Source organism: Flavobacterium araucananum (assembly GCF_002222055.1).
In the GTDB taxonomy this organism is placed as follows: domain Bacteria; phylum Bacteroidota; class Bacteroidia; order Flavobacteriales; family Flavobacteriaceae; genus Flavobacterium; species Flavobacterium araucananum.
On sequence record NZ_MUGS01000028.1, the window covers coordinates 1 to 94,788 of the forward strand.

Below are 94,788 nucleotides of genomic sequence, written 5' to 3' on the forward strand. Positions count from 1 at the left end.
TAATCGGGTTTTTGTATATTATCAAATTATCAAATTGACTCATTCTCTAATTTACAATTGAATTTGTCTGTCGATTTGCTGATCTAGCGAAATAAAGGTTTCGGTTCTGGAAACGCCTTCTATCGCTTGAATTTTAGTGTTTAAAAGTTGCATTAAGTGTTCGTTGTCACGACAGATTATTTTGATCAAAACCGACCAGTTTCCGGTAGTGTAATGACATTCAAGAACTTCAGGGATCTTTTTTAAGTCTTTTACGGCTTCAGAGTTCCTGGAGGCTTTGTCAAGGTAAACACCAACGAAGGCCATTGTGTTGTAGCCTAAAACTTTTGGGTTTACAGTAAATTTAGAGCCTGAAATTACGCCGGATTGTTCGAGTTTCTTTAAACGCTGATGAATTGCTGCTCCGGAGATTCCTATTTTGTTGGCAATTTGCAAAATAGGTTTTCGGGCATCATCCATTAAATAGCGAAGGATTTCTTTGTCGATACCGTCAATTTCAATTATAAGGGAGTTGATTTTCATGCGGGTTGTAATTTGAAACTAATTTTTAGTGATTTGGTTGTAGTTAGAAATCAAATGTACTCAAAATGATTTAAAAAGAAAAATTCCAAATCTCAACGGTAAAGTTGAAATTTGGAATTTCTAATCCCGATCTTTCGGGAGTATTTTCTAAAAGGATTATTTTCCTTTGTTTGCTTCTGCGATATATTTTTCTAAAGCCATTGTCATAGAAGGCGTTTCTGGAGTTGGTGCAAGAATATCGATTCTTAGACCGTGATCAAGAGCTTCTTTTTGAGTTGTGCTTCCAAAAACAGCGATTCTGGTATCGTTTTGTTTAAAGTCCGGGAAGTTTTTAAACAATGATTTAATTCCGGTTGGACTAAAGAATGCTAAAACGTCATAATAAACATCTGCAAGGTCAGATAAGTCGCTCATTACTGTTTTGTAAAAAACAGCTTGTGCCCAGTCTACTTTTAGATTGTTTAATGTAATAGGCGCATCAGCATTTAATTGATCAGATGCCGGAAGCAAAAACTTTTCGTCTTTGTACTTTTTGATAAGAGGAGATAAATCTGCAAAATCTTTTGCCCCAACGTAAATTTTACGTTTTCTATACACAACATACTTTTGCAGGTAAAATGCAACAGCTTCAGATTGGCAGAAATATTTCAATCCTTCAGGAACTTTATAACGCATTTCATCCGCTACCCTAAAAAAATGATCTACCGCATTACGGCTTGTCAAAATTATAGCAGTATAATGATTAAGGTCGATTTTTTGTAATCGAATCTCTTTTGCATTAACCCCTTCCACATGAATAAATGGTCTGAAATCAATTTTTATTTTGTGTTTTTGTTGGAGCTCAAAGTAAGGAGAATTTTCCACTTTAGGTTCAGGCTGTGACACCAAAATTGTTTTCACTTTCATATAATAAACATTTTCTAAGCACTCCCTTTTGTAATCCAATAATAAAGAAAATAATAAGGTGCTATTTCAAGAGCGCAAAGATATAAAATAAAATAAAATAACTTGCTGATTATTACGTTTTGATACGTTTTTATTGAAATAAAATATGAATACAGGCTGATACACAGTGAAATGGCTATGATTGCAAGCGGTATAATTTTAGGAATATTGTCATAATAAAACAAAATTGCATTAATAGGAAGCACTAAAACGCCAATATAAGTTCTGTAGGTAACTTTTTGTAAGTTAAAAAGGTCGGCAAACTCATCGATGTTGAAAGAAGTTGCGACAATTTTTTCGATTAAAAACTTAGCTAAAATAAAGTAAAGCAAGAATGTGGCAATCTGAATAAATAAAATCCAATCGGTTTTTAGTATACTGTAAGCTCCGGTTTTAGGGTCCTGCGAAAAGATATGCATGGTCAATTGAATGAAAAAAGCATACGATATAACCTGAACAAAGAATAAGCCAACTGTAAAACTACTTTTCAGGTGGTTGTTATCACGATAGATTTTTGCGTATTTGTCTGAAAAAATAAGCTTGCTAAATTCGCTAAATCGAGTTTCATAAGCTGATTTGGTCATAGCAACAACAGCAAAGGTTAACACAAATAAAAGTGTTGCCCAGTCTTTGTTTTCGATAATTCGAGGGTGAAGTTGTTCAATCATAACGCTGCAAAATTAGTAATTTTTTGTATCAATACTTTTATTATCTATTTATTATGAATCAAATGCTATAAAAAGTTTACTTTTGCGGTGAAATTTACGCAGAAAAATGAATGATTGTATTGTCATAATTCCCACTTATAACGAAATCGAAAATATTGAAAGTATAGTTAGAGCTGTGCTTTCGCAACATAAACCTTTTCATCTTTTAATAATAGATGATAACTCGCCGGATTTTACGGCCAATAAGGTGATTGCGTTGCAGGAAGAATTTCCTGACAGGTTGTTTCTGGAAAAAAGAGCTAAAAAATCAGGTTTAGGTACCGCTTATGTTCATGGTTTTAAATGGGCTTTGGAACGCCAATACGATTATATTTTTGAGATGGATGCTGATTTTTCGCACAACCCCAATGATCTTGAAAAATTGTTTGATGCCTGCCATTTTGGTGGAGCAGATTTAGCTATTGGATCTCGTTATGTAACAGGTGTAAACGTTGTAAACTGGCCTTTAAGTCGTGTTTTAATGTCTTATTTTGCCTCCGTTTATGTTAAGTTTATTACCGGAATGAAAATTCATGACGCAACAGCAGGTTTTGTTTGTTATAAAAGAGAAGTGCTGGAAAAGATAAACCTTAACAAAATTAAATTTGTGGGTTATGCTTTTCAGATCGAGATGAAATACAGAACGTATTGTGCTAAATTTGAAATTACAGAGGTTCCAATTATCTTTACAGACAGAACCAGGGGAGTTTCGAAAATGAGCAATGCGATTATCAAAGAAGCAATTCTGGGTGTAATTTCATTACGATTAAAAAAATTAGTCAATACATTATAAACACAAGACGATGAATAGGATTTTAATAAAAAATGCTAAAATTGTAAACGAGGGATCTATTTTTGAAGGAGATGTTTTAATTGAAAATGACTTAATAGTTGAGGTTTCAGATAGCATAAGCTTAAAAACATCCGATTGTAAAGTAATTGATGCCGAAGGGAGTTACTTAATTCCGGGTGCAATCGATGATCAGGTACATTTTAGAGAACCGGGATTGACGCATAAAGGCGATATCGAATCAGAATCCAGAGCGGCGGTTGCAGGAGGAATTACTTCTTTTATCGAACAGCCTAATACGGTTCCTAATGCCGTTACTCAGGAAATTTTAGAAGATAAATATCAAATTGCAGCGGTAAAGTCATACGCAAATTATTCGTTTATGATGGGTGCTACCAATGATAATCTGGAAGAGGTTTTAAAAACCAACCCAAAGAATGTTGCCGGAATCAAAATCTTTCTGGGATCTTCGACCGGAAATATGTTAGTGGATAACGAAGCAACTTTAGAAAAAATATTCTCAAGTACGCCCCTGTTAATTGCTGTTCATTGCGAAGATGAAACGACGATTCAAAATAATCTTGCTATTTTTAAAGAGCAATATGGAGATGAGGTTCCCGTAACAGCGCACCATTTAATTCGTAGTGCCGAGGCTTGTTATATATCGTCTTCAAAAGCAGTGGCACTGGCAAAGAAAACTGGAGCTCGTTTGCACATCTTTCACCTTTCTACTGCAAAAGAAATGGAATTGTTTACGAACAAAATTCCATTAGAAGATAAAAAAATTACGGCCGAGGTTTGTGTGCACCATCTTTGGTTTACAGATGAGGATTATAAAACAAAAGGGAATTTTATAAAATGGAACCCTGCTGTTAAAACTGAAAAAGACAGAAAAGCACTTTGGGATGCTTTAAATGACGGTCGTATTGATGTAATTGCTACAGATCACGCCCCTCATACAAAAGAAGAAAAAATGCAATCGTATCTAAATGCACCTTCTGGCGGGCCACTTGTACAACATGCTGTTGTGGCAATGTTTGAAGCACACCATCAGGGAAAAATTAGTGTAGAGAAAATTGTGGAGAAGATGTGTCACAATCCGGCTAAGATTTTCAAGATCGAAAAAAGAGGTTTTATAAAAGAAGGTTATTTTGCTGATTTGGTACTTGTAAATCCAAGTTTGCCATGGAGTGTAAAACCAGAAAATATTTTGGCGAAATGCGGATGGTCGCCTTTTGAGAATTATACTTTTAAATCAAGAATAACCCATACTTTTGTAAATGGCGAATTGGTTTATAATAATTTTAAAGTAAAAGACCTGCGCAACGGAAAAAGATTATTGTTTGACAGATAAAAAACTGAAATGAAGAATTGTATAGTAATAGTATTGGTTTTGTTTCTTGCTGTAAGTTGTAAAAAAGAGTTGATTAAAGAACCTGCAAAACTTATAGAAAAAGGGAAGATGATTGATATTATGTATGATTTGTCTCTATTGGATGCGATGAAATATCAAAATCCGTTATCATTAGATTCCGTTCAAACAGATCCTACCCGATTTATTCTTAAAAAATATAAAGTAGATAGTTTGCAATTTGCACAAAGCAATAAGTATTATGCTACTGATTATGAAACATACAAAGATATGTTTGATGAAATTGGCAAGCGATTGGCAGTTAACCAAAGAGCTACAGATTCAATCCTGAAAATTGAAGATAAAAAAGCTGCAAAAGAAAAGAAAAATAAGCCTAAAGATTCTATTAAAGACGTTGTTAAAAAACCTTTGAAACAACAAGTAAACATTGATTCGATAAAGCAATTAATACAATCCAGAAAAAAAAGATAGTTTTATAATTTCGAAGCCTCCTTTATATAGTGATGGACATCTAAGAAAACCGCTCCCAGAGCGGTTTTTATTTTTTCATTTGAGTACAGGTTTTTAGAATAAGAAGCTTTTGCAGTTGCTTTTGTAAAACGCCTCTTCTGGAAAAATAAAGTCGAAAAAACAGCATCTGCCATCCAAAGAAAATTCATCAACAAAGGTTTAGCATGAATACCTGGCTTTTTTACTTTTAAAACCTCTGCAATCGTATTTAATATGTCCTGAAATACAATGTTGTCTGCAATTAGCGTAAAACGTTCGTTCTTGATCTCGCTTTTCATTAATTCATGTGCAATTCGTATCACATCGGTAATGGTGATAAAACCAGTACTGCCAAGAGTGTAAAATGAAAGCCCGTTGGCTACTTTTTGATACAATTCACTACTTCCCTGATCAAAGATTTTTGTTTTTGAAACGGGGCCTAAAATTACACCCGGATTTATAATAATAACATCCAATCCTTCCTGCAGCGCGCGCCAAACTTCCATTTCGGCACCATATTTAGAAATGGCATAATCGCTGTGTGGTTTTTCCGGATTCCAGTCCGTTTCTTCAGTGATGTAAGTTTCGTGTGGTGCCAGATCGCCTAAAGCCGCAATAGAGCTTACAAAACAAAATTTCTTTACGTCTTTGGCAATAGAAAAATTAACCATATTGGCAGTTCCTTCGATATTCGTTTTTCGAAGAGCATCTTCGTCTTTAGGATCAAAAGAGATTAAAGCTGCACAATGGTAAACATAATCGATATCTGTAAAGGCAATTTCTAACGAAGGGACGTCCAGAATATCAGCTTCCAGCCAATTGATTTTTTCGAATAATTCCCCCTTTTTATAGAGTTCGAAAACTAGTTTTGTTTTTTCAATGGTATTCCGGTTTCGGTAAATTGCCCGAACTGTTTCTCCATTTTCAATTAAATGAAGTAATAAATGTGCGCCAACTAAACCTGTTCCTCCAGTTACTAATACCATTTTGTAAATATACCGATTTTGGTTTAAAGGTGCAAAGGGAGAGAGGTTCAAAGTAGCGAAGGTTTTTTTATAAAGGATCAAAGGTTCAAAGATGCAGAGGCTCAAAGACCTGGTTTTGATTAGTATTGTAATTTGCTTTTGTTATTGATATTGCTTTTTGACCTTGATATTGGCATTGCTTTTTGATTTTGATATTGACATTGATTACATTTGCACAAATTATTTTAAAAAATGAAGAATCTAGTTGAAGAATTAAAGTGGCGAGGGTTATATCATGATAGCATGCCCGGAACGGAAGAACAATTGCTTAAAGAGGTAACAACGGCATATATAGGTTTTGATCCAACGGCAGATTCACTACATATTGGTAGTATGGTTCAGATTATTTTATTGGTTCACCTAAACAGAACCGGTCATAAAGCGATCTCTTTGGTTGGTGGTGCAACCGGAATGATTGGTGATCCATCTGGTAAATCTGACGAGAGAAATTTGCTGAACGAAGAAACTTTGGCTAAAAATGTTGCAGGAATAAAAAGTGTTTTGTCTCGTTTCTTAGACTTTAATTCAAAAGATGCAAATGCTCCGGTTATGGTAAATAACTATGATTGGATGAAAGAATTCTCGTTTATTGATTTTGCCCGTGAAGTAGGAAAACGTATCACGGTAAATTATATGATGGCGAAGGATTCTGTAAAAAAACGATTAGCCGGAGAAGGCGAAGGAATGTCTTTTACAGAGTTTACCTATCAATTGATTCAGGGATACGATTTTTATCATTTATATAAAAACAACAATTGTGTTTTGCAAATGGGAGGTTCTGATCAATGGGGTAATATTACCACCGGAACAGAATTAGTGCGCAGAATGGGAGGAGAGAACGCAAAAGCTTTTGCCTTAACAACGCCATTAATTACAAAAGCAGATGGTTCTAAATTCGGGAAATCTGAAGGTGGAAATGTTTGGCTGGATGCAGATAAAACTTCAGTATATAAATTTTACCAATTTTGGGTAAATGCTACAGATGTTGATGCTGAAAAATATATTAAAATCTTTACTTTTTTAGACAAAGAAACGATTGATGCATTGATCGAAGAGCACAAAACGGCTCCGCATTTAAGAGTTTTACAAAAGAAACTGGCTGAAGAAATCACGATTTTTGTTCACTCTGAAGAAGAATTAGAAAAAGCAATTCAGGCTTCGAATATTTTGTTTGGAAATTCTACTGCAGACGATTTGAAGAAACTGGATGAAACTACTTTTTTAGAAGTTTTTGACGGTGTTCCGCAAGCTGAAATTGCAAAAGCTGATTTAGCAAACGGATTGGATATTATTACGGTTTTAAACGAAAAATCGGGGTTTTTTAAATCAAACGGAGAAGCAAGACGTGCCTTAACCGCCAACTCAATTTCGGTAAACAGAGAAAAAATCAAAGAAGATTTTGTTCTGACAGCAAATGATTTAATCAATAATCAGTTTGTGTTATTGCAAAGTGGGAAGAAGAATTATTTTGTAGTAAGAGTGGTTTAACTTTAGAGTTAAACGCATATAAATAAAAAAGCATCAGCCATGGCTGATGCTTTTTCGTATTAATGAATGTTTTATTTAATGACTTTTCGGGTTTCATCTTTAGATTTAATAATGTAAATGCCGCTTTTTAATGAATCTAGTGATTTGTTTTCTTCTTCTTTAGTTTTAACTTCTTTGGTTAGGACTTTTTGCCCATCAAAATTATAAATATTTATCGAATAAGATTCCTGGGATTCTAATTTGTCTTGTGCAGTTTTTGCAAAAGGATTATAGAATGTTACAGGTATAGCTGTTATATTGTTATTTTCGTTTAATTCTGTATTTGTTTTAGCATCGTCAACAACCATAAGGATGTTCCAATTTCCATTTAATGTAGAGCCAATATTACCAAAATTTGTAGAAAAGATAGTAACCCCTTGTAGTACAAATAATTCTTCAGGCTTAATGGCATTTATGGATACTGGATTTCCGTTATATTTTATATCTGAAGTATCCAACGTAGCATCAGATGATACATAAAATCTAAGATTTGTTGTAGATGACATAGCAGTTCCTATGTTTTTAATAGATACTATAGGAAATCTTAACGAACCAGACTGATTGTTTATTCTGTGTCTTTTTTTGTTTTCGCTTAATGTGGGATTACAATCAAAACAGTCATCGCTATATGCAAGTGTATTATTTGGGTCGATAATTAAATCTGGCTTTCCTATTGGGGCAGGAGTAGGTGTTGGAGTTGGTATTGGTGTAGTTGGAGGTGTTCCGTCTTTAATAGTTATTCTGGATACTGATGAGACTATGTTATTATATGTATTAATATCTTCCCTGTTTGTTATCTTTAAAGTTAAATAATATTTACCAATACTTGCATTATAAGGAATACTGAAACTTAAGGCACTGATAACACCGCTGTTTACGTATTCTCGTTCTAATCCACTACTAGCAAGCTTAATATCGTTAGCAGTTATAAAGTTTCTTGATGTGGTTAAATATAATGTAAGTAAGGTATTGGTGTTTTCAATATTGGTACCTATATTTCTTATATAATAATAAGCACGTTTTCCTATGCCAGATCCTCGATAATAATTGTCATTGATAGTTTCAGGATCAACTGACACAGCTTGCAAGTCTGGTTTTTGGCAGTTGAATGCAACAAGAGAAAAAAGAGAATTATTATCAGTAGAGTCTACTTCATAATCAGCATCTCCACTTTCTACATCTGCTCCGTCAATTAAATAATAATTAGCACCTTTTCCAAAATCCATATAACAAACATCACCTGAAGATAATGATTTTGCTATTTTAATGTTTACTGTTTCTCTGGTACTATTGACGGTTAAGCTTGAACAAAAGTTATTTTGAGCTTCTTGTAATGTTGATCCTAATAAAATGGGTCTTATAAACTTTCTAGATAATGAATTACATAAGTCTGTAATTGGAGCACCAAAATTTGGAGGAGTATCAACTACATCTCCCATGTCAACTCCTGAGTCGTGAGCGTATGTTACCTTGTAATATCTTGTGCCAAAGTTTCCATAAGTTAAACCTAAATCTGCTTTGTAAATTTTGCCAACTTCTAATTTGAAATTTTGTTTTAAGTTTACTTCCCTTACTCCTACAGGAGAATAGTGCTGAATACATTCAATTGCAATAGCCGATTCTATTGTGGAACCTAAATCTTGTAATTCGTGATACCTGTAATTTGAACTTTGCGACCAGCCAATAATGGTCAAAAAACTAAATACTAGTAAAGTAATTTTTTTCATAATTTTATATTTAAAATTTTACTTTAAAAGTAAATATTAAATATAAATGTAGTATTTTCCGCATATTAACGATGGGTTATTAAATTGCGTGTACTCTTGCGAATTGGAATTATAAAAATGTATCAATACCTCGAAAGCGTTTTTTATATATAAATCCTGGATAAGAATATTATAATTTGGTTAATAACTTCTTAGAGCTAAGAAGGGAAGAGAGTTATTAACTAAAGACGGATTAGATACTATACATAAATTGGAGAGAAATTAATGATCTTAATTATTGTTTGATTATTTCTTCGATTAACTGATTAAATAAATTAACGATTAAACTTTTTTAAAGCACCATTAAATTACAACCACGAATATCAGAATTATCAAAACGTCCCAATACCTCGAAAGAGTTGTTGGGATTTTTTTTGCCTAAATCCTGCGTAGCGATAAAAGAGCAGGAATTGATGTTGGCTAAATCGACCACATTGATTCCGCCTGTTTTTCCATCTTTTACATACGTCAGTGCATCTTCGGGATCACGAACTAAAATGTGCATCCAGGACGGACATTCAAAAACACCCTCGCCTAAAGAATAGGCTTGTCCTAAAAGTTCGGTCATGCCATATTCTGAGTGAATTGCCGTAACTCCAAAACCGTTGCAAAGTTGCTCGTGTAATTCTTCGCGAATCATTTCTTTGCGTCTGCCTTTCATTCCGCCAGTTTCCATAATAATGGTGTTTTGCAGTTTAAACTGATGTTTTTCGATCAAATCTAATAAGGCATAAGTAACACCAATTAATATAACATTTTGCCCGGATTCGTCCAGAGCGGTTAACTTTTTGATTAAGTCGTCATAATTGTGTAAATAAAACCCGCTTTCAGGCTGATTGGATAGTTTTATGAGATCTTCGACCATATAAATTAACGAAGAGCCATCGCGTTCCAGATAGGACGGTAAAAGGGCTAAAACAACATAATCTTCGATGTTACCATAAAATTGCGAAAACCCATTGCGGTAACTTTCCTCATATAGGGAAACATTGGTCACTAAATGTCGGCTGGTAATCATTCCTGTGGTTCCGCTACTGGTAAAAGTTACCTGAGCAGGATCATTATTGGAAACAACAGCATGACTTTTGAAAAATTGGATGGGTAAAAACGGAATTTGTTCCAGTGATTTTACCTGTTGTGGATTGACTTTCAAAAAATCGCAGAAATCACGGTATACGATATTATTCTCGTGCTGATAGCGAAAAACTTTTAAAGCTATTTTTTCAAATTGTTTGTGACTCGAAATCGTAAATATATCGTTGGCTGTGATCAAAACTTTTTTTGTGCAAAGATATTCTTTTTAGTTTTTAGTCGCAGTGTTCAGTCGTAGTTTTTGACACACGGTGAAACTGAAAACTGTGACTGAGACTAAAAACTAAAAAAGCTCCCGAAAAGGAGCTTTTTATAATTTATCGAATAATGAGCTTTCTGGTTGCAGAAGCATTTTCTTCGCTTATTTTTATGATATAAACGCCGGGAACTAAATCTGAAACGTTTAATTCTCTTGAGCTTAAATGTGTTTGAAGTACTTTTTTACCCAAAACATCAAAAATTATAATTTCTTTTTCTAAGTCGTTTTTGGAAGAGATGTTTACTTTTCCGCTTGTGACAGGATTAGGGTACAAGCTTAGTCCCTCAATGCTGGTTGCATCTTGAGGTTTTGGTAATTGCTTGCTCTCTTGTGCCGAAACACTTAGAGTAAAGAAAAAAGCCAATAAGAATGTAATATAAAAGTAGTTTTTTGCCATCGCATTGTTTTGATTACTGTAAATATACAAAAAAAATTACAAAAACTACGCCAAAAAAAAACATCCTAATAATTTAGGATGTTTTTAACATTTTAGGGTTGAAGTGATTAGAATCCAACTGACCAAGTAGCAGCCCATGTTGGAGCAGCGACACCATTTCCTGCTCCTGTAGCAGTAGCAGATTCAGTTAATATAGCAGATACATCAGCACTTACTCCACTTGTAGCCGGAGCAACAGCAGTTTTCTTTCCTTTAGTTTTTGCAGGTACATCAGTAACAAATAATACATTTGAAACTTTTAAAGCAGTTCCAACGAAAGCAATAGTTTCGTCGTTTTCAACATCGATACCAGTTGCCCAAGAGCTTAAAACTACGTTTGTAATAATTCCTTTAGTTCCTCTTCTTAATTTGATAGCTTGGTTTTCTGCGAAGTTAGCAACAGCTGCAGTACTTCCAGGTCCAACAAGGCTTAAATTTGTAATAGTAGGGTTAGCTATTGGAGTAAAAGCATATCCAAATTCAAAGTTATCAGCTTCGATTCCTCTGTTTCCTTTTCCAAAATCTAATTTTCCATACCAGTTAGTATTTGTACCGTTCCATCCTTCTGTCCAATCAAATTGATCGTCTTCGTTACCGATAGAGATTAAGTTTGAAGTGTTTACAGAGCCTCCAAAAAATTCAAATCCGTCATCAGCACCGTGGTAAGCTTCTACATACTCAACAGTTGTTCCTGAACCAACTCCAAAGAATGAAAGTCCGTTAAATTCTTTTTCAGAGTTGAAAGCAGCTCCAGCATATTCAATTCTTAAATATCTAATAGAACCTGAGTTATCAGCAGAGTTAGTTCCTCCATAAGTTAATTCAGCAACTTCAGATGTCGCAGTACTAGCACCACCGCTTACACGGTTGATTGGAGCTTTACCACAAATTACTAAACCACCCCATTTACCAGCTTCTTTAACTGTAGCGGTCATGATAACTGGTTTTGCAGCAGTACCGTTTACGTTGATTTTTCCTCCTTGTGCAATTGCGATATAAGATGCAGTTCCGCCTGTACCTTCAATAGTAGTTCCAGCAGGAATTGTTAAAGTTGCTCCGCTTTCTACTTTTATTGCACCAGTCAATTTATACGTTTTAGATGCATCAAGTACTACTTCACCATCCGTGATTGTTCCTTTAAAATTAGCAGCATCAACTACAAAACTTGAAGTTGGAGCTTTGTTTTCATCATCGCTAGAACAGCTTGTAAACAAACTTCCTGATAAAGCAATAACTGTAACGAAGTTTAAAATTGATTTTTTCATAATCGTTTTAATAATTTTTTGTGTGTTTAATTTCTTGTTGCAAAGATGGATTAGAAATCTTTTTTTGATGTTAAGTAACCGTGATTGTTACTTTAACAAATAGCAGCACTTGTGTTAATTCAATGTTAATTCCTTAACATGTGATTTAAAATCTATAGAATAAAAAAAGACAGCTTTAAAAGCTGTCTTTTTAATTAATCTAAAATATTTTTATTTAGAACTCATAGCTAAATTGTAAGCTTAAGTTTAAACCTTTTTTGTAACTCAAAACATTTACATCTCCAGATTGATTTTCCTGTACTCTGTTTACGGTTGGATTTAGAATATTTTTAACAACTAAACCAAGTCCGTAATTCTTGCTTAGTTTAGATTTTGCAATAAAATCTAACGAACCAACAGCTTTATCAACTAAATCACCCTTTTCAAGAGTTCCAATTGCATTTACACGATCAGAGAAATAATTGTAAGCTAAAGTTGTAGTCAGGTTACTATTTTTGTCGTTCCATTCGTTGTAAAAAGAGATGTCAGCATTTAGTAATAAAGGAGAAGCTCCTGTAAATTTACCAGTTTTATTAGTAAAAGTAGTTGGGCGTGTTCCGTTAGTTTCTTCAAGAACTTTTTCGTCGTTTAATTCTTGTTTACTGTATAGGTAAGATGCATTAAGTCCTCCTGTTAATTTTTTTGTGTTTTCACTGTCAAAATTAAAAAGTACTTTTTTGTACTCTAATTCAGCTCCTGCTACATAGCCGTAATCTCCTGAGTTTACATAAGAGATGTCATTTGTAGAAGAGTTAATGATAACCTCATTAATTGGATTCAAAATATATTTTCCAAATGCTGTTACAGAAAGAACTTCATCACTTTGTGGAAACATTTCCCATTTTATATCCAAGTTGTAATCATCTGAAGCATATAAAAATGGGTTACCAACTTTAGCTTGCAAAAATTCCTCATAGATAAAAGGAGATCTTTCCTTGAACTGAGGTAACGTGTAAGTTTTACTGAATCCTAAACGTAAATTTTGTTTGTCATTAAGTTCGTATTTTAAAACTAAACTAGGTAAAAAAGCTGTTTTCTCCAGTTTATCATTTCCTCCATCAGGATCTAATTGTGTGCTCCATTCAACATTTTGTGTAATAACTTCCGCTCTTAATCCTAAAACGGCTGTAAGTTTAGTGTTAAATTTGTATTCTGTATTTAAGAATCCGGCATTGATAGTAAGATCTCCACCATAAGTTTGTGGATCAAGTGCGTTAGATACTTCTGGACCTCCACGGAAAGTTGAAATTGTGAAGAAGTTGTTCGCAAAGTTTTGTTGATTATAAAACAAATCCAGATTATTTGGATCAACAATATCGCCAGTATGAGAAACAGGAGATGTTACAGTTTTAAGATTGAATTGAGTTGCCTCAAAGTCTCTGTTTTTAAATCTTCCGTTATAACCTACAGTAAATTTTCCTTTGTAATCTCCTTCTTCGCTTTTGTTAAACTTATAATTTACAGATAAGTTTGCAGCTAATTCATTTTCTTTTAGATCTTGAAAATAACGATTGTTATTTGGTGCAGATTGAGAGTTAATAACATAATTACCATCAATTTTATTTAAGGTATTGTATGTTCTGTCTGGAATACTTTGGTTTACAATGTTGTAAGACCCACCCCAATTTAAAGTACTTCTTTCGCTTAATTTATGTTCCCCTAATAATTGATTTACCCATAAATCAGTTTTTTCATATTCATTTCTACGAATATAACCATTTCCGTCATTTGCTAAATCAACTATATATCCAGAAGATTCTTCTTTCTTTTGTGAAGATGTATTGATGTACAAAGAGTTAAAATTGATTTTGTTGTTGGTATCAATTTTGTATCCTGCGTTGAACATAGCGGTTGTATTAGTGTTATAAGCAAGGTATTTATAATCTAAATCCTTACCAGCAACACCTGCAGCATTAACGCTTCCTTTTGCAGTTCCGTTAGTTCTTGAAGCATAGTCATTAGTAAAAGAAGCAGTCCCAAAGATGTTAATTTTTCCTTCACTTCCAACATTATATGAATCACCACCGGAAATTCCGAATGAGCCTGCAATAGGTGTTTTTTTCTCAAATTGTAATGTATTAAAACTATATGATGTTAAGGGATTGTTTGGAATTTCTGCTTTGCTAAATCCAAAAGCGTTAGGTCCTTTTTGCAATGTAAAATTATTTTCTCCTACAGCGTTTGTATTAATTTTTGATTCTACATCAATTTTAAAAAATCCATTTCCTTTATAATCTTTAGAGACAATATCTACATTTCCTCCAGCAAAATCTCCAAAAAATTTACCATTATAAACTTTGTCGATAGAAACGTACTCAATAATATCCGTTGAAAAAATATCCAGATTGATATTTTTCTTTTCAGGATCATTAGATGGTATTGGTAAACCATTCATTGTAGTAGAATTGTAACGGTCTCCTAAGCCTCTTACGAAAATATTACCAGTTCCTTCTTGTTTAGTAATACCTGTAGTTTTTATAACAGCATTGGCAACATCACTAACTCCTTTTTTAGAAAGCTCTTGTGCTCCTATAGATTGTTTTATATCTACAGCATTTTTTTGATCTAATAATAATGCCGATTCCTTTTGCTTGTTTCCTGCAGATGATTTTACAACCACATCTTTAAGAGTGTAGCTACCAGATGAAAGTACTTGATTAACAGTAATAGTTTCATTTGCCTTAACGGTTACAGGTCTTTCTACAGACTCATATCCAACGAAACTAAAAATAATGATGTAATCTCCCGGATTTACGTTCAACGAATATTTTCCGTCAATGTCAGTGTTCGCGCTAGTATTAGTTCCTTTTACTAATACATTCGCGAAAGGTAAAACTTCATTGTTGGTTTCTTTGTCGGTTAATACACCAGAAATCGTACCTTTGTTTTGCGCGACCGAAATCGTACAAATAAATAATGTAATAAATAGAAATTTTAAATTGAATTTCATTTCAGTGTTGTGTTTAATTTATTTTTGTGCAAAGAAAGAAACGCCGTGTAAAGTTCATGTTAGGCACTTGTTATGTTTTTGTGTCTTGTAGATTATCAAATTGTTACCAGATTAAATTACCGTTAACCACAATTTTTAACGGTTATTTTGTTAGTATATTTACGCTGTGAAATAAAAAACATCGAATGTATTATAAAGAAAATTTGATGTAAAAATCTCAATTTTTGCTATTTATGAAAAAAACACAAACCAAGATTTTATTAGTTGACGATGAACCAGATATCTTAGAAATCGTTGGCTATAACCTTGCTCAGGAAGGCTATCAGATTGTTACTGCTTCGAATGGAAAAGAAGCTATAGCAAAGGCTCAGAAAGAATTGCCGGACCTAATTATTATGGATGTAATGATGGCCGAAATGGATGGAATGGAAGCTTGTGAACACATTAGAAAAATTCCTGAATTAAATAATGTTATCATAACATTCCTAACGGCAAGAAGTGAGGATTATTCGCAAGTTGCTGGTTTTGATGCAGGTGCAGATGATTACATCACCAAACCAATAAAACCAAAATTATTGGTTAGCAAAGTAAAGGCTTTGTTAAGAAGGTTAAAAGAACAAGAAGTGGTTAGCGACACCCTAAATGTTGGCGGAATCGAGATTAACCGTGAAGAGTACAAGATCATAAAAGGCAATGTCGAAATTGCTTTACCAAGAAAAGAATTCGAATTATTTTATTTATTGGCTTCAAAACCAGGCAAAGTTTTTAAAAGAGACGAAATCCTGGATAAAGTTTGGGGTAATGAAGTTGTAGTAGGAGGTAGAACAATAGATGTGCATATCAGAAAACTACGTGAAAAAATAGGAGAAGACCTTTTTAAAACCATCAAAGGAGTTGGTTATAAATTTGAAGTCTAATCTTTTTAAGATGCTGAGGTTCTGAGGTACTAAGCTGCTAAGGTTGAGTAACTGCAGAATTTTAGTTAAGATTTCAATAGTTTAAAAACATTAATAAATTTAAACCATATAAGAAATGGAAGTTCATTATATTTATTTGAGCTTTAATTTCTTATATGGTTTTTGAGTTAAGTTTAATTTTTCTTAATCTCTTAATGGGGCAATAATTTCAATGAAAATTAATTTTAAAAAAACATACAAATTTGCTGTAAAGTCAGCATTATATATTAGTCTTTTTGCAACAGGATTTGTACTGATATTGCTGAATCTCTTTTATAAAAACGAATTAAACCATCAGGTTGCATTCGGGATAATTTTTATAATATCAATTTATATTTTCTCCTTTTTAGTCTTGCAATATCGTGTAGAACGCTTTATCTATAGACGAGTTAAAAAAATCTATGATGAGGTTTCGTTGTTAGAATCGACAACACTTATCAATCAGCCCATAACTACAGATATGGAAACGCTTTCGCGGGAAGTAAAAAAGTTTGCTACTGATAAAAAGTTAGAAATCGAAATGCTTGAAATTCGCGAGCAATACAGAAGAGAGTTTTTAGGAAACGTTTCGCACGAACTTAAAACACCTTTGTTTACCGTTCAGGGTTATGTCTCGACTTTGCTTGATGGTGCAATGGATGATAAAAATATTAGAAAAAAATATTTAAAACGAGCCGAAAAAGGAGTAGAACGATTGATCTACATCGTCGAGGATCTGGATATGATTACCAAACTAGAATCCGGTGATCTGGATTTAATGATTACCGATTTTAATATTGTCGACCTGATCCAGAATGTTTTTGAATTGCTGGAAATGAAAGCAGACAAAAAGAAAATTAAATTGGCTTTTGAAAGCAAAAATGTACAATCGGTTATCGTGCGCGGAGATCAGGACAGAATTCAGCAAGTTCTTGAAAACCTAATTGTCAACTCTATCAAATATGGTAAAGATGGCGGTTTAACAGAGGTTGGCGTGGTCAATCTAACCAAGAAAAAAGTCTTAATTCGCATTAGCGATAACGGAGAAGGAGTTGAAAAGCAAAATATTCCAAGACTTTTTGAACGTTTTTACAGAGTCGATAAAAGCGGAACCCGATCTGAAGGTGGTTCCGGTTTAGGACTGGCAATTGTAAAACATATCATAGAAGCACATAAAGAGAAGGTTTATGTCGAAAGTGAATTCGGAATTGGTTCTGAATTCTCTTTTACACTTGAAAAAGCTTTAAAAGCTCAAAAAATCGAAGTTAAAAAATTGTAAGCTAAATTGTGTGAAACACCTTAAAACAGGGTGTTTTAACAATTAATCAACTTACGCCGGAGCTTCGTAACAATAAATTTTTATTATGGTAACATCTTGTTAATGATTTCTTAACATTGGTGACACATCTTTGTACCTTGAAATTAAGGGAATTAGAGAAAGGATGATAAAAAGAAAATTAGTTGCTGCTTTACTGCTTATAAATTTTGCTGTAAGTGCTCAGGATCTGAATAAACAGGATGTAAAAAATGAAGTAATTCGCATTTTAGATTCTATCAATAAAGCAAAACTTCCGGATACCAAGTCAGGAGTTAGTGGCGAAGAACATTGGTACGACAGAATCTCGCTAAGAGGTTATGCACAAATACGATACAATGGTTTGTTCTCTACCAATGATAAGGTTTCCTGCGAGCAATGCGATAAATCATGGGGAACTACGTCTACAGATCCCGATGCAAAATCAAACAACGGACTTTTTATCAGACGGGCGCGTTTAGTATTTTCAGGACAAGTTCACCCCAATGTGTTTTTCTATTTTCAACCCGATTTTGCCAGTTCACCAAGTACCGGAATTCAAAATTTTGTTCAAATTCGTGACCTGTATTTTGACCTTTCGTTTGATAAGAAAAAGGAATATCGCGTGAGAGTTGGGCAAAGTAAGATTCCGTATGGTTTCGAAAACATGCAATCAAGTTCGCAGCGATTGGCTTTAGATCGTAACGATGCGATGAATAGTGCAATATTAAACGAACGTGATTTAGGATTGTTCTTTTATTGGGCTCCGGCTCAAATTAGAGAGCGTTTTGCAATGTTGGTAAAAGATGGTTACAAAGGTTCTGGAGATTTTGGTGTTTTTGCTTTTGGAGTTTATAATGGGCAAATAGCCAATAAGCTTGATGGCAACAGAGACCTGAATGTTGTTGCCAGACTGACTTATCCTTTTGTTATCGGAAGCCAGATTATCGAGCCCGGAATTCAGGCATATACCGGTAAATGGGCTTTTACAGGCGAAATTTCACCCGGAGTAAAAGTCGATGATCCTCAATATGTAAAAGATCAGAGAGTAGGAGCAACTTTTGTTTTGTATCCAAGACCGTTCGGGATTCAAACAGAATATAATGTGGGTAGAGGACCTCGTTACAATACCGTAACCAATACCGTCGACGAAACAGATTTAAACGGAGGTTATGTTTTGCTTAATTATAAGTTAGATGTAAAAAAACAGCATATCTATCCTTTTGCAAAATTTCAATATTATGACGGAGGTAAAAAATATGAAAAAGATGCCAGAAGTTATGTCGTTAGAGATTATGAAATAGGTATAGAATGGCAGCCTATTAAGGCATTCGAACTTACGGCTGAATACGTTATTGCCGACAGAACTTTTGAAGACAGTGCATTGCCAATAAACCGCCAACAAGGAAACTTGTTGCGTTTACAAGCCCAGTTTAATTTCTAAACCAAATGATTTTAAAATAGGTATAAGTTCGCCACAAATTTCACGAATTCGCCCGAATTAATTAGTGTAAATTCGTGAAATTCGTGGCAGAATAAATTATTCTGTGGCAAAAAATGCGCATCACTATACACCTTTAGTCTTCAAAAACGGTAAACAGCGAATCCCAATCTATAGCATCGTTAAACTGTGTCAAACCTTTAAACGACTTTACTTTTGAAAGATCATCAATGGTAAAGTCGTCTTGCATTGCATACGGTACCAGATTCTCGTTCTGTAGTTTTATCGCTAAATATTCTTGCTCATATTGCCCGGGAGTTGGAATAAAAAATGCTTTTTTGCCCAGTTTTGCCAAATCCATTACAGTGGTATATCCCGAACGGCATAAAACAAAATCACTTTCGTTAAAAGTTTGTTCCAGTTGTTTTGAGTTCATGAAATTATAATACGTCACATTTCCGGCCTGCCATTTGGTTTGTGTTTTTTCTACAATCCCTTGTACAAAAACAACTTTGCCTTTGTAATTAACAATTTCTCTTTGCAATTTCTCGTCCAGATAAGTACGCTGAGGTTCAGGTCCGGATAAAATAATCATTAAATCATATAACTTTTCGGTTTCCTTTTTGCGCATTCGGCTCAAAGGACCAATGTATTTTAAGTTTAGGTGATCTGTTTTTAGATGTCCCAATTCACCCGTTAGATTTGTAGCATCGTTTGTATCTGGAACCCAGCATTGTGTATATTTTTTTATAATATGCTGATGACATTTGCTTGTAAACCAGGTCGTATTTCCGGTCATTACATTCAATTGATGCGTCATAAAAACAGAGGGTACTTTTTTACTATAAACGCCCAATCGGTTATCAGATATAATACCATCAATACCGTGTTTTTTGATCCAGCCATTTACCATTTTTTTCTCGTCTAAAATAGCGACAATCATTTTAGGTAAGTTTTTGATCAGTTTCCACTTAAAGTTTTTACCATTCTTTGCATATTCTATATGATAAGAAGGTAATTCAAGGGTTTGAATGTACGGAAACTCTTTTCGTAATAACGCCAATGCAACACCATCAGAAGCTATTATAGGGATAAAATTGTTTTCCTGAAGCGCTTTTATAATAGGGATACATCTTGTAGCATGTCCTAATCCCCAATTTAATGGAGCAACTAAAATTGTTTTGTTTGCAGAATAGTCAATGCTCATAGTTTAACGCTTTTTAAAAACGAAGATAAAGAAATATGTTTTTTATGTTATTTCGCACATATTACTAAATTATTAACTCTATCTTCTTGCTCAGGCTATATAATACGTTAAAAGACTTAAATAAAATTACTAATTACGGCTTAAGGTTACTTATATGTTAACTGGTTTCAGGCTTCTTTAAGTATTTTGCAAAAAAAAAGGAACTAATTAAATAGTTCCTTTTCTGTAACAGCAAGATTGTTATTAATCCTGAATATATGTTTTGTTACCGTTTTTATTAATGTAGTATTTACCCCCTTTTGGTCCTGTATATACTTTTTTACCATTATACTCTCCAGTAACTTTATCTGCTACTTTTGGCGCTTTTTCGGTTGTTTCTTTTAATGTTTTAGTACTGGTTTTTGTAGCTGCTGTAGCATCTTTTTTTGCAGCATCAGCTTTAGTTCCAGCTTTTTTTGCATCAGCTTTTGCACCATCAGCTGCTGTAGTTGCTTTTTTGGATGCTTTTGTGGCATCACTTTTAGCTTTGGCTGCCTCTTTGTCTGCTGCTTTTTTAGTTGCTGTTGCACTTTCTTTTTTTGCTGCAGTCGAAGCATCGGTAGCGTCTTTGGCGGCTTTTTTAGATTTGGTAGCCTCTTTTTTCGCATCTGTTGCTGCTTTATCAGCAGTTGCTTTTTTCTTCTTAGCCGCAGTTTCAGTTTTGCTTTTTGCATCTTTCGCAGTTGTTTCCTGAGCGTAGAAATTCGAGGATAAAACAACCATAAAACAAAGTAATAGTAATTTTTTCATAAGGTTACGGTTTTAAATTTCAATTAAAATTAATCAATTTATTAATACGTTTCTCATAAAGCTTTAAAAATAAGCACGAAGTTGTACGTTGCCCGTATGAACGACTGATCCGGTTTCACTTTTTCGACCCTGGTAGTTAAGATTTACATCCAGAAACTGCGTTATGTTTTTTTGCAAAAGTAATTTCCAGACTAAATTTTGCCCTTGCTGAAGACCTTCAAGCATCTGAAAACCTACAGAAGAGAACTCGTTTCCGGTAAACTTATTTTGGTAAAAAGAAAACTCACCATTCAGGGTTATCTTTTTCTCACCCGCAAATGAAAAAGAAGTTCCAATCCTGTTTTGAACTAAAGTTTCAAAATTTCCAATCTGATTTTCTTTATTTTGAAATTCATAAAAGAAATCTAAACTGGTATTTTTCGAAAACAAATAACTGATTTTTGGGGCAACCTGATAACCTTGCAAATCATAGTTTTTTTCGACAAAATCCTCTGAAACCAAATTTGTACTAATGGTTTTGGTAAAGAAGTTGAATAACCAGCTTTTGTCATACAAATGAGTATATTGTAATTGATGCGAACTATTTTTGACATTTTGCGACCCGATCGAAAGTAGATTTTTACCTTTATTAATAAGGTATGTATAGGTTACAGAATGCTTTTGTTTGCCTCGATTATAATAAAAACTATTTCTAAAACTTGAATTTAATCCCAAGATATTTTCTTCAGACGAATCAAATGGATTCAGTTCCAGACGTTCGCCTTTGCTTTTTACTTTTCGATCCATAATAAAAGAAGTCTGGTTATAAAAGTAAGAAGCAAGTTTTTTGAAACCTGTTTCATTTTGCCATTGCACAGGATTTAAAGCAACAGATTGCGAGAATTTATTCTGATTGGTTTTAATATAAATCTGGTTCGGTAAAAAGATCCGGATATATCTTGCCTGATCCGGAAAAGCAGCAATTTCAAACTCTTCCAGTTCCTTGATTCCATTACCATTATAATCGTTCCAGGTATAAACGCCCTGACCGGTTGGAACCTCGATATAAGTAAATTCTTGTTGCGCAATTGTGCCGGAACTGGTTTCGTAAGCCGTTCCCGTTTGCATGAACTGATTAAAAAAGCGGTCGTTATACAGTACTCTTGAATTTAAGGAAGGCTCGTTTTTTCGGGATGAATCCGTAAAATCCAGGTTGCGATAACTCGCATAAACGGCTAAATCGGTTGTTTTGTTTTGAATCAATTTTGATTTTAAAAAATAAGTCTGCGAGTTGTTTACGTGCTGTAATAACCCGTTTTGCAAACTATCATTCCGGCGTTGTAAATAGCCAATTTCTAGAAAAACTTTAGTACTGTCGCCACGCCCAACAAAAGCACCATATTCTAAGAATCTTTGACTTAATGCCGAAAACTGATTCGTTACTTTATCTTTTTGCTGATTGTCTTCGATTTGCAAACTGCCGCCAATCCAGTTTTTACCAAAATGATATTTAGTTCTCGTCTGGTTTCTAATAAATTTTGAAGTTGAGTTTGTAGCAGTTGTATTCAAAAAACTACCTTGATTTTCGATTGTCCATTGCTTTAATTTAAAAAAAGCAGTTGTCGTATGTCTCGTTCCCGAATAACTTTCTGTATATTCTAGTTTCTCGAACTGATAGGTAAACAAACCAATATTTGCGGTTTCTTTTTTAGGATATAAATCAAAATTTAAACCCGTAACCAATAAACTTTGATTGCCCAAAAGAGTCCCGTTTAGATTCCAATCCCTGTTAAATTCGATATTATATAAACGTTCTACAGACCTGAAATCTTCCTGAACAAACTGATAATTTGCAAAACCATCTAAAGTCCAGTTTCGGGTAAAAAGGCGTTTTTTAATATTGGTTTTCAGCGCAATTCCGTCATTGTCAGAATCATCAATTTTCGAAAATAAATTTTTGTCATTATTACTTATTGCAAGTTCAAAATCAACCAATGTTTTTTCGTCCGGATTGTATTTTCCTAAAAACGTAGCAACCTGCAATTTTATGGGGGCAACCAGATTAACGATGGGTTCGTAGTTTCCTTGCAAAATCCCGTTTACCGGTGCAACATATTGGTAAATTCGTTCGACAGAGTTGTTGTTCTGAATTGTATAATTTCCGGAATTATTGCCCACGAGACTAAATTTTACATTGTATAAAACATTGCTGGCATCGTTTGAATATTCATAAGCTTCAACGGCATTGACCATTATTTTTTTATACAAAATTTTATTGTCAGCATAAGTATCTACATAAGCAGATGGGGCTTTCATTAAATTGGGATCATCTCCCGCCTGACTTAAAATCTGAACCTGCTCCGTAGAGAGATTTTGTTGCAAAGGCTGATTTTTCATGTCGTTTTCAGAATAGACATAACCGCCAAAACTCCAGCTTTTGTTTTCATGAGTGGCACCTGCGTAAGTAACCAGTCTGTTGTAATTTCTTTCGGAATATTGGTATTCGACATTAATTCGCATTTCAGAAGTAATGGTAAAAAGCGAGGTAAAAATGATTTCTCCGGCATTATAATCGATCACATAATCATTGTTTTCGCCACGTTTTAGTAAAATACCATTTACATATACCCGTTCAGATCCTGAAATTACCAGAACATACAATTCGCCGTTTTGACCTTTTAATTTATACGGTCCCTGATTACCCTCCTGTCCTGTAAAAGTACTTTTGGCATATTGCCCTTTTACAAAAGCAACCGAAGCAAAAATATTAGTTTTACTTTCCTCAGTCCCAAAATCAAAACTTGTCGAAAGTCCCTGTACTTTTTTATTGAAATTTAAAAATTGAGTTTTCTTGTTTTCCAGAAAAACATCTCCGGCGCGAATGTTCCAGTCGTTACTAAAAAGTTCCATGAAAATATTATCGAACTGATCCAGCTTTTGAGAATAACCACCATCTTGCAACGGAATATTATTATCCTGCAAGGAAGCTCGTAAACTAATTTTATCGGATATTTTTCCGGTAATCTGAAGATCCAGATTAGAATTTAAAACCGTGTTTTGATTGTTGCCCACAGTAACACCACGAGTAATACTACCAGAAGTGGTTAAACCATCAAAAGGAGTAACTTTTTTAGTAGTAGTATTGTCTATCTTGTATAATTTTTCTGAACCAACATCATTTGTAACAACCTGATCTGATTTGTAAAGACTGTATTCTTTAGTCAAAAAATCAGGATATTTTAAATAATTTACGATTAAAGTATCTGGAGTAACGCCTAATTTTTCATTAAAAATTAAAGTTCCTTTTTGAAAATCAATTTTATAAAAAGTAGCATCTAAAGGTTCTTTTTTGGTATTTAGAATCTCAAAAAAACTCGAATTTATACTGAACTCTTCCAGATGAATGGTATCCCTGCTTACAATTACTTTTTTGGTTTTATACGGTGATTCCGTTTCCTGTGCCTGAAGCCCGGAATACCAAATCATAACCGTTAAAAACAGTAATTTTTTCAACATAAATACTTTAACTCTAAAAAACCAAAAGTAGTATTTATAATCGGGAAATTTCGAGTCATTGCCTTAGGTACTTTTTAACTGTTTTTGATCTCCTGATTTTGATTGAGGCGCGATTAAAAACAAGAAAAGTCCAATTTTAAACTTAAGACAGATATTATCGGCCATTTTTTATTTGATAAAACATTGAGACAGAAATAGCAATTGCTAAAACAATTGAAGTCCCCATTTTTATCATATTACCAATACGATCCGGGTTGTAAAAAAAATAAGCTAAATAGAAACAGCTTATAATGGCTATGCTGTATTTTACGATAAAAAATTTCATGTTATTATAGAATAAAGAGATCTGGACCAATCATTTGTTTCAGGCTTAAGCAGGCTTGATGTTCTCTATTATAATGAGAACAAATGCGATTGCAATTAAAGCAAGAAATACAGAATTAGGGTTGGCAAAATTAATCGTCCAGCCCAGTTGCTTTATTCTTTTTGCAGGAAATAATCTATTGTCTTTTGGATTGTGATAGAAGATGCCCCAAATCCAATTATCAGGATCATTGTTCCATTGGCTTTTGGTATCTTCAGTAGGTTCGTTATTATTCATTAGGTATAGTTTTGGGGCGGGCTTTAAGAGATGTTGTTAGGGGTATTTTTTACTAAATCGGTATCCTAGTGCGATTATAATCACTAAAAGAGATAAAAGTAATGCTGAGTTAATCATGGGGTTTGGTAGTTTTTTGGTTTGCACTTTGCTAAACTTTAGGTTTAATAAAGTACAGAATTATTTATTTGTTTTTTGGCATGCCTAAATTACAGTTTTGTTAGTGTTTGTATTATGTGATTATCGGGTATTTTTTCAGGAAGTAAGTTAGATCTGTTTTTTATTTAAAAATAATTCATTTTTTGTGAGTATATTTCTATAAAATTGTCCTCTATAGTTTTACTAGGTAAAAACTCTGTCAATTATGAATGTAGTAGTCGGTAATAAACTTAAAATTCTTCGAAAGGATAAAAAGATGTCGCAAGAAGAAGTGGCAGATTATCTGCGTATATCACAATCTGCTTATGCAAGAATGGAAAGCGGAGAAAGTCATTCGTGGGCAAATCATATTTTAAAAATCAGTAAAATTTTTGGGATACTTCCTGAAGAATTACTTCGGTTAGATAATAATAAAAAAGGAATTGCCCCTGAAGATAAGGTTGCTCAAGTACCAGATAAAATAATCGAGCAATATGAAGAACGTATAAAAGAATTGAAAAAAGTAATTAAGGATTTGAAAGAGAATAAAAAAGTTTGAAAACCGTAATTTTTTTTAGCTTTGTTACGATATAACAAACTTGAATTATGGATACCAGCAAGGAACTTTTATTCTTTTTTAGCGCTTTGGGAGCTTTCAATGGAATCATTCTGGGAGTATATTTCTTTTTTTTTACCAGAAAAAAATACCTTACTAATTATTTCTTAGGCGCGCTTTTATTTGCATTAAGTATAAGAATTGGGAAATCAGTATTTGTTTATTTTGATCCAACCTTGCCAAAAATGTATTTGCAGTTTGGGCTTACAGCCTGCTTTTTTATTGGCCCATGCTTATATTATTTTCTAAAATCAGCAGTTGAAGAAGTAAGTATTATGCCAAAGTCCTGGAAACTTACATTCTTGTTTTTGACACTACTTATTGTTTCTGTCGGAATTGCATTTCCGTACCAGCACTATCCAAAACTTTGGGGATTTTATCTTATCAGAATAATTTATTTGCAATGGTTTGTTTATATAATTTTTTCAGGATTTGTAATCAAAGGAATTCTACAAAAAATTATAAGTAAAAAGCATAAAACAACTCCATCTGAATTCTGGTTTGGAATGCTTTTTCTGGGCAATCTTCTGTTGTTTGTTTTTTATTTTCTTGCTATAATGAGGGCTCCCGCAGCTACTTATATTAGTGGAGCGATGGTTTTTTCGTTTATTCTTTATTTAATTATTTCAATTCTTTTATATCGAAAGAGAACCGATGACTTGTTTTTACTAAATGTACCAAAGAATGCAGGAAAAAAAATAGACGCCGCCGAAGCCGAAATTTTTACGCAAAAGCTGGAAAAGGTAATGAATGAAAAAACATTGTATAAAAATCCTAATCTTACATTGCAGGATTTGTCTAAAGAAATCAATATATCAAGCCATCAATTATCACAACTTTTAAATAATAATCTAAACAAGAATTTTACCAGTTTTGTTAATGAATTCAGAATAAAAGAAGCTTGCGAGATTATGGCTCAAAACGATAAGCTTACTTTAGAATCGATAGGTTATGATGTGGGTTTTAATTCTAAATCGACTTTTTTTTCTGCCTTTAAAAAACAAACAGGTACAACTCCTTTAAATTATCAAAATCAAGCTTTAAGAGCTTAGAGCCAAGTGTAGATTTATAAATCCGTACTCCTGATTTATGTTTTGATTACCTGATATTACTATTAAGAGCTGACTTTTGTCTTAACAATAAGTCAAATTTTAATCGTAAAAAAATCATGAGATTACTCGTTGCAGTTTTCATTTATGTCTACTTTATTCTTTTTCATTCGGTAGCATCAAAAGCCCAGTCGACAAAAACAATTCAAGAAAAAGAGGCAAGCAGGAACAATGAGTTAAGCGAAGTCGTCATTAAAAGACAAGCAGGATTAGTAAAGTATTCTGCAAACGGTACGATCGACGTGAATGTTGCCCATACAATACTTTCTACAAGTAGTTCAGTCAATGAATTATTAGGCAGAGTACCAAACGTTATTGTTGCCGAAGGCCAAATTAGTGTACTCGGAAAAGGCGAAGCGATCATTTACCTAAACGGAATTTTGATTAATTACGAACGTTTTGCCGCAATTCCGGTTTCGCAAATCCTGAAGATTGAAGTAATCTCTAATCCATCGTCGAAATATGATGCCGAAGGAAAAGCGGTTATCAATATTATTACCAAAAAAAATATAGAAAACGGAATGTTAGGAAGCGCGAGTCAACAAGTTACCGTTTCAGAATTTGCCGGAACGAGCACTAATACACTTTTAGATTTTAATTATACAAAAGGAAAGTTTTCGTTTATAACAAATTACGGCTTGCAATTGGGCAAAGGCCGCGAATTATTGTATACGACCAGAACAAGACCCAATCCTGAGGATTATATGCGATCTGAATTAACCACAGATTGGAAACGTCAGTTTAATAATTATTCGAATTTTGGGTTTGGATTGCAATATGCTTTTTCAGAAAAGAATTATATCTCTTTGGCATATAGCGGCAATATTGAAGATTTAGGAGGAGTTGTAGAAAGCCGAAATTCAATTGCAAACAACACAGGAAATAGTTTTTATGCAACAGATATTGCTAAAAATGATGTACTGTTGAATCAGTTCATTAACCTGAATTATAATGCCATAACAGATCGTAAAGGTTCATCTTTATTTATAGGAACGCAATACTCTAATTATAACGGAACTATAAAAGATTTTATTGATGAAAATAGTTGGATTGACGAACACAATGCTGAAAAGTATTTGAAGAATAATGTCGACAATACAATTGATATTATAAGCATTCAGGCCGATTATTCTAAAAGGATAAATGAAAGTACAAAGCTCGAAACTGGAGCAAAGTACAGCAATGCGACAATAGAATCAGGAACAGATTTCCTAATTTCTGATTTTGAAAATGGCGCATTTGAACCTGATGATCAACTTTCGAGTGATTTTAAATACATTGAAAAAATCAGTGCCGCTTATTTTAATTACGGAAGCTCAATAGGAGAAAAGTTCAATTTTTCGGTTGGCGCCCGAGGCGAATGGACGAATTATGATTTGTATACCACTGCAAACGGAGTTCAGGAATTCAAAAAAAGTTATGGCAATTTTTTTCCAAATGTGCTGCTAAATATGGATGTTTCGAATGATTGGAAAGTGCATGCATCGTATGTTTCCAGAATAACAAGGCCACGATATCAGGGGTTAAATCCGTATGTTATTTATCAGGACCCGTTTACGACTATAGAAGGTAACCCGAACTTGTTGCCCGAGAAAGTTCATGCTTTTGAAATGGGTGCGATGTACAAAAAGTTTGATTTTAAAATAGGCTATACCTATAAAACAGATCCAATTTCTGGAGCTGCTTTGCGTGGCGACACACCAAATAGTTATATTTTACGATCATTAAATATAGAAAAAGAGCATACCTTTTTTACTTCGCTTTCAAGATCATTTACTAATAAATGGTGGAATTCAACGAATACCATTAGTATGAATTTAAGTAAATCGATCGATAATTTTTACCAATATACTTTGGGTCCGGTCAAACCTCAAATCTATTTATATTCTAATAATACATTTACGATTCCTAATCTTTTTAAAGTTCAATTGCTTGCCTGGTATCTTGGTGATAAGAGTTACGGATTACGAAGTGAAAATAGCAGATCGACAGTTACTTTAGGGATCGAAAGAAACTTTTTCAGAGAGGCGCTAAAACTCAATTTTACCGCAAATGATATTTTTCATGACTTTATGGTTTCCGGTAATTATGATGTAGGGCAAACCGAAATCTATTATCACAGAACCTATACGACGAACTATTTTAAACTAATTGCAACGTATAGTTTTGGAAATTCAAAGAAACAGGTTTTTAAGAAATCAGAGATTGAACAGACCGAAAATAATAGAGCGAGGTAAAAATAAAAAAGGCGTCACCATTAAGGGAAGCCTTTTCTGAATATAGTTGAATAGTATAATTAACGCTAATAAAAAAGATTTAATCGATCTCTTTAGTTACGATTTGCATCGTTTCGCGGCTTACTTGTTTTAGTAAAACAGCTTTGTTTTCTTCAACAGTTTGTGCAGCTTGTTCCGTAAAGTGGCGAATAGTATATAAAGTTACATTTTCGTTGTAATCTACTTTGAATTTTTTCGAAAGTATCGCATTCAATTCACTAAAGTTTTCAAATTTGTCTTCTACACAAACAGAGAAACTAATAGCCGAATTCTGGATTAAGTTTACTTTTATTTTAAATTGGTGAAACAAAGCAAAAATCTCACTGATGTTTTCTTCCATAATAAAAGAGAAATCAATTGACGAAAGCGAAATCAAAAGTTGGTTTCTTTTTACGATGAAACAAGGATATTGTGGTTCCAGATCTACACCTTTAGAAACACAAGTTCCTTTTAGTAACGGGTTAATAAAAGATTTTACGTACAACGGGATTTCTTTTTTCTGTAATGGTTGCAGCGTTTTTGGGTGAATAACTGTTGCACCGTAAAATGCCAATTCGATCGCCTCACGATAAGAGATCTGGTTTAGTAAACTTGCATTTTCAAAATAACGGGGATCCGCATTCATAACACCCGGAACATCTTTCCAGATTGTAACACTTTCGGCATTTAAGCAATAAGCAAAAATTCCGGCAGTATAATCAGAACCTTCACGACCCAAAGTAGTCGTAAAATTGTTTTCGTCAGCACCTAAAAAACCCTGCGTGATGTTTAATATTTTGCGCTTTACATTTTTGCTGATCAATTGTTGCGTCGTTTCCCAATCAACCTCCGCATCTCTGTAATTTGCATTAGTTTTAATAAAATTACGAACATCAAGCCATTGCGTCTGAATCCCTCTAAAATTCATATAATGACTTAAGATCGTAGTCGAAATTAACTCTCCAAAGCTTACAATCTGATCGTAAACAAAATTATAATTAGGAGATTTATTATGTGCCAGAAAATATTCTAATTCAGAAAACTGAGCTTTTACAGCAGTAAAAACCTCGTGTTTTTCGTCTTCAAATAAATCTAATAAAATCTGATTGTGATATTTTTTGATTTCCTGAACAGAGGAGTTCAACTCTGCCGATTTATCAAAATAATTCTTGATAACAACCTCAAGAGCATTTGTAGTTTTTCCCATCGCCGAAACGACCAAAATTACATCTTCGTAACCTACTTTTTCTAAAACGTCGTATACGTTTTTAATTCCATCAGCATCTTTAACTGATGCTCCACCAAATTTAAATACTCTCATTTTTAATTTTAGATTTTTAATTTTAGATTTCAGATTACATGAAATCTAGTGTTTCTTTATATTTTTTTTGCCACAGATTTAAATGATTAAAAAGATTTTAAATCTGTGTCAGCTTGCCACGACCCAAGCGATAGCGAACTGGCGAAGCAATTTTACTAATTAGCACGAATTAATTAGTGAAAATTCGAGGCGAAAAATCTGTGGCAAATATATTTTTACAGTTTGTCCAGAAACGAATTAATTCCTGCTTCATCCATTTGAACTACTCGCCATTCTTCAAGAATTTTTGCTCCGGAGTTTTCGTAGAATTTTACGGCAGGAGTATTCCAGTCCAACACATTCCATTCTACTCTTCTTACATTATCTTTTTTGCCTTGCTGCATGATTTCGGCATAAAGTGCAGATCCCAAACCAGTACCACGCATCTTTTCCTTTACAATCAAATCTTCAAGATGTATTGTTTTTCCTTTCCAGGTAGAATATCGGTAATAGTATAATGCGATACCAACTATTTCTTTGTTCTTTAATTCGTCTTCAATTTCTGCAACAAAAACATGAAACAATGGTTTTTCGCCAAAGCCATCACGCACTAAATCAGCAACAGTTATAACAACAGCTTCCGGTTCTTTTTCGAATATTGCCAACTCCTGTATTAATCCTAAAACCGATTTCATGTCTTCAGGATTTCCTTTTCTGATATTCATATTATATGGTCGTTATTTTTTAATTATATGTTACCCTTTTTATTCGTAATGCATCAGAAAAATGCAGAAGATTTTAAAAAAGGCAATTTCCTATATTCTTATTATTAATCAGTTATTAGCTAAATATGTATTTTTTTACGTGGTATTTCCAGCTTTAATTAGCAAATATACAATAGTGGCAAACTAACGAAATAATTTTTAAACCATTCTCACAAAAAAAACGATATTTGTGACTTAAAAATAAAACTACAACGATATAGTAATGGAAGAACGCAATAAAACACTAGGAGAGTTTATTATTGAGAATCAAAAAGCATTTCAGTATTCGTCGGGAGAGCTTTCCCGAATTATCAACTCTATACGTTTGGCGGCAAAAGTCGTGAACTATAAAGTCAACAAAGCCGGATTGGTGGATATTATTGGCGCAGCAGGCGAACAAAATATTCAGGGAGAAGATCAGCAAAAATTAGATGTCTATGCAAACGAAGTATTTATCCAGACGTTAATAAACCGTGAGATTGTCTGTGGTATTGCTTCTGAAGAAAACGACGATTTTATAACTGTTCAGGGGAGCGACAACAGTCATAATAACAAGTACGTGATCTTAATGGATCCTTTGGACGGGTCTTCAAACATTGATGTAAATGTTTCTGTAGGAACCATTTTCTCAGTTTTTAGACGCATTACACCAATAGGAACCCCGGTAACAAGCGAAGATTTTTTACAACCGGGAATCAATCAGGTGGCAGCAGGTTATGTAATTTATGGAACTTCTACCATGCTTGTGTATACTACAGGTCATGGAGTAAATGGTTTTACACTTAATCCGGCGATTGGTACTTTTTATCTTTCGCATCCCAATATGAAATTTCCGCGAGACGGACACATCTATTCTGTAAACGAAGGAAATTATGTTCATTTTCCGCAAGGCGTAAAAAATTATATTAAATATTGTCAGAGAGAAGAAGAAGACAGACCTTATACCTCAAGATATATAGGAAGTTTAGTTTCTGATTTTCATCGAAATATGATCAAAGGCGGAATTTATTTATACCCAACAAGTTCAAAAGCACCAAAAGGAAAGTTGCGTTTATTATACGAATGTAACCCAATGGCGTTTATTGCAGAGCAGGCAGGAGGAAAAGCAACAGACGGTTTTGGAAGAATTATGGAAATTCAGCCAACAGAATTGCATCAGCGAGTTCCGTTTTTCTGCGGAAGTTATAATATGGTCGAAAAAGCCGAAGAGTTTATGGCGGAAGCTCTTTAGTTTTCAGTCGCAGTCACCGTGTTCAGTCACAGTCACAGTGTTCAGTCGCAGTTTTCAGTCACAGTTTTCAGTCACAGTTTGCGGTAACAAGTGTTAATAAAAATAGGAAACCCGACAGATTTTTAAAATCTGTCGGGTTTGTTTTTATATAACATTTAGCCTGAAAACTGAGACTGAATACTGTTTTCAAGTCTGAAAACTGAAAACTGTGACTGAAAACTTTTTTCAAGTCTGCGACTGTATACTATTTATGCATGTGTTGCATTTCGTAAACAAAAGTATCACCATCTACTTTTTTATCTACAAGGGACAAAGCTTTTGCAATGATATAGTTTACGTTGCTTGGCGTAAATCCTAAAGCAATACCTAATTTTCTTAACATTACTTCTTGCTGGTCTTCAAGATGATGATCAACATGCACCATTCTTGTCAAATCATACAAACGCTCTAAACGTTGAACATGTAAATAAGGTGGGTTGATAGGATATTTTAATGGATCGTTAAGAATTTCTTCGTATTCAGTTTCTGAAATTTCTAAACGTGAAGCTAATTTGTCTAAGAAATTTTTTTCTTCCGGAAGAACAATTCCATCTGCTAATGCTACACGAACAATAGCTGAAAAGTGGCCTTTATTTCTTTGTTTGAATTCGCTATCAAATAAATCTGAAAATGACATAATTATAATTTTTTTATGCCACAAAGATAAATTTTATTTTAAATTAATAATTTTAATTTTCTCATAAAATTTAACGTATCAATATTCATTCATTTAATAGTAGAGGTCATTACTTTTTCAAAATAAATCGTAAGTTTACAACCCCTAATCATTTAATAGTATTACCCGTATGTCAGAATTTTGGATTTATTTTCAAATAGGATTGAAGCACGTTTTGGATATTCACGCTTACGATCACGTTCTTTTTTTAATTGCATTAACAACACCTTATTTGTTTAAAGACTGGAAACGCATTTTGTTGCTTGTTTCTGTTTTTACAATTGGTCATACAGTAGCCTTATTGCTTTCGGTTTACGGAATCATTGCAATAAAAGTGAATACTGTCGAATTTTTAATTCCGATAACAATTTTAATAACGGCAATTTTTAATCTTTTTACCGCTGGAAAAGCATCCAAAAGCGATGGTTTGAATCTGGTGTTTTTTGTAACCTTGTTTTTTGGAATTATACACGGACTTGGATTTTCTAATTATTTCAAGACTATTTTAGGAGGTTCACCTAGTTCAAAATTACTACCTTTAGGCGAGTTTGCCCTCGGGATCGAAGCCGCTCAGTTGGTGGTGGTTTTTGTAGTATTGTTTATATCCTATATTGTACAAACCGTATTTCGTTTTTCAAAACGCGATTGGGCACTTGTAATGTCGGCTTTTATTATAGGAGTAGTAGTTCCGATGATTATTGAAAGCCCAATTTGGAACAGATAAAATAAATGGAAGAAATAAAATTGAATAAATACGACAAAGCTTATTTGAGAATTGCCAGAGAATGGGGTTCCCTTTCGTATTGTAAAAGAAAGCAGGTAGGCGCTATTATCGTAAAAGACCGAATGATTATTTCTGATGGGTATAATGGCACACCATCCGGTTTTGAAAATTGCTGTGAAGACGAAGACGGATTAACCCGTTGGGATGTCTTGCATGCAGAGGCAAATGCAATTCTGAAAGTAGCGAGATCAACACAATCCTGTGAAGGAGCTACCTTATATATAACACTTTCGCCTTGCAAAGAATGCAGTAAATTAATCCATCAATCCGGAATAAAAAGAGTAGTGTATCATAACGGATATCGTGATGATTCCGGAATTCAGTTTTTAATAAAAGCAGGTATCGAAGTCGAACATATCCCGGTTTTAGAAGAGTAATGAAATTAAACTCAAAATATTTGCCAATCATTATCGGAGCGACTTTTGCGCTTGGTATTGTCATCGGAAGCCTTATGAATGCTCCCGTTGACGAACAGCTTTTGGCTAAAAATTATTCGAAAACAAAGCTGAATAAACTCATTGATTTTATCAACAACGAATATGTTGACAGCATCAATACAGATTCTATTGTAAACCTTACCGTAGATAATATCTTATCAAAATTAGATCCGCATTCCGTTTACATTCCCCCAACAGAACAAGCTGAGGTGGCCGAGAGTATGAAAGGTGATTTCGTAGGAATCGGAATTAATTTTTATATGTATAAAGATTCTGTTGCAATCATAAAACCAGTAGAAAATGGCCCTTCGGCGAAAGCCGGATTAAAATCAGGCGACCGAATTTTATTTGCCGGAAAAACTAAATTGTTTGGCAGAAGATTGCCCTCAGACAGTTTGTTTTCTAAATTAAAAGGGGTAAAAGGTTCTGAAATTGAATTGACAGTTTTTAGAAAATCAGAACAAAAGAAACTAAAGTTTAAAGTAAAAAGAGATATTATACCGATTAAAAGTGTAGATGCTTCTTTATTATTGGATAGCAAAACAGGTTATATAAAAATCAACCGTTTTGCCGAAACTACTTTTAACGAATTCAAAACCGGTTTAACAAGATTGAAACAAAACGGAATCGAGTCGTTAATTATTGATCTCCGTGATAATGGTGGCGGTTATATGGAAGAAGCCATTGCAGTTGCCGATGAGTTTTTGAAAGACAAACAACTCATTGTTTTTACTAAAAATAAAAACGGAACGACTGAAAAAACATTTGCAACAAAAGCAGGAAGTTTTGAAACAGGAAAAGTCTATGTTTTAATTAATGAAAACAGCGCTTCGGCAAGCGAAATCCTGGCTGGTGCACTTCAGGATAGCGATCGCGGGACTATTGTGGGACGTCGTTCTTTTGGTAAAGGATTGGTGCAACGCGAAATGGATTTCAATGACGGATCTGCTGTCAGGTTAACCGTAGCGAGATATTATACACCAACCGGAAGATCGATTCAGAAGCCCTATAAAAAAGGAAACGAAGAATATTATAAAGAATCAGAATCACGCCTGAAATCTGGCGAGCTTTATGCAAAAGACAGTATAAAGGTGGCAGATTCTTTGAAGTTTAAAACTCCAAAAGGTAAAATCGTTTACGGTGGTGGCGGAATTGTTCCGGATGTTTTTGTGCCAATGGAGGCTGAACACGGAAACGAAAATGTTGCTTATTTACTTCAAACCGGTATTGTTGGTCATTTTGTTTTTGAAGAACTCGATAAAAACAGAAATGCTTTTGCAGGTGTCCATTTTAATGAGTTTCTGACTAAGATGAAAAATTCAGATCTGTATTTTAAAAAGTTTAGAACCTATGTTTTAGCAACTGGACTGGATTTAAAATTAGATAAAACCAAAGCGTTGGTAAATCGTTACATTACCGCAGAATTTGCCAGACAACTGTATGGTGAATTGTATTATTATGACGTCATTTTGAAAGAGGATGCCATGATTAAAGCCGTTTTAGAACCAAAAAAGTAATCCTTAATTTTTGATCAGATGAAAATAGAAACTATTGTAAATGCTGAAATCGAACTTTTAACAGCAATTAAAAATGCTGATGTTGCAATGTTGGATAAAATGCTGCACGATGATTTGCTTTTTAATTTACCAGACGGACAAGTTATCACAAAAGAATTCGATTTAGAATCATATCGTTCGGGCAAAATGAAAATCGAAACATTAGAAGCTGCAGACCAAATTATTAAAATAATTGAGGATACAGCAGTTGTTAGCGTTATAGTGGTCCTGAAAGGAACTTATGACAACAATGTCCTTGCTGGTGCGTTTCGTTATATCAGAGTCTGGAAACAATTCGACGAAAGCCTGAAAGTAATTGCCGGAAGTTGTGCACAAATGGCATAAATTTTGAAAATAAAAATTAAATATAAACTTAAAAATAATTTAGCTCCTGATTGCAATCCGGACCGCAGTTAAACCATAAATATGAAAAATCTAAAAAGAGTAAGTTTCCTCGTAGTTTTAATGACTTTTGTAATTTCTTGTGCCTGTATGAAGGATAAAAACGCAATTTCAGGAAAAGTAGTATCTATTGAGAATGGAAAAGACGGATACACAGCCAAAATCAATACAGATAAAAATGAAGTTTATTTTGCTACAATCAGCATTGTAAATGTTGGTGGGCCTCAAAATTTCAAAAGATTTAAAGAAGGTGATGAGGTATCCTTAAAAGGAGAAATCTGGAAAACAGATACCGAGAAACACATCAAAGTAAAAGAAATTGTTTCTGTGAAGTAAAAAGTTAAACCATAAAAAAAATGAACCATTAAGATATTAAGTTTATTAAGCTTTGGGCTAAATTTTCTTAATATCTTAATGGTTTTGTCTTTTGTAGAAGTTTATGTTTTTTGATTTTCAGCATTAAGCTATTCAAGCGTCAAATCTTAATAAGCTTAATTAATAAAAAACTTATGTTTTAATTTTATCGGATACTATCGTGAGCGTGAGTTTGTACACCGTTATTCCATAAAGTTAGAATGTCTGTTGCAACAGCAGCACCACTTCCGGCAGCAATTGCCAATTGACTTCTCCAGCCTGCCAAAGTTCCAATTACATAAATGCCATCAGCAACTTTATGATCGTCGTTTTTAAGCTGAATACGTTGTTTTTCAGGAAGTGCTTTTTTATGAGGTTCGATGTAGTGCATCAATCCTTCGATGTCAAAAGTATTGGCAGAACCAATCCCGACAACAATATTTTTGGTTTTATAAGAATCTTTGTTTGTAATAATCGTAAACTCCGGGTAAGAACCTTCGATTTTAATGACTTTTTCGTTTGCAATCTGAGAGATGTGCGGGTAAGTTGTGGCTAAATCCTGCGTACTTTCTATTAGAAGATCAGATCCTAATTTTCCTGGCGTTATGCCATAAGCATTGTAGAAAATTGCCTCTTGTAAGGAAGAATTCTTTTGGTGGGTAAAAATTCCGATTTTTTTGTCGGTAACAAAAGCTTTGTTTTTTGCTGATCCTAAAACCAAGGCACAAGACATGCCTGAAACGCCTCCGCCAATAATTAAAACGTCGAACATATTATCGACCGTTTGTTTTTTCTTCAATTCTTTTAGAAATTCTAAAAATCAAAAGAATCAAAACGGCACAAAATGAAGCTGCGATTCCAATAAAAGCAACTACACTGTCTCCCTGGAAAGGATTTTTGAAGTCTAGCAACGTAATATTAAAAACAATTAAAGCTAATGCTAAAAGCACTAAGATTGAAGTAAAAATTTTCATAATGGTTGTTTGTTTGCCTAAAATAATAAAGTAAAACCTTTAGACGTAAAAAATGTCCTTAAGTTGTATTTTAGAAATTTTATGGGGTAAATTTATAAAAATAATTGTTAGACAAACAAACCTTTAACATTAGCAGCAAATAATTTAACAGCAATCGCTAAAAGTATCACTCCAAATGTCTTACGAACCACGCCAAGTCCGTTTTCTCCTAATAAATTCTCGATTTTCTTTGATGATTTTAAAACAACATACACCAATATAATATTCAATAAAATGGCGATTATAATATTAATGGTATGAAATTGTGATCGCAGCGAAAGTAAAGTAGTCATAGTTCCTGCTCCGGCAATTAAAGGAAACGCTAAAGGGACTATAGAAGCAGATCCCGGTTCTTCGTCACGATAAATCCGGATTCCTAAAATCATCTCTAAAGCAAGAAAGAATAATACAAACGATCCTGCAACGGCAAACGAATGCACATCGATCCCAATAAGGCTTAAAAATCCTTCTCCAACAAATAGAAAAACAATCATAATAGCTCCGGCAACAATCGAAGCTTTCTCAGATTCGATATGTCCAACTTTTGCTCTCAGATTCACAATGATAGGAATTGATCCTACGATATCAATTACAGCAAAAAGCACCATTCCGACAGTGATAATTTCTTTAAAATCAATCTCTAACATATTTTTTGAATTTATGGATTTAAAATTTTTTGCAAAGGTAGATAATAAAGGTAAGTGTTTTTTTGATACCATGTATTTTTGTTACAAAAACACGTTTTAAGTATCGAAATAGTGATATATGTAACAATTGATAGTTATTACACAGAGTTTCGCAAAGTATTCCCGCAAAGCTTAAATTGTAAAAAGATTAAAACAGCGCTATTCTTTGTGAATCTTTCTGAAAAACTCTGTGAATCTTTGTGGTAAATTTTTTATCCATTTTCTTTGCCTATCTTTGCACTTTATAAATTTCAGTACTTTATTATCATGTTTCAATTAGGTAAAACCATTATTTCAGAAGATATTCTTGAAAAAGAATTTGTGTGCAATTTGTCCGCTTGCAAAGGAGCTTGCTGTGTAGACGGAGATGCCGGTGCGCCTTTGAACGAAGCAGAAACTAAAATCCTGGAAGAAATTTATCCTAAGGTAAAACCTTTTTTACGTAAAGAAGGAATTGCAGCAATCGAAGCGCAAGGGACCTGGGTAAAAGGTACAGATGGCGATCTTGAAACACCATTAATAGATGAAAAAGATTGTGCTTATGTTATTTTTGACGGTAAAACGGCGCTTTGTGGAATTGAGCAAGCTTATAATCAGGGAATCGTAGACTGGAAAAAACCTGTTTCCTGTCATTTATATCCAATCAGGGTAAAAGACTTTACAGAGTTCGCTGCAGTAAATTATGATAAATGGGATATTTGCGATGATGCCTGTTCTTTAGGGAAAGAATTGGAAGTTCCGGTTTATAAATTCGTCAAAGAAGCCTTGATTCGTCGTTTTGGTCAGGACTGGTATTTAGAGCTCGAAAAAGTGGCTGAAGAACTCAAAAAATCTTAAAAAACAACACGCCTTAATTATTGCTTTTTGAGGACTTTTTTTAACTCAAAAAATAAAGTTTTAACTCAAAAAAAAACTTTTAAAAACAATTAAAAATTTCTTGCTTTTTATTCCAGAAAGTCTATATTTTACAGGGCTTCTAGGTTTAAGTATGGCTTTTAAGTAGTTCATTTACAATAAATTAATTATTTGTCTGAAAAATATCTCAAATTTATAGCGTTGTTAAAAACTACGCCGAATTGTGAATAAGTTTGGCTTTCATTTTTAGCGATAATTGACAATCTTTGTAGTCTATTGAATTAGTAAAAATTCGATACAAAAATTAAACAAAATTACCATGTCACAAGTCGAACCAATATTACAAGAAAATAAAAATCGTTTCGTTATTTTTCCTATCAAACATCATGACATTTGGGAATGGTACAAGAAAATGGAGGCTAGTTTCTGGACTGCCGAAGAAATCGATTTACATCAGGACTTGACAGATTGGAATAATAAACTTAGTGACGACGAAAGATATTTTATTAAACATATTTTGGCATTCTTTGCTGCTTCTGACGGAATCGTAAATGAGAACCTGGCAGAGAACTTTGTAAACGAAGTTCAATATGCCGAAGCAAAGTTTTTCTATGGTTTTCAGATCATGATGGAAAACATTCATAGCGAAACGTATTCTCTTCTAATTGATACCTATGTAAAAGATGAAGCAGAGAAAGCAGAATTATTTAATGCCTTAGAAGTTTTTCCTGCAATTAAGAAAAAAGCAGACTGGGCATTAAAATGGATTGAATCTGATTCGTTTGCCGAAAGACTAATTGCTTTTGCAGCAGTTGAAGGGATTTTCTTTTCAGGAGCTTTCTGTTCTATTTATTGGTTAAAGAAACGTGGTTTAATGCCAGGTTTGACTTTTTCTAACGAATTGATTTCTCGTGACGAAGGTGTACACTGTGACTTTGCAGTACACTTGCACAATCATCATTTGATTAATAAAGTGCCAAAAGAAAGAATTAAAGAAATTATTACTGATGCTTTAGATATCGAAAGAGAATTTGTTACAGAATCTCTTCCGGTAAGTTTAATAGGTATGAATGCTACTTTAATGACGCAATATCTGGAATTCGTTGCAGATCGATTATTAGTAGAATTAGGTTGCGAGCGTGTGTATGGATCAGCAAATCCGTTTGACTTCATGGATATGATCTCTCTTCAGGGAAAAACTAATTTCTTTGAAAAACGTGTTGCAGAGTATCAAAAATCAGGTGTAATGAACACAGATAGTGATGCTCAGAAAATTTCATTCGATGCAGACTTTTAGACAACCAGAATAATTTTAGTGTTAACTGGAAACACTAAAAAGAATAAAATTTTTTTACAAACATTTTTTGATTGAATCTCTTTCCCAAATCGCAGGTTCAATGACAATTTTTAATGCCTTTTCGGTTTATTTTATAGACTGGAACAGATAACTATTGAGAATCCTGCAATTCTCAAAAAATAATTTAAAAACACGCAATGTTTAAGCCATGGAATTCGTTATTCCAATGTCTTTCATTTTTTCAATAACTAAAATAGTAAGCTTATGTATGTAGTAAAAAGAGATGGCCATAAAGAGCCAGTAATGTTTGATAAGATTACAGAAAGAATCAAAAAATTGTGTTACGGCTTAAACGAGCTTGTAGATCCTGTTAAGGTAGCCATGCGTGTTATCGAAGGATTGTATGATGGAGTTTCAACTTCTGAACTAGATAACCTTGCAGCTGAAACGGCAGCTTCAATGACGATTGCACATCCGGATTATGCTCAGTTAGCAGCTCGTGTGGCAATTTCAAACCTACATTCGAATACTAAAAAGTCGTTTTCAGAAACGATGAAAGATATGTACAATTACGTAAATCCAAGAAATGGTCAGGAAGCACCATTACTTTCGGATGAAGTATTCAACGTAATTCAGGAAAACTCTGCTTTCCTTGATTCTCATATTATTTATACAAGAGATTTCAATTACGATTACTTTGGTTTCAAAACCTTAGAGCGTTCGTATTTGCTAAAGATAAACGGTAAAATCGTCGAAAGACCACAACACATGTTGATGCGTGTTTCAGTTGGTATTCACCTTGACGATTTAAAATCAGTAATCGAAACTTACGACTTAATGTCTAAAAAGTTCTTCACGCATGCAACACCAACGTTGTTTAATGCAGGAACTCCAAAACCACAAATGTCTTCTTGTTTCCTTTTGGCAATGCAGGACGATAGTATTGATGGTATTTATGACACCTTAAAACAAACGGCAAAAATCTCGCAATCAGCAGGAGGAATTGGTCTTTCTATTCATAACGTTCGTGCAACAGGATCTTATATTCGTGGTACAAACGGAACGTCAAACGGGATCGTACCTATGTTGAGAGTTTTCAACGATACGGCGCGTTACGTAGATCAGGGTGGTGGAAAACGTAAAGGAAGTTTTGCGATTTACATCGAAACATGGCATGCAGATATCTTCGACTTTTTAGATTTAAAGAAAAATACAGGAAAAGAAGAAATGCGTGCGCGTGATTTATTCTTCGCCATGTGGACCTCTGATTTATTCATGAAACGCGTTCAGGAAGATGCATCATGGACTTTAATGTGTCCTAACGAATGCCCTGGATTATACGATGTTTACGGAGAAGAATTCGAAACTATGTATCTTGATTATGAATTTAGAGGAAAAGGTAGAAAAACCATTCGTGCACGGGAATTATGGGAGAAAATCCTGGAATCACAAATCGAAACAGGAACTCCGTATATGTTGTACAAAGATGCAGCAAACCGTAAATCGAACCACAAGAATTTAGGAACAATTCGTTCATCGAACTTGTGTACAGAGATTATGGAGTATACATCAAAAGATGAAATCGCGGTTTGTAATCTGGCATCTATTTCGTTGCCAATGTTTATTGAAAACGGAAAATTTGATCACGAAGCACTTTACAACGTAACAAAACGTGTAACCCGTAACCTGAACAAAGTAATCGACAGAAACTACTATCCGGTAAAAGAAGCTGAAAATTCTAACTTACGCCACCGTCCGGTTGGTTTAGGAGTTCAGGGATTAGCAGATGCTTTTATCATGTTGCGTATGCCGTTTACAAGTGACGAAGCAAAAGTATTAAATCAGGAAATTTTCGAAACCTTATACTTCGCAGCCGTAACCGCTTCTATGGAAATGGCAAAAGAAGAAGGACCATATTCTACATTTGCAGGTTCTCCAATGTCACAAGGAGAATTTCAATACAACATGTGGGGAATGAAAGATGAAGAATTGTCTGGTCGTTGGGACTGGGCATCCTTAAGAAAAGAAGTAATGGAACATGGAGTTCGTAACTCCTTATTAGTTGCGCCAATGCCAACAGCTTCGACTTCTCAAATCCTTGGAAACAATGAAGCTTTTGAACCCTATACATCAAACATTTACACACGTCGTGTATTGTCTGGAGAATTTATCGTAGTAAACAAGCACTTACTTCACGATTTAGTAGACAGAGGTTTGTGGAACGAAACACTGAAACAAGAAATAATGCGTCATAACGGATCAGTTCAAAATATTGATGTGATTCCGCAAGACCTTAAAGAACTATACAAAACAGTTTGGGAAATGTCTATGAAAGACATTATCGATATGTCACGTCAAAGAGGTTATTTTATTGACCAATCGCAATCATTGAACTTGTTCATGCAAGATGCAAACTATTCTAAATTGACGTCAATGCACTTTTACGCTTGGCAATCAGGTTTAAAAACAGGAATGTATTACCTAAGAACAAAATCTGCGGTTGATGCAATTAAATTTACCCTAAACAACGATAAAAAAGAAGAAGATGCACCGGCAACTTTAGTTCCGGAAACAGAAGCAATCAGCGTTGAGGATTATAAAGCAATGCTTTTAAAAGCACAAGCAGCAGAACCTGATGATTGTGAAATGTGTGGGTCTTAATTCTTTTTATTTAGAGGAAAGAAAATAGAGTAAAGAAGAAAGATTTATATCTTTAAATTTATAGAAAGCAGTTATTGTAATGATAGCTGCTTTTGTTTTTTTAGGAGCTATTTACTTCAATTGGAGTTAGTCATTATTCAATAGAAATTTATGAAAAAAATGATGTTGTTTGTGTTTTGTCAATTGCCAGAAACAAACAATCTTCAATCTTTCGCCAGAGCCCAAGGTTTCAACCTTGGGAATACAATGTTATCAGATCCAATTCTGATCCAATACGTGTCCCAAGGTTTCAACCTTGGGCTATGTTGTTAATATTGTTTTAATAGAATTGAGGTATTACAAATAGGAGTCCAATAAGGTTTCTTTTTTAATTAATTTGTCTATTTCCACGTCAATTAGAATTGGACAATATTCCCAAAAATTCCCCGTTCTAATTATTACCAAAGATTTTTAAAACTTAGTCCCTTAGTAACTAAGAAACTCAGAACCTTCTCTTTAAACCTTTAAGAGAAAGTCAAGTCTTATTGTAATAATTTCTGAATTATGAAAAAAAGCAATCTTTGGTCCTTACGATTGGGTTTTTCCGGAAAAGAATCCGATGTAATAGAAAAATTAGGATTAGAAAAATTTCTAAAACATTCCTATGACTCAAAATTCGATAATCAACTCCCCGCTTTTTTAAATGACGATCCCAAAACATTAATCGAGCTCAAAGAGCTTAAGGAATCGATAAAAACTGCAGATACAGAAGCTAAAAAGAAAATCCTCAAGCAGGAAATTTATTCATCGGTTGAATTAAAAAAATGGTGGATTAGCAAAATGCGAAACGACGAATTTCCGCTACGGGAAAACATGGTTTGTTTCTGGCACAATCATTTTGTTTCTACAACCCAAAAAGTAAAAGTCAATTACTGGATTTACCAGCACAATATGATTTTACGAGAACACGCCTTTGGCAATTTCAAAAAACTGACCAAGGAAATTGTAAAATCAAATGCAATGGTCAAATACCTGGACAATGTCGATAATAAAAAAAGGAAGTACAATGAGAATTTAAGTCGGGAATTACTGGAATTATTTACAATTGGGATTGGAAATTATTCTGAAAGTGACATCAAAGAAGGCGCAAGAGCCTTGGCCGGATTAAATTACGGAGATGACGGAGCAATATATAGAAGCCTGGCGCAGGACAATACCAATAAAACGTATTTCGGGAAAACCGGAAACTGGAATTCAGATGATCTGGTTGATATTATTTTTGAACAAAAAAACATTCCGTATCTCATTACCCGAAAAATTCTCAAATGGTTTATTTATGATAATCCGTCAGAAGAATTAGTGATCTATTATGGCGATTGTTTCAGAAAAGTAAAGTTCGAAATACAGCCTTTATTAACCAAAATTTTTACCGAAGAATATAAAAAAGAAACCTCAGGAACGAAGATCAAAGATCCGCTGGTTTATATTTTACAGCTTTTGGATGAATTACATATCGACGATCTTGATGATGGTATGATTCTCTATTTTCTAAAGCAACAAGGAATGGATTTGTACAATCAGGTCAATGTAAAAGGTTGGGACGGCGGAAATTCCTGGTTAACTTCACAAATTTATTTACAACGCAACAATACCTCAGATTTGCTTTGCAGCGGTAGAAGTATTACCAGAAAAGTATTGAATACAATGACTTCCGATACTGAAAAGCCAAAAGCAGAATTGGAGAAAATTGATGTAAAAATCGACTTTGATGCTAACGGAAATAATAAAACCATAATCACCGAATTGTCAGACAGATTATTATTTAAAGTAAATGATTCGATGCAAAAGGATATGGAGAATTTGCTGAAATACGATTTCGACCCAAAAGAAGCCCACGCCAATTTTGCCGTTATACGACTTTTTGATTATATCACGAAACTACCCGAATATCAATTAATTTAGAAAGCTACAGCTATGAACAGAAGGAATTTTCTAACGCTTACAGGAACTTTTACTGGCGGAATGCTGGTGCTTCCTGATTTTTTGCACGCTTTTGGTTCGCAAAATAATTTAGTAACAGGCGATCAATGTATTGTATTTGTACAATTGAATGGCGGAAACGATGGTTTAAACACTTTTATTCCGTACGATAATCCGTTGTATTATGATTTAAGGACCAAAATAGCTTTGAATAAAGATTTGGTTATTAGTAAGAATAACGGAATGGCTTTTCATCCTTCGTTAAAAGATTTTGCTCAAATGCAGCAAAACGGAGATTTAACCGTAATCCAGAATGTGGGATATCCGGAACCAATTCGATCGCATTTTCGCAGTCAGGAAATTTGGCAAACCGCAACAGATTCTAATAAATACATCAACGAAGGCTGGTTAGGACGTTATCTCGATTTGCAATGCAACGGACATCAGGCGACGGCTGGAATCAATCTGGATTCGATCGATAATCTGGCATTAAAAGGATTAGAGCCTAATTCGATTACGGTAAAAGATCCAAACCGATTTAAAGTAAAATCAGATAAAGAAGAAAATGTAACCTTGTCCGATAATCCGCAATTAGATTTTGTTCGAAAAATTGCCAATTCCGTTACCGAAGGTTCAGATGAAATTCAGAAAGCCCTGGCCAAATCAAAATCAGAAATCACTTATCCTAAAACCGACTTATCAAAAAACCTGGAATGGATTGGCCGCTTGATAAAAGGAAATCTAAATTCGAAAGTATATTATACTTCGCTTGGCGGATTTGATACACATGATAATCAACTTGTCATTCAAGAAAAACAATTAACCACTTTAAATGATGCTTTGTACAGTTTTTATCAGGATTTAAAACAAGCACAATTACTTCAAAATGTTACTATCGTAGTGTTTTCAGAATTTGGGCGACGCGTAAAAGATAACGGAAACGGAACAGATCACGGTACTGCCGCGCCAATGTTTATAATAGGAGGAAGTAACAAGGGAACTATTTTAGGACATAATCCGGATTTAGCGAACCTGGATAATGGCGATTTAAAATACGAAACTGATTTTAGAAGTGTCTATGCTTCATTACTACAGCAAAAAATGAATTTCGATTATTCGAAAATTGGGATTAAGAACCAGCCGGTCTCGGGGTTGTTTTGAGAATTGCTTGCCACGAATTACACGAATTTTCATTTTATTAATTGTTGAATTTTAATTAAAAATTAGAGAAATTGAATATCATGATTGTAATAATTTGTGTCAATTTGTGAAATTCGTGGCGAAAAAAACTTAGAACCTTAGCATCTCAGAACCTTAGGGCCTTAGAAAAACCAATTGTAAATATCTCATTTTAAACCTGTTTTTTTATATTATCATACAAAACATCATAAATTTGTTAAGAAATCCTTTTTTGTTTCATAAAATGCAATATTTTTTTTGGTGCACTGAAATTAATTTATACATTCGCAGAGAATTTATTGAAAAACACAAACAAAATGTCTAATAACCGTTTTTATTTTAGCAACTCTTTTTATTTCTTCTTTAGTAGAAGTGAGGATTGTGCTATGGTTATTTGAGAAAATTAAAAAAGACAAATAAAACTAATATACAATCCTGATGAAAATCAGGATTTTTTTTTGAATATATGACAACTAAAATTGCAATACAAGGTATAAAAGGTTCTTTTCATCATCAGGTTGTGAAAGAGTATTTCTCTGAAAATGTGGAAATTGATGAATGTTTGTCGTTTGAAGAATTGATTGACAGCCTGCTTTCAGGAAAAACAGACCAGGCAGTTATGGCAATTGAAAATTCGATTGCAGGGCCAATAATTCCGAATTATGCTTTGATTGACAAGAATAATTTACACATAATTGGAGAGCATTATTTGAATATTAGTCAAAATTTAATGACGCTGAAAGGTCAGAAAATCGAAGATATAAAAGAAGTTCATTCGCACCCAATGGCAATATTGCAATGTATGGATTTCTTAAAACAATATCCGAACATTAAGTTAGTTGAAGACAAAGATACAGCCGAAACAGCCAGAAGAATTCAGGAAAAACAACTAACCGGAATCGCTGCTATAGCAAGTAAAACGGCATCTGAAATGTATGATCTGGATATTATAGCTCCGGAAATTCAAACGATCAAAAACAATATGACTCGTTTTGTGATTATCAAAAAGCAAAATTCATTTGTTCCCGAAAACGAAATCAACAGAGCATCGATCAAATTTGAATTGGATCACAAAAGAGGAAGTTTGGCAGCCGTTTTGAATGTAATGAGCGATTGCAAACTGAATTTAACGAAAATCCAGTCGCTACCAAAAATTGAAACACCTTGGAAATATTCGTTTTTCGTAGATGTAACATTCGAGAAATACGAAGATTTTGCAAAAGCCAAATCCTTATTAAGCATAATGGCAGAGTATTTTAAAATATTAGGAGAATATAAAAATACAAAACCATAAGGTTGATATTTTAAATACAATTGTCAGGCTGAGCGAAGTCGAAGCCCATGTTCCAATTGGAAAGCTCTTCGACTTCGCTAAGGGTGACAGGTCAAAAAGAGAAAAGCATAAAGCTTACGGCCTAAAGCCTAAAGCAAAATATAAATAAAAAAAATGATTACAACAGCAAAAAGATTAGATACAGTTGAAGAATATTACTTCTCCTCAAAATTGAGAGAAGTACGTCAGCTACAATCTGAGGGAAAACCTATTATCAATATGGGAATTGGAAGCCCTGATTTGAGTCCGTCCAAAGCAGTAATTGAAGCAGTCGCTGCAGCAATTCAAGACGAAAACGGGCATGGTTATCAGAGCTATCAGGGATTACCGGAATTGAGAAAAGGAATGGCAGATTTTTATCAGAATCAGTTTGGTGTTGAATTAAATCCGAATAATGAGATTTTGCCTCTGATGGGTTCGAAAGAAGGAATTATGCACATTTCGTTAGCATTTTTAAATGAAGGCGATCACGTTTTAATTCCGAATCCAGGTTATCCAACCTATATGTCGGTAACGAATTTGGTAGGTGCAGTTCCGGTTTATTATGATCTAAAAGAAGCAAATGCCTGGGAACCGGATTTTGAAGCTCTTGAAAAATTAGACCTTTCGAAAGTAAAAATTATGTGGCTGGGATATCCGCACATGCCAACTGGAGCAAGAGGAAGTTTAGCGTTATTTGAAAAATTGGTTGCATTTGTTAGAAAACACAACATATTATTGATCAACGACAATCCGTATAGTTTTGTTTTGAATGATAACCCAATGAGTCTATTACAGGTTGAAGGTGCAAAAGAAGTGGCTTTAGAATTGAATTCGCTTAGTAAAACATTCAATATGGCAGGCTGGAGAGTGGGGATGGTTTTAGGAAATCCTGAAATTATCGATGCAGTTCTAAAAGTAAAAAGCAACATGGATAGCGGAATGTTCTACGGAATCCAGAAAGGAGCAGTTGCAGCGTTGAATTGTGATAAATCATGGTTCGAAGATCAAAACAAAATTTACAGACGCCGTCGTGAATTGACAGAAAAACTAGCAGAGAAATTAGGCTGCAAAGTTTATACAGCAGGTGTTGGGCTTTTTGTCTGGGCAAAACTTCCGGAAGGAATCGAATCATCAGAAAAGTTCATTGACGAAATATTATACGAGAAACACATTTTTATCACACCGGGAACAATCTTTGGGAGTAATGGAGAAGGATATATCAGATTCTCGTTGTGTGTGAAAGAAGAAAAAGTACAAGAAGCGATAGATCGATTTTAGAAGCAAGAAGCAAGAGGCAAGAGTAAAGAGTAAAGAGTAAAGAATCAAGATTTTTATTCAGATTGTCAGGCTGAGCGAAGTCGAAGCCCACGTTCTAGTTGGAGCGCCCTTCGACTTCGCTCAGGGTGACAGAAAAGATTAAAGGTTTTGAAAAAACGAGAAGCCCTAGCCTTGATAGAAGTGGAAATCCTTTTGTGTCCGCTGCGGCGGATAGAAAAGATTGAAACGGATAGCAGGAAATAGCTTCTAATAAAAAGAAATATGAAAGTATACGTAATAGGAATAGGGTTAATAGGCGGTTCGATGGTACTGGACATCAAAGGCCAACATCCTGATGCAACTATTTTTGGAATAGATAGTAACGAAAAACACTTGCAGGAAGCAATTGATTTAGGTGTTATTGATCAGGCAGGAAGCTTTGAAGAATTGGTTGATGCTGATTTTGTAATTGTTTCGGTTCCGGTAGATGTGGCGCTGACGGTTTTGCCTAAAGTACTGGATTTGGTTGGAGATAAAACAATTGTTTTTGAAGTAGGTTCGACTAAAAAACCAATTTGTGATGCTGTTGCCAGTCACCCAAAAAGAAGAAATTTTATCGCAACACATCCTATAGCAGGAACGGAGTTTTCAGGACCTTCGGCAGCGATAAGAGGTTTGTTTCAAGGGAAGACAAACATTATTTGCGAGGTGGAAAAAACTACTTTTAAATTGCAGGAAAAGGCGTTAAAGCTTTTTAGCGAAATAGGAATGAGAATTCGATATATGGATCCAACTTCGCACGACAAACACATTGCTTACGTTTCGCATTTGTCGCACATTAGTTCGTTTATGCTTGGGAAAACGGTAATGAACAAGGAAAAAGACGAACAGGATATTTTTGACATGGCAGGAAGTGGATTTGAAAGTACGGTTCGTTTAGCTAAAAGTTCTCCCGCGATGTGGACACCGATTTTTAAGCAAAACAAAGAACATGTTATCGAAACATTAGAAGAATATATTTCAAACCTGAGTCGGTTTAGAGACTTGCTGAAAGACGAAAATTACAACGCCATTTTTGAAGAAATGGAAAGCACAAATAAAATTAAAGAGATATTAAACGGATTAACAACAACTAAGAAATAAATTAAAATTAAGATGGAAAATAAAAAAGAAATGAGAAAGTGGTTAGAAGATTTCAATTTAAATCACCCACTTGTGATAGCTGGACCTTGTAGTGCAGAAACGGAAGATCAGGTTTTGAAAATTGCTCACGAATTGAAAGATTCAAAAGTTAGTGTATTCAGAGCTGGAATCTGGAAACCAAGAACACGTCCGGGAGGATTTGAAGGTGTTGGAGAAATTGGTTTAAAATGGTTACAAAAAGCTAAAAAAGAAACTGGTTTATTAATGGGAACTGAGGTTGCGACTGCGGCTCACTGTAAACTGGCTTTAGAACATGATATCGACGTTTTATGGGTTGGTGCCCGTACAACTGCAAACCCATTCGCAGTTCAGGAAATTGCTGATACACTTAAAGGAACTGATAAAATCGTTTTGGTTAAAAACCCGGTAAACCCGGATTTGGCTTTATGGTTAGGTGGTGTTGAGCGTTTACACATGGCTGGAATCGAGAAGTTAGGAGTTATTCACAGAGGTTTCTCTACTTACGAAAAAACTAAATACAGAAACATTCCAGAATGGCAAATTGCTATCGAATTGCAAAATAAATTTCCTGATTTACCATTAATCATCGACCCGTCTCACATTACCGGAGATCGTAAAATGATTTTTGAAGTAACACAAGAGGCTTTAGATTTGAATTATGATGGTATGATTATCGAAACGCACTACGATCCGGACAACGCCTGGTCTGATGCTGCTCAACAAGTTACTCCAGACGTTTTGAAACAAATCATTAAAGATTTGACGATTAGAAAAACGGATGATACTACAGATCAGTACACTCAAAAAATGACTAAACTAAGAGCTAACATCGATGTACTTGATGCTAACTTATTAGAGTTATTAGGAAAACGTATGAAAGTAGCGGACGAAATTGGTCAGGTAAAAAAAGATGCAAACGTAGCGATTCTTCAAAACAACCGTTGGAACGAAATCTTAGGAAAAATGATCCTTGAAGGAGAGAAAAAAGGTCTTACGGAAGAGTTTGTTTTAAGAATGTTCAAAGCAATTCACCAGGAAAGTATTGGTCACCAAGAGAAAATTTTCAACGCATAATTTTCTAAACCATATAAATGATATAAGTTAATTTAAGTTTTATTAAAACTATTTTAAAATTTTCTTATAGCATTGATTGAAAATAGATTGTTTTTTTTAAGAATCTCCGGCACTTTGTAAAAAAAAGTGTTGGAGATTTTTTTTTGGTTATAAATCATAATACGGTTAAATAGAATTTTCTATAAAAACATAGCCCACGGTTTCAACTGTGGGGACAAAGATTTGCGATTCCAAAAGATTGCAACATTGATTGAGCTCGCACGGTTGAAACCGTGCGCTATAGTTTACAAGGTTTTTAATCTCAATCTTAGGCTTATATTTTCTTATATAACTGATATGGTTTGATTTTTTTATAACCCATTCCAACCTTTTTAGATTTTATATGCTCTATAGTTATATACAAACTTAACTCTCGTGTTATGAAATCAAAAAGACGTTTATCTAAGCCAGAATTTTTTCAAGTAAATTGGAAAGTATTGCTTTATTTCTTGTTGTTTTTAACAACAAAATCTTTTGCACAAAGCCCTGAATTAACGGTTAAAGGCGATGATGCCCAAAAAGTGCGAATGAATAAACTAATTGTAAATGTAAAAGTGGTGGGAAACATTGCTTACACTACTGCCGAAATGCATTTTTTTAATTCAGGAACCCGTCAGATGGAAGCAGAACTTATTTTTCCGTTACCGGAAAATGTTTCGGTTTCAAGATATGCCATCGACATAAATGGGAAAATACGAGAAGCGGTTCCGGTAAATAAAAATAAGGGAAAACAGGTTTTTGAAGCAATCGAACATCGTCGCGTTGATCCGGGATTATTGGAGAAAGTAGATGGAAATAATTTTAAAACCAGAATTTATCCTATAATGCCAAACGGAGAACGAACCGTAATTATTGGTTACGAAGAAGAACTTAGAGCATTTGATAAAGATAATTTGGCGTATCAGTTAGTAAGTCGTTATCCTGAAAAACTAGATCAGTTTGAGATGAATGTTTCGGTTTTGGGAACCGAGGTGTCGCCAACTGTTGCAGAAAATTCCGGGGATGCAATTACTTTTTCAAAATGGAATCAATCTTTTCAGACTTCCATTAAAAAAGAAAACTATCAGCCTTCTGAAAAATTAGTTTTTAAAATTCCAATTCAGCAAAATATTCCAAGTGTATTGATGCAGGATGTTGGCGGTCAGCATTATTTTTATGGTAATACTTTTATTGAGGGCAATAAAATAGCCAAGAAAAATCCAACTTCGATTGGTTTAATTTGGGATAACTCGTTGAGCTGTAAAACGAGAGATTTAAAAAAGGAACTGGTTTTGCTTGAGGGTTATTTTAAGAAAATAAAAAACACAAAGGTTACGTTGTACTTTTTGAATTATAGTTTCGAAAAACAAAAGGATTATGTTATTGTTAATGGAAATTGGGCAGAATTAAAAGCGGCTTTAGAGAATGCAAAATATGACGGAGGAACCCGTTTTTCGCAAATAAATTTTTTAAACAATGACGAATATTTATTTTTCTCCGACGGACTTTCGTCTCTGAGTGATGCTGTTTTGCCTAAAACTAAAAAGCCAATTTACACGATCACATCATCTGTATCTGCTGATTTTGCTTTTTTAAATTATTCGGCAATGCAAACAGGCGGAAATTTTATCAATTTAAACCAGATAAATCAGGAAGTTGCTTTGGATAAATTGGCGAATACTAATTTGAAATTTTTAGGTATAAAAGAGAATTATACAGTAACTGATTTGTTTCCAATGGCAGGAACTTCGGCTTCCGGTAGTTTTAGTTTCTCGGGAATTTCCCTGAATCCAAAAAATGAAATTACATTGTTGTTTGGATATAATAGCGAAGCTGTTTTAGAAAGAAAAATTACTCTGGATGCAGCAACTCAAAATACCAAAGATGTAAATATAGAAAAACTTTGGGCTCAGAAAAAAATAGCTAATCTTGATTTTCAATATGCAAAAAATGGGGATGAAATAGAGCTTCTGGGAAAAAAATACGGAATTATAACCAAGAATACTTCGTTGATTGTTTTAGAAGATATTAGAGATTATATTGCTTATGACATTATTCCGCCAGCAGAATTGCGTGCTGAGTTTGATCGAATTAAAAAACAAGAACAGGATAATAATCTGGCACAGCAAAAAAACAATTGGCAAAGTATTGAAAGTTATTTTCAGGGATTGAATGATTGGTGGAAAAAAGATACTAAATATACAGCACAGAAAATTTCTTCGAAAAATAAAAAAAGGAAAGGGTCTGAAACTATAAAAGGAGATCCCGATGCCACCATGACGGTAGATGAACCTGTTGGTTCAGGAAGTTCAGCAATGGTAATGGAGAATGACGTAATATCTCAGAATGCTCCGCCACAGGCAGATAAAGTTGCATTTGTACAACCCGCATTGGCAAGGGCAGCTGAAACAACAAATAGAAATAAAGCAAAGGATGAACTGGAAGAGGTAGTTGCGGGTAAAGTTGCGGGAGTTCAAGTGCAGGAATCACCAAATAATAGTATAGCCCAAGATCAGGAAACAACTGCTAATGCAGCATTAAAAGATGCCGATTTTAATCGTACTATAAATGATTCTAAAACCTGGAATCCGGATCGATTGTATTTAAAAGCTTTAGCATTAGCACCAAAAGAAAAACAATATGATTTGTACTTTGAACTAAGAAAAGCACAGGAAAGAAATCCGAGTTTTTATTTTGATGTGGCGCATTTTTTCTACAATCAGGGGGATGTAAAAAAAGCATTACAGGTTATCAGTAATATTGCCGATTTAGGTTTAGAAAACCACCAGCTTTATAAAACGCTTACTTATACATTACGCCAATGGAAAGCCTATGATGATGCCTTGTTTACTGCAGCACAAATTGCAAAATGGAGAGCGCATGAACCACAAAGCCTTAGAGATTATGCCTTGACTCTGGAAGATGCAGGAAAATATCAGGAAGCTTTTGACCAATTGATTAAGGCATTAGAGGTTAATTATTACGGAGAAATGAGCGGACAATATGAGGGTGTAGAAGATATTATTTTAATGGATATTAATCGTTTAACGGCAGAACATAAAGATTTAAAAACAGGTAAACTCGATAAAAAATATTTGGCAAAAATGCCTGTTGCTATCAGAATAATTATGAATTGGAACCTGATGGATGTAGATTTAGATCTTCATGTTATAGAGCCAGATGGAGAAGAGTGTTATTATGCACATAAGAGTACGCAAGCTGGCGCGAGATTTTCAAAAGATTTTACGCAAGGTTACGGGCCTGAACAATATTTGATCCGAAATGCTGTAAAAGGAAAATACCAAATTAAAACCAACTATTTTGGCGAAACTGAATTAACAGAAAATGGCCCTGCAACTGTTATGGTAGAAATTTATACGACTACGGCAGGAAAAACATCAAGAACATTAAAAACAATTCAGCTAGGAAAAATCAAAGAAAATGAAATTTTAGCCGAAATTGTTTGGTAAATGAACCAATATTAGGATCTGTTTTTTAATTTTAAAAGGCGAAGTTGCGTTGTTCAATTCTAAAAACGTAATTTTGCCTTTTAATATTTTTTAGATTTCAGAGTAATCTAAAATCTAAAATCAGAAATCTAAAAGTAAAGAATGACAGGACTCGTATATAAATCTACAGGAAGTTGGTATACTGTAAAATCTGAAAAAGGCGATTTTATAGAATGCCGTATGAAAGGGAAGTTTAGGATGAAAGGTATTAAAAGTACCAATCCTATTGCTGTAGGCGATATTGTCGATTATGAACTCGAAGAAACTTCGGATGCCTTAACCGGAACAATTTTTAATATTCACGAAAGAAAGAATTATATTGTTCGTAAATCGGTTAATTTATCGCATCAAATGCATATTATCGCGTCGAATATTGATCGCGTATTTTTATTGATAACGATTAATAATCCGCCAACAACTTTTAATTTTATAGACCGATTTTTGGTAACTGCCGAAGCTTATAATATCGAGACTATTCTGGTTTTTAATAAAATAGATACTTTTGATGAGCCAACGCTCGAAGATCAATTGTATATGCAATACGTATATCAGCAAATTGGTTACAAATGTCTTCGCGTTTCTTCGACCGAAATGAAAGGAATTGATGAGCTAAAAGAAATGATGATTGATAAAGTTAGTATGTTCTCCGGACATTCTGGTGTTGGAAAATCGACTTTGGTAAACGCTATGGAGCCATCGTTGCATCTTAAAACCAAGACAATTTCTGAGGCCAGTAAACAAGGTCAGCACACCACAACTTTTGCAGAGATGTATGATTTGTCTTTTAATGCCAAAATTATTGACACTCCGGGAATTAAAGGTTTTGGGATTGTAGATATGGAAAAAGAAGAGATCAGTGGTTATTTTCCTGAGTTTTTTAAACTAAAAGACCAATGTAAGTTTAACAATTGCCTGCACAAAGAAGAGCCACATTGTGCTATAAAAGCAGCTTTAGAAAGAGATGAGATCGCTTGGTCCCGTTACAATAGTTACTTGAAAATATTAGAAGGTGACGACGAAAATTATCGTACAGATTCGTATGATGAAGATCGAAAAGCAAGTGACGAACTAAGGAAATAATTATTAATTGTTAATTGTGAATTATAGACAAAGTTATAATGTAGAGATGCACTGCAGTGCATCTAACGTTAGAATTTAAAATCTTTTTAATTCGTGTATCCGATAGCTATCGGGAGTGGCAAAAAAACACATCATTATATAAAATATGAAAGTAGTTCTTCAAAGAGTTTCAGAAGCATCAGTAACCATAGATCATAAAAAAGTAGCCGATATTCAAAAAGGGTTATTGATATTAGTTGGAATAGAAGATCTCGATATTCAGGAAGATATTGATTGGCTGGTTGGTAAAATTATTAAAATAAGAATTTTTGGCGACGATAATGATGTCATGAATTGTTCTGTTCAGGATGTCGATGGAGATATTATCGTGGTAAGTCAATTTACGCTTCATGCTTCTACAAAAAAAGGCAATCGCCCTTCGTACTTAAAAGCTTCAAAACCTGAATTTGCAATTCCAATGTATGAGAATTTTGTACAGACTTTAGAAAAAGAATTCGGTAAAAAAATTCAAACCGGAATTTTTGGCGCAGATATGAAGGTTAACCTCTTGAACGACGGTCCTGTAACTATTTTAATTGACAGTAAAAATAGAGACTAAAATTTCAGCTACAAAGGTTAAGTATTTCTAAAAATGATATATATTTGGCGAAATTACTTACTAATGAAATTTGCTTTTTTTGGGTTACTATTTTTTTTCTTCGTCCATAATTCTTCTGCTCAAAAGAGCGAATATCTTGCAACTTCTATTGCAGATAGTCTAAAAGAAAATGCTAATGCTGTTGTTCGTTTTGATCAGATTGATATAACAATTCTGTCACAACGAAGCATGAGTACTAAAAATCATCGTGTTGTAACCGTATTAAATGATAAAGGTTTTGATGCCGTGCAAGCTTATGAGTATTATGATAAATCAACTTCGGTTAAAAATATTGAGGCGATAGTTTATGATGCTTTTGGTAAAGAAATCAAAAGAATTAAAAGAAAAGATTTTAAAGACCAAAGTATTGTTGGAGGAAGTACACTTTTTTCAGATAATAGATATGTGTATCTGGATTACACGCCTATTTCTTATCCTTTTACAGTTGAATTTAATAGTGAAGTTCAGACTTCAACAACTGCATTTATTCCAAATTGGATGCCTTTAAGAAGCGCTTATACCAGTATAGAAAAATCAGTTTTAAATGTTATTTACCCTTCAGATTTAGGATTTAAAAAGAAAGAGTTTCAATTCTTCGATTTCAATATTAAGAAGACCATCGATACAAATACGCAGCTTTCTTATATTGCCACGAATATTTTGTCACAAAAAAAAGAAGATTACAGTCCTTCATACAAAGATCTTTTTCCTAAAGTTATGATGGGTCTGGAACGTTTTCATCTGGAAGGCGTTGATGGCACAGCTACAAATTGGGTTGATTTTGGAAAATGGTATTCTGAAAAAATATTATCAGGAACTACAGATTTGCCGGAAGAAACTAAAGCAAAAATAAAAGCCGTTGTTGGCGATGAAAAAGATCCTGTCAAAAAAGCAAAATTGGTTTACGATTTTGTACAAAAAAAATCACGATATGTAAGTATACAGGTTGGTATTGGCGGCTGGAAACCTATGTTGGCTACAGATGTAGATCGTTTAGGGTATGGCGATTGTAAAGCCTTAACCAATTACACAAAAGCACTTTTGCAAGCAGTAGATGTCCCGTCATACAATACAGTATTATATGGGGATACTTATAAAACTAATATCGAATCTGATTTTGTCTCGATGCAAGGAAATCACATGATTTTGTCTATCCCAAATGGCAACCATTATACCTGGTTAGAATGTACAAGCCAGGATGATCCTTTTGGATATCAGGGTACTTTTACAGATGATCGTGATGTTTTGATTATAAAACCGGAAGGTGGAGAAATTGTCAGAACCAAAGTGTATGAAGATTTTGGAAATACCCAAAAAGACAGAGGAACCTATACAATCGATGAAAATGGTAATTTTTCAGGTTCTATTTCGATCGTTTCAGAAGGATCTCAATACAGTTCTAAAGCGAGGATCGAAAATTTACAGCCAACAGAGAAAGAATCACATTATAAAGAATATTGGGACAATATTAATAACCTGAAATTGGGTAAAATAGCTTTTACCAATAACAAAGAGAATATTCGTTTTACGGAGGACGTTCAGGTTACGGCTATAAATTATGCAACCATTTCTGCCAACAAAATGATTTTTACTGTTGATGCCTTCAATCAAAGTTCAGCGAATGTAAAAAGAATCAGGAATAGAAAAAATCCATTTCAAATACAACGTGGTTATTTAGATACAGATGAAATGGAAATTAATCTGCCAACGGGTTTTGCAATAGAATTTTTGCCTTCAAACTTTGAATTAAAAGGAAAGTTTGGGGAATACAAAACCGAAATCATTAAAAAAGAAAATAATAAACTGATATACAAACGCTCGATGTTTTTAAATAAAGGAAAATATTCAAGTAAAGAATATGACGAATATCGTCTTTTTATGGAGCAAGTGTCAAGAAACGATAATGCCAAAATTATATTAATTAAGAACTAACAAAATGAAATTTATCAAACTTTTTAGTCTAACAATTTTGCTGCTTTTTATATCAAAAGTAGCAGCACAGGAGTTTAAATTAGGAAAAGTATCGATTGCCGAATTAGAGCAAAAACTACATCCTAAAGATTCATCAGCTGCTGCTGCTATATTGTATAAAAAAGGAAAAACCAGAATCGAATACGATCAAAGTGATGGTTTTATTACGATTACAGATGTAGAAACCAGAATCAAAATTTATAAAAAAGAAGGCTATAACTGGGCAAATCAAAGCGTTTGGTATTATTCTTCAAATGGTTTCAAGGAAAGAGTGAGTTTTGATGATGCCGTTACTTATAATTTGGTAAACGGTAAAATCGAAAAAACGAAGCTTAAAAGTGATGGGGTTTTTGATGAAACCATTAATAAATTCAGAGGTAGAAAAAAGATTACAATGCCTAATGTGAAGGAGGGATCTGTTATAGAATTTAGTTATCAGGTTAGAAGTCCGAGTGACAGAAGTATTCGGGATTGGGATTTTCAGACCAGTATTCCTGTCAATTATTCTGAATTCTCGACATTTGTTCCGGAATATTATGTTTTTAATTCGAGACAAAAAGGATATATTTTTCCTAAGATTACTACCGGAAAAAACCCCAAGTCAATAATTTTTACCAGCAAAGAAAGATCCGGCGGAAATGGATTTTCTGCAACAAAGACAACATTTTCTACCGATAAATTAGATTATACTGAAACGCAGACAAATTATGTAGCAGTAGATTTTCCGGCAATGAAAGACGAAGATTATGTCAATAATATTGATAATTATACGTCAAGTATTCAGCATGAGTTATCGATGACGAAATATCCAAATGCGCAGATGAAAATGTATTCGACAGATTGGAATTCAGTTGTAAAAACAATCTATGAATATGAGGATTTTGGACCGGAATTAAATAAAACCGGTTATTTTGAAGAAGACTTAAAGAAAATATTAGAAGGTAAAAATACTGCCGAAGAAAAAATATTGGTTATTTTAAATCATGTAAAAGCTACTGTAAAATGGAATGATTATTTTGGATATGGTTGTGATGGAGGAGTTAAAAAAGCATATAAAGAAAAAACAGGAAATATTGCCGATATTAATTTAATGCTTACGGCCATGTTGCGTTATGCTGGTTTAACAGCGAATCCGGTTTTAATAAGCACACGTTCTAACGGAATTGCAATTCTCCCGAATAGAAATGCTTTTAACTATGTAATTGCTGCGGTTGAAACACCAAATGGAAATATCTTATTAGATGCATCTGATAAATTTTCGACACCAAATATTTTGCCCTTTAGAGCTTTAAACTGGTCTGGCAGATTGATTCGTAAAGACGGAAGCTCAGAAGAAGTAGATTTAATGCCTAAAAAATCATCAAGCGATATTGTATATCTAAATTATAGTATTGATCCGGAAGGAAAAGTAACAGGAAAAGCCAGAAGACAGTTGGCAGATTATAATGCTTTGATTACAAGAGACAATATGTATGGCGTAAAAGAAGAAGAATATTTAGAAAAACTGGAAAACCGAAATAACAAAATCGAAATAAACGATTATTCTAGAGCAAACGAGAAAGATTTATTATTACCCATTATAGAAACGTACTCGTTTACAGGTAATAATTTATGCGAAGTAATAGGCGGGAAAATCTATGTAAGCCCAATGTTGTTTTTTGCCAATGAAAAAAATCCGTTTAAGCAGGATGTGAGAGAATATCCGGTCGATTTTGGTTTCCCTTTTACAGATAAATATAATATTACTCTTCAAATTCCTGAAGGATTTACAACCGAAGTTTTGCCAGCACCGGTTGTTGTTAATATGGAGGATAATTTAGGAAGTTTTAAGTTTAATATTGCTTCAGTTGAAAATACTTTGCAAATAAGTATTCAGCATCAGATCAATGAAGGGATTGTTTCGACAGAGCAATACGAGATGCTCAAGGAGTATTATAAAAGCATGATTGCAAAAGAAACAGAAAAAATAGTTTTAAAAAGAATATAAAAATGAGATTTGAAAGTTTAGTAATAGTTGTTTTTTTATTTTTTGGAATTTCAAAAGTAACAGCGCAAAATTATGAATTAGGAAAAGTTACTATTACTGAATTAAAGGAAAAATCAAATCTAAAAGATACCACAGCGCCGGCTGCAATTTTGTTTAAAAAAGGAAGGACGTTTTTTAGTTTTAATAAAGACAAAGGTTTTTCGGCTAATCATGTTTATGAATTTAAAATTAAAATTTATAAAAAAGAAGGATTAAAATGGGCAGATCAAAAAGTACGTTTCTATATTGGTTATGAAACTCTAAGTGAGGATCGTTTAGAGTTTTCGAATGCAGTTACCTATAATTTAGAAAACGGAGCAATTGTAAAAACTAAACTGGATAACCAAGGAACTTTTAAGAAAAAAATAAACAAGTTCTGGAATGAAAAAACCATAACATTACCTAATGTAAAAGTAGGTTCTATTATTGAATACAAGTACATTCTGAAAAGTGAAAATATTGTAAAGTTGCCGAATTTTGATTTTCAATATGAAATTCCCGTAAATTACTTCGAGTATAAAACAGATATTCCCGAGTATTATATCTATAAACCAATTTTGGTTGGAGGACATAAAATTGAAACAGATTCAAAATTAACCAACACAAATCAAAGTTTTGAAGATAATTATAATAGATCTTCGTCTATTTCGTATAAACAGATTAGTGCGTTTTATATAGGAAAAGATATTCCAGCTTTAACAATAGAGCCATATATCAATAATATAGATAATTATAGAGGATCTATTCAGCATGAGTTAGAAAGGGTTCGTTATCCGGACCAGCCAGTCAAAGATTATTCGCTGACTTGGGAAGGTGTTGCAACGACTATTTTTAAAGATAAAACATTTGGAAAAGAGCTCGATGAGAAAGATTTTTTGTTGGAAGATGTCAAACGATTATTGACCAATGTAGATTCTAAGAATGAGAGATTAAACATCATTTTTAAATTCGTTCAGAATAAAATGAATTGGAATGAAGTAAATGATTATTATACTGACAAAGGAGTTGTAAAAGCGTATGCCGATCAAACCGGAAATGTAGCCGAGATCAACTTTATTTTGATTACTATGTTGAGAATGGGAGGGATAGCTGTAAATCCGGTTTTAGTTAGTACTATTGAAAACGGAGTACCTGTTTATCCAACCAGAACAGGATTTAATTATGTAATAGCTGCCGCAGAAATTGATGGAAAACAAATTTTGCTTGATGCTACACACAAATTTACTTGTCCCGGTACCTTGCCCTTAAATGTTTTAAATTGGAACGGAAGATTGATTAAAGAAGATGGTACTTCGACAGAAATAAATTTAGTACCATCAACGACCTCGAAAGAGTTGTACAGCATTATGGTCAAAATGGATAATCTGGGTAAGATAGAAGGAAAAATCAGACTTCAGAGAACAGATTACAATGCTTATAGATTTAGGATAGAAAATGCGAATAAAAGTCAGGAAAACTATCTCGAAAAATTAGAGGAACAATTAGGCGATTTGAAAATTTCGAATTATACAATTGAGAATATGAAAGCAAATTTTCCTGAACCTGTTTCAGAAACATTTTCGTTTGTCTCAGATAATAGTGTCGAAATTATTGGCGGGAAAATGTTCGTAAACCCTTTGCTTTTTTTTACAAGAACTAAAAATTCATTTAATCAGGAAACGAGACAAATGCCAATATCTTTGGGGTATCCAACCCACGAAAAATTCAATTTAAATTTACAAATTCCAGAAGGATATGTGATAGAATCTTTGCCATCTTCTATTAGAGTTTCGTCAGAAGACAAACAGATCATTTATTTATTAAACATATCCGGAGAAGGAAACAAAATTCAAATAAGTAGTTCAAAAGAAATTAACAATAGTATTTTTGCAGCAGAGTCATACAATGGATTAAAGGAGCTTTTCCAGAAAGTGATTGTCAGTCAAAATGAAAAAATTGTTCTTAAAAAAATATAAAGATGGACTTAAAAAACGCACAACTTGATGTCGATACCTGGATAAAAGAGCATGGTGTTCGCTACTTTAACGAATTAACCAATATGGCACAACTTACAGAAGAAGTAGGGGAAGTTGCCAGAATTATTGCGCGCAGATATGGAGAACAATCCGAGAAAGAAAGTGATAAAAACAAAGATTTAGGCGAAGAACTGGCAGATGTTGTTTTTGTAGTTTTATGTCTTGCTAACCAAACCGGAATCGATTTGCAAGCTGCTTTTGATAAAAAAATGGACTTAAAATCAGTTAGAGATAAAGATCGTCACAAAAACAACGATAAATTGAAATAATTGTGAAATATCACTCATAAGTTTTGAATTATGAGTTTTGAATTTTGAATTATGAGTGGGGAGTGGTAAATTGCGTGGCGAATTACGTTTCTAATCATTCATAATTCATAATTTCAATTTACAATTAAAAAAAATGAATTTACTACTCCAAACAACTCAACATAATTTACAAGGACAAATTGCAGTAACAGGATCAAAAAGTGAAACCAATCGTTTGTTGTTGTTAAAAGCATTGTTTCCAAATATTACGCTTGCCAATACTTCAAACTCTGATGATAGCGAGGTAATGCAAAAAGCCTTAATTGGTCATGACGAAATTGTAGATATTCACCATGCAGGAACGGCAATGCGTTTTTTAACCGCTTATTTTGCTGTAAATGAAAGCCGCGAAGTAGTAATGACAGGTTCATCCAGAATGCAGGAACGACCTATAAAGATTTTAGTAGAAGCTTTAGGACAATTGGGAGTTGAAATCTCTTATGAAAAAGAAGAGGGGTATCCGCCAATTAGAATTAAAGGAAAAAAAGTTACGGCTTCAAAAGTTACTTTGGCAGCAAATGTAAGCAGCCAGTATATTTCGGCACTTTTATTAGTGGCATCAAAATTAGAAAATGGTTTAGAGCTTACTTTAGAAGGAGAAATCACTTCAATTCCGTATATCAAAATGACTTTAGCTTTGCTAAACGATTTAGACATTCAAACGAGTTTTGAAGGAAACGTGATTAAAGTTTTTCCAAAAGCTGAAGTTGCAACTAAAGAAATGGTAGTAGAATCTGATTGGAGTTCTGCATCGTACTTTTTTAGTTTAGTTGCTTTGGCAGATACAGCTTCAATAACATTAAGCAGTTATAAAGAAAATAGTTTACAAGGAGATTCAGAACTAGTTTCGCTATACGAGAAATTAGGTGTTCAGACCACGTTTCAGGACAATAAAATGACTTTGGTAAAACAAGAGAATTTTAGATATGATACCATAAACTTCGAGCTAAATAATACACCCGATATTGCCCAAACCATTGTCGTAACTTGTTTAGGATTAGGGATTGGTTGTCATCTAACAGGTCTTCATACATTAAAAATTAAAGAAACGGACAGACTTGAAGCACTTAGAATTGAACTTACAAAACTAGGCGCTAATATCTCGGTTACTAATGACAGTCTGACTTTGATAGCTTCAGAAAACATCAATCATAATGTAAAAATTGGAACCTATAACGATCACCGTATGGCAATGGCATTTGCACCATTAGCATTAAAAGTGCCTATTATTATCGAAGATGCTGAGGTAGTTTCTAAATCATACCCGGATTTCTGGAATGATTTGAAAGAATTAAGTTTCCAAATTTCAGAATTGTAGATTAAAAAAAACTGCCACGAATTCAAGAATTATTTTCTAAGCTTCATTATTAAATTAATTCGTGAATTCGTGGCCAAAAAAACATAGCCCCTAGTTTTTTATGTCCGGATTTTTCGGCTTTAGCCAAATAAAAGCAGTAGCAATTTTTTGCAGCATCCAATTTAAATGAACTTATAGTACTTATATGGTGAAAAACCAATTTTTTGTGTTCTCAAAATGCCACTAAATCAACGACTTTTGAAAATAAACATCAAAACACTTGACAACGCCTATCTCACAGTCGTATATTTGCACACGATTAAAAATCAGGTATTCAAATAATCCTGATCTAAATCTATAACTCATAACTTTCTCAAATGAAATTATCACATTTTCAATTTAATTTACCGAAAGAACTTTTAGCAGAATTCCCGGCAGAAAACAGAGACGAATCTCGTTTAATGGTAATCGATCGTCAAAAACAAACTATAGAGCACAAAATGTTTAAAGATGTTATCAATTATTTTGATGACGGAGACGTTTTGATTCTTAACAATACTAAAGTTTTCCCTGCGCGTTTGTACGGAAACAAAGAAAAAACAGGAGCAAGAATTGAAGTTTTCTTATTAAGAGAATTAAATTCAGAGCAACGTCTTTGGGACGTTTTAGTAGATCCGGCTAGAAAAATCCGTATTGGTAATAAACTTTATTTTGGTGATGACGATTCGTTAGTGGCGGAGGTAATCGACAATACAACTTCTCGTGGTAGAACTTTACGTTTTTTATATGACGGTTCTTATGAAGAATTCAGAAACAAATTAACAGAACTTGGAGAAACTCCAATTCCTAAATATATCAGTAGAGAAGTAACACCTGAAGATGCTGAAAGATACCAGACTATTTATGCAAAAGAAGAAGGAGCTGTAGCTGCACCAACTGCAGGATTACACTTCTCAAAACACCTTTTGAAAAAATTAGAAATCAAAGGAATCAATTTTGCCGAAGTAACATTACACGTTGGTTTAGGAACTTTTAACCCGGTTGAGGTGGAAGATTTATCGAAACACAAAATGGATTCGGAAGAATTGATCATCAAACAAGAAGCTTGCGATATTGTAAATGCTGCTAAAGTAGCAAAAAAACGTATCTGTGCTGTTGGGACAACTTCTATGCGTGCTATCGAAAGTTCAGTTTCCTCTCAGAATACTTTAAATCCTTATGAAGGATGGACTAATAAATTTATTTTCCCTCCTCACGATTTTAGTATTGCAAACTGTATGATCACAAATTTTCACACACCAAAATCAACATTATTAATGATGATTTCTGCTTTCTGTGGACATGATTTGATGAAACGTGCTTATGAAGAAGCAATCAAAGAAGAATACAAATTCTATTCTTACGGAGATGCAATGTTAATTATCTAATTCGCAAAAGAAAATAAATAGAAAACCTGTCAGCAATGGCGGGTTTTTTGTTTTAGTGCCAGTTTGAGTTTTCAGTCTCAGTCTCAGTCTCAGTGAAAAACAGTAATTATAATCAAATTAATGATAGATTAAGACTTTAAAGCTTATGGAAAGCTGAATACTGCGACTGCGACTGAAATTGCGACTCAAAACTTAAAACATGTTAATTTTCAGTAATATATTTCAAAAGTTGTTATTTTTACGAATCAAAACAAAAAAAATGGCATTTCAAAATACACGCGAATTCGCACGAGAGCTTGATTCGCAAGACACATTAAATCAGTATCAGGATCAATTTATTTTTCCGAAGGTAAATGACAAACGCGTAATTTATTTTACAGGAAACTCCTTAGGATTACAGCCAAAACGTACAAAAGCGTATATAGATGAAGTAATGAACGATTGGGCAGATCTTGCCGTCGAAGGTCATTTTTATGCTCAAAAACCCTGGTGGGATTATCAGGAAAGATTTGCAGAGCCTTTGAGTAAAATTGTGGGTGCTTTGCCATCAGAAGTTACGGTAATGAACACACTGACCGTAAATCTTCATTTATTGATGGTTTCTTTTTATCAGCCAAAAGGCAAACGTTATAAAATTATATGCGAAGAAAAAGCATTTCCTTCAGATCAATATATGTTTCAGAGTCAGGTGCATTTTCACGGTTATAAAACAGAAGATGCAATTGTAGAAATCAAACGTCGCGAAGGCGAACATAATATTCGTCTGGAAGATGTTCTGGCAAAAATTGAAGAAGTTGGCGATGAGCTGGCTTTGGTTTTAATTGGTGGTGTCAATTATTATACCGGACAAGTTTTTGATATTAAAACAATTACTGAAGCCGGACAAAAAGCCGGAGCAAAAGTAGGTTGGGATCTTGCACACGCTGCCGGAAATATAAAGCTTGAACTTCATGATTGGAATGTAGATTTTGCTGCTTGGTGCAGTTATAAATACATGAATTCAGGACCAGGAAATGCTTCTGGTTGTTTTGTACACGAAAAACACCATAATAATCCTGATTTACCTCGTTTTGCAGGTTGGTGGGGACATAATAAAGAACGTCGTTTTAAGATGGAGCCTAATTTTGATCCGGTTCACGGTGCCGATGGTTGGCAAATAAGTAATTTACCGGTACTTTCTTTAGCACCATATTTATCATCTGTAGAAATGTTTGCAGAGGTTGGAATGGATGCTTTAATAAAAAAGAGAGATCATATTACAGCTTACTTAGAATTTATTCTGCATGAAATTGATCAGGAAGTAAAGGGTAATTTCGAAATTATCACACCTTCAAATCCTGTAGAAAGAGCATCTCAACTGTCTGTTTTTTTACACGGAGAAGGAAGAAGTTTATTCGATTATCTGATGAAAAACGGAGTGATTACAGATTGGCGCGAACCTAATGTAATTCGTCTGGCACCAGTTCCGTTATATTGCTCTTATGAAGATATGTATGATTTTGGACAAATCCTGAAAAAAGGAATTTTAGGGAAGTAAAGATTAATTAATTAAAAAGTTCATTAATCTCGCCAAGTCGCCAAGTTTTTTTGTTTCACGCAGATTTTTCAGATTTAAGCTGATTTTTTTAATCGTTTAAATACTTTAAGCTTTGCTAAATAGAAATTTGCGACTTGGCGTCTTTGCGAGATTATTTTTAATACTTGCTTAAAAAATACTTCTAAACTAATGGCAATCTTCAAATTCTATAACCTTTAAGTCAAATCATGTAACTTAAGCAAAACGAATATGCTTTAATTTGTAGTGTAATAATTTAAAAAACTACAATCATGAAAGCCTTATATATTTTATTCGCCGCTTTAACAATTGTTTCTTGTCAAAATCAGGGAAAAGAAGATATTAATAAAGCCAAACAAGCTAGTATTGATTCTATGAAAGTTGAAATCAATAAACAAAAAATTATTGATTCGATGAAGACAGAAATGGCAAACATTAAAGAACAACAAAAGGTAGAACAACAAAAAGTGGAGTCTCAAAAAGTTGTAGTAGTACATCAACAACAAGCAGACGGAACTGCGACTACAACAACTACCAAAAAGAAAAAAGGATGGAGCGCTACTGCTAAAGGTGCCGTAATTGGTGCAGGAGTTGGGGCTGCAACCGGAGCAATTGTTAGTAAGAAAAAAGGAGAAGGTGCTATTATTGGTGGCTTAGCCGGCGCTGCTTTAGGAACCGGAACCGGTGCTGTTATTGATAGCAAAAATAAAAAAGAGTAGATCAGTATTTCGATATAAATAAAAACCCCGATTTAGATTTAAATCGGGGTTTTGTGTTTTATGCCAATTCTAAAGTTGGAATTTTTATAGTAGATAATTCTAATTTATAAAATTCAAAATCGGTTTTAATTTTATTTAAATCCTTTTTAAAATATAAGGCTGGTGAAAGTAAATTTTGATAATACTCGATTCCTTCCAAAATATTAGCTTTAAAACTATTCCACTTTTTAAGTTGAGCATTTGTGATTTCACCGGAAATGTTTTCAATTTCATTTCTAAAATAATCCACATACATTTTAAGTTCCTTTACAAATAAATTTGGGCGATTATTAGCTCTTAAAACAGACCCGTTTCCGTAAATATGTCTTACCATATCAAATAAAGAAACTTCTTGGTCAAAATAAGCCATATTAGGCCCCGGGCAGATAACAACTCCTTGCGCTTGTCCTTTTATTTTAATATCATTCTCTAAATACGAGGCATTGGCTAAACCTACACAAAGGCAAGACTTCTCTGTAATCGCAAATTTTGCTTTTTCGAAAGCATTTGGTGAAAACGTATCTTTTTTATTTTCCAGTTCTTCCAGTTTTAAATCCTGAAATTTTTTTGATGCAGTGCAAATTCCTTGTGGATCGTATTCTTTACTCAGAGCAAGAAATTTTTTTGGACAAGAACTTCCGGCTTTGTTCTGGTCGATTCTTTTTTGTTTTAAAATTTCATTCGTCGTCCCTCTTAACGTATTAAACGGAACTCCTAAAGGCGAGATGTGACTTAAATAAAGATCTTCTTCTTTGGCATCCATTAATAATTCACGGGTAGCTTTATCTACAGAAGTTGCTTCGGGAACTAATAAAAACGGAGTTCCCCAACCTACAGAATCTACCTTATAGTTTTCTAACAAAAATTCATGTTCCTCAGCAGTTCCTACGCCACCCTGAACAGTGATTTTGAGCGGTAAAGGATTCTCAGGAGTATAAAGTTGTTTTTGCTGTAATACTTTAGTCATCAACTCATGTGCAGATTGAATAAGCTGATCTTTTTTTTGTTTAAATTCTTCCAGGATCGGACCTAATAAAAGGCCATCAGTAGCAAAAGCGTGTCCACCACAATTTAATCCCGATTCAATTCTATATTCAGAAACCCAAAGTCCTTTTTTGGCCAAAAAGTTTCCCTGAATCATGGCAGATCTAAAGTCGCTTACCTTTAAGGTAATTTTCTTTTTGAGTTCGTTATTAAGATTAGGAAAAAAATCTGAAAAATTCTCAAAATAGCTAAACAATCTCGGATTCATTCCGGCAGAAAGTACAACAGAAGATTGAAGATTGCTTTTTGCAAAACCTCTTAAGGCAGCGTGAGCATCATTGAATTCGATAGGGAGTTGTTCGTTTTTGTCAAAATTGTCTTTATCCAGCTTGGTCATGATATTGACATCGATTTCTCCGGGACGCAGATGAGATTCGATATAGTTCTGAATGTTTTCTTTAAAAGAAATTCCATCCTCTAATAGATTCTGAAATCCTTTTTTTATATCAGAAGTATTAGGTAACATCGCCATATAATTTTCTAATACAGCTTTGCTTTCTATCAATTCTGTTTTAAAATTGTCAAATTTTTCTTTTACAATTTTATCTACCAAATTAAGGTAAGAAGTAATCCTTTCAGCTCGGTAATCTTGAAATTTTTGGCTTATTTCCTCGTAAGGAATATTGAACTTGGTGCTATAAAAATTACGCATCTTTTCAATCAAATCATCATCAGCTATCGAAACTACAGATGAAATTCCATATTGTGCAACACGAATTGGGCTGTCGATCGTATAGGCAAGCCCCATTACAGGAATATGAAAAGTGTGTAAAGGTGGTTTTGTCATTTGTTTTTAAATTAAAAATAAAAGCAAATGTCACAAAATAAATGATCAAAAAACCTGATAATTGTCAGGTTTGTAAAATGTTATATAAAATGGTTTGCCACGAATTACACGAATTATCCCGAATTAATTATCTCTGCTATTCTGTCAAAATCTTTGTCGAATTTCGAAGAATGAGAAATGACAAGATTTTCTATTATAATTCGGGATAATTCGTGTAATTCGTGGCAAAAAAACATTCAGCACAAAAACATTCAGCACAAAAACATTCAGCACAAAAATATCAAATCAAAATCTTTTTAAAAGATTCCGCAATGCTTCTCCACAAGAAGTTATAGAATGATTTTTCCTGAATTCGTTCCAATTCTACATCAGCAGTTTTCGCTTTTTCGCCAGAATCATTTTTTAATAATAAATTAGCAACCGCTGTTTTTAGTTTGGCTTCTTTTTCAGGATGTTTCTTTTTAAATAATTTTACTTTTAGATCTTCATAATCTAATGATGCATTGCCTTTTGCGGTAGTGTCATTTCCGTAAAAATCAAAATGATATTTATTAAATTTCCCGGTGAACGAAGTATTTATGTAAGGTTTTGTAAAACGCTCCATTGCCCTAACATTAAAATTTGAGATTGTTCCCTGAATATGAAAACTGTCTTTTAAGTCCAGAACATTAAAACTCCAATTGACATTTAGAGGAGATGTTTTCATAAACTGACAATTGACTTTAATTTTTACATCTGCCATTTTTTTAAAGCCGGAACCACTTTTAAGGTTGGTAACCTGCATATTAAAACGATCAAAATTTAAAATTCCGGGACCCTTCGAGAAATCTATTTCTTCTTCATAAACCAATTTTGATTTGAGAATTTGTATGGTGTCAATTTCAAGTGGAAACTTTATTTTTCGCAATAAAGCATTGTAAAGTTGTTTTTTACTCAAATCGTCTTTAGGCATTTTATTTCGATAAATATTAGCATCAACATGATTCGCAATAAGTGAATTTGCTTTAAAGAAAAACAGGTCATTCTTAAAACCCCAATTCATTTTTTCGATGTGAGCGGAATCTAACCTGATTGTATAAATATCTTTTTCCTTGTCTAATTTTTTTACAAATTCTTTTCGGTCAAATTCAGGTAAATATGAAAAAGCCTTAATTTTCAAGAAGCTTCTTTCTGTACTTATCTGACCAATATTCATGTGATAAAAAATACTCGGTTTATAATATACGCTATCACAAACCAAAACATATTTATCAAAACGCATCGGTATTTTTTCTTTTAAAGTAGCATCTGTAAGTAAAATGCCTTCGAGTTTTAAGATGATTTTTTTAACGCTAAGAATTGGTTTATTGGTATCTAAAGAAACAACATCGACAGATCCGTCGTTTAGATAAATATTCGAAACAGCAACAATTTTACGAAAAGGGTCAATAATTTCGTTTTTTATGCTTTTGCTGTTGTTCAAAAGTTTTTCTCCTTTTTTGTATAAAATCACACGAGGTTTATCGATGATAATACTTTCTGCCTGAATAATATCACGGAATGCCAAATTCCAAATATTAAAATGTTTAATAGTAATGGATTCAATTTTGGAGAATAGCCCGTTTTTACTGTCTTTTGGTTGATTTTTTGGACTTACTAATAAGGTCGTTGCGTGAATATTTTGAGATAAAAGGGATACCTCAATCTTTTCGTAATGAATATTGTAAGCCGTTTTGTTTTTCTCGTTTATAATTAGGGGTAATTGTTTTTTTATCCAATAATTGAGACCAATATTGACTAAAATCACAAAAAGAAACAAAGAAATTATACCGATTGCTATTTTTTTATAGATTGACATTTATAGTATTGGTTTTAAATACATAAATTTAGAGTTTTAAAAACGATATTTTTTACAGGATTATATCTTTAAGTTATATTATTACGGAATCATTTATCATTATACTTTTTTTTGAATATGAGAAAAATTAAAAAAATTCTGCTGGTTTTATTAGTCTTGATTGTTGTTCTTGGTATAGGTTTGTGTGCCTACATTTTTCATCTTAAACCCAAGTATGAAGGGGAAGTTCAGTTGAAAAATCTCCAAAACGAAACCACTGTTTATTTTGATGATTTTGGCGTGCCTCATATTTATGCTAATTCTGAAAAAGATGCCATGACTGCTTTGGGATACGTTCATGCACAGGAAAGATTATGGCAAATGGAATTGCTGCGTCGAATTGCACCGGGAAGATTATCGGAAATCTTTGGTTCTGTGGCACTTAAAAACGATAAGTTTTTCTCCGGAATTGGTATCGAAGAGGCTTCGGCGAAAGCCATTGCTAAATTGGATAAAAACAGTCAGAGTTACAAAATGACAATGGCATATCTAGACGGAATCAATCAATATTTAGAAGAAGGGACAACACCAATCGAGTTTACTTTGGTTGGCGTTAAAAAAGAAAAATTTACCATAAAAGATGTTTATAATATTTTTGGATACATGTCTTTTAGTTTTGCAATGGCTCAAAAGACGGATCCTTTGCTAACAGATATTCGCAATAAATATGGTGCTGAATATTTGAAAGATCTGGGCATTCATGGGGAGTTTAATACCACACAACTTAAAAGTTCGAAAGAAAATATTGAAGAATATACTACAATTGCCAAATCTGTAGCGGCTTTGCTGGACAATTCTCCAATTCCGCCTTTTGTAGGTAGTAACAGTTGGGTTGCAGGTCCAAATAAGACCAAAAGCGGAAAAGTAATTTTTGCCAATGATCCGCATATTGGGTTTTCGCAACCCGGAACCTGGTATGAAGCACATTTAGTTACACCTGATTTTGAATTGTATGGTTGTTATCTTGCCGGAACTCCATATCCGTTATTGGCACACAATCGCAAGTATGCCTACGGATTAACAATGTTCGAAAATGATGATATCGATTTTTATCAGGAAAAAAATAAAACCGGAGATTCCAACCAATATCAGACACCAACAGGTTTTGAAACTTATGAAACCAGAAAAAAAACGATAAAAGTAAAAGATACTTCAGATGTGGTTCTTACGCTCAAATCAAGCCGACATGGCCCGATAATGAATGATTTGCTGGATCGTCTGGATAGAAAAAATCCTATTGCAATGTCCTGGATTTATACCCAACAACCCATACAAATTTTAGATGCTGTTTACGGACTCTCGCATGCCAAAAATAAAGACGATTTCAAAAAAGCAGTTCAGTTGGTTGCGGCGCCGGGACTAAATGTAATGTATGGCGATGCCAAAGGAAATGTAGCATGGTGGGCAACAGGAACACTATATAAACACGATAAAGGAGTGAATTCTTTCTTTATCTTAGACGGGGCAAGCGGCAAAGATGATATTAAAGAATATCTGGATTTTTCTAAGAACCCATCTGCCGAAAATCCTAAATGGGGTTATGTATATTCTGCCAATAATCAGCCGGAAGCGATTGACGGGTATTTGTATCCGGGATATTATTTGCCGGAAGATCGTGCAAAAAGAATATCAGGTTTAATGGACTCAAAATCTGATTGGGATAAAGAAGCAATCAGTAAAATGATTTTTGATAATACTTCGCCGGTTTCGCCGGGTGTCGTTCAGAGTTTAATCTCGAATGTAAAAGAAGCATCACTTTCATCAAAAGAAAAAGAAGCAATTGCAGTTTTAAAATCATGGAAAGGAACCAATAATCTGGAAGATGTTGCGCCAACGATTTACAATAAATGGATTTATTTGTATCTCAAAAATACTTTTGAAGACGAAATGGGAGAAGATAATTTTAATTTATTTCTTGGATTATCTTTAGGGAAACAAATTATTGCAAGACAAATTGAAAACGAAAATTCAGTTTGGTGGGACAATATTAAAACTAAAAATGTAAAAGAAACCCGTAGCCAGATTGTTTCAAAATCATTTCATGAATCTGTAAAAGCACTTCAGGAGCAATTAGGCGATCAGGTTGCAAACTGGAATTGGGGCAAAGTACATACCGTAGAACATGAACATCCGTTAGGAAAAATAGCGGCTTTGCGTAAACTTTTTGATGTTGGGCCTTTTGCTGCCCCGGGATCAAATGAAGTAATCAACAATCAATTCTTCGGACTCACGAATGAAGGGAAATATTACGTAAAAGGCGGGCCATCAACCAGAAGGATTGTAGATTTTTCAGATATTGAAAACAGCTGGAGTATTTTGCCAACCGGACAATCCGGAAACCCTTTTAGTAAACATTACAGCGATCAGGCAGAAATGTACAACGCTGGAAAATTCAGAAAAATGAAATTGAATAAAGAGGAGATTATAAAAACGTCGACTAAATTGGTTTTTAAACCAGCGAAGGAGTAGTTTTTTATTTTCGGGTTTCAGGTTTTTGGTTTGTGTGGTTTTACCGCAAAGATTTCAAAGGTCTTTACGCTTTTTTGACTTTACGACAAATAATACAAATATTTGAGCGCAAAGTACCTGCCGGGAAAAACCTTTGCCCCTTTGAGCCTCTCCAACTTTGAACCTTAAAAAAAAACTTATTTGTACTTTCCCCTAACAACATCATTCGCAAAAATCTCCAGGTTATATCCCAGAGCATCATTTGTAATCATAACGTTTGTGGTTTGGTAAGCAGTATCTTCTTTGTATTTTGTGAGTAGTGTTTCTAATTCTATTTCGTTATAAAACGCAAACATATTATAAACGGCATCTCTAAAATTTTTGTAATTAATACTTTCTGTTATTTCGACAGTTTTCTGGTCATTCCATTTTTCTTTTAGGGCAGCTTCGTTTATGGTTTCCAGACAAAAATCGATAACGTAATTTTTGTAATGAGCAGCATCAACAATTTTATCAATTATAATTTTGTTTTGCTGAGTAGGCATAGGAACTGTTTTTGCAGTCGTTTGAGAAATAGCAAAAGCAGGAATAAGCAGGCATAATAATAAAACTAAAAGAGGTTGTTTCTTTAAAATCTTCATAGGTTATTTGATATTACTTACAACATTAAACGTTGTAAATTAAGTTGATTTGGGTTTTTGAAATTGTCTTTTCGGGCAGCGCTAAAATAGTTTTTTTATACCAGATATGAAATTAGAAAAACACTTTTAGAATAAAAAAAAACTCTGACAGTTTTGGTTGTAAACCAGAACGATCAGAGTTGGTAAGATAAAGATTACTGCTGTTGAGTACTTCTTTTTTAAGATTATTTTTTTAAAATTTCTGCCAGAACTTTTTTTCCGTTTTCGTTTGCAGGGTCAAGTTCTACAGCTTTTTTATAATTGGCAATTGCCAGAGTTTTGTCTCCGTTTTCCAGATAAGCTTCGCCCAGACTATCGTATGCATTTCCTGATTTTGGATAGGTTTGTGCATTTATTTTAAAGACTTCGAGGGCTTCTTTTTTCTTTCCGGTTTGCAATAATTGATATCCAACACTATTCATGTCATCTTCTAAAATGGCATAAGTAGGATCGTTTTTTAGTTTATTGTACGTATTTAAACCACTTGTAATTCCTTGGTCTGAAAACGCATCCAAAAGCTCGAGGGCTAGTGACATTTTTGGCGCTTTAAAAGGCTGATTGTATAAAATAGCACGAATAGATTCGCTGATCTCATTTAAGACAGTTCCACCCGTATTATTCAATAACACTATTAGATTTTTGTCTGACGGAATACGATAAATGATTGTGTTAAAACCATTAATTCCGCCTCCGTGTTCTGTAACTTTTACTTTCCCCGAAACACCATTATCAGCTTCCTCAATGAACCATCCGTATCCGTAAGATCCTTTTCCGGCTTTGATATAGGAGTTAAACAATGATTCCATTGATTTTGATGAAAGCAATTGATTCGTATAAAGTGACTGGTCCCAAAGGTATAAATCTTCGACAGTCGAGTATAAAGAACCTGCAGCATACGGGATACTCATGTCGATATAAGATGAATTAACGATTTTCTTGCCTCTTTTTTCATATCCTGCTGCTCTGTTTTTTAGAATAACATCACTATGATCATAACCCGTATTAACCATTTTTAGTGGTGTAAAAATGGTTTCTTGTAAATATTGCTCATACGATTTTCCAGAAATTTTCTCGATAATGTAGCCCAATACAAAATAACCGGAATTGCTATAATTAAATTTTTCTCCTGGCGTAAATTCAAGAGGTAAACCAGAAAAAGTTTTTACAAATTCTTCAGGTGTATAAGGGTTTTTGCTCTTATCTTTAAAGAAATTAGGAAAAGATGTGTAATTTGGAATACCGGATGTATGGGTTAGTAAATTATGAATCGTGATTTTATCACCATTTGCTTTTGGATAATCCGGTAAATAAGTGGTAATAGGAACATCCAGTTTTATTTTACCTTCTTCGGCTAGCTTAACAATCAAAAAAGCCGTGAATTGCTTGCTTACAGACCCTAATCTAAATTTGGTATCCGTTTGATTCGGAATATTCCACTCCATATTGGCAGAACCAAACCCTTTTTTTAGAATTACTTTTCCGTTTTCGGCAACTAATGCAGCTCCGTTAAATTGACCGTATTGATTGTACTTGCTTATTAATTCCTCAATTTGTTTTGCTTTGTCCTGCGCAAAAGAAATATTCAAGGCAAAAAAAGAAACAAGAATGGTTAGTACAATTAGTTTGATTGGTTTTTTCATAATGATTGGTTAATTATTAGGGTTAATGAATCGGTTTTTGATTTGATGATTGAAACTTCGTAAAACCTTATAATTTACTTTTTTAAGCTAAATTACAACGTGAACTCATGATTTTATGAATGCGTTCTAATCTTAATAGACGACAAAAAAATCATTTGGTTTCAAAATCAATCCTTTTTTTTTCAGTTTACCCTAAAAATGTAAAAGTTAGAAGATAATATCTTGACTACTTTTTTATAGGTCTATGCTCGTAACTAACAATTCGTTTCAGTTTCCAATCCTTATCTTTTCGCTCCCAAATATGAATAAACTTACCGGTTCCTTCAGGTTTTCCATCAATATAAAAAGTATGTTCGCCTATTTGCACCGCTCCAAAATCGCCTAATTTGTCAATCGTACAGGAATTTAATTTTCTGGTTAGTTTTTCAGGTCTTGCGCATTTTGCGTTTAGTGATTTTATTTCGTTTTCTTTCGAAACGTTTAAACCAAAACGATCATCGTAAAACTCAACATCATCAGCTATTATTTTTTTAAATTGTGCCGCATCACATTGATTAAAGGCTACATCAAAAAGCAAACTATCCATCTTAATGATTTCAGTTTTTAAAAGATCCATTTTTTGAACCTCGCTGTTGGTTTGGGCAGCTGCTTGCCTGCTTAAAAATAAAATAAAAAGAACGATTATATTTATCATAGGAGGCATAATTGTGTTTTTCTTAGTATCCATTTTATTTGGTTTCAATTTCAACTATTTTCTTTCCGTTTTCGCCCAAATAATGAGTCACTATTTTTTCATAGACTTTGTAACCATCGTCGACATTGGTAAAAATAATCAAGCCCTGTTTGGTTTTTGGCAATACGATGACAATCGTCTGAACGCCTTTGTCTGCGCCGCCATGTGATAGCGCATAATTGTCGTTTCCTAAATCATAAATTTCAAAACCCAACCCAAAATATTTATTTTTCTTTGTCTCTACCTGATGCGAAGTCATCTCATCAAAAACTTTTTTGCTAAGTCCGTCGCTGTTCATTACACTACATAAAAAAGTACTGTAATCCTCAATTGTAGTCAATAAATCATCGGCAGCATTTGCAATTTTGTTTTTAGTAGGCTCATAAGCATTTCCTTTATTATCGTAGCCAATAGCAAAGCGTGAAACATCGGTTATATCATTCCAGACCAACTTAGTATCAGTCATTTTTAAAGGTTTAAAAATTAATTCATCTGCTAATTGTTCTAATGTTTTATGGAATTTTTTTTCAAGTACTCTTCTCAAATATTCAAAGCCTTCTCCTGAATATTGATATTTGGTTCCGGGTTTAAATTTGAAATCCAATTTGCCGGATTCATTCATAAATCTCCAATTAGGGAAGCCCGTTTGATGGCTTAAAATGATTCTGGTTGTTAGCAATTTAGTATTAGGATCATTTGCAATATCCGGATCTGCCCAATATTTGTATAAAGGCTCGTCTAAATTTAATTTTCCTGCACTTACCAGTTTCAAAGCCACTATTGCTGTTACCGGTTTGGTCAATGAGGCTACATTCCATATCGTGTTGTAAGGCGCTGTAACCCCTTTTTTAAGTTCACCAAATACTTTTATGTCTTGTAGTTTTCCATTATTGATTACACCAATTCCAAGAGTAGGAATGTTATTTTGTTTTAGCCATTTTTCAATTTCGGGATCATTGTCAAAAATGCTTGATTTGGTTCCCGCAGTATTGACCTCTTGGTGATCGTAACTAAAAGATCTTCTTAATTTCCATATTCCATTTTCTAAAATCCAAACGTGAGTAAATCGTGCAGTGCTGCCAAATTTATCTTTTCCTTCCGGTGTATGTTCGAAAAATTGATGAATCCCAACTTGCAAAGCGCCATACAAAACACCGTTTTTAGACAACGGATAAATTTCGGTACTTTCTGCCACTAAATCTCTTCGGGCTTTATACGTTTTGGTCGAACTACACAAGCCTTTTCTAATGTTTTTTAGAAATAGAGCTTTGTCCTGGATGCTGTCTTTGTCGTGATAGAATTCAAAATTGTTGCTTAGTAAATTTTCGAACTGTGATACATCACAGGTATTGAAGCCTACATTAAAAAGAAGACTGTCTTTGGACATAATAGTCTTATACAGTTCTGAGTTTTTTTCTTCCTGAGAAAATCCAATATGGAATTGGATAAGCAGTATTCCAACTAAAATTACTTTTAGCTGAAAAAATGATTTGTTGATTTTCATTTTGTGATTGATTGATGATTAATGATTTTGTAAAATTAATTCAATCCGGGTTCACAAAATTGTACAAATGCGAATATTATCTTTTTTGAGAAAGAAAATACAAATCAGAGTTGAATGTTTTTGGAGTTGTTTTAGTCACATCTTTAAATTTTTTTATAAAATGCGATTGGTCAAAATATTTGTTATAGAGCGCCACATCAGTCAGTTTCAATTTCTCTAAATCAGAATTTACCATCTGATCAACTGATTTTCTGAATTTTAGAATCTGAATATAGTTTTTGATTGTAAGTCCGGTTGCAATTTTAAATTTAATTTGAAGGGATCTTTGCGAAGAATTCAGCCTTTTTCCAATTTCTGAAACTGTAATTTCTTCATTATGAAGTTTAATGATTTCGCAGATTCTTTCGACTACATTTTGGTTTGTATTCGAATTGCTTAATGCTTCAAAATAAGTATTGATTGTCTTTAATATTGCCAGAATGTCGCTATTTAAACCAGTTTCAATTTTAGTTCCAAAAGGCAATTCTACCGCATTGATTTTGACGATCGAATCCGTAAAATTGCTCAAATCATACTTACGAAACATCGAAACCGTCCAGGTGTGCAGCTGAATTATGGTAACTTTTGTTTTGGGCTCAATATTGACCAAAACTGTATTGGTCATTTGCGAACAAAAGTAAAAGCCTTCGTTCATTTCGTACTTGTTTTTACTGGTATGAACCTCTATAGCATTTCCGCTTACAAGCGCCAGATTAAAACACCCGTTAGGCAAAACGAGCTTGTTTTCGATCAGGATTTCGCCGGTGCTATTATCCAGACACCAAATTTTATTGACAAAGCGCTCACAAATTTCACTCACATAATGTTCAGAGTATAAGTTCATTTTAGTATTACTTAAAAAAGGTTGTTTTGAGATGAGTTAACCCGTTGGTTGTAATTACTTCGTCTGTTCGCTTCGCTTGGGTCAAAAATATATATTTAACACATAGAAACATGGATTTTTTTAGCTAAAAAAAAATGCAAAAAGAAATACAATTCTTTCCTATAGCCAGGCTATGTGCATTTTAAATAAGTGAAACGCCTTTTTTTAAAGGGCTAAAAGCGATGTTTCTATGTTGTCAAATTAATTACACCCAACGGGTTGTGTTAGTAATTGGAACTATGCTTTGGCGGTACAATATTTTAAATAATTTGAAATTCTTTCTGCAAGCCTGTTTTCCAAATAAGGATTGCCGCCTTTTAATTCAGTAAGTATCTGTAAGGCTTGTTTGTGATATTCCTTTATTTTCTCTAGACTCCAGTTTTCTGGCGGAACTTGCAAATTAGTGATTCTGTCTGCCAGTTTTACAGCCCAAACTTCTTTAGATAATTTCTTAATTCGGGTCAGACTATCCACCATTCTCTCCTCTTTAGCAATTGCGGCATTTTTTGTTAAGGCCAAAACTGCCTGAGCAATTTCTTCGTCAAATTCTTCGACAAGTTCATCAAATGTAGTTACCGTATCTTCCAGAATATCATGAAGTAAAGCAACCTGAATTGCAAATGCCGTGTTAAACCCTTTAGTTTCCTGCGAAGCAATTATAATTTCCATAGTTACATTGCTTAAATGAACAACATAAGGCAAGTTTGTTCCTGGAATTACCTGATTTTGATCGGCGTGTTTTTTAGCAGCAAATTTTATAGTTTTTTGATAAAGAGCCTGTAATTCCATAACTGATATAATAATTTTTAGTCTCAGCTAAAATACTACTTTTTTCCTATCATAAAGAAGTTATCATACTCTTAGACAAATTCCTGAAAACAGTCTTTTTTAGTTTCGTTCCATTCCTCCAAAATCACACTGTAATAAACATCATCTTTGCTTTTTCCATGAGAATCTACATAGTTATTTCTAAAAACACCTTCTTTTACCGCACCTAGTTTTTCGATTGCTCTTTGCGATTTTTTATTCTCAAGATCAGCACTAAATTGTATTCTCCTGAATTGAATATTTTCAAATCCAAAATTCAGTAATTCATATTTGCAGGCTTTATTCAGACCCGTACCCTGAAAATCTTTTCCATACCAGGTCCAGCCAATTTCGCATTTTTGGCTTGCATGATTCAGATATCCGTAACGGGTGCTTCCCGCAACTTTATTGGTTGCTTTGTCAATAATTAAAAACGGATAACAAATTCCGTCCATTTTTTGTTGTAATGTGTTTTGAATGTAATTTTCGAAATCAGAATCATTTCTGACATACATCCCCATGTACTGCCAGATTTCATCATCAAAAATAATTTCTTTGAGTTCGATATTTCTTTCGTTTTCAAATGGGAGTAATAATACGTTGTCGTTTTCAAGAATAATATCAGATTGTAATAGTTCGCTTTTCATGGTATTTATTTAAGTAAAGTAGTTTGGTTATTGCCCACAGATTTGGCAGATTAAACAGATTTGCGCAGATTTTTTATAAAACTCAAAACCGCATACCTTAAAAATCAGTGTTCATCTGTTCAACCCGTCAGATCTTCGGGCTGAATAATTTTCTCATTAAGCGAAAATAGGCTTTTCTATATTTCTAATAAATCAATAAAAACCAAAATTTGTGATGAAAACGATAGTTGCATGAGGAATAAAGGTCAATGTCATTAAGTTAAGGGGAAATCTATAAAATTACTTAACAGTTTAATCAAAAAAGTAATTAGAAAAATCCATTTTTATCAGCGTTTTCGCTTTAGCGAATCAGTAAAATCAGCGTCTAATTTTGACGCGGATAAAACAGATTTACTTCGTAAAGACACAGATAAAAACGGATTTTATTTTTTTAAAGCTTAACTTAATGACATTGGGATAGAGGTGGTATCTCCCGATCTGGAAAAACAGGGTTTTTAGTTGTAGTTTTTGTTGATCGGGAATATAGCCGAAAGCCCGACCCGCTTTTTCTGCGGGTCATGCCCATATAAATCATAAATATTTACTATATTTTTAAGCTTCTGTATATTTATTACTTATTTTTACGATCTTATATTTAGATTTTTCTTGATGCAAACTCCACTAAAAATTGCTGTTGTAGGTTCTGGATTGGTAGGATCACTATTGGCAATTTATCTCAAAAAAGCAGGTCACACCGTTCATGTTTATGATCGTAGTCCTGATATTCGTAAAATTAATTTTTCGGGTCGTTCTATTAATTTGGCTATGTCTAACCGTGGCTGGAAAGCCCTTGATGGTGTTGGCGTAGGCGATTCGGTTCGCGAGATAGCAATTCCAATGGACAAACGTGCGATTCATCTGGTCGACAAACTCAATTTTCAGAACTATGGGCAAGAAGGCGAATCGATTTTTTCGATCTCCAGAGGAACCCTGAACAGAAAAATGATTGATCTTGCTGAACAAGCCGGAGCCGAATTTTACTTCGAACAAAAAATCTGGGATGTAACACTTAGTGATGCAACTTTGCATATTGGGGAAACCGAAAGAGGCGAGTGGGAGGAGATAAAATATGATATGGTTTTTGGTGCCGATGGTGCTTTTTCAAGAATCCGTCATAGAATGCAACGCCAAAGCATGTTCAATTATTCGCAGGAATTTTTGAATATGGGATATAAAGAGTTAAATATTCCGGCAAATGCAGATGCAACTCATAAACTGGATAAAAACTCCTTTCATATTTGGCCGCGTGGCGAATATATGTTAATTGCTCTTCCTAATCTTGACGGAAGTTTTACCTGTACATTGTTCATGCCTTTTGAAGGCGAAAATTCGTTTGCTTCGTTAACAGATCGAAAAATGGTAGAAGATTTCTTTGAGAAAAATTTCCCGGATTCGATTGAAGTGATTCCAAAATTGGCAGAGGACTTCTTTAAAAATCCAACCAGTACTTTGGTAACCATGAAATGTTTTCCCTGGACCTACGAAAATAAAATTGCCTTAATCGGAGATGCCTGTCATGCTATTGTTCCGTTTTATGGTCAGGGAATGAATGCCGGTTTTGAAGATATTACGGTGCTAAACGAAATGATAGAAAAATATGGAGATGATTGGAAGAAAGTTTTCTCTGAATATGAAATTTCACGTAAGCCAAACGCAGATGCAATAGCAGAACTTTCGTATCGCAATTTTATGGAAATGAGTACTAAAACTGCCGATGAGAAATTCTTATTGCAAAAGAAAATAGAAAAAGCATTCTCTGATAAATACCCGGACAAATGGATTCCGCTTTACAGTCGTGTTACCTTTAGCGATCGCCCGTATGCCGAAGCTTTGGCAATTGGAGATTTCCAAAACGAAATTATGGAACAGGTTTTACGAACAGATAATATCGAAAACATCTGGAACACTCCCGAAATCGAAAACAAGATTCTCGAGTTGTTGCAAAACGCATAATATTTTAACCCTATAAGTTATAGGAGTTCATTTTATCTATACGCAAAGTATTTACATGAACTTATATAACTTATAGGGTTTAGTTTTTTTATTTCTTGAATATTTTAGATAAAACACCAAAAACTCCCCTGATAAAAGTAGCGCTCGTTACAACTTTTAAAACAGATTTTGTGACAACACTTGTTGTGCTTGGTTCCGATTTTGATGATCTGCCCGGTGCTTGTTGTTCTTGCTCTGCGCTCGCTTGAGCAGCATCGGCTATTTTTTTGTTTAGGATTTCGTAAGCACTTTCGCGGTCAATTTCTTCTACGTATTTTTTAACGAGTTTCGATTTATTGTTAATAGCTTCAATTTCATCCGCTGTCAACACATCCATTCGGCTCATCGGAGCACGCATCATTGTGGCAACAAGCGGCGTTGGAATTCCTTTTTCGTTTAAGGCAGTTACCAGAGCTTCGCCAATTCCTAAACTAGTTAGCAGCTCGTCTGTTTTATAATATTGCGAGGTAGGATAATTGTCTGCTGTTTTTTTTATCGCCTGACGGTCATTTGCAGTAAAAGCACGTAAAGCATGTTGTATTTTTAATCCTAATTGTGCCAGAACACCACTTGGCACATCCATTGGGTTTTGCGTTACAAAATAGACGCCTACACCCTTAGAACGAATTAGTTTTACAATAGTTTCAATTTGATCTAAAAGAGCTTTGCTTGCCTCATTAAAAATTAAATGAGCTTCGTCTATAAAAATGACTAATTCAGGTTGAGCGACATCTCCTTTTTCGGGCATTTTTTGATAAATTTCAGCTAATAAACTCAACATAAAAGTCGAGAACAATTTTGGTTTATCCTGAATATCTGTCAAACGAATAATGTTTACATAACCTTTTCCATTTTCATCAATTCGCATCAAATCATCAATTTCAAATGATAATTCACCAAAAAAGATATCGCCGCCCTGTTGCTCTAATTCTATTATTTTTCGCAAAATAGTACCAGTGGTTGCAGTCGAAATTTTACCGTAATTAGCCGTAATTTCATTTTTACCCTCTTCGGTAATATAATTAATAACCTTTTTTATATCCTTTAGGTCCAGCAATGGCATATTGTTATCATCGCAGTACTTAAAGATTACTGCAACAACCCCGGCCTGTGTGTCGTTTAAATCTAAAATTCGGGAAAATAAAACAGGACCAAATTCAGAAACCGTAGCTCTTAACCGAACACCATTTTGTTTAGAAAGTGACATTAGTTCCACCGGAAAAGAAGCTACATTATAAGGTATATTAATTTTGGCATGTCGCTCTGTAATAAAATCTTCTACCTTTCCCTCTTTCGCAATTCCGCTAAAATCACCTTTTATATCCATCATTAAAACAGGAATCCCGGCATTTGACAGTTGCTCAGAAAAAACCTGTATCGTCTTCGTTTTTCCTGTTCCGGTTGCTCCGGCAATAAGTCCGTGGCGATTTAAGGTTTTTAGTGGGATTTTGACATGAGCTTCAGCAATTGGTTCTCCATCAAGAATGGCTCCTCCCAGAATTATACTATCACCTTTTGACATGTAGCCATTGTTTACATCCTGAATGAAATTTTCTTTTTTATTCATGTTTTTATTTGTAATTTAGATGATTATAAGAGTTTTGCTTTGTTTTTTAACATTTTAGCTTCATTTTTTTTAGTAGGAAAAAGCTTTTTTCAATTGAAAATTATATAAAAAATAATTTCGCAACTTTTTAAGAAGATATCAACGGAATGTTTGAATATTTACTAAAACGTTGTAATTTTCCCATTAATAGCCCCGTTTTTTGTTTTATCTAAAAAACGATGGGGGCAATTTAATGAGATATTTTTTAAATTGACGTTAAATTTCGTTCAATTAAATTAAAAAAAGTTTTTTTATTTAAACTAAACGTATAAATTTGCTCCTCTACAAGTTAAATATAACTAAAAAATAAAAATTATTTAAAACTATTAAAATTAAAAAAAATGGCAAACGTTAAAGTTAAAAAAGAAAGCACTTCAAATGGAGGAGGAATGATTACAGGAATCATTATTGTAGCGTGTATTTTAGTTGGGGTGTTTATTTGGAAAGTAATTATGGGAGATGCTTCTAACTTCGAGGGAGGTAATCCAGAAACAGGTCACCCGATCAATACATTAGGTCAAGTATATAAAGGAGGTTTTATCGTACCAGTATTATTAGGTATGTTTTTAATGGTTGTTGTGTTTTCTATTGAAAGATTTATCGTTATTGGAAAAGCAGCTGGAAAAGCGAACTTAGACAAATTCATGAAAAGCGTTCAGGGAAATATTAAAGAAGGAAACATCGATGCTGCAATCGCTTCATGTGACAAACAACAAGGTTCAGTTGCAAATGCAATTAAATCTGCTTTGATTAAATACCAAGACGTTAAAAAAGAAGGTTTCAACAGTGAAGAAGCTGCAGAAGTAATCCACAAAGAAATCGAAGAGGCAACTTCATTAGAAATGCCAATGTTAGAAAAAAATATGACTATTATCTCTACTTTAGTATCATTAGGAACTTTAGGAGGATTATTAGGAACTGTATCAGGTATGATTAAAGCGTTTGGTGCGTTAGCTTCTGCTGGAACTCCAGACCAGGCTGCTCTTGCAACAGGTATTTCTGAGGCACTTATCAACACTGCAACAGGTATCTCTACTTCAATCTTAGCGATCGTTTCTTATAACTTCTTTACTGCTAAAATTGATGATTTAACTTACTCTATCGATGAGGCTCGTACTACAATTGTAAATACTTACAGAAGATTCAGAGGAAGTTTGAAACAATAATTAATTTTTGATTATTAATAATTACAATTAATTATATCAAAATAAAATAAAAGATAATGGCTAAAATAAAAATGAAAAAAAAGTCAACATCGACAGATATGACTGCCATGTGTGATGTTGCGTTCCTTTTGCTTACGTTCTTTATTTTGACCGCTACTGCCAAAGTGCCTGAAGCACTTCCTGTTGATACACCTTCATCTACTGTACAAAGTAAATTACCAGATTCAGATTTGGCAATTATTACAATAGGTCAGGGAGCAGATGGAAAAAGCAAAGTGTTTTTTGACATTAAAGGCAGAGAGATTCGTAAAAGAACTCTTGAAGGAATGGGAGCAAAATACGGTGTGACTTTCTCAGAAGATGATAAAACTAAATTTGCATTAATGGATGACTTTGGTGTTCCATTGACAAATTTGAAACAAATCATCAGTATGAAAGCGGCTGACAGAACAAAAGCAAATCAACCTGGAATTCCATTGGATTCTTTGGATAATCAATTAAAAGACTGGCTTTTGATTTCAAGAAGAGCTACAATTGACCTTGATGACAAAGAATTGCAAATTGCAATAAAAGGTGATGCTAAAGAACAATATCCACAAATCAAAAAAATTATGGATATTTTACAAGATCAGAAAATCAATTCCTTTAACTTAGTTACAGGTCAAAGAGGAAAAGACTTTTAATTAAAAAATATACACTAAGATGGCTGAATTAAATACCGGCGACGGTGGTGGCGGAAAAGGTGGTAAAGTAAGAAGTAAAAAGCAAAATTCGAAAGTCGATTTAACGGCGATGGTAGATTTGGCTTTCTTATTGATCACATTCTTTATGTTAACCACATCGTTGTCAAAACCTCAATCAATGGATTTGTCTCTGCCAGATAAAGATCCTAATAAAACAGATGAAAAACCAGTTAAAGTTGATGAAAATCGTACTATGACTTTAATGTTAGGGGCTGATAACAAAATAGTTTATTATATGGGATTATTAGAAAGTCCAATTGCTGGGCCAAAAGATATCGCTTATGGTAAGGATGGAATTCGAAGAGAATTGTTGTCTAGAAAGAAATCAGTTTTAGCTTATTCTGCAGCTAAAGGGAAACCTAAACAGGGAATCATTGTAATCATTAAACCAACTAAAAAATCAAATTATCGTAATTTGGTTGATATCTTGGATGAGATGGCGATTTCAGGTGTAGATACTTATGCAATTGTTCCTGAGTTTACTCCGGAAGAGACGAAATTAATAGATAAAAAACCAGAGTAATCTCGTTTTAATCCTTAATAATCAAGAAAAATGAAATTAGATATAATTAAAAATCAGTGGCTTGATATCGTATTCGAAGGACGTAATAAGATATATGGTGCATATGAGTTAAGAAAATCGAACAGTAAGACGACTGTAAAAGCACTTATCATTGGTTCGCTTATTTTTAGCTTTGCTGTTGCAGCTCCTCTTATTGCAAGTTTATTACCAGATTCTAAAGAAGATGAAGTAAACAACGATATTAAAATTGCTACAATAAAATTACCTCCTAAAAAAGAGGAAATTAAACCAAATCAACCACCACCACCACCACCACCACCAAAAGTGGATCAGGTTAAGTTTGTGAAACCGGTAGTTGCTAAGGCAAATGAAGTTACTGAAGATCCACCAAAAATTGTAGACCTTAAGGACAAAAAAGTTGGTAACGAAACGATCAAAGGAGATCCGGATGCAGTTTTAACTGTTGATGAACCAGTTGGTAAAGGACCAGTTACTGAGATCATTCAGGAAGATAACAATGTTTATAATACTGCTGGTATCGAAGTAAAACCTGATTTCCCTGGAGGAATTGAAAAATTCTACAAATTCGTAGGAAACAATTATAAGACTCCCGAAGAAGAAGGTTTAAAAGGTAAAGTTTATGTTACTTTTGTAGTTGAAAAAGACGGTTCATTAACCGACATTAAAGTTTTAAGGGATATCGGTTACGGTACAGGAGCAGAAGCAATTCGTGTTCTTAAAAAATGTCCAAAATGGACTCCTGGCGAGCAAAATGGTAAAAAAGTTAGGGTTCTTTACTCTCTACCTATTACTATTCAATCTGCAGAATAATGTTAAAAGATATGCTTAATAATATTCAGAAGAAATCGCTCAAAGAGCGATTTCTTCTTGTTTTAGGAATACTGTTTTTTTTAATATATCTTGTACTGGGTTTAATGATTATGTTTTGGAAAAAACTTCCATTAGATATGGAGCCTAAATACAGATATGCTTTTGGCGGATTGTTGATCGTATATTCAGGAATTCGTTTTTTAAGATTGATTAATTCAAACGCAGAATAATTATGTTGAAATATGGTAAAGTTGTAGGTTTGGTAGTTTTTGTTTTTTTGTTTGCCATGTGTAACCAAAAAAGCAAAAATGAAGCTGAAAAAGAAACAATTTTAAAAGGATCAATGGATATTACAGTCGATGAAACAGTAAAACCTATTATTGAAGATCAGGTAGCTGTTTTTGAAGGGACGTATTATGGTGCAAAAATTTCTATTAAACCTAAATCTGAAGCTGAACTTATAAATGATTTATTAAATCAAAAAGCTAAAGTCGTTGTAATAACAAGAGATTTGACTCAGGAAGAAAGAGATAGATTTGCCAAAAGTAAGATTAATCCCAGAGTTACGCCTTTTGCCAAAGATGCAATAGCTTTTGTTACGAACAAAGGCAATAATGATACATTAATTGCGTTGAAAACCGTAATTGATTTTCTACAAGGAAAACCTGATGCAAAAATCAAAGGTCTTGTGTTTGATAATCCAAATTCAAGTACAGTACGATACATGAAAGAACTGGCGAAAGTGAAAGATCTTCCGTCAAAAAATGTTTTTTCTTTTAAAACTAATGATGAAGTTATTAAATTCGTTTCAGAAAATGATGGTATGATTGGTGTAGTTGGAGTAAATTGGCTTTATCAACCCTCTCCAAATATGATCGATATTATTAAAAAAACACACGTTTTGAGTGTTAAAGGTTTAAAAGATGATAAATATTATGATCCTACTCAAAATGATCTTGGTGAAATGAAATATCCTTTGGCACGTGATTTGTTTATTGTAAATTGTCAGGGTTATACCGGTTTAGGAATGGGATTTGCTTCATTTATTTCAGGAGACATTGGTCAGCGTATTGTTTTAAAATCAGGATTATTGCCAATAAGAATTCCAGGTAGAAAACTTAAGATTAGAAGTCAAATTATAAACGATAAAGAATAAATTAATTACTATTAGAGATGAATAAATTTAAAATTTTTAGTCTTGCCTTAGTTGCTACAGCTACTGTTGCAAAAGCGCAAGATATCAAAGAAGCTAAAAAGGCAATCGATGCTGAACAATTTCAAAAAGCAAAGTCTTTGCTTAAATCAATCATCAAATCAAAACCATCTGATGGAGAAGCTAATTTTGTTTTAGGTAATGTATATCTAAATCAATCTATTGTTGATTCTGCTAAAATTTATTATTCAAATGGATTACAGGCATCTGATAAGAAAAACTTAAATTATATTGGTTTAGGTCAGATAGATCTTGATAGTAAAAATGCTACTGCAGCTCAGGCTAATTTTGGTTTGGCTACAAAAGACATGAAACGTAAAGATGTAGAAGAATTCATTTATATTGGTAGAGCTTATATTAACTCAACAAGCCCTGATTTTCCAGCTGCAATTGCTATTTTGAAACGTGCTTTGGTAATCGAGCCTCAAAATGCAAACGCACTTTTGACAATTGGAGATGCTTATTATGGTTCTAATAATCAAAATGACGCCTACAAAGCTTACCGTGATGCATTTACGGCAGATCCAACACTTTTAAGAGCAAAAATGCAATTAGGAGTTTTGCTAAAAGGTGCTAAATCTTATGAAGAAGCAATTAAAGCTTTTAACGAAGTTATTGCCTTAAACCCTAATTATGGTCCTGTTTACAGAGAATTAGCTGAAACATATTACAAATGGGGAAGAAATAAAACATCTACCGCTAAAGTTAATATGCAAAATGCGATTACAAACTATGAAAAATATTTAAGTCTTACGGATTACTCTTTAGACTCAAAAATGCGTCACGCAGATTTCTTAATCTTAGTGAAAGATTACAAGACTTTAGAAACAGTAGCTAATAAAATGATTGCTGAAGATAAAGTTAATCCAAGAATTTACAGATATTTAGGATATGCTGCTTACGAAAACGGAAATGTTGATGTAGCAATAAAATCTATTGAAGATTTTATCAAAGTGCCTTCAAATAAAGTAATTGGCAGAGATTATTTATACTTAGGTTTATCGAAAATTAAAAAAGGAACCAGTGCTGACGGAGTAGTAGATCCAGCTGCTTTTGATGCTGGAATTGCTGATATTAAAAAAGCAATCGCTTTAGAGCCATTAGTAGTCGAAGAACTTGCTGATTTAGGAAAAGGATTGTTTGGTAAAAAACAATTTGCACAAGCTGCTACTGTTTTTGAACTTGCTGTAGACAATAAAGAATCTAAAAATTACTTAGATGATAACGTTTATTACGGGATCTCACTTTATTATGCTAATGCAAATAAAACAAATGGAGCTGCAGATGCTGCTGCTTTAGGCAAAGCTGATGCTGCTTTTGATAGGATTTTAATCGCTTCTCCTACTTATGATGAGGCTTACTTATACAAAGGAAGAATCAATAACTTACTTGAAAAAGATGATTTGATTATCAAAAATTATGAAGAGTATGTTACCAGAACAACTGCAAAAGGAGCTGAAGAATTAGCAAAACCTGCAACAGTTAAAAAAATTATCGAAGCTTACAACAGTATTGGTGCTAGTTATGCTAATACTGACAAAGCAAAAGCAATTGAGTATTTTAATAAAACTTTAGTTTTAGATCCTGCAAATGCTTATGCTGCGCAATCTGTTAAAGCTTTAAAATAATACAAGATCTTTATATTAAATATAAAACCGATAGTTCATTAGAACTATCGGTTTTTTTTGTTCCGTATTTAATTGACTATCTTTGCACTTTAAAATGAAATAATGTTATCAAAAGAAATACAGTTAGAAGTAAATAAAGGAGCGATGTTGCCTTTGATGGAAGAATTTTACACCATTCAGGGAGAAGGTTTTCATACCGGTACAGCTGCTTACTTTATACGAATTGGAGGTTGCGATGTGGGTTGTCACTGGTGTGATGTGAAAGAGAGCTGGAATGCAGAATTACATCCGCCAACAAGCGTTGATTTAATTGTAAATAATGCTGCAAGTTCTGCAGATACAGTTGTAATAACCGGAGGAGAGCCTCTAACGTGGGATATGAGTTTATTAACTCAGGAATTAAAAAACAGAAATTTAAAAGTTCATATCGAAACCTCAGGAGCATATCCGCTTACCGGTACTTGGGATTGGATTTGTCTTTCGCCCAAAAAGAATAAATTGCCAACACAAACTGTGTATGACAATGCACACGAGTTAAAAGTGATTATTTATAATAAACATGACTTTATTTTTGCCGAAGAGCAAGCCGAGTTAGTAAACGACAAAGCAATTTTGTTTCTTCAGCCTGAATGGAGTAAAAAAGAAGAAATGACACCGCTAATTGTGGATTATGTAATGAATAATCCAAAGTGGAGAGTATCACTTCAAACTCACAAATATTTGAATATTCCTTAAATGATAAAAAAAATCTCTTCAACCGAAGAGATTTTTTTGTTTACAGAAAATAATATACACTGTGTAAAAAGGATACACATTTGTTATTTCCGGTATTTTTTTTAAAAGCAATAATAAGTGTAGATTGATTTAAATCGAAAGTTTGGCTAAATAATCATAATGTTCACCTTCTAAAATAAGTTCACATTTTAATCCATTTGCAACCGCTGCATTTTGAAGCGTGTTATAATCTAAATACAACCAGTCAAAAGGTTCTTCCTTCTCTCCTTTATAAGAAATATTAAAAACAAGCTCTCCGTAATAGTCATTATTTGACGGAATCCATTTTCCGCCATCTTCATCTTCGTCAAACATGTAGATGATGTCAGAACTGTCCAGTAATATTTGTCCGCCAGGATTTAAAAGATATTTTAGCTTAGATAAAAATTTATTACAATTGTCTAATTTGCCAAAAATGCCAACGCCATTCATTAAGAGAATGATGGTATCAAATTTTTCGTCTTCAAAATCAAGTATGTTTTGAACTTTTGCGTTTCTTACACCGCGAAGTTTACAGGTTTCAATCGCTTTTTCTGAAATATCTATAGATGTAACTTCTAAATTACGATCATTTTGTAGCGATAAACTGTGGCTTCCTGCTCCGCAACCAACATCTAATGTTTTTCCACTTGCCAATTGCAGTGCTTTTTGTTCCAATTTTGGCATTTCGTTATAAGAACGGAAGAGGTAGTCAACGCTCATCTCATCTTCTTCAGAAATTGTAGTTTCTGTAATGATGTCTTCCGGCGAATTATTGGTTTGAAAGTCAAACATCGCTTTTCCAAATAGATCTTTCATCGTATTTTAATTCAAAGTTTAGGGTTTCAAGTTTAAAGTTGTTTAATTTTGCAAATCAACTTTAAATAGTAAACTTGAAACAAATTTTAAATAACTTAAATAAGTTAGCCAAAGATAAGCATATCGAAAACAAAAAGTATTTTGATAAGCTGAAAAAGAAACAACCTAAGAATTTAGATTACGTAATGCAGGATTTGCATGACGCCGAATTTAAAAAGACAGATTGCTTACAATGCGCGAATTGTTGCAAAACAACCGGACCATTGTTTACTCTGGCTGATATCGAAAGAATTTCAAAATCGTTCAGACAAAAACCACAACAATTCATAGAACAGCATCTTCGAATTGATGAAGACAAAGATTATGTTTTAAAAAGCGTTCCGTGTACTTTCCTGGATAGCGAGAATTATTGTATGATATATGATGTTCGTCCAAAAGCATGCAGGGAGTTCCCGCATACAGATCGAAAAAAGTTTCAGCAAATTACAGACTTAACCTTAAAAAATGTTGCTATTTGTCCCGCAGCCTATAATATAGTAGAAGAGATGAAAAAGAAACTTCCGTTATAAGAGCTTAAAAATTTTGTAATTGTTTTTAGAAGCAATTCGTTTTTACTTTTTTAAATGTATTTTTGATTTGGATCAATAAAATCCATTGTAATAACTAACATAAGACAACTAAAATTTGAGTTTAGAATATTTCATAGCAAAAAGGCTTATTACTGCCAAAGACTATAAAAGCAGTATTTCGGCGCCCATTATAAAAATTGCTATTTCGGCTATCGCTATCGGTATTGTGATGATGATAGTTTCAGTAGCTACCGGAATAGGTCTGCAGCAAAAAATAAGAGATAAAGTCTCGGCTTTCAACGGTCAGATCATTATCTCGAATTATGATAATAACAATTCTGAAGTAACTTTAGTTCCAATCTCGAAAAAACAGGATTTTTATCCCAATTTCAAATCAGTTCCGGAAGTAAGCCATATCCAGGCAATCGCTAGTAAGGCCGGAATCATCAGGACTGAAAATGCTTTTGAAGGAATAGTTTTCAAAGGAGTAGGAGCAGATTATGATTGGAATAATATAAGAGAATATATTGTAGAAGGCAAAGTGCCTGATTTCTCCAAGGCTTTAAACGAAGAAGTTTTAATTTCAAGACTTCTTGCTGACAGGCTTGATTTAAAAGTAGGAGATAATTTTAACACCTTCTTTATAAAAGAAGAGCAAGGTAAAATGCCAAACAGTCGCAGGTTTAAGATTGCAGGTATCTTTAATTCAGGTTTTCAGGAATTCGATGCTACCTATATAATAGGAGATATTCGCCATATCCAGAGAATCAATAAATGGAGTCCGGATCAGGTTGGAGCTTTTGAGATTTTTGTAAAAGACTTTGATAATATAAAAACAACCGGTACTCAAATTTACGAGCAAACTTCATCAGGTTTAGATACAAAAACTATAATCGAAAAGTATAGCTATATTTTTGATTGGTTGCAATTGTTTGATTTTAATATTTTCGTAATCCTTGGTGTTATGATCTTAGTAGCGACAATCAATATGGTAGTTGCATTATTGGTGCTTATATTGGAGCGTACACAAATGATTGGGATTCTAAAAGCTATGGGGGCAAATAACTGGACTGTTCGTAAAATATTTTTGTACAATGCTTTTTATCTTATTATAAGAGGATTGTTCTGGGGTAATTTAATTGGTGTGGCAATATTGTTAATTCAGCAACAATTTGGAGTTGTTCAATTAAACCCCGAAAACTATTACGTCAATCAGGCACCCGTTTATTTAAACTGGGGATATATCGGGTTGTTGAATTTGCTTACCATCTCAGTTTGTTTTATGGTGTTGTTAATCCCGTCCTATATCATAACGAAGATCTCACCTGTTAAAGCCATACGTTTCGAGTAGTTCATACTTTGTATAGGCTAATATTTAGATATGTTAGAACCCGACAGCTTTGAAAACTGTCGGTTTTTTTTGTCCTTATGTATCGGACAAGCTTTTCGATCCTGCCACCTACCAGGTTTTTAAAACCTGTTAGGATTACCTTGTAAGGCAATAGAGAATCTTGCCTTCTATATAGGATTACGTTTTAAAAACCTCATTCAGGTGTTAAGGAGCTTAATCCCGCTGTTCGTTTCAATCTTTTGCGCCGAACCCCGGCTGACAAAAGGATTTCCACTCCTATCGGGGCTATTGCAGTTGTATTTATAAGAAGAGTAGGAGTGTATCTGTCAATTCCAACCCCCAAAACAAGACACACCAACAAAATGTACCTTTATAGAAACAACCCCAAAAAAGGCTAAAAAAGCTGTGAAGTCTTTAAAAACGGTTACTATTCAAAGACTAAAAATAAGAAAACCCTAAAGCGTACCAGAAAAACCTTAGAAATAAGAAAAAACAAGATAGCGTAAGTTGGGTGTTATCAAAGAGTTAAGAAAAAGTTTTAAAAAAGGTTGAAATTATGCAACAAAAACCCTTGTCAATGTAAATAAAGGTGGTACTTTTGCACCCGCAACAACGATAGACGTTCACTGAAAACCTGGCAAGAAAGATTAATTGATTAAGAAAATTTATTTTCAAAAAAGATTAAAAAAAGCTTGTGAGAATTGAAGGAAAGTTTTAAGTTTGCACCCCGCAAAACAAGGGAAGTTCATTGAGATATTGGTTAGGAGATTAGAGGAAAACGAAAATAAAAATTTCTAAAAAA

At 33.7% G+C, this 94,788-nt stretch carries 78 protein-coding genes; 48 read left to right on the forward strand and 30 right to left on the reverse strand.

The window, feature by feature from the left end; translation table 11 throughout:
* Window positions 1-51 precede the first annotated feature (51 nt).
* The 3 genes from B0A64_RS13865 to B0A64_RS13875 form a co-directional block, all read right to left on the reverse strand.
* Window positions 52-522, reverse strand: a complete 471-nt coding sequence (locus B0A64_RS13865) for an Lrp/AsnC family transcriptional regulator (RefSeq protein ID WP_017496220.1) — start codon at window positions 520-522, stop codon at window positions 52-54.
* A gap of 156 nt (window positions 523-678) precedes the next feature.
* Complete coding sequence (locus B0A64_RS13870) at window positions 679-1,428, reverse strand: uroporphyrinogen-III synthase (protein WP_041518659.1); 750 nt, start codon at window positions 1,426-1,428, stop codon at window positions 679-681.
* A 14-nt stretch (window positions 1,429-1,442) separates the two neighbouring features.
* Complete coding sequence (locus B0A64_RS13875) at window positions 1,443-2,135, reverse strand: DUF4271 domain-containing protein (protein ID WP_089480119.1); 693 nt, start codon at window positions 2,133-2,135, stop codon at window positions 1,443-1,445.
* A gap of 106 nt (window positions 2,136-2,241) precedes the next feature.
* Between B0A64_RS13875 and B0A64_RS13880 the strand changes: the two genes are divergently transcribed.
* From B0A64_RS13880 to B0A64_RS13890, 3 genes are read left to right on the forward strand one after another with little or no spacing between them, the layout of a single operon-like run.
* Complete coding sequence (locus B0A64_RS13880; protein ID WP_089480120.1) at window positions 2,242-2,967, forward strand: polyprenol monophosphomannose synthase; 726 nt, start codon at window positions 2,242-2,244, stop codon at window positions 2,965-2,967.
* 10 nt (window positions 2,968-2,977) lie between these two features.
* Window positions 2,978-4,318: a dihydroorotase gene (locus B0A64_RS13885; protein WP_089480121.1), complete on the forward strand. Its 1,341-nt coding sequence runs from the start codon at window positions 2,978-2,980 to the stop codon at window positions 4,316-4,318.
* A gap of 9 nt (window positions 4,319-4,327) precedes the next feature.
* Window positions 4,328-4,807, forward strand: a complete 480-nt coding sequence (locus tag B0A64_RS13890) for a DUF4296 domain-containing protein (RefSeq protein WP_089480122.1) — start codon at window positions 4,328-4,330, stop codon at window positions 4,805-4,807.
* A 2-nt stretch (window positions 4,808-4,809) separates the two neighbouring features.
* Here B0A64_RS13890 and B0A64_RS13895 read toward each other — a convergent pair whose 3' ends face one another.
* A complete protein-coding gene (locus B0A64_RS13895) occupies window positions 4,810-5,811 on the reverse strand; it encodes an NAD-dependent epimerase/dehydratase family protein (protein WP_089480123.1) in 1,002 nt (333 codons plus the stop codon).
* Window positions 5,812-6,042: 231 nt separating this feature from the next.
* Between B0A64_RS13895 and tyrS the strand changes: the two genes are divergently transcribed.
* Window positions 6,043-7,338 (forward strand): tyrosine--tRNA ligase, encoded by a 1,296-nt coding sequence (gene tyrS, locus B0A64_RS13900; protein ID WP_089480124.1) that lies wholly within the window; start codon window positions 6,043-6,045, stop codon window positions 7,336-7,338.
* A 71-nt stretch (window positions 7,339-7,409) separates the two neighbouring features.
* Here tyrS and B0A64_RS13905 read toward each other — a convergent pair whose 3' ends face one another.
* The 5 genes from B0A64_RS13905 to B0A64_RS13925 all read right to left on the reverse strand — a co-directional run bounded on the left by B0A64_RS13905 (window position 7,410) and on the right by B0A64_RS13925 (window position 15,184).
* Window positions 7,410-9,104 carry a T9SS type A sorting domain-containing protein gene (locus B0A64_RS13905; protein ID WP_089480125.1) on the reverse strand — a complete coding sequence of 565 codons (1,695 nt, stop codon included), beginning with the start codon at window positions 9,102-9,104 and terminating at the stop codon, window positions 7,410-7,412.
* A 331-nt stretch (window positions 9,105-9,435) separates the two neighbouring features.
* Window positions 9,436-10,416 carry a LuxE/PaaK family acyltransferase gene (locus B0A64_RS13910; RefSeq protein WP_089480126.1) on the reverse strand — a complete coding sequence of 327 codons (981 nt, stop codon included), beginning with the start codon at window positions 10,414-10,416 and terminating at the stop codon, window positions 9,436-9,438.
* A gap of 136 nt (window positions 10,417-10,552) precedes the next feature.
* Complete coding sequence (locus B0A64_RS13915; RefSeq protein WP_089480127.1) at window positions 10,553-10,891, reverse strand: T9SS type A sorting domain-containing protein; 339 nt, start codon at window positions 10,889-10,891, stop codon at window positions 10,553-10,555.
* 107 nt (window positions 10,892-10,998) lie between these two features.
* Complete coding sequence (locus B0A64_RS13920; RefSeq protein ID WP_089480128.1) at window positions 10,999-12,195, reverse strand: hypothetical protein; 1,197 nt, start codon at window positions 12,193-12,195, stop codon at window positions 10,999-11,001.
* A 214-nt stretch (window positions 12,196-12,409) separates the two neighbouring features.
* Window positions 12,410-15,184: a TonB-dependent receptor gene (locus tag B0A64_RS13925; protein WP_089480129.1), complete on the reverse strand. Its 2,775-nt coding sequence runs from the start codon at window positions 15,182-15,184 to the stop codon at window positions 12,410-12,412.
* Between the two features lie 233 nt (window positions 15,185-15,417).
* Between B0A64_RS13925 and B0A64_RS13930 the strand changes: the two genes are divergently transcribed.
* From B0A64_RS13930 to B0A64_RS13940, 3 genes are all read left to right on the forward strand, one after another.
* Window positions 15,418-16,101: a response regulator transcription factor gene (locus B0A64_RS13930; RefSeq protein WP_041518469.1), complete on the forward strand. Its 684-nt coding sequence runs from the start codon at window positions 15,418-15,420 to the stop codon at window positions 16,099-16,101.
* Between the two features lie 211 nt (window positions 16,102-16,312).
* Window positions 16,313-17,398 carry a sensor histidine kinase gene (locus B0A64_RS13935; protein ID WP_089480130.1) on the forward strand — a complete coding sequence of 362 codons (1,086 nt, stop codon included), beginning with the start codon at window positions 16,313-16,315 and terminating at the stop codon, window positions 17,396-17,398.
* 163 nt (window positions 17,399-17,561) lie between these two features.
* Window positions 17,562-18,857 (forward strand): porin, encoded by a 1,296-nt coding sequence (locus B0A64_RS13940; protein WP_089480131.1) that lies wholly within the window; start codon window positions 17,562-17,564, stop codon window positions 18,855-18,857.
* A gap of 133 nt (window positions 18,858-18,990) precedes the next feature.
* Here B0A64_RS13940 and B0A64_RS13945 read toward each other — a convergent pair whose 3' ends face one another.
* From B0A64_RS13945 to B0A64_RS13960, 4 genes are all read right to left on the reverse strand, one after another.
* Complete coding sequence (locus tag B0A64_RS13945) at window positions 18,991-20,061, reverse strand: glycosyltransferase (RefSeq protein ID WP_089480132.1); 1,071 nt, start codon at window positions 20,059-20,061, stop codon at window positions 18,991-18,993.
* 243 nt (window positions 20,062-20,304) lie between these two features.
* A complete protein-coding gene (locus tag B0A64_RS13950) occupies window positions 20,305-20,850 on the reverse strand; it encodes a hypothetical protein (RefSeq protein ID WP_089480133.1) in 546 nt (181 codons plus the stop codon).
* Window positions 20,851-20,913: 63 nt separating this feature from the next.
* Window positions 20,914-24,345, reverse strand: coding sequence for a hypothetical protein (locus B0A64_RS13955; protein WP_089480134.1), 3,432 nt, complete (start codon window positions 24,343-24,345; stop codon window positions 20,914-20,916).
* A 370-nt stretch (window positions 24,346-24,715) separates the two neighbouring features.
* Window positions 24,716-24,946, reverse strand: coding sequence for a DUF5808 domain-containing protein (locus B0A64_RS13960; protein ID WP_089480135.1), 231 nt, complete (start codon window positions 24,944-24,946; stop codon window positions 24,716-24,718).
* 361 nt (window positions 24,947-25,307) lie between these two features.
* Between B0A64_RS13960 and B0A64_RS13965 the strand changes: the two genes are divergently transcribed.
* The 3 genes from B0A64_RS13965 (at window position 25,308) to B0A64_RS13975 (ending at window position 29,043) form a co-directional block, all read left to right on the forward strand.
* A complete protein-coding gene (locus B0A64_RS13965; protein WP_089480136.1) occupies window positions 25,308-25,640 on the forward strand; it encodes a helix-turn-helix transcriptional regulator in 333 nt (110 codons plus the stop codon).
* Between the two features lie 47 nt (window positions 25,641-25,687).
* Complete coding sequence (locus tag B0A64_RS13970) at window positions 25,688-26,749, forward strand: helix-turn-helix domain-containing protein (RefSeq protein WP_089480137.1); 1,062 nt, start codon at window positions 25,688-25,690, stop codon at window positions 26,747-26,749.
* Between the two features lie 116 nt (window positions 26,750-26,865).
* Window positions 26,866-29,043: an outer membrane beta-barrel family protein gene (locus B0A64_RS13975; protein WP_089480138.1), complete on the forward strand. Its 2,178-nt coding sequence runs from the start codon at window positions 26,866-26,868 to the stop codon at window positions 29,041-29,043.
* A 79-nt stretch (window positions 29,044-29,122) separates the two neighbouring features.
* Here B0A64_RS13975 and B0A64_RS13980 read toward each other — a convergent pair whose 3' ends face one another.
* Together B0A64_RS13980 and B0A64_RS13985 are read right to left on the reverse strand one after the other, a co-directional pair.
* Window positions 29,123-30,382 (reverse strand): aspartate kinase, encoded by a 1,260-nt coding sequence (locus tag B0A64_RS13980; RefSeq protein WP_089480139.1) that lies wholly within the window; start codon window positions 30,380-30,382, stop codon window positions 29,123-29,125.
* A gap of 215 nt (window positions 30,383-30,597) precedes the next feature.
* The gene (locus tag B0A64_RS13985; RefSeq protein ID WP_089480140.1) at window positions 30,598-31,086 is read right to left on the reverse strand and encodes a GNAT family N-acetyltransferase; all 489 of its coding nucleotides are present in this window, start codon (window positions 31,084-31,086) and stop codon (window positions 30,598-30,600) included.
* A gap of 262 nt (window positions 31,087-31,348) precedes the next feature.
* Between B0A64_RS13985 and fbp the strand changes: the two genes are divergently transcribed.
* Complete coding sequence (fbp, locus tag B0A64_RS13990) at window positions 31,349-32,356, forward strand: class 1 fructose-bisphosphatase (RefSeq protein ID WP_089480141.1); 1,008 nt, start codon at window positions 31,349-31,351, stop codon at window positions 32,354-32,356.
* Window positions 32,357-32,600: 244 nt separating this feature from the next.
* Here the strand turns inward: fbp and B0A64_RS13995 are convergent, their stop codons facing one another.
* A complete protein-coding gene (locus B0A64_RS13995; protein ID WP_089480142.1) occupies window positions 32,601-33,032 on the reverse strand; it encodes a tellurite resistance TerB family protein in 432 nt (143 codons plus the stop codon).
* A gap of 169 nt (window positions 33,033-33,201) precedes the next feature.
* Here B0A64_RS13995 and B0A64_RS14000 point away from each other — a divergent pair, with 169 nt between their 5' ends.
* From B0A64_RS14000 to B0A64_RS14020, 5 genes are all read left to right on the forward strand, one after another.
* Window positions 33,202-33,795, forward strand: a complete 594-nt coding sequence (locus tag B0A64_RS14000) for a HupE/UreJ family protein (protein WP_089480143.1) — start codon at window positions 33,202-33,204, stop codon at window positions 33,793-33,795.
* Between the two features lie 5 nt (window positions 33,796-33,800).
* Window positions 33,801-34,232 (forward strand): deoxycytidylate deaminase, encoded by a 432-nt coding sequence (locus tag B0A64_RS14005; RefSeq protein ID WP_089480144.1) that lies wholly within the window; start codon window positions 33,801-33,803, stop codon window positions 34,230-34,232.
* Window positions 34,232-35,809 (forward strand): S41 family peptidase, encoded by a 1,578-nt coding sequence (locus tag B0A64_RS14010; protein WP_089480145.1) that lies wholly within the window; start codon window positions 34,232-34,234, stop codon window positions 35,807-35,809. Before B0A64_RS14005 ends, B0A64_RS14010 begins: the two co-directional genes overlap by 1 nt.
* A gap of 18 nt (window positions 35,810-35,827) precedes the next feature.
* Complete coding sequence (locus B0A64_RS14015) at window positions 35,828-36,193, forward strand: nuclear transport factor 2 family protein (protein WP_089480146.1); 366 nt, start codon at window positions 35,828-35,830, stop codon at window positions 36,191-36,193.
* 81 nt (window positions 36,194-36,274) lie between these two features.
* Complete coding sequence (locus tag B0A64_RS14020; RefSeq protein ID WP_089480147.1) at window positions 36,275-36,586, forward strand: hypothetical protein; 312 nt, start codon at window positions 36,275-36,277, stop codon at window positions 36,584-36,586.
* Window positions 36,587-36,770: 184 nt separating this feature from the next.
* Here the strand turns inward: B0A64_RS14020 and B0A64_RS14025 are convergent, their stop codons facing one another.
* The 3 genes from B0A64_RS14025 to B0A64_RS14035 form a co-directional block, all read right to left on the reverse strand.
* Complete coding sequence (locus B0A64_RS14025; protein ID WP_089480148.1) at window positions 36,771-37,376, reverse strand: FAD-dependent oxidoreductase; 606 nt, start codon at window positions 37,374-37,376, stop codon at window positions 36,771-36,773.
* Window position 37,377: 1 nt separating this feature from the next.
* Window positions 37,378-37,578, reverse strand: coding sequence for a hypothetical protein (locus B0A64_RS14030; RefSeq protein WP_017496183.1), 201 nt, complete (start codon window positions 37,576-37,578; stop codon window positions 37,378-37,380).
* Between the two features lie 107 nt (window positions 37,579-37,685).
* The gene (locus tag B0A64_RS14035; protein WP_089480189.1) at window positions 37,686-38,264 is read right to left on the reverse strand and encodes a MarC family protein; all 579 of its coding nucleotides are present in this window, start codon (window positions 38,262-38,264) and stop codon (window positions 37,686-37,688) included.
* 306 nt (window positions 38,265-38,570) lie between these two features.
* On the opposite strand from B0A64_RS14035, the gene B0A64_RS14040 reads away from it, so the two are divergent.
* The 20 genes from B0A64_RS14040 to B0A64_RS14135 all read left to right on the forward strand — a co-directional run bounded on the left by B0A64_RS14040 (window position 38,571) and on the right by B0A64_RS14135 (window position 67,626).
* Complete coding sequence (locus B0A64_RS14040) at window positions 38,571-39,140, forward strand: DUF3109 family protein (RefSeq protein WP_089480149.1); 570 nt, start codon at window positions 38,571-38,573, stop codon at window positions 39,138-39,140.
* Window positions 39,141-39,477: 337 nt separating this feature from the next.
* On the forward strand, window positions 39,478-40,455 hold the full coding sequence (locus B0A64_RS14045; RefSeq protein WP_089480150.1) for a ribonucleotide-diphosphate reductase subunit beta: 978 nt from the start codon (window positions 39,478-39,480) through the stop codon (window positions 40,453-40,455).
* Between the two features lie 264 nt (window positions 40,456-40,719).
* A complete protein-coding gene (locus tag B0A64_RS14050) occupies window positions 40,720-43,116 on the forward strand; it encodes a ribonucleoside-diphosphate reductase subunit alpha (protein WP_089480151.1) in 2,397 nt (798 codons plus the stop codon).
* A gap of 543 nt (window positions 43,117-43,659) precedes the next feature.
* Window positions 43,660-45,057 (forward strand): DUF1800 domain-containing protein, encoded by a 1,398-nt coding sequence (locus B0A64_RS14055; protein WP_089480152.1) that lies wholly within the window; start codon window positions 43,660-43,662, stop codon window positions 45,055-45,057.
* Window positions 45,058-45,069: 12 nt separating this feature from the next.
* Window positions 45,070-46,236: a DUF1501 domain-containing protein gene (locus B0A64_RS14060; RefSeq protein ID WP_089480153.1), complete on the forward strand. Its 1,167-nt coding sequence runs from the start codon at window positions 45,070-45,072 to the stop codon at window positions 46,234-46,236.
* Window positions 46,237-46,720: 484 nt separating this feature from the next.
* Window positions 46,721-47,548, forward strand: a complete 828-nt coding sequence (locus B0A64_RS14065; protein WP_089480154.1) for a prephenate dehydratase — start codon at window positions 46,721-46,723, stop codon at window positions 47,546-47,548.
* 153 nt (window positions 47,549-47,701) lie between these two features.
* Window positions 47,702-48,847: a pyridoxal phosphate-dependent aminotransferase gene (locus B0A64_RS14070; RefSeq protein WP_089480155.1), complete on the forward strand. Its 1,146-nt coding sequence runs from the start codon at window positions 47,702-47,704 to the stop codon at window positions 48,845-48,847.
* A 261-nt stretch (window positions 48,848-49,108) separates the two neighbouring features.
* Complete coding sequence (locus B0A64_RS14075) at window positions 49,109-49,969, forward strand: prephenate dehydrogenase (RefSeq protein ID WP_089480156.1); 861 nt, start codon at window positions 49,109-49,111, stop codon at window positions 49,967-49,969.
* A gap of 12 nt (window positions 49,970-49,981) precedes the next feature.
* Window positions 49,982-51,064: a bifunctional 3-deoxy-7-phosphoheptulonate synthase/chorismate mutase type II gene (locus B0A64_RS14080; RefSeq protein WP_089480157.1), complete on the forward strand. Its 1,083-nt coding sequence runs from the start codon at window positions 49,982-49,984 to the stop codon at window positions 51,062-51,064.
* Between the two features lie 419 nt (window positions 51,065-51,483).
* Entirely contained in the window at window positions 51,484-54,552 is a 3,069-nt protein-coding gene (locus B0A64_RS14085; protein ID WP_089480158.1) for a VIT domain-containing protein, read from the forward strand.
* Between the two features lie 141 nt (window positions 54,553-54,693).
* Window positions 54,694-55,671, forward strand: a complete 978-nt coding sequence (gene rsgA / locus B0A64_RS14090) for a ribosome small subunit-dependent GTPase A (RefSeq protein ID WP_089480159.1) — start codon at window positions 54,694-54,696, stop codon at window positions 55,669-55,671.
* A 145-nt stretch (window positions 55,672-55,816) separates the two neighbouring features.
* Window positions 55,817-56,269, forward strand: coding sequence for a D-aminoacyl-tRNA deacylase (gene dtd / locus B0A64_RS14095; RefSeq protein WP_089480160.1), 453 nt, complete (start codon window positions 55,817-55,819; stop codon window positions 56,267-56,269).
* 63 nt (window positions 56,270-56,332) lie between these two features.
* Window positions 56,333-58,240 (forward strand): DUF3857 domain-containing protein, encoded by a 1,908-nt coding sequence (locus tag B0A64_RS14100; protein ID WP_089480161.1) that lies wholly within the window; start codon window positions 56,333-56,335, stop codon window positions 58,238-58,240.
* Between the two features lie 4 nt (window positions 58,241-58,244).
* Window positions 58,245-60,266 (forward strand): DUF3857 domain-containing protein, encoded by a 2,022-nt coding sequence (locus B0A64_RS14105; RefSeq protein WP_089480162.1) that lies wholly within the window; start codon window positions 58,245-58,247, stop codon window positions 60,264-60,266.
* Between the two features lie 2 nt (window positions 60,267-60,268).
* A complete protein-coding gene (locus B0A64_RS14110; RefSeq protein ID WP_089480163.1) occupies window positions 60,269-62,260 on the forward strand; it encodes a DUF3857 domain-containing protein in 1,992 nt (663 codons plus the stop codon).
* Between the two features lie 2 nt (window positions 62,261-62,262).
* Window positions 62,263-62,589, forward strand: a complete 327-nt coding sequence (locus tag B0A64_RS14115; RefSeq protein ID WP_012022600.1) for a nucleotide pyrophosphohydrolase — start codon at window positions 62,263-62,265, stop codon at window positions 62,587-62,589.
* A gap of 133 nt (window positions 62,590-62,722) precedes the next feature.
* Window positions 62,723-63,946: a 3-phosphoshikimate 1-carboxyvinyltransferase gene (locus B0A64_RS14120; protein ID WP_089480164.1), complete on the forward strand. Its 1,224-nt coding sequence runs from the start codon at window positions 62,723-62,725 to the stop codon at window positions 63,944-63,946.
* 356 nt (window positions 63,947-64,302) lie between these two features.
* Window positions 64,303-65,352: a tRNA preQ1(34) S-adenosylmethionine ribosyltransferase-isomerase QueA gene (gene queA / locus B0A64_RS14125; RefSeq protein WP_089480165.1), complete on the forward strand. Its 1,050-nt coding sequence runs from the start codon at window positions 64,303-64,305 to the stop codon at window positions 65,350-65,352.
* Window positions 65,353-65,611: 259 nt separating this feature from the next.
* The gene (kynU, locus tag B0A64_RS14130) at window positions 65,612-66,889 is read left to right on the forward strand and encodes a kynureninase (RefSeq protein WP_089480190.1); all 1,278 of its coding nucleotides are present in this window, start codon (window positions 65,612-65,614) and stop codon (window positions 66,887-66,889) included.
* A 290-nt stretch (window positions 66,890-67,179) separates the two neighbouring features.
* A complete protein-coding gene (locus B0A64_RS14135) occupies window positions 67,180-67,626 on the forward strand; it encodes a YMGG-like glycine zipper-containing protein (protein WP_089480166.1) in 447 nt (148 codons plus the stop codon).
* 58 nt (window positions 67,627-67,684) lie between these two features.
* On the opposite strand, the gene B0A64_RS14140 is transcribed toward B0A64_RS14135, so the two are convergent.
* Together B0A64_RS14140 and B0A64_RS14145 are read right to left on the reverse strand one after the other, a co-directional pair.
* Window positions 67,685-69,496 carry a hypothetical protein gene (locus tag B0A64_RS14140; protein WP_089480167.1) on the reverse strand — a complete coding sequence of 604 codons (1,812 nt, stop codon included), beginning with the start codon at window positions 69,494-69,496 and terminating at the stop codon, window positions 67,685-67,687.
* A gap of 280 nt (window positions 69,497-69,776) precedes the next feature.
* Entirely contained in the window at window positions 69,777-71,333 is a 1,557-nt protein-coding gene (locus B0A64_RS14145) for a hypothetical protein (RefSeq protein WP_089480168.1), read from the reverse strand.
* A 117-nt stretch (window positions 71,334-71,450) separates the two neighbouring features.
* On the opposite strand from B0A64_RS14145, the gene B0A64_RS14150 reads away from it, so the two are divergent.
* Complete coding sequence (locus B0A64_RS14150; RefSeq protein ID WP_089480169.1) at window positions 71,451-73,841, forward strand: penicillin acylase family protein; 2,391 nt, start codon at window positions 71,451-71,453, stop codon at window positions 73,839-73,841.
* A gap of 176 nt (window positions 73,842-74,017) precedes the next feature.
* On the opposite strand, the gene B0A64_RS14155 is transcribed toward B0A64_RS14150, so the two are convergent.
* The 7 genes from B0A64_RS14155 to B0A64_RS14185 form a co-directional block, all read right to left on the reverse strand.
* Entirely contained in the window at window positions 74,018-74,461 is a 444-nt protein-coding gene (locus B0A64_RS14155) for a hypothetical protein (protein WP_089480170.1), read from the reverse strand.
* Between the two features lie 224 nt (window positions 74,462-74,685).
* The gene (locus B0A64_RS14160) at window positions 74,686-76,140 is read right to left on the reverse strand and encodes a serine hydrolase domain-containing protein (RefSeq protein WP_089480171.1); all 1,455 of its coding nucleotides are present in this window, start codon (window positions 76,138-76,140) and stop codon (window positions 74,686-74,688) included.
* A 226-nt stretch (window positions 76,141-76,366) separates the two neighbouring features.
* Window positions 76,367-76,867, reverse strand: a complete 501-nt coding sequence (locus B0A64_RS14165) for a nuclear transport factor 2 family protein (protein ID WP_244285406.1) — start codon at window positions 76,865-76,867, stop codon at window positions 76,367-76,369.
* Between the two features lies 1 nt (window position 76,868).
* Window positions 76,869-78,377: a serine hydrolase gene (locus tag B0A64_RS14170; RefSeq protein ID WP_089480172.1), complete on the reverse strand. Its 1,509-nt coding sequence runs from the start codon at window positions 78,375-78,377 to the stop codon at window positions 76,869-76,871.
* A gap of 76 nt (window positions 78,378-78,453) precedes the next feature.
* On the reverse strand, window positions 78,454-79,260 hold the full coding sequence (locus B0A64_RS14175; RefSeq protein ID WP_089480173.1) for a helix-turn-helix domain-containing protein: 807 nt from the start codon (window positions 79,258-79,260) through the stop codon (window positions 78,454-78,456).
* 276 nt (window positions 79,261-79,536) lie between these two features.
* On the reverse strand, window positions 79,537-80,088 hold the full coding sequence (locus B0A64_RS14180; protein ID WP_089480174.1) for an HD domain-containing protein: 552 nt from the start codon (window positions 80,086-80,088) through the stop codon (window positions 79,537-79,539).
* Between the two features lie 71 nt (window positions 80,089-80,159).
* Window positions 80,160-80,753 carry a GNAT family N-acetyltransferase gene (locus tag B0A64_RS14185; protein WP_089480175.1) on the reverse strand — a complete coding sequence of 198 codons (594 nt, stop codon included), beginning with the start codon at window positions 80,751-80,753 and terminating at the stop codon, window positions 80,160-80,162.
* A 648-nt stretch (window positions 80,754-81,401) separates the two neighbouring features.
* Here B0A64_RS14185 and B0A64_RS14190 point away from each other — a divergent pair.
* Window positions 81,402-82,745 (forward strand): FAD-dependent oxidoreductase, encoded by a 1,344-nt coding sequence (locus tag B0A64_RS14190; RefSeq protein ID WP_089480176.1) that lies wholly within the window; start codon window positions 81,402-81,404, stop codon window positions 82,743-82,745.
* An 88-nt stretch (window positions 82,746-82,833) separates the two neighbouring features.
* Here B0A64_RS14190 and B0A64_RS14195 read toward each other — a convergent pair whose 3' ends face one another.
* Complete coding sequence (locus B0A64_RS14195; protein WP_089480177.1) at window positions 82,834-84,351, reverse strand: helicase HerA-like domain-containing protein; 1,518 nt, start codon at window positions 84,349-84,351, stop codon at window positions 82,834-82,836.
* 380 nt (window positions 84,352-84,731) lie between these two features.
* On the opposite strand from B0A64_RS14195, the gene B0A64_RS14200 reads away from it, so the two are divergent.
* The 8 genes from B0A64_RS14200 to B0A64_RS14235 all read left to right on the forward strand — a co-directional run bounded on the left by B0A64_RS14200 (window position 84,732) and on the right by B0A64_RS14235 (window position 91,229).
* Window positions 84,732-85,556 carry a MotA/TolQ/ExbB proton channel family protein gene (locus B0A64_RS14200; protein ID WP_089480178.1) on the forward strand — a complete coding sequence of 275 codons (825 nt, stop codon included), beginning with the start codon at window positions 84,732-84,734 and terminating at the stop codon, window positions 85,554-85,556.
* Between the two features lie 56 nt (window positions 85,557-85,612).
* Complete coding sequence (locus B0A64_RS14205; RefSeq protein ID WP_089480179.1) at window positions 85,613-86,239, forward strand: ExbD/TolR family protein; 627 nt, start codon at window positions 85,613-85,615, stop codon at window positions 86,237-86,239.
* Between the two features lie 19 nt (window positions 86,240-86,258).
* On the forward strand, window positions 86,259-86,822 hold the full coding sequence (locus B0A64_RS14210; protein WP_089480180.1) for an ExbD/TolR family protein: 564 nt from the start codon (window positions 86,259-86,261) through the stop codon (window positions 86,820-86,822).
* A 30-nt stretch (window positions 86,823-86,852) separates the two neighbouring features.
* On the forward strand, window positions 86,853-87,653 hold the full coding sequence (locus B0A64_RS14215; RefSeq protein ID WP_089480181.1) for an energy transducer TonB: 801 nt from the start codon (window positions 86,853-86,855) through the stop codon (window positions 87,651-87,653).
* The gene (locus B0A64_RS14220) at window positions 87,653-87,883 is read left to right on the forward strand and encodes a hypothetical protein (protein WP_089480182.1); all 231 of its coding nucleotides are present in this window, start codon (window positions 87,653-87,655) and stop codon (window positions 87,881-87,883) included. The genes B0A64_RS14215 and B0A64_RS14220 overlap by 1 nt, the downstream gene beginning before the upstream one ends.
* A 2-nt stretch (window positions 87,884-87,885) precedes the next feature.
* On the forward strand, window positions 87,886-88,809 hold the full coding sequence (locus tag B0A64_RS14225; RefSeq protein WP_089480183.1) for a PstS family phosphate ABC transporter substrate-binding protein: 924 nt from the start codon (window positions 87,886-87,888) through the stop codon (window positions 88,807-88,809).
* A 17-nt stretch (window positions 88,810-88,826) separates the two neighbouring features.
* On the forward strand, window positions 88,827-90,494 hold the full coding sequence (locus tag B0A64_RS14230; protein WP_089480184.1) for a tetratricopeptide repeat protein: 1,668 nt from the start codon (window positions 88,827-88,829) through the stop codon (window positions 90,492-90,494).
* A 102-nt stretch (window positions 90,495-90,596) separates the two neighbouring features.
* Entirely contained in the window at window positions 90,597-91,229 is a 633-nt protein-coding gene (locus B0A64_RS14235) for a 7-carboxy-7-deazaguanine synthase QueE (protein WP_089480185.1), read from the forward strand.
* Window positions 91,230-91,358: 129 nt separating this feature from the next.
* On the opposite strand, the gene B0A64_RS14240 is transcribed toward B0A64_RS14235, so the two are convergent.
* Window positions 91,359-92,066: a class I SAM-dependent methyltransferase gene (locus B0A64_RS14240; protein WP_089480186.1), complete on the reverse strand. Its 708-nt coding sequence runs from the start codon at window positions 92,064-92,066 to the stop codon at window positions 91,359-91,361.
* Window positions 92,067-92,140: 74 nt separating this feature from the next.
* Between B0A64_RS14240 and B0A64_RS14245 the strand changes: the two genes are divergently transcribed.
* Window positions 92,141-92,635, forward strand: coding sequence for a YkgJ family cysteine cluster protein (locus tag B0A64_RS14245; RefSeq protein ID WP_089480187.1), 495 nt, complete (start codon window positions 92,141-92,143; stop codon window positions 92,633-92,635).
* A gap of 115 nt (window positions 92,636-92,750) precedes the next feature.
* A complete protein-coding gene (locus tag B0A64_RS14250; RefSeq protein WP_089480188.1) occupies window positions 92,751-93,986 on the forward strand; it encodes an ABC transporter permease in 1,236 nt (411 codons plus the stop codon).
* The last annotated feature ends 802 nt before the right edge of the window (window positions 93,987-94,788 follow it).

Excerpts from the sequence above, each read along its gene's own strand:
- B0A64_RS13865 (WP_017496220.1), bottom strand. The coding sequence starts at position 522 with ATGAAAATCAACTCCCTTATAATTGAAATTGACGGTATCGACAAAGAA.
- B0A64_RS13870 (WP_041518659.1), bottom strand. The coding sequence starts at position 1,428 with ATGAAAGTGAAAACAATTTTGGTGTCACAGCCTGAACCTAAAGTGGAA.
- B0A64_RS13875 (WP_089480119.1), bottom strand. The coding sequence starts at position 2,135 with ATGATTGAACAACTTCACCCTCGAATTATCGAAAACAAAGACTGGGCA.
- B0A64_RS13880 (WP_089480120.1), top strand. The coding sequence starts at position 2,242 with ATGAATGATTGTATTGTCATAATTCCCACTTATAACGAAATCGAAAAT.
- B0A64_RS13885 (WP_089480121.1), top strand. The coding sequence starts at position 2,978 with ATGAATAGGATTTTAATAAAAAATGCTAAAATTGTAAACGAGGGATCT.
- B0A64_RS13890 (WP_089480122.1), top strand. The coding sequence starts at position 4,328 with ATGAAGAATTGTATAGTAATAGTATTGGTTTTGTTTCTTGCTGTAAGT.
- B0A64_RS13895 (WP_089480123.1), bottom strand. The coding sequence starts at position 5,811 with ATGGTATTAGTAACTGGAGGAACAGGTTTAGTTGGCGCACATTTATTA.
- tyrS (WP_089480124.1), top strand. The coding sequence starts at position 6,043 with ATGAAGAATCTAGTTGAAGAATTAAAGTGGCGAGGGTTATATCATGAT.
- B0A64_RS13905 (WP_089480125.1), bottom strand. The coding sequence starts at position 9,104 with ATGAAAAAAATTACTTTACTAGTATTTAGTTTTTTGACCATTATTGGC.
- B0A64_RS13915 (WP_089480127.1), bottom strand. The coding sequence starts at position 10,891 with ATGGCAAAAAACTACTTTTATATTACATTCTTATTGGCTTTTTTCTTT.
- B0A64_RS13920 (WP_089480128.1), bottom strand. The coding sequence starts at position 12,195 with ATGAAAAAATCAATTTTAAACTTCGTTACAGTTATTGCTTTATCAGGA.
- B0A64_RS13925 (WP_089480129.1), bottom strand. The coding sequence starts at position 15,184 with ATGAAATTCAATTTAAAATTTCTATTTATTACATTATTTATTTGTACG.
- B0A64_RS13930 (WP_041518469.1), top strand. The coding sequence starts at position 15,418 with ATGAAAAAAACACAAACCAAGATTTTATTAGTTGACGATGAACCAGAT.
- B0A64_RS13935 (WP_089480130.1), top strand. The coding sequence starts at position 16,313 with ATGAAAATTAATTTTAAAAAAACATACAAATTTGCTGTAAAGTCAGCA.
- B0A64_RS13940 (WP_089480131.1), top strand. The coding sequence starts at position 17,562 with ATGATAAAAAGAAAATTAGTTGCTGCTTTACTGCTTATAAATTTTGCT.
- B0A64_RS13945 (WP_089480132.1), bottom strand. The coding sequence starts at position 20,061 with ATGAGCATTGACTATTCTGCAAACAAAACAATTTTAGTTGCTCCATTA.
- B0A64_RS13950 (WP_089480133.1), bottom strand. The coding sequence starts at position 20,850 with ATGAAAAAATTACTATTACTTTGTTTTATGGTTGTTTTATCCTCGAAT.
- B0A64_RS13955 (WP_089480134.1), bottom strand. The coding sequence starts at position 24,345 with ATGTTGAAAAAATTACTGTTTTTAACGGTTATGATTTGGTATTCCGGG.
- B0A64_RS13960 (WP_089480135.1), bottom strand. The coding sequence starts at position 24,946 with ATGAATAATAACGAACCTACTGAAGATACCAAAAGCCAATGGAACAAT.
- B0A64_RS13965 (WP_089480136.1), top strand. The coding sequence starts at position 25,308 with ATGAATGTAGTAGTCGGTAATAAACTTAAAATTCTTCGAAAGGATAAA.
- B0A64_RS13970 (WP_089480137.1), top strand. The coding sequence starts at position 25,688 with ATGGATACCAGCAAGGAACTTTTATTCTTTTTTAGCGCTTTGGGAGCT.
- B0A64_RS13975 (WP_089480138.1), top strand. The coding sequence starts at position 26,866 with ATGAGATTACTCGTTGCAGTTTTCATTTATGTCTACTTTATTCTTTTT.
- B0A64_RS13980 (WP_089480139.1), bottom strand. The coding sequence starts at position 30,382 with ATGAGAGTATTTAAATTTGGTGGAGCATCAGTTAAAGATGCTGATGGA.
- B0A64_RS13985 (WP_089480140.1), bottom strand. The coding sequence starts at position 31,086 with ATGAATATCAGAAAAGGAAATCCTGAAGACATGAAATCGGTTTTAGGA.
- fbp (WP_089480141.1), top strand. The coding sequence starts at position 31,349 with ATGGAAGAACGCAATAAAACACTAGGAGAGTTTATTATTGAGAATCAA.
- B0A64_RS13995 (WP_089480142.1), bottom strand. The coding sequence starts at position 33,032 with ATGTCATTTTCAGATTTATTTGATAGCGAATTCAAACAAAGAAATAAA.
- B0A64_RS14000 (WP_089480143.1), top strand. The coding sequence starts at position 33,202 with ATGTCAGAATTTTGGATTTATTTTCAAATAGGATTGAAGCACGTTTTG.
- B0A64_RS14005 (WP_089480144.1), top strand. The coding sequence starts at position 33,801 with ATGGAAGAAATAAAATTGAATAAATACGACAAAGCTTATTTGAGAATT.
- B0A64_RS14010 (WP_089480145.1), top strand. The coding sequence starts at position 34,232 with ATGAAATTAAACTCAAAATATTTGCCAATCATTATCGGAGCGACTTTT.
- B0A64_RS14015 (WP_089480146.1), top strand. The coding sequence starts at position 35,828 with ATGAAAATAGAAACTATTGTAAATGCTGAAATCGAACTTTTAACAGCA.
- B0A64_RS14020 (WP_089480147.1), top strand. The coding sequence starts at position 36,275 with ATGAAAAATCTAAAAAGAGTAAGTTTCCTCGTAGTTTTAATGACTTTT.
- B0A64_RS14025 (WP_089480148.1), bottom strand. The coding sequence starts at position 37,376 with ATGTTCGACGTTTTAATTATTGGCGGAGGCGTTTCAGGCATGTCTTGT.
- B0A64_RS14030 (WP_017496183.1), bottom strand. The coding sequence starts at position 37,578 with ATGAAAATTTTTACTTCAATCTTAGTGCTTTTAGCATTAGCTTTAATT.
- B0A64_RS14035 (WP_089480189.1), bottom strand. The coding sequence starts at position 38,264 with ATGTTAGAGATTGATTTTAAAGAAATTATCACTGTCGGAATGGTGCTT.
- B0A64_RS14040 (WP_089480149.1), top strand. The coding sequence starts at position 38,571 with ATGTTTCAATTAGGTAAAACCATTATTTCAGAAGATATTCTTGAAAAA.
- B0A64_RS14045 (WP_089480150.1), top strand. The coding sequence starts at position 39,478 with ATGTCACAAGTCGAACCAATATTACAAGAAAATAAAAATCGTTTCGTT.
- B0A64_RS14050 (WP_089480151.1), top strand. The coding sequence starts at position 40,720 with ATGTATGTAGTAAAAAGAGATGGCCATAAAGAGCCAGTAATGTTTGAT.
- B0A64_RS14055 (WP_089480152.1), top strand. The coding sequence starts at position 43,660 with ATGAAAAAAAGCAATCTTTGGTCCTTACGATTGGGTTTTTCCGGAAAA.
- B0A64_RS14060 (WP_089480153.1), top strand. The coding sequence starts at position 45,070 with ATGAACAGAAGGAATTTTCTAACGCTTACAGGAACTTTTACTGGCGGA.
- B0A64_RS14065 (WP_089480154.1), top strand. The coding sequence starts at position 46,721 with ATGACAACTAAAATTGCAATACAAGGTATAAAAGGTTCTTTTCATCAT.
- B0A64_RS14070 (WP_089480155.1), top strand. The coding sequence starts at position 47,702 with ATGATTACAACAGCAAAAAGATTAGATACAGTTGAAGAATATTACTTC.
- B0A64_RS14075 (WP_089480156.1), top strand. The coding sequence starts at position 49,109 with ATGAAAGTATACGTAATAGGAATAGGGTTAATAGGCGGTTCGATGGTA.
- B0A64_RS14080 (WP_089480157.1), top strand. The coding sequence starts at position 49,982 with ATGGAAAATAAAAAAGAAATGAGAAAGTGGTTAGAAGATTTCAATTTA.
- B0A64_RS14085 (WP_089480158.1), top strand. The coding sequence starts at position 51,484 with ATGAAATCAAAAAGACGTTTATCTAAGCCAGAATTTTTTCAAGTAAAT.
- rsgA (WP_089480159.1), top strand. The coding sequence starts at position 54,694 with ATGACAGGACTCGTATATAAATCTACAGGAAGTTGGTATACTGTAAAA.
- dtd (WP_089480160.1), top strand. The coding sequence starts at position 55,817 with ATGAAAGTAGTTCTTCAAAGAGTTTCAGAAGCATCAGTAACCATAGAT.
- B0A64_RS14100 (WP_089480161.1), top strand. The coding sequence starts at position 56,333 with ATGAAATTTGCTTTTTTTGGGTTACTATTTTTTTTCTTCGTCCATAAT.
- B0A64_RS14105 (WP_089480162.1), top strand. The coding sequence starts at position 58,245 with ATGAAATTTATCAAACTTTTTAGTCTAACAATTTTGCTGCTTTTTATA.
- B0A64_RS14110 (WP_089480163.1), top strand. The coding sequence starts at position 60,269 with ATGAGATTTGAAAGTTTAGTAATAGTTGTTTTTTTATTTTTTGGAATT.
- B0A64_RS14115 (WP_012022600.1), top strand. The coding sequence starts at position 62,263 with ATGGACTTAAAAAACGCACAACTTGATGTCGATACCTGGATAAAAGAG.
- B0A64_RS14120 (WP_089480164.1), top strand. The coding sequence starts at position 62,723 with ATGAATTTACTACTCCAAACAACTCAACATAATTTACAAGGACAAATT.
- queA (WP_089480165.1), top strand. The coding sequence starts at position 64,303 with ATGAAATTATCACATTTTCAATTTAATTTACCGAAAGAACTTTTAGCA.
- kynU (WP_089480190.1), top strand. The coding sequence starts at position 65,612 with ATGGCATTTCAAAATACACGCGAATTCGCACGAGAGCTTGATTCGCAA.
- B0A64_RS14135 (WP_089480166.1), top strand. The coding sequence starts at position 67,180 with ATGAAAGCCTTATATATTTTATTCGCCGCTTTAACAATTGTTTCTTGT.
- B0A64_RS14140 (WP_089480167.1), bottom strand. The coding sequence starts at position 69,496 with ATGACAAAACCACCTTTACACACTTTTCATATTCCTGTAATGGGGCTT.
- B0A64_RS14145 (WP_089480168.1), bottom strand. The coding sequence starts at position 71,333 with ATGTCAATCTATAAAAAAATAGCAATCGGTATAATTTCTTTGTTTCTT.
- B0A64_RS14150 (WP_089480169.1), top strand. The coding sequence starts at position 71,451 with ATGAGAAAAATTAAAAAAATTCTGCTGGTTTTATTAGTCTTGATTGTT.
- B0A64_RS14155 (WP_089480170.1), bottom strand. The coding sequence starts at position 74,461 with ATGAAGATTTTAAAGAAACAACCTCTTTTAGTTTTATTATTATGCCTG.
- B0A64_RS14160 (WP_089480171.1), bottom strand. The coding sequence starts at position 76,140 with ATGAAAAAACCAATCAAACTAATTGTACTAACCATTCTTGTTTCTTTT.
- B0A64_RS14165 (WP_244285406.1), bottom strand. The coding sequence starts at position 76,867 with ATGGATACTAAGAAAAACACAATTATGCCTCCTATGATAAATATAATC.
- B0A64_RS14170 (WP_089480172.1), bottom strand. The coding sequence starts at position 78,377 with ATGAAAATCAACAAATCATTTTTTCAGCTAAAAGTAATTTTAGTTGGA.
- B0A64_RS14175 (WP_089480173.1), bottom strand. The coding sequence starts at position 79,260 with ATGAACTTATACTCTGAACATTATGTGAGTGAAATTTGTGAGCGCTTT.
- B0A64_RS14180 (WP_089480174.1), bottom strand. The coding sequence starts at position 80,088 with ATGGAATTACAGGCTCTTTATCAAAAAACTATAAAATTTGCTGCTAAA.
- B0A64_RS14185 (WP_089480175.1), bottom strand. The coding sequence starts at position 80,753 with ATGAAAAGCGAACTATTACAATCTGATATTATTCTTGAAAACGACAAC.
- B0A64_RS14190 (WP_089480176.1), top strand. The coding sequence starts at position 81,402 with ATGCAAACTCCACTAAAAATTGCTGTTGTAGGTTCTGGATTGGTAGGA.
- B0A64_RS14195 (WP_089480177.1), bottom strand. The coding sequence starts at position 84,351 with ATGAATAAAAAAGAAAATTTCATTCAGGATGTAAACAATGGCTACATG.
- B0A64_RS14200 (WP_089480178.1), top strand. The coding sequence starts at position 84,732 with ATGGCAAACGTTAAAGTTAAAAAAGAAAGCACTTCAAATGGAGGAGGA.
- B0A64_RS14205 (WP_089480179.1), top strand. The coding sequence starts at position 85,613 with ATGGCTAAAATAAAAATGAAAAAAAAGTCAACATCGACAGATATGACT.
- B0A64_RS14210 (WP_089480180.1), top strand. The coding sequence starts at position 86,259 with ATGGCTGAATTAAATACCGGCGACGGTGGTGGCGGAAAAGGTGGTAAA.
- B0A64_RS14215 (WP_089480181.1), top strand. The coding sequence starts at position 86,853 with ATGAAATTAGATATAATTAAAAATCAGTGGCTTGATATCGTATTCGAA.
- B0A64_RS14220 (WP_089480182.1), top strand. The coding sequence starts at position 87,653 with ATGTTAAAAGATATGCTTAATAATATTCAGAAGAAATCGCTCAAAGAG.
- B0A64_RS14225 (WP_089480183.1), top strand. The coding sequence starts at position 87,886 with ATGTTGAAATATGGTAAAGTTGTAGGTTTGGTAGTTTTTGTTTTTTTG.
- B0A64_RS14230 (WP_089480184.1), top strand. The coding sequence starts at position 88,827 with ATGAATAAATTTAAAATTTTTAGTCTTGCCTTAGTTGCTACAGCTACT.
- B0A64_RS14235 (WP_089480185.1), top strand. The coding sequence starts at position 90,597 with ATGTTATCAAAAGAAATACAGTTAGAAGTAAATAAAGGAGCGATGTTG.
- B0A64_RS14240 (WP_089480186.1), bottom strand. The coding sequence starts at position 92,066 with ATGAAAGATCTATTTGGAAAAGCGATGTTTGACTTTCAAACCAATAAT.